At 60.2% G+C, this 115,005-nt stretch carries 100 protein-coding genes, 1 tRNA gene, 1 pseudogene and 3 riboswitches (1 of these 105 only partly in view); of the genes and pseudogenes, 46 read left to right on the top strand and 56 right to left on the bottom strand.

The annotated features are described in order from the left end of the window. From QRN50_RS08220 to QRN50_RS08190, 7 genes are all read left to right on the top strand, one after another. Positions 1-2,219 carry the 3' portion of a malto-oligosyltrehalose synthase gene (locus QRN50_RS08220; RefSeq protein ID WP_096126523.1) on the top strand. It extends 565 nt beyond the left edge of the window, so the window shows 2,219 of its 2,784 coding nt (coding positions 566-2,784); the start codon falls outside the window, past its left edge; its stop codon occupies positions 2,217-2,219. Between the two features lie 17 nt (positions 2,220-2,236). Next, positions 2,237-2,638 carry a DUF2934 domain-containing protein gene (locus QRN50_RS08215; RefSeq protein ID WP_011268141.1) on the top strand — a complete coding sequence of 134 codons (402 nt, stop codon included), beginning with the start codon at positions 2,237-2,239 and terminating at the stop codon, positions 2,636-2,638. A gap of 156 nt (positions 2,639-2,794) precedes the next feature. Then, positions 2,795-4,978, top strand: coding sequence for a glycogen debranching protein GlgX (gene glgX, locus QRN50_RS08210; RefSeq protein ID WP_011268142.1), 2,184 nt, complete (start codon positions 2,795-2,797; stop codon positions 4,976-4,978). Then, positions 4,975-5,988: an acyl-CoA dehydrogenase family protein gene (locus tag QRN50_RS08205; protein ID WP_024639561.1), complete on the top strand. Its 1,014-nt coding sequence runs from the start codon at positions 4,975-4,977 to the stop codon at positions 5,986-5,988. The genes glgX and QRN50_RS08205 overlap by 4 nt, the downstream gene beginning before the upstream one ends. A gap of 13 nt (positions 5,989-6,001) precedes the next feature. Continuing rightward, the gene (locus QRN50_RS08200; RefSeq protein WP_024641517.1) at positions 6,002-6,775 is read left to right on the top strand and encodes a PIG-L deacetylase family protein; all 774 of its coding nucleotides are present in this window, start codon (positions 6,002-6,004) and stop codon (positions 6,773-6,775) included. Next, entirely contained in the window at positions 6,772-7,398 is a 627-nt protein-coding gene (locus tag QRN50_RS08195; RefSeq protein ID WP_024641518.1) for an SAM-dependent methyltransferase, read from the top strand. Before QRN50_RS08200 ends, QRN50_RS08195 begins: the two co-directional genes overlap by 4 nt. Further along, a complete protein-coding gene (locus QRN50_RS08190) occupies positions 7,367-8,020 on the top strand; it encodes a glycosyltransferase family 2 protein (protein ID WP_003400627.1) in 654 nt (217 codons plus the stop codon). Before QRN50_RS08195 ends, QRN50_RS08190 begins: the two co-directional genes overlap by 32 nt. Positions 8,021-8,029: 9 nt before the next feature. Here the strand turns inward: QRN50_RS08190 and QRN50_RS08185 are convergent, their stop codons facing one another. From QRN50_RS08185 to pcaD, 4 genes are all read right to left on the bottom strand, one after another. Then, positions 8,030-9,070: an alpha/beta hydrolase family protein gene (locus QRN50_RS08185; RefSeq protein WP_011268147.1), complete on the bottom strand. Its 1,041-nt coding sequence runs from the start codon at positions 9,068-9,070 to the stop codon at positions 8,030-8,032. 376 nt (positions 9,071-9,446) lie between these two features. Beyond that, positions 9,447-10,055, bottom strand: coding sequence for an FMN-dependent NADH-azoreductase (locus QRN50_RS08180; protein ID WP_011268148.1), 609 nt, complete (start codon positions 10,053-10,055; stop codon positions 9,447-9,449). A gap of 74 nt (positions 10,056-10,129) precedes the next feature. After that, complete coding sequence (locus QRN50_RS08175) at positions 10,130-11,089, bottom strand: LysR substrate-binding domain-containing protein (RefSeq protein WP_011268149.1); 960 nt, start codon at positions 11,087-11,089, stop codon at positions 10,130-10,132. A gap of 80 nt (positions 11,090-11,169) precedes the next feature. Further along, on the bottom strand, positions 11,170-11,961 hold the full coding sequence (gene pcaD / locus QRN50_RS08170; protein ID WP_011268150.1) for a 3-oxoadipate enol-lactonase: 792 nt from the start codon (positions 11,959-11,961) through the stop codon (positions 11,170-11,172). A gap of 126 nt (positions 11,962-12,087) precedes the next feature. Here pcaD and QRN50_RS08165 point away from each other — a divergent pair, with 126 nt between their 5' ends. Further along, on the top strand, positions 12,088-12,456 hold the full coding sequence (locus QRN50_RS08165; RefSeq protein WP_057456819.1) for an MmcQ/YjbR family DNA-binding protein: 369 nt from the start codon (positions 12,088-12,090) through the stop codon (positions 12,454-12,456). Here the strand turns inward: QRN50_RS08165 and QRN50_RS08160 are convergent. After that, positions 12,451-12,885: a DUF1294 domain-containing protein gene (locus QRN50_RS08160; protein WP_024639567.1), complete on the bottom strand. Its 435-nt coding sequence runs from the start codon at positions 12,883-12,885 to the stop codon at positions 12,451-12,453. The two genes, QRN50_RS08165 and QRN50_RS08160, sit on opposite strands and share 6 nt — an antisense overlap. Continuing rightward, positions 12,882-13,712 carry an undecaprenyl-diphosphate phosphatase gene (locus QRN50_RS08155; RefSeq protein WP_003400617.1) on the bottom strand — a complete coding sequence of 277 codons (831 nt, stop codon included), beginning with the start codon at positions 13,710-13,712 and terminating at the stop codon, positions 12,882-12,884. The genes QRN50_RS08160 and QRN50_RS08155 overlap by 4 nt, the downstream gene beginning before the upstream one ends. A 251-nt stretch (positions 13,713-13,963) precedes the next feature. Here QRN50_RS08155 and pnuC point away from each other — a divergent pair, with 251 nt between their 5' ends. Both pnuC and QRN50_RS08145 read left to right on the top strand, forming a co-directional pair. Then, a complete protein-coding gene (pnuC, locus tag QRN50_RS08150) occupies positions 13,964-14,527 on the top strand; it encodes a nicotinamide riboside transporter PnuC (protein WP_058821906.1) in 564 nt (187 codons plus the stop codon). Further along, complete coding sequence (locus tag QRN50_RS08145) at positions 14,524-15,069, top strand: AAA family ATPase (RefSeq protein WP_024639569.1); 546 nt, start codon at positions 14,524-14,526, stop codon at positions 15,067-15,069. The genes pnuC and QRN50_RS08145 overlap by 4 nt, the downstream gene beginning before the upstream one ends. Here QRN50_RS08145 and QRN50_RS08140 read toward each other — a convergent pair. Then, positions 15,046-16,371: a sigma-54 dependent transcriptional regulator gene (locus QRN50_RS08140; protein ID WP_096126524.1), complete on the bottom strand. Its 1,326-nt coding sequence runs from the start codon at positions 16,369-16,371 to the stop codon at positions 15,046-15,048. The genes QRN50_RS08145 and QRN50_RS08140 overlap by 24 nt on opposite strands. A gap of 317 nt (positions 16,372-16,688) precedes the next feature. On the opposite strand from QRN50_RS08140, the gene QRN50_RS08135 reads away from it, so the two are divergent. Then, entirely contained in the window at positions 16,689-16,955 is a 267-nt protein-coding gene (locus tag QRN50_RS08135; protein WP_003315350.1) for a hypothetical protein, read from the top strand. 157 nt (positions 16,956-17,112) lie between these two features. Here QRN50_RS08135 and QRN50_RS08130 read toward each other — a convergent pair whose 3' ends face one another. The 4 genes from QRN50_RS08130 to cobW are packed head-to-tail and all read right to left on the bottom strand — an operon-like array spanning position 17,113 to position 23,644. Then, positions 17,113-17,724 (bottom strand): vWA domain-containing protein, encoded by a 612-nt coding sequence (locus QRN50_RS08130; RefSeq protein WP_024641520.1) that lies wholly within the window; start codon positions 17,722-17,724, stop codon positions 17,113-17,115. Positions 17,725-17,777: 53 nt separating this feature from the next. Continuing rightward, a complete protein-coding gene (locus QRN50_RS08125) occupies positions 17,778-18,812 on the bottom strand; it encodes a magnesium chelatase ATPase subunit I (protein WP_011268155.1) in 1,035 nt (344 codons plus the stop codon). After that, positions 18,812-22,576, bottom strand: a complete 3,765-nt coding sequence (gene cobN, locus QRN50_RS08120; RefSeq protein ID WP_096126525.1) for a cobaltochelatase subunit CobN — start codon at positions 22,574-22,576, stop codon at positions 18,812-18,814. Before cobN ends, QRN50_RS08125 begins: the two co-directional genes overlap by 1 nt. Positions 22,577-22,579: 3 nt before the next feature. Beyond that, positions 22,580-23,644, bottom strand: coding sequence for a cobalamin biosynthesis protein CobW (gene cobW / locus QRN50_RS08115; RefSeq protein ID WP_096126546.1), 1,065 nt, complete (start codon positions 23,642-23,644; stop codon positions 22,580-22,582). Positions 23,645-23,763: 119 nt separating this feature from the next. Continuing rightward, positions 23,764-23,987, bottom strand: a riboswitch (cobalamin riboswitch). Positions 23,988-24,045: 58 nt separating this feature from the next. Next, positions 24,046-24,260: riboswitch (cobalamin riboswitch) on the top strand. A gap of 99 nt (positions 24,261-24,359) precedes the next feature. Here cobW and QRN50_RS08110 point away from each other — a divergent pair. Genes QRN50_RS08110 through cobM form a run of 4 tightly spaced genes read left to right on the top strand, consistent with a single transcriptional unit; the run spans position 24,360 to position 26,484 of the window. After that, positions 24,360-24,542, top strand: coding sequence for a CbtB domain-containing protein (locus QRN50_RS08110; protein ID WP_003342053.1), 183 nt, complete (start codon positions 24,360-24,362; stop codon positions 24,540-24,542). Positions 24,543-24,552: 10 nt separating this feature from the next. Further along, entirely contained in the window at positions 24,553-25,275 is a 723-nt protein-coding gene (locus QRN50_RS08105; RefSeq protein WP_003400609.1) for a CbtA family protein, read from the top strand. Further along, positions 25,253-25,702: a cobalamin biosynthesis protein gene (locus tag QRN50_RS08100; RefSeq protein ID WP_024639573.1), complete on the top strand. Its 450-nt coding sequence runs from the start codon at positions 25,253-25,255 to the stop codon at positions 25,700-25,702. The genes QRN50_RS08105 and QRN50_RS08100 overlap by 23 nt, the downstream gene beginning before the upstream one ends. A 32-nt stretch (positions 25,703-25,734) precedes the next feature. Next, positions 25,735-26,484, top strand: coding sequence for a precorrin-4 C(11)-methyltransferase (gene cobM / locus QRN50_RS08095; RefSeq protein WP_032657613.1), 750 nt, complete (start codon positions 25,735-25,737; stop codon positions 26,482-26,484). An 87-nt stretch (positions 26,485-26,571) separates the two neighbouring features. Here cobM and QRN50_RS08090 read toward each other — a convergent pair whose 3' ends face one another. Further along, positions 26,572-30,054 (bottom strand): indolepyruvate ferredoxin oxidoreductase family protein, encoded by a 3,483-nt coding sequence (locus QRN50_RS08090; protein WP_096126547.1) that lies wholly within the window; start codon positions 30,052-30,054, stop codon positions 26,572-26,574. Positions 30,055-30,226: 172 nt separating this feature from the next. On the opposite strand from QRN50_RS08090, the gene QRN50_RS08085 reads away from it, so the two are divergent. The 3 genes from QRN50_RS08085 (at position 30,227) to QRN50_RS08075 (ending at position 32,976) form a co-directional block, all read left to right on the top strand. Further along, positions 30,227-30,694 carry an Lrp/AsnC family transcriptional regulator gene (locus tag QRN50_RS08085; RefSeq protein ID WP_002553253.1) on the top strand — a complete coding sequence of 156 codons (468 nt, stop codon included), beginning with the start codon at positions 30,227-30,229 and terminating at the stop codon, positions 30,692-30,694. Positions 30,695-31,187: 493 nt separating this feature from the next. Then, positions 31,188-31,739: a DUF4880 domain-containing protein gene (locus QRN50_RS08080; RefSeq protein WP_011268161.1), complete on the top strand. Its 552-nt coding sequence runs from the start codon at positions 31,188-31,190 to the stop codon at positions 31,737-31,739. Between the two features lie 100 nt (positions 31,740-31,839). Beyond that, complete coding sequence (locus tag QRN50_RS08075) at positions 31,840-32,976, top strand: M14 family metallopeptidase (protein WP_053275451.1); 1,137 nt, start codon at positions 31,840-31,842, stop codon at positions 32,974-32,976. Positions 32,977-33,012: 36 nt separating this feature from the next. On the opposite strand, the gene QRN50_RS08070 is transcribed toward QRN50_RS08075, so the two are convergent. Further along, the gene (locus QRN50_RS08070) at positions 33,013-34,242 is read right to left on the bottom strand and encodes an MFS transporter (RefSeq protein WP_054091926.1); all 1,230 of its coding nucleotides are present in this window, start codon (positions 34,240-34,242) and stop codon (positions 33,013-33,015) included. 106 nt (positions 34,243-34,348) lie between these two features. Between QRN50_RS08070 and QRN50_RS08065 the strand changes: the two genes are divergently transcribed. Further along, entirely contained in the window at positions 34,349-34,894 is a 546-nt protein-coding gene (locus QRN50_RS08065) for a TetR/AcrR family transcriptional regulator (protein ID WP_011268164.1), read from the top strand. A 78-nt stretch (positions 34,895-34,972) separates the two neighbouring features. Beyond that, a complete protein-coding gene (locus QRN50_RS08060; RefSeq protein ID WP_096126526.1) occupies positions 34,973-36,277 on the top strand; it encodes a leucine-rich repeat-containing protein kinase family protein in 1,305 nt (434 codons plus the stop codon). Between the two features lie 20 nt (positions 36,278-36,297). Here QRN50_RS08060 and QRN50_RS08055 read toward each other — a convergent pair whose 3' ends face one another. Then, positions 36,298-37,002, bottom strand: coding sequence for a YebC/PmpR family DNA-binding transcriptional regulator (locus QRN50_RS08055; RefSeq protein ID WP_003364547.1), 705 nt, complete (start codon positions 37,000-37,002; stop codon positions 36,298-36,300). Positions 37,003-37,328: 326 nt separating this feature from the next. Here QRN50_RS08055 and tssI point away from each other — a divergent pair, with 326 nt between their 5' ends. Continuing rightward, positions 37,329-38,951 (top strand): type VI secretion system tip protein TssI/VgrG, encoded by a 1,623-nt coding sequence (gene tssI / locus QRN50_RS08050; RefSeq protein WP_057456826.1) that lies wholly within the window; start codon positions 37,329-37,331, stop codon positions 38,949-38,951. Here the strand turns inward: tssI and QRN50_RS08045 are convergent. Beyond that, positions 38,891-39,664, bottom strand: coding sequence for an enoyl-CoA hydratase (locus QRN50_RS08045; RefSeq protein ID WP_096126527.1), 774 nt, complete (start codon positions 39,662-39,664; stop codon positions 38,891-38,893). The two genes, tssI and QRN50_RS08045, sit on opposite strands and share 61 nt — an antisense overlap. Before the next feature lie 81 nt (positions 39,665-39,745). Continuing rightward, complete coding sequence (locus tag QRN50_RS08040; RefSeq protein WP_096126528.1) at positions 39,746-40,963, bottom strand: acetyl-CoA C-acyltransferase; 1,218 nt, start codon at positions 40,961-40,963, stop codon at positions 39,746-39,748. Positions 40,964-41,153: 190 nt separating this feature from the next. Between QRN50_RS08040 and QRN50_RS08035 the strand changes: the two genes are divergently transcribed. Continuing rightward, positions 41,154-41,633 (top strand): LEA/WHy family protein, encoded by a 480-nt coding sequence (locus tag QRN50_RS08035; protein WP_003400587.1) that lies wholly within the window; start codon positions 41,154-41,156, stop codon positions 41,631-41,633. Positions 41,634-41,762: 129 nt separating this feature from the next. Beyond that, positions 41,763-42,641 (top strand): glycoside hydrolase family protein, encoded by an 879-nt coding sequence (locus QRN50_RS08030; RefSeq protein ID WP_003400585.1) that lies wholly within the window; start codon positions 41,763-41,765, stop codon positions 42,639-42,641. A 37-nt stretch (positions 42,642-42,678) separates the two neighbouring features. Here QRN50_RS08030 and QRN50_RS25710 read toward each other — a convergent pair. Then, positions 42,679-42,975: pseudogene (locus QRN50_RS25710) on the bottom strand (hypothetical protein); the annotation flags it as partial. Positions 42,976-43,577: 602 nt separating this feature from the next. Here QRN50_RS25710 and QRN50_RS08025 point away from each other — a divergent pair. Further along, the gene (locus tag QRN50_RS08025) at positions 43,578-43,820 is read left to right on the top strand and encodes a hypothetical protein (protein ID WP_003400578.1); all 243 of its coding nucleotides are present in this window, start codon (positions 43,578-43,580) and stop codon (positions 43,818-43,820) included. Then, complete coding sequence (locus QRN50_RS08020; RefSeq protein ID WP_096126529.1) at positions 43,817-46,558, top strand: glycoside hydrolase family 3 protein; 2,742 nt, start codon at positions 43,817-43,819, stop codon at positions 46,556-46,558. Before QRN50_RS08025 ends, QRN50_RS08020 begins: the two co-directional genes overlap by 4 nt. Positions 46,559-46,574: 16 nt before the next feature. On the opposite strand, the gene QRN50_RS08015 is transcribed toward QRN50_RS08020, so the two are convergent. The 3 genes from QRN50_RS08015 to QRN50_RS08005 form a co-directional block, all read right to left on the bottom strand. Further along, a complete protein-coding gene (locus QRN50_RS08015; RefSeq protein ID WP_011268171.1) occupies positions 46,575-47,225 on the bottom strand; it encodes a TetR/AcrR family transcriptional regulator in 651 nt (216 codons plus the stop codon). A 22-nt stretch (positions 47,226-47,247) separates the two neighbouring features. After that, on the bottom strand, positions 47,248-48,609 hold the full coding sequence (locus tag QRN50_RS08010) for an MATE family efflux transporter (protein ID WP_003400566.1): 1,362 nt from the start codon (positions 48,607-48,609) through the stop codon (positions 47,248-47,250). Between the two features lie 113 nt (positions 48,610-48,722). Further along, positions 48,723-48,977 carry a hypothetical protein gene (locus tag QRN50_RS08005; protein WP_003315380.1) on the bottom strand — a complete coding sequence of 85 codons (255 nt, stop codon included), beginning with the start codon at positions 48,975-48,977 and terminating at the stop codon, positions 48,723-48,725. 153 nt (positions 48,978-49,130) lie between these two features. On the opposite strand from QRN50_RS08005, the gene QRN50_RS08000 reads away from it, so the two are divergent. Further along, positions 49,131-49,448, top strand: coding sequence for an ElaB/YgaM/YqjD family protein (locus tag QRN50_RS08000; RefSeq protein ID WP_003400563.1), 318 nt, complete (start codon positions 49,131-49,133; stop codon positions 49,446-49,448). Between the two features lie 109 nt (positions 49,449-49,557). On the opposite strand, the gene QRN50_RS07995 is transcribed toward QRN50_RS08000, so the two are convergent. Continuing rightward, positions 49,558-49,899, bottom strand: a complete 342-nt coding sequence (locus QRN50_RS07995; RefSeq protein WP_003319121.1) for a hypothetical protein — start codon at positions 49,897-49,899, stop codon at positions 49,558-49,560. Between the two features lie 267 nt (positions 49,900-50,166). On the opposite strand from QRN50_RS07995, the gene QRN50_RS07990 reads away from it, so the two are divergent. The 7 genes from QRN50_RS07990 (at position 50,167) to QRN50_RS07960 (ending at position 56,099) form a co-directional block, all read left to right on the top strand. Continuing rightward, positions 50,167-51,237: a M4 family metallopeptidase gene (locus QRN50_RS07990; RefSeq protein ID WP_003400558.1), complete on the top strand. Its 1,071-nt coding sequence runs from the start codon at positions 50,167-50,169 to the stop codon at positions 51,235-51,237. 30 nt (positions 51,238-51,267) lie between these two features. After that, positions 51,268-51,567: a protealysin inhibitor emfourin gene (locus QRN50_RS07985; protein WP_003400556.1), complete on the top strand. Its 300-nt coding sequence runs from the start codon at positions 51,268-51,270 to the stop codon at positions 51,565-51,567. Positions 51,568-51,832: 265 nt separating this feature from the next. Continuing rightward, complete coding sequence (locus tag QRN50_RS07980) at positions 51,833-52,462, top strand: paraquat-inducible protein A (RefSeq protein WP_003400553.1); 630 nt, start codon at positions 51,833-51,835, stop codon at positions 52,460-52,462. Continuing rightward, on the top strand, positions 52,459-53,073 hold the full coding sequence (locus QRN50_RS07975) for a paraquat-inducible protein A (RefSeq protein ID WP_003315385.1): 615 nt from the start codon (positions 52,459-52,461) through the stop codon (positions 53,071-53,073). Before QRN50_RS07980 ends, QRN50_RS07975 begins: the two co-directional genes overlap by 4 nt. Next, positions 53,066-54,745: a PqiB family protein gene (locus QRN50_RS07970; RefSeq protein WP_003400549.1), complete on the top strand. Its 1,680-nt coding sequence runs from the start codon at positions 53,066-53,068 to the stop codon at positions 54,743-54,745. The genes QRN50_RS07975 and QRN50_RS07970 overlap by 8 nt, the downstream gene beginning before the upstream one ends. After that, positions 54,742-55,365 carry a PqiC family protein gene (locus QRN50_RS07965; RefSeq protein ID WP_096126530.1) on the top strand — a complete coding sequence of 208 codons (624 nt, stop codon included), beginning with the start codon at positions 54,742-54,744 and terminating at the stop codon, positions 55,363-55,365. The genes QRN50_RS07970 and QRN50_RS07965 overlap by 4 nt, the downstream gene beginning before the upstream one ends. 284 nt (positions 55,366-55,649) lie before the next feature. Next, entirely contained in the window at positions 55,650-56,099 is a 450-nt protein-coding gene (locus QRN50_RS07960; protein WP_024642678.1) for a helix-turn-helix domain-containing protein, read from the top strand. Between the two features lie 30 nt (positions 56,100-56,129). Here the strand turns inward: QRN50_RS07960 and QRN50_RS07955 are convergent, their stop codons facing one another. Further along, positions 56,130-57,041 carry a LysR family transcriptional regulator gene (locus tag QRN50_RS07955; protein ID WP_096126531.1) on the bottom strand — a complete coding sequence of 304 codons (912 nt, stop codon included), beginning with the start codon at positions 57,039-57,041 and terminating at the stop codon, positions 56,130-56,132. A gap of 112 nt (positions 57,042-57,153) precedes the next feature. On the opposite strand from QRN50_RS07955, the gene QRN50_RS07950 reads away from it, so the two are divergent. Continuing rightward, positions 57,154-57,990 carry a pirin family protein gene (locus QRN50_RS07950; RefSeq protein ID WP_024642680.1) on the top strand — a complete coding sequence of 279 codons (837 nt, stop codon included), beginning with the start codon at positions 57,154-57,156 and terminating at the stop codon, positions 57,988-57,990. A 67-nt stretch (positions 57,991-58,057) separates the two neighbouring features. On the opposite strand, the gene QRN50_RS07945 is transcribed toward QRN50_RS07950, so the two are convergent. Then, a complete protein-coding gene (locus tag QRN50_RS07945; RefSeq protein ID WP_096126532.1) occupies positions 58,058-58,921 on the bottom strand; it encodes an aldo/keto reductase family oxidoreductase in 864 nt (287 codons plus the stop codon). Between the two features lie 125 nt (positions 58,922-59,046). Between QRN50_RS07945 and QRN50_RS07940 the strand changes: the two genes are divergently transcribed. Continuing rightward, positions 59,047-59,943 (top strand): LysR family transcriptional regulator, encoded by an 897-nt coding sequence (locus tag QRN50_RS07940; RefSeq protein WP_057456831.1) that lies wholly within the window; start codon positions 59,047-59,049, stop codon positions 59,941-59,943. Between the two features lie 23 nt (positions 59,944-59,966). Here the strand turns inward: QRN50_RS07940 and QRN50_RS07935 are convergent, their stop codons facing one another. The 8 genes from QRN50_RS07935 to QRN50_RS07900 form a co-directional block, all read right to left on the bottom strand. Then, positions 59,967-61,496 carry a sodium:solute symporter family protein gene (locus QRN50_RS07935; protein ID WP_096126533.1) on the bottom strand — a complete coding sequence of 510 codons (1,530 nt, stop codon included), beginning with the start codon at positions 61,494-61,496 and terminating at the stop codon, positions 59,967-59,969. After that, entirely contained in the window at positions 61,493-61,753 is a 261-nt protein-coding gene (locus QRN50_RS07930; protein WP_003364607.1) for a hypothetical protein, read from the bottom strand. Before QRN50_RS07930 ends, QRN50_RS07935 begins: the two co-directional genes overlap by 4 nt. A gap of 146 nt (positions 61,754-61,899) precedes the next feature. Further along, positions 61,900-62,835 carry a choline kinase family protein gene (locus QRN50_RS07925; protein ID WP_003400536.1) on the bottom strand — a complete coding sequence of 312 codons (936 nt, stop codon included), beginning with the start codon at positions 62,833-62,835 and terminating at the stop codon, positions 61,900-61,902. Next, positions 62,832-63,785, bottom strand: coding sequence for a phosphotransferase family protein (locus tag QRN50_RS07920; protein ID WP_096126534.1), 954 nt, complete (start codon positions 63,783-63,785; stop codon positions 62,832-62,834). Before QRN50_RS07920 ends, QRN50_RS07925 begins: the two co-directional genes overlap by 4 nt. A 10-nt stretch (positions 63,786-63,795) precedes the next feature. Next, positions 63,796-65,076, bottom strand: a complete 1,281-nt coding sequence (locus tag QRN50_RS07915; protein ID WP_003400529.1) for a M20 family metallo-hydrolase — start codon at positions 65,074-65,076, stop codon at positions 63,796-63,798. Then, positions 65,054-65,812, bottom strand: a complete 759-nt coding sequence (locus QRN50_RS07910; RefSeq protein WP_024639596.1) for a DeoR/GlpR family DNA-binding transcription regulator — start codon at positions 65,810-65,812, stop codon at positions 65,054-65,056. Before QRN50_RS07910 ends, QRN50_RS07915 begins: the two co-directional genes overlap by 23 nt. An 80-nt stretch (positions 65,813-65,892) precedes the next feature. Next, entirely contained in the window at positions 65,893-67,296 is a 1,404-nt protein-coding gene (locus tag QRN50_RS07905) for an amidase (RefSeq protein ID WP_096126535.1), read from the bottom strand. 311 nt (positions 67,297-67,607) lie between these two features. Next, entirely contained in the window at positions 67,608-69,215 is a 1,608-nt protein-coding gene (locus QRN50_RS07900) for a M10 family metallopeptidase (protein ID WP_024660001.1), read from the bottom strand. 449 nt (positions 69,216-69,664) lie between these two features. On the opposite strand from QRN50_RS07900, the gene QRN50_RS07895 reads away from it, so the two are divergent. Continuing rightward, a complete protein-coding gene (locus tag QRN50_RS07895; protein WP_003400519.1) occupies positions 69,665-70,993 on the top strand; it encodes a sensor histidine kinase in 1,329 nt (442 codons plus the stop codon). Positions 70,994-71,111: 118 nt separating this feature from the next. Here the strand turns inward: QRN50_RS07895 and QRN50_RS07890 are convergent, their stop codons facing one another. Both QRN50_RS07890 and QRN50_RS07885 read right to left on the bottom strand, forming a co-directional pair. Further along, entirely contained in the window at positions 71,112-71,738 is a 627-nt protein-coding gene (locus QRN50_RS07890; RefSeq protein ID WP_096126536.1) for a glutathione S-transferase, read from the bottom strand. Positions 71,739-71,780: 42 nt separating this feature from the next. Further along, complete coding sequence (locus QRN50_RS07885; protein ID WP_024642688.1) at positions 71,781-72,677, bottom strand: LysR family transcriptional regulator; 897 nt, start codon at positions 72,675-72,677, stop codon at positions 71,781-71,783. Between the two features lie 158 nt (positions 72,678-72,835). On the opposite strand from QRN50_RS07885, the gene QRN50_RS07880 reads away from it, so the two are divergent. The 3 genes from QRN50_RS07880 to QRN50_RS07870 all read left to right on the top strand — a co-directional run bounded on the left by QRN50_RS07880 (position 72,836) and on the right by QRN50_RS07870 (position 76,636). Beyond that, positions 72,836-74,401 (top strand): MFS transporter, encoded by a 1,566-nt coding sequence (locus tag QRN50_RS07880; RefSeq protein WP_024642689.1) that lies wholly within the window; start codon positions 72,836-72,838, stop codon positions 74,399-74,401. Then, the gene (locus tag QRN50_RS07875) at positions 74,398-75,375 is read left to right on the top strand and encodes an LLM class oxidoreductase (protein ID WP_011268189.1); all 978 of its coding nucleotides are present in this window, start codon (positions 74,398-74,400) and stop codon (positions 75,373-75,375) included. Before QRN50_RS07880 ends, QRN50_RS07875 begins: the two co-directional genes overlap by 4 nt. Positions 75,376-75,457: 82 nt before the next feature. Then, the gene (locus QRN50_RS07870) at positions 75,458-76,636 is read left to right on the top strand and encodes an LLM class flavin-dependent oxidoreductase (RefSeq protein WP_003400502.1); all 1,179 of its coding nucleotides are present in this window, start codon (positions 75,458-75,460) and stop codon (positions 76,634-76,636) included. A gap of 51 nt (positions 76,637-76,687) precedes the next feature. Here QRN50_RS07870 and QRN50_RS07865 read toward each other — a convergent pair whose 3' ends face one another. From QRN50_RS07865 to QRN50_RS07785, 17 genes are all read right to left on the bottom strand, one after another. Further along, the gene (locus tag QRN50_RS07865) at positions 76,688-77,545 is read right to left on the bottom strand and encodes a DUF6282 family protein (protein WP_011268190.1); all 858 of its coding nucleotides are present in this window, start codon (positions 77,543-77,545) and stop codon (positions 76,688-76,690) included. Then, positions 77,542-78,321: a hypothetical protein gene (locus QRN50_RS07860; RefSeq protein ID WP_054091914.1), complete on the bottom strand. Its 780-nt coding sequence runs from the start codon at positions 78,319-78,321 to the stop codon at positions 77,542-77,544. Before QRN50_RS07860 ends, QRN50_RS07865 begins: the two co-directional genes overlap by 4 nt. Positions 78,322-78,406: 85 nt before the next feature. Then, complete coding sequence (locus QRN50_RS07855; protein ID WP_011268192.1) at positions 78,407-79,378, bottom strand: NAD(P)H-dependent flavin oxidoreductase; 972 nt, start codon at positions 79,376-79,378, stop codon at positions 78,407-78,409. A gap of 77 nt (positions 79,379-79,455) precedes the next feature. Then, on the bottom strand, positions 79,456-79,818 hold the full coding sequence (locus QRN50_RS07850; protein WP_003400494.1) for an antibiotic biosynthesis monooxygenase: 363 nt from the start codon (positions 79,816-79,818) through the stop codon (positions 79,456-79,458). Between the two features lie 34 nt (positions 79,819-79,852). Next, the gene (locus QRN50_RS07845; protein ID WP_003400491.1) at positions 79,853-80,572 is read right to left on the bottom strand and encodes an RraA family protein; all 720 of its coding nucleotides are present in this window, start codon (positions 80,570-80,572) and stop codon (positions 79,853-79,855) included. After that, positions 80,556-81,746 carry an isocitrate/isopropylmalate dehydrogenase family protein gene (locus QRN50_RS07840; RefSeq protein WP_096126537.1) on the bottom strand — a complete coding sequence of 397 codons (1,191 nt, stop codon included), beginning with the start codon at positions 81,744-81,746 and terminating at the stop codon, positions 80,556-80,558. Before QRN50_RS07840 ends, QRN50_RS07845 begins: the two co-directional genes overlap by 17 nt. Continuing rightward, positions 81,743-82,771 (bottom strand): hydroxymethylglutaryl-CoA lyase-like TIM-barrel protein, encoded by a 1,029-nt coding sequence (locus tag QRN50_RS07835; RefSeq protein WP_011268195.1) that lies wholly within the window; start codon positions 82,769-82,771, stop codon positions 81,743-81,745. The genes QRN50_RS07840 and QRN50_RS07835 overlap by 4 nt, the downstream gene beginning before the upstream one ends. 278 nt (positions 82,772-83,049) lie before the next feature. Continuing rightward, complete coding sequence (locus QRN50_RS07830; protein WP_011268196.1) at positions 83,050-83,961, bottom strand: LysR family transcriptional regulator; 912 nt, start codon at positions 83,959-83,961, stop codon at positions 83,050-83,052. Positions 83,962-84,283: 322 nt separating this feature from the next. After that, positions 84,284-86,839 (bottom strand): calcium-binding protein, encoded by a 2,556-nt coding sequence (locus QRN50_RS07825; RefSeq protein ID WP_164920499.1) that lies wholly within the window; start codon positions 86,837-86,839, stop codon positions 84,284-84,286. 59 nt (positions 86,840-86,898) lie between these two features. Further along, a complete protein-coding gene (locus tag QRN50_RS07820) occupies positions 86,899-88,320 on the bottom strand; it encodes an HlyD family type I secretion periplasmic adaptor subunit (protein WP_011268198.1) in 1,422 nt (473 codons plus the stop codon). Further along, positions 88,313-90,475, bottom strand: coding sequence for a type I secretion system permease/ATPase (locus tag QRN50_RS07815; protein WP_011268199.1), 2,163 nt, complete (start codon positions 90,473-90,475; stop codon positions 88,313-88,315). The genes QRN50_RS07820 and QRN50_RS07815 overlap by 8 nt, the downstream gene beginning before the upstream one ends. Before the next feature lie 142 nt (positions 90,476-90,617). After that, the gene (locus QRN50_RS07810; RefSeq protein WP_032624952.1) at positions 90,618-92,093 is read right to left on the bottom strand and encodes a TolC family outer membrane protein; all 1,476 of its coding nucleotides are present in this window, start codon (positions 92,091-92,093) and stop codon (positions 90,618-90,620) included. A gap of 471 nt (positions 92,094-92,564) precedes the next feature. After that, on the bottom strand, positions 92,565-93,806 hold the full coding sequence (locus QRN50_RS07805; RefSeq protein WP_003407399.1) for a M20/M25/M40 family metallo-hydrolase: 1,242 nt from the start codon (positions 93,804-93,806) through the stop codon (positions 92,565-92,567). A 73-nt stretch (positions 93,807-93,879) separates the two neighbouring features. Continuing rightward, positions 93,880-96,960, bottom strand: coding sequence for an efflux RND transporter permease subunit (locus QRN50_RS07800; RefSeq protein ID WP_096126539.1), 3,081 nt, complete (start codon positions 96,958-96,960; stop codon positions 93,880-93,882). Further along, on the bottom strand, positions 96,957-98,090 hold the full coding sequence (locus tag QRN50_RS07795; protein ID WP_058823054.1) for an efflux RND transporter periplasmic adaptor subunit: 1,134 nt from the start codon (positions 98,088-98,090) through the stop codon (positions 96,957-96,959). Before QRN50_RS07795 ends, QRN50_RS07800 begins: the two co-directional genes overlap by 4 nt. A 16-nt stretch (positions 98,091-98,106) precedes the next feature. Further along, entirely contained in the window at positions 98,107-98,955 is an 849-nt protein-coding gene (locus QRN50_RS07790) for a MipA/OmpV family protein (protein ID WP_058823055.1), read from the bottom strand. A 19-nt stretch (positions 98,956-98,974) separates the two neighbouring features. Further along, positions 98,975-100,447: an efflux transporter outer membrane subunit gene (locus QRN50_RS07785; protein ID WP_096126540.1), complete on the bottom strand. Its 1,473-nt coding sequence runs from the start codon at positions 100,445-100,447 to the stop codon at positions 98,975-98,977. Between the two features lie 98 nt (positions 100,448-100,545). On the opposite strand from QRN50_RS07785, the gene QRN50_RS07780 reads away from it, so the two are divergent. Together QRN50_RS07780 and QRN50_RS07775 are read left to right on the top strand one after the other, a co-directional pair. Continuing rightward, positions 100,546-101,235, top strand: a complete 690-nt coding sequence (locus QRN50_RS07780; RefSeq protein ID WP_003407414.1) for a response regulator — start codon at positions 100,546-100,548, stop codon at positions 101,233-101,235. 5 nt (positions 101,236-101,240) lie between these two features. Continuing rightward, positions 101,241-102,416 carry a sensor histidine kinase gene (locus QRN50_RS07775; RefSeq protein ID WP_096126541.1) on the top strand — a complete coding sequence of 392 codons (1,176 nt, stop codon included), beginning with the start codon at positions 101,241-101,243 and terminating at the stop codon, positions 102,414-102,416. A gap of 23 nt (positions 102,417-102,439) precedes the next feature. Here QRN50_RS07775 and QRN50_RS07770 read toward each other — a convergent pair whose 3' ends face one another. Beyond that, positions 102,440-103,927 carry a SulP family inorganic anion transporter gene (locus QRN50_RS07770; RefSeq protein WP_096126542.1) on the bottom strand — a complete coding sequence of 496 codons (1,488 nt, stop codon included), beginning with the start codon at positions 103,925-103,927 and terminating at the stop codon, positions 102,440-102,442. A 427-nt stretch (positions 103,928-104,354) separates the two neighbouring features. On the opposite strand from QRN50_RS07770, the gene mapR reads away from it, so the two are divergent. Further along, entirely contained in the window at positions 104,355-105,764 is a 1,410-nt protein-coding gene (gene mapR / locus QRN50_RS07765) for a GntR family transcriptional regulator MpaR (protein WP_003407421.1), read from the top strand. Positions 105,765-106,135: 371 nt separating this feature from the next. On the opposite strand, the gene QRN50_RS07760 is transcribed toward mapR, so the two are convergent. The 4 genes from QRN50_RS07760 to pmrG form a co-directional block, all read right to left on the bottom strand. Beyond that, positions 106,136-106,211 (bottom strand) — tRNA-Asn (locus QRN50_RS07760). Positions 106,212-106,417: 206 nt separating this feature from the next. Next, positions 106,418-107,092 (bottom strand): response regulator transcription factor, encoded by a 675-nt coding sequence (locus tag QRN50_RS07755; protein WP_058823058.1) that lies wholly within the window; start codon positions 107,090-107,092, stop codon positions 106,418-106,420. A gap of 20 nt (positions 107,093-107,112) precedes the next feature. Beyond that, positions 107,113-108,015 (bottom strand): phosphatase PAP2 family protein, encoded by a 903-nt coding sequence (locus QRN50_RS07750; protein ID WP_192873857.1) that lies wholly within the window; start codon positions 108,013-108,015, stop codon positions 107,113-107,115. Next, positions 107,982-108,677, bottom strand: a complete 696-nt coding sequence (gene pmrG / locus QRN50_RS07745; RefSeq protein ID WP_096126544.1) for a lipopolysaccharide core heptose(II)-phosphate phosphatase PmrG — start codon at positions 108,675-108,677, stop codon at positions 107,982-107,984. Before pmrG ends, QRN50_RS07750 begins: the two co-directional genes overlap by 34 nt. A 316-nt stretch (positions 108,678-108,993) precedes the next feature. Further along, a riboswitch (cobalamin riboswitch) is annotated at positions 108,994-109,192 on the top strand. 130 nt (positions 109,193-109,322) lie between these two features. On the opposite strand from pmrG, the gene QRN50_RS07740 reads away from it, so the two are divergent. The 4 genes from QRN50_RS07740 (at position 109,323) to QRN50_RS07725 (ending at position 114,256) form a co-directional block, all read left to right on the top strand. Next, on the top strand, positions 109,323-110,336 hold the full coding sequence (locus tag QRN50_RS07740) for an ABC transporter substrate-binding protein (RefSeq protein ID WP_011268214.1): 1,014 nt from the start codon (positions 109,323-109,325) through the stop codon (positions 110,334-110,336). After that, positions 110,333-111,355 carry a FecCD family ABC transporter permease gene (locus tag QRN50_RS07735; RefSeq protein ID WP_024641701.1) on the top strand — a complete coding sequence of 341 codons (1,023 nt, stop codon included), beginning with the start codon at positions 110,333-110,335 and terminating at the stop codon, positions 111,353-111,355. Before QRN50_RS07740 ends, QRN50_RS07735 begins: the two co-directional genes overlap by 4 nt. Next, positions 111,352-112,143, top strand: coding sequence for an ABC transporter ATP-binding protein (locus QRN50_RS07730; protein ID WP_096126545.1), 792 nt, complete (start codon positions 111,352-111,354; stop codon positions 112,141-112,143). Before QRN50_RS07735 ends, QRN50_RS07730 begins: the two co-directional genes overlap by 4 nt. Positions 112,144-112,249: 106 nt before the next feature. Further along, positions 112,250-114,256, top strand: coding sequence for a peptidase U32 family protein (locus tag QRN50_RS07725; protein WP_011268217.1), 2,007 nt, complete (start codon positions 112,250-112,252; stop codon positions 114,254-114,256). A gap of 55 nt (positions 114,257-114,311) precedes the next feature. On the opposite strand, the gene QRN50_RS07720 is transcribed toward QRN50_RS07725, so the two are convergent. After that, positions 114,312-114,806 (bottom strand): GNAT family N-acetyltransferase, encoded by a 495-nt coding sequence (locus tag QRN50_RS07720; RefSeq protein ID WP_024639626.1) that lies wholly within the window; start codon positions 114,804-114,806, stop codon positions 114,312-114,314. Positions 114,807-115,005: the final 199 nt, after the last annotated feature.

Below are 115,005 nucleotides of genomic sequence, written 5' to 3'. Positions count from 1 at the left end.
CCGTGGATCAGCCGCAACTGAAGGACATGGCCCAGCGTTTCAACGCACTGGCGCAGTTCCCGCAAGCCTATGAGCGCGCACGCCAGGCCAGGGCCGAGTTGGCCGGACTGGCCAAGGACCCGCAGGTACTCAAGGGTATCGAGCAGATCCTCGCGCATTTCGATTCCAGCAAGCCCGAAGGCTTCCAGCGCCTGCACCAGTTGCTGGAGCGCCAGCACTATCGTCTGGCCAGCTGGCGCACCGCCGGGGATGACATCAACTGGCGGCGTTTCTTCGACATTAACGAGCTGGGCGGCCTGCGTGTCGAGCGGCCACAGGTATTCGAGGCCACTCACGGGAAAATATTTCAGCTGATTGCCGACGGCCTGGTCGACGGGCTGCGTATCGATCACATCGATGGACTGGCCGACCCGCGCGGCTACGGTCGCAAGCTGCATCGTCGGGTCAAAGGCCTGCTCAAGCTGCGCCCCGAGCATGCGCAGATCGATCATCTGCCGATCTTCGTCGAGAAAATCCTCGGCCCCGACGAGCCGCTGCGTGAAGACTGGAGCGTTGACGGCACGACAGGTTACGAGTTCATGAACCAGGTGTCATTGCTGCAGCATGACCCTAAGGGCGAAGAGCCTCTGGGTGAGCTGTGGAGCCGCCTGACAGAACGTACCGCTGACTTCGATCAGGAAGTGCTGGTGGCCCGTGATCTGGTCTTGCACGGCACGCTGGCGGGCGATTTCGAGAACGTTGCCCAATCGTTGCTGCAGGTTGCTCGCAGTGATTTGATGAGCCGCGACCTCACTCTGGGTGCGATTCGCCGTGCCCTGCTCGCCTTGATCGTCAACTTCCCGATTTATCGCACCTATATCTCGGTGTGCGGCCGCTCGGCGCAGGACGACAAATATTTCCAGCAGGCAATGGAAGGCGCGCGCGCGACCCTGAACGAAGGCGACTGGCAGGTGCTGGATTATCTGGCACGCTGGCTGGGTGGCGAACCGTGGCGAAAACTGCCACGCGGCCCGCTGCGCAAGCTCTACAAGAATGCCTGCGTACGCTTCCAGCAACTGACCTCCCCGGTTGCCGCCAAGTCCGTCGAGGACACCTCGTTCTACCGCTCTGCCGTGCTGCTGTCGCGCAATGATGTGGGTTTCCATCCTCAGCACTTCAGTGCGCCGGTGGAAGACTTCCATCAGGTCTGCTTGGAGCGTCTGGAGAAGTTTCCAGACAACCTGCTAACCACCGCAACACACGATCACAAGCGTGGCGAAGATACGCGTACGCGCCTTGCAGTCCTGAGCGAGTGCGCCCCGTGGTACGCCGAACAGGTAGAGCGCTGGAGACAGTTGGCAATGCCACTCAAGGGTGAGGAGCCGACGATCAGCGCGGGCGACGAACTGATGCTTTATCAGGCCCTGCTGGGCAGCTGGCCGCTGAGCCTGGAAGGCGAACAAGCCCACCAGGAATACGCCAAGCGCATGGTGCAGTGGCAAGAGAAGGCCCTGCGCGAAGCCAAGCTGCAAAGTAGCTGGAGTGCACCGAATCAGCCCTACGAAACCGCTTGCCGCGAATTTCTGGAGCGTTTGCTGCTGGCACCGGAAGCCCTGGCGTTGCGCCAATCCCTTAGCGCGACAGCCAACCGTATTGGCACCGCCGGCGCGCTCAACAGTCTGGCGCAAACCTTGCTACGCTTGAGCGTACCCGGTGTTCCCGACTTGTATCAGGGCACCGAGTTCTGGGACTTCAGCCTCGTGGATCCGGACAATCGCCGCCCGGTTGACTACGCTGCCCGGAAACAGGCCCTGGCGGAAGACGCAAGCGTTACCGACCTGCTGACCGACTGGAAAGACGGGCGCATCAAGCAGGCACTGATCGCGAAGGTCTTGAACCTGCGTGCCGAACATCCGGGACTGTTCAGCGAGGGCAGTTATCAACCTCTGGAAATAAAGGGCAGCCACGCCGAACAGGTGATGGCCTTTGCCCGGGAGACACACGGAGTGCGCGCTATCATCGTAGTACCACGCACATGCAGTGAACTATTGGGTACTGCGCAAACTCCATTGATTAATGCTGCCAATTGGGGCGACACGCGGATCATGCTGCCGTTTGCCGACTCCGGTTCTGACTGGAAGGGACTCTTTTCTGACGTTGTCGTGACGAGTGATCGGGAAGTACCGCTCAGTGCAGCGCTTGAAAGATTTTCCGTCAATTTGCTTATTCAAACTATGTAATAGCTGGGAGTCTCAAGATGAGTGCCGACGAAAAAAGAATTCGCGAATTTGCTTACCAAATCTGGGAATCGGAGGGTAAACCTTCCGGTCACGACGAGCGTCACTGGGAAATGGCGCGCAAGCTGGCCGAGGCCGAAGCGCTGGCACCGAACAAGTCCGGTGTGCGCAAATCGACCAAGCCCAAGCTGCCTGAGGTAGACAGCGCCAAGGCGCCTGCCAAGGGCGCAGCCAAGCCCGCTGCAAAATCGGCGCCTGCGCCAAAGCCTGCTGGTGAAGCCAAGCCCAAGCCTGCACCCAAGGCGGCTGCCAAACCTGCTCCCAAGGCCAAGCCCGCTGCAGCCGCTGCAACCGACGCTCCTGCCAAAGAGGCGCCCGCCAAACCTGCTCCCAAGAAACCGCGCAAGCCGTCGAATTCTTGAAACTCTTCTGGCCGCGCACCGGTCAATTATTGCAGGTCTCGCTCTGACCAGAGATGAGGCCTGCTACACCCCCTTAGATTATCGTCAGTATCGGAGCCCGCGGCTTCGATAGCGGCCTTGGCCGCTCAGAAAATCATTCGACGTCAGGAAGTCACCATGAATACGAAGTCCACTACACCGGCAGAAGATAATTCAGCCCCGCTAGACAACCCTGGCAGTACCCCGTCTCGCATTCGTGAAGGACTTCCCTTTCCTCTCGGTGCAAGCTGGGATGGCCTGGGCGTCAACTTCGCCCTGTTCTCGGCAAACGCCACCAAGGTAGAGCTGTGCCTGTTCGACTCCACTGGCGAAATCGAACTGGAACGCATCGAACTTCCGGAATACACCGACGAGATTTACCACGGCTATCTGCCGGATGCGCACCCGGGCCAGATCTACGGCTATCGCGTGTACGGCCCGTACGATCCGAAGAATGGTCATCGTTTCAACCACAACAAGCTGCTGATCGACCCGTACGCCAAGCAACTGGTCGGCGAGCTGAAGTGGTCGGAAGCGCTGTTCGGTTACACCATCGGCCATCCTGACGGCGACCTGAGCTTCGACGAGCGCGACAGCGCCCCTTTCGTACCGAAAAGCAAGGTGATCGATGAGGCCTACACCTGGGGCCGTGATCAGCGCGTTGGCACGCCTTGGGACAAAACGATTTTCTACGAAACCCACGTACGCGGCATCACCATGCGTCACCCTGAGGTGGCCGAAGAGCTGCGCGGCACGTTTGCCGGTCTCGGATCAGCGCCGGTCGTCGAGCACATTCGCAAGCTGGGTGTGACCTCCGTCGAGCTGCTGCCGATTCATGCCTTCGTCAACGACCAGCATTTGCTGCAAAAGGGCATGACCAACTATTGGGGCTACAACAGCATCGCGTTCTTCGCCCCGGACCCGCGTTACCTGGCAAGCGGCAAGATTGCCGAGTTCAAGGAAATGGTTGCGCACCTGCACCACGCCGGGCTCGAGGTCATCCTCGATGTGGTCTACAACCACACCGCTGAAGGCAACGAGTTGGGCCCTACCCTGTCGATGCGCGGTATCGACAACGCCTCGTACTACCGCCTGATGCCGGACGACAAGCGCTACTACATCAACGACTCGGGCACCGGCAACACCCTCGACCTGAGCCACCCTTGCGTATTGCAAATGGTCACCGACTCGCTGCGCTACTGGGCTTCGGAAATGCACGTCGACGGCTTCCGCTTCGACCTGGCGACCATTCTGGGCCGCTACCACGATGGTTTCGACGAGCGCCACAGCTTCCTGGTCGCCTGCCGTCAAGATCCGGTGCTGCGTCAGGTCAAACTGGTCGCCGAGCCGTGGGACTGCGGTCCGGGCGGCTACCAGGTGGGCGGTTTCCCACCAGGCTGGATGGAATGGAACGACAAGTTCCGCGATACGGTTCGTGCCTTCTGGAAAGGCGACGAAGCTCAACTGGCCGACTTCGCTGCACGCATGACCGCGTCCGGCAACATGTTCAACCAGCGCGGCCGTCGTCCGCAGGCATCCGTGAACTTCATCACTGCGCACGATGGTTTTACGCTGCATGACCTGGTGTCGTACAACGACAAGCACAACGAAGCTAACGACGAAAACAACCAGGATGGCAGCAACAACAACCTGTCCTGGAACCATGGCGTCGAAGGTCCGACCGAAGATCCGGAAATCAACAGCCTGCGTCTGCGCCAGATGCGTAACTTCTTCGCCACCCTGCTGCTGGCACAAGGCACGCCGATGATTGTTGCGGGCGACGAGTTCGCGCGCACTCAGCACGGCAACAACAATGCCTACTGCCAGGACAGCGAGATTGGCTGGATCAACTGGGATCTGGACGAAGATGGCGAAGCGCTGCTCAAGTTCGTCACCCGCGTGATCAAGCTGCGTCAGACCTACCCGATCCTGCGTCGCAGCCGCTTCCTGGTAGGCGACTACAACGAAGAGATCGGCGTCAAGGACGTCACCTGGCTTGCTCCGGATGGCAACGAGATGAGTGTCGAGCAATGGCACGATGCCAATGGCCGTTGCCTGGGCATGCTGATGGATGGTCGCGCACAGGAAACCGGTATCCGTCGCGCGGGTGCCGACGCCACGCTGTTGCTGGTGGTCAACGCGCATCACGACGGCGTCAATTTCACCCTGCCGGAAGTGCCTGAAGGTACCCATTACGAGTGCCTGATCGACACCAATCAGGATGATGCACGCAGCAAGGAGCACTTTGCGTTCGGTTCGCAATACACCGTAACGCCGCGTTCCCTGCTGCTGTTTGAACTGAAGCGTGAAGACCAGCAATGATTGATGCCTTGAGTGAGTTCCTCGACTGGCGCAAGCACGGTTATGCCGATACGCGTGCGCTGGGCGAGTGCTTACAGGCATTGGTCAATGAAGGTCTGGATCAGCTTCCCCTGCCTGCCCGCGGTCAGACACTTGAGCGCTGGCGGGCGCTGGCCTGCGTTGCAGGCCACGACCTGGGGTTGTGCAAGTTGTACGAGGGGCACACAGACGCCTTGGCAATCATGGCCGAACTGGGTGCCCCGCCCCCCGAACAATTCAGCACCTGGGGCATGTGGGCGGCAGAGCCGCCACAGGCACGGGTGAATATCAGCGGCGCAGGTGATGCCTTGCGCCTGCACGGCCGCAAGGCATGGTGCTCAGGCGCTTCGGCGTTGAGCCACGCATTGATCACGGCATGGGACGTCGATCATCACCAGCAGCTGGTTGCAGTACGCCTTGACCAGCCCGGCGTACACATGACCAGCGACGGTTGGCGCGCAGTGGGCATGGGTGCGACCGGCAGCATTGATGTGGTCTTCGACAACGCCATCGGTCAAGCGATCGGTGCGCCGGGTGGCTATCTCGACAGACCTGGCTTCTGGCAGGGCGGCATCGGCATTGCGGCCTGCTGGTACGGCGCATCCCGCGCCATTGCGCAGCGCCTCCTTTCACATGTCGCCAAGCGCGAAGAGCCGCACGCCCTCGCGCACCTCGGCGCTGCGGACGTAGCGCTGCATGCCGCAATCGATGTGTTGCGCGCCGCTGCCACGCACCTGGATCAGGCCCCGACCGATAATGCCGAAGTGCTTGCCAGACGCTGCCGTGCTTATGTCGAGCAAGCCGCCGATCTGGTGATCCAGCATGTGGGCCGGGCCGTCGGCGCCGGGCCTTATTGCAAGGACCCGCACTTTGCCCGGCTGATCACCGACCTGCCGGTTTTCCTGCGTCAGAGCCACGCCGAACAGGACCTGGCCGCATTGGGCCAGTTGTCCGGCAAGGCGTTGCCCGCTGCACGCACGTGGTCACTATGAGAGCGTATAGAGCATGAGTGAAGGGTTCGTAGTGAGTGATGACGAGTCCGGCCAGGGTACTTCCCTCGCCGCCTGGAATGCTTCGACCAGGCTGCACGGCCTGCCTGTGATCACCGCAGACCTGCTGGTGCCGACCAATTGCCGAGCCGTGATCATCGCCCCGCACCCGGATGATGAAGTATTGGCCTGTGGCGGTCTGATGAGCCAGTTGGCACAACTGGAACGCAATCTGTTACTGATCTCGGTCACCGATGGTACAGCCAGCCATCCGGGCTCCGCGCTCTGGCCCGTCGATCGTCTGTCCAAAGCCCGACCTGAGGAAAGTGCCGAAGCCTTGAATCGCCTCGGCATACCTGCCGAGCGCCTTGAGTGGTTGCGTGGTGGCCTTCAGGACGGCGCCGTGGCCGCAGCGGAAGATCATCTGGTGACTTTTCTTGAACAGCATCTGGGCCCTGCCGACGTGGTGTTCGCCACCTGGGCAGAAGATGGCCACAGCGACCATGAAGCGGTCGGCAGAGCCAGTGCCAAGGCCTGCGCGTCAACCGGAGCACAGTTCCACGAAGTGCCGGTCTGGGCCTGGCACTGGGCTGACCCTGAAGACCAGCGTCTGCCGTGGGACAGAGCGCGCAAGCTGCTGCTCGATCCGGTGACGCTGGCCCATAAACGCAATGCCGCCCAGGCGTTCACCAGTCAGTTGCAGGGTGATCCGGCCATCGGTCTTTCCCCGGTTTTGCCGGACGCAGTGCTGGAAAGGCTGCTGCAGCCCTTTGAAGTGGTGTTCACATGAGCGTCGAGGACAGTTATTTCAATGAGCTGTTTCTCAACAACGATGACCCGTGGGCATTCAAGCAACGCTGGTATGAACGGCGCAAGCGCGCCCTGACCCTGGCGGCTCTGCCCCGCGAACGCTACCGCTCGGTATTCGAGCCCGGCTGTGCCAACGGCGAACTCAGTGCCGACCTTGCCGGGCGCTGCGATGCACTGGTGTGCTGCGACACCTCGAATCTGGCGGTGGACCTGGCACGCAAGCGTCTGGCCGATCAGCCCCATGCCCGAGTGTTGCAAGCGCGTTTGCCGCAGCAATGGCCGCAGGGCGAATTCGACCTGATCGTCTTCAGCGAGATGGGTTATTACCTGGACGCCGACGACCTGCACGGCCTGATCGACCGCGCACTGGCGGCCCTGGCACCGGACGGCCAGTTGCTCGCCTGTCACTGGCGGCCCGATATCGAAGGCTGCCCGCTGAACGCCGAGGCGGTTCACGACATCCTTGCTGCACGCTTGTCCATGCACCGACTTTTCAGTCATCACGAACAGGATTTCCTGCTGGACCTGTGGAGTCGTGATGGAACATCCGTAGCAGAACAGGAATTCTCCGATGATCGGCATTCTGATCCCGGTGCACAATGAAGAGCAGTTACTCGACTTGTGTCTCGAAACGATAAAGCAGGCGGCTGCACACCCCGACCTCAAGGGCGAATGCGTGGAAGTGCTGGTGGTTCTCGACAGCTGCACCGATCGCTCGGCGGAGATCGCACGGGCGCATGGCGTGATGATTCTCGAAGTGTCGGCGCGCAACGTGGGCCAGGCTCGGGCACAGGGCGCGGAGTTTCTTCTCGACCGGGGCGCACGCTGGCTGGCGTGTACCGATGGCGACAGTACCGTGGCCAACGACTGGCTTGCCGAACAGCTGGCGCTGGATGCCGACGCGGTGTGCGGAACGGTGACGCCCGGCGACTGGAGCAAGGACATCTCGGCGGCCGCACAGGCCGCTTACCTGCAGCATTATCAGCACCGTGACGGCCACCGACACATTCATGGTGCCAACCTGGGCGTCAGCTCGATTGCGTATATCAGCGCCGGTGGATTTCCGGCACTGCCCTGCCACGAGGACGTGCACCTGGTTCGGCAACTGGAATTGATCGGTGCGCGGATTGCCTGGAGCTGCCGCCCGAAGGTCACAACCAGCACCCGCCTCGACTCGAAAGCCAGGGGCGGGTTCGGCGATTTTCTGAGTTCGCTGAATGCCTGAACGGCGTGTTTACTGATGATGCGCCGTCTGCATGCCTGAACGGTCATCGTCTGCGGAATTGAGCGCCGCACTGAAGAAGCGCACCGCTTCGGCACTCAGGTTACGGTGAATATCCTCGCGGTCCACGCCGTCAGGGTCATTGCACAGCAACGGCGCACTCGCGCGCTGCTCATCACTGCACGGTGCCATGAAGACAAAGTGCCCTGCGCCGGCGAGTAACTTGTAGTCGGGTGGCTGCGGCAGCTTGCGCGCCAGCGCCTCTGCGTTTCGGTCGATCGCCAGCAACTGATCGTCATCCCCCGCGTACATCAGTACCGGCACGTGCACATCACCCAGCGTATGACGGCCGAACATCAGACTCAACGGGGCCATCAACATCAATGCGCCGACCCGCGGATCCGCCTGAGCGTGAAGGTCATCACGGTCCGCGACCAGTTCGCCCTGCGTCTTGCACGCATCACGGTCTGTCGGGCGCTCGGCGCAGTACTGACGCAGACGCTGCAGATCAGGTTGTGCGCCGGCGAGAATCAGCGCGGTTTCGCCACCGGCCGAATAACCGATCACGCCCACTTGCCGGGCATTGAGATAGGGGGCCAGCAAGGGGTCGAGCAAGGCCGTGCTGATCGCTTCGGAAATCTGCAGCGGTCGCCCGTACAAGTTACTCAGGCTGCCGAGACGGCTGTGATCGCGATCATTGTCGCCAGGATGGACCACGGCAACCACCACAAACCCCTGGCGGGCCAGCGAAGTGGCCAGGTCATGCAGTGCCAGCGGGGTACCGGTGTTGCCGTGCGACAGCAACAACAAGGGGAAACGGCCCATTGCGATGGGCGCTTCTTCACCGGCCTCGACACGGTAACCATGAAGCATGCTCACTTGCTCGGCGGCGGTCGACGGGTAAAAGGCGATGGCCTCGACCGGCTGAGAATCCAGCGGATCAGGGAAACTCAACTGGTGATAACCCGCGCTCCAGGATTCATCCGCCTGAGCGTGCACCGAAACAAGGCTATCGAGCAGGAAAACCAGCATCACTGCACAAAGACGTACCATGGCAAGGCCCAACCTTTGCAAATCCGGAACTTCGTCCAGACAATCCATCAAGCGCTTGTGTCGAGCATCATGCTCCAGCGCGCCGTTCCCACCCAGATATGAGTGTTTAAAACAGAAATAGTGCACAAGCCGGGCCATAAACTGCCCGTTGTTTTTTTGCGAGGGCAGATATTTCCGCCAGCCTGACAAGGCAGTGCTCGAAAAGGCTAGTCTAGTCCCCTAAGAACCCCGCTACCTGTAAGAAAGCTGTCAAGGTTGTATCCCGTCAGCGCGCCGTTCAGCGCAGCCCATCGCCATGCATCAGAAACAAAAAAACTCCACAACCCGGCAGGAAAACCCCGCGCAGGTTGTAGAGTTTCGTGAAGACGGCTTTTGATCAGGCCGCGAACAGCTCGTTCTGGATGTAGTGCTGAGCAGCGCTCATGGCGCTGGCACGCGGCTCTTCGCCATATGCCAGGCCGTGGGCGCGGACGAATTGCAGGTCGGTGATACCGATGAAGGCGAACAGCGCCTTGAGCAGCTCTTCGTGACCTACGCCAGTGGGTTGCCCGGCGTGCAGACCGCCCGAGGTAGAGACGATAATGACTTTCTTGCCGCCACACAGGCCTTCAGGACCTGCTTCGGAGTAACGGAACGTGCGACCCGCGATCAGAATCCGGTCAAACCAGGCTTTCAGCTGGGTCGGGATGGTGAAGTTGTACATGGGTGCGCCGATGACCAGCACGTCCGAATCGAGAAACTGCTGCAAGGTGGCTTCGTTGCCTGCCACTTCCTGCTGCTGGGCGGCGTCACGGACTTCTACCGGCGTGCCCGCTGCGGCGAGGCTGGCGGCAGAGAAATGCCCAAGCGCATCGCTGGCCAGATCGCGGTAGGTGACCTGGCTGTCGGCGTGCGCAGTCAGGTAGGCCTGGACAACCTCATGGGTCAGCTGACGCGAAGCAGAGTGATCGCCGAGGATGCTGGAGTCGAGGTGCAACAGATTCATAACGTAGCTCCCATAAGAAAATCGCCACGGGGCGATGAAGTGGCGAGCATCCTATCCTTGATCGCAATAGATGATTAGTGGTCTTGAATGCGACTGTTCGTTCTATTAAGAGAACAATAGAGTGAGTCAGGGCTCAGGCTCAGCTCTTTGAATGAGGTCTCGAACACATCCAGCAGGCCTCTGACGGCAGGAAGCAGGCCACGGCGCGAGGCGAACACGGCATGCACGATGCCGCACTTGGGTCGGTGCTCGCTGAACAGCTCTACCAGGCGTCCGTCCTGCAAGGCTTCCCTGACAATCAGCTCGGGAAGCTGGGCCACACCGACACCCTGCAACGCGGCCTGCAGCATCATGTCCAGGTCCGAACTGATGAGCCGGGGCGTGTGGCGTATTTCGGCATAGTGGCCGGGGTGCGTCTCCAGCAACCAGCGGTGCTCATGATTCGAAGAAGGCATGTCGAGGCTGGGCAGCGTCGACAGCGCGTCGAGAGAAGGCGTTGCCGACAGCCTGGCCGCCAGGTCGGCGCGTGCCACCAGACGCTGGGCACTGTGCCCAAGCTTCTTGACCACCAGCCCGTCGTCCTCCAGCGGTGGAAAGCGCACACGCAGCGCAATGTCGATGTTCTCGGTCAGCGGGTCGACGCGTCGGTTGGTACTTTCGACCTGGATCTGAACCTTGGGGTGCTCGGCCGCGAAACGGGCGATGGTCTCGTTGAAGCCCATCGCCGCCAAAGCAGGGGGACAACTGATCACCACCCTGCCCTGCGGTTCGGATTTGGAACGCAGGATGGCCTCTTCGGCCGCCTCGGCCTCGACCAGCATGGCCACGCAGTGAGCGTAATAGTCACGCCCGCTTTCGGTGACCGCAAAGGTGCGCGTCGAGCGGTGAATCAGCCGAACACCCAGGCGCTCCTCGAGTCCGGCAATGCGCCGGCTGAGCTTGGACTTGGGGATCCCCAGCTTGCGGCTTGCCGGCGCAAAGCCGAGGCACTCGACCACCTGGACGAAATAAAACAGATCGTTGAGATCAAACACCCGGCCACCTCGTTTTCAGAGCCGGGAGTATGCAGCGCCGTGCCCCGTGCCTCAAGACCGGGACGGAGGATCGCGCCGGGTCATTCGGCAGTCAGAAATGCCAGCACCGGTACAGTGAATGCCTCACCCGCTTCGACACTGGACAGGTGCGCCGCGTGCAGTTCGATGATCTGCGCTCCCTTAATCCGTTCGACCATGAAACGCCCGTCCGCCGGGGTCGTTACAGCATCCTGCGTGCCACAGACCACCAGCACCGGCAGCTCGATGGACGCGATCTGCTCCCGGAAATCCGCATCGCGCACAGCCGCGCAATTGGCCGCGTAACCCTGTGGCGAGGTGCGTGCCAGCATGCCGACGACCGTGTCGACGGCAGCAGGCTCGGCGTCCGCGAAGGATGGTGTGAACCAGCGTGCGATCGAGGCATCGCGCAACGCGACCATGGCTGCCTGGCCGTCACGCAGCACGGTTTCGATGCGAGGATTCCAGACATCGGGGTTGCCGATTTTGGCGGCCGTATTGCACAGAACGACCTTGTGCAGGCGCTGCGGCGCATTGATTGCCAGCCATTGGCCGATCAGCCCCCCCATGGACAGGCCGCAGAAGAAAGCCTTGTCGATGCCCAGCGCGTCGAGTAGCGCCAACACGTCGCGAGCGTTTTGCTCGATGCTGTAACTGCCCTCGCTGACCAGCGATTTGCCATGGCCGCGCGTGTCGTAACGCAACACCTGAAAGTGCCGGCTGAAGGCAGGCACCTGGTTGTCCCACATGTGCAGATCAGTGCCCAGGGAATTGGACAAGACCAGCACCGGCGCGCCCGCCGGGCCTTCGAGCAGGTAGTTCAGTTGACCATCAGCGAGTTGCACGGCAGACATTCGAGACTCCGGAGAAAGACAAAGCTGCACACTAATGAGTGTCGCAGCAGCATACAATCGGCTGATCGAATATCCGTGCGGCTATCGAACAGCTTACCGTGCGCCGTCAAAACCCAGGGAGCATCCATGCCAAAGAGCCCGCAAAAGAGCCTGCACAAGGAGGACATCGCCAGATTCTGTCTCGATCTGCCGGGTGCGCGTGAAGACTACAAGTGGGGCGGCGTGCGGGTTTTTTCCGTCGCCGAAAAGAAAATGTTCGCGGTCATGGATCTGACCGGCGAGGACCTTGCGTTCAAGGTCCACCCGGAATTGTTTCTGGGTTACGTGGATCGACCCGGCATACGACCTGCGCCCTACCTGGCGCGTGCGCACTGGATCAGCGTGGCAAACGTACAGACGCTGAGCACCGATGAGTTGCGCGATCTGCTGACCCGCTCGCACCAGTTGGTGGTCGGCAGGCTGCCGAAACGGCAACAGATCGGCCTTAAGCTATAACGGCAACAGCTGCACAAGCCGCTTGCCCATAAACAGCCAGTCAATCCACAGCGCCTGATGCACCAGCACGATCAGCCAGAACACGATCTGAAACGACACCTTGCGGGTCTTGTGCCGGAACACCTGTTGCGCCAGCAGCGCGCCGGGCCAGCCGCCGAGCAGCTCGACGCCATGCAGGACGTTCTCCGGCGTGCGCTGGCCGGCGTTGCCGGCCTGTCGCTTGTCATGCCGGTAAAGCACGAACGCCAGCAGGCTCATGACGATCAGGACCAGCGCCGGAATCGGCGTGACCTGCCTCAGCCACAGCGATGCCGTTCCGTAGACCGGTAACGCACACAGCAGCAACAACGCCAGGACCTTCAAGCGCAGTTGCCGGACCGGCGACCTGCCACGGCTGGCTGGCCGTGACGACTCGCGGCTCGCTGTCATGCCTTGGCCGATGCCCAGTCGATCCAGCCGAACTGCCAGGTCGCCAGAATCAGCAGGCCAAAAGCTATGCGATACCAGGCGAACACCGCATAGCTGTGAGTGGCAATGAACTTGAGCAAACCGCGCACTGCGATCATCGCAAAAATGAACGAAGTAACGAAGCCGATAGCAAACACCGCAAAGTCGTCCGGGCGAAACATGTCACGGTACTTGTAGCCCGAATACACCGCGGCACCGACCATGGTCGGCATGGCCAGGAAGAACGAGAATTCGGTCGCCGCCTTGCGGGACAGGCCGAACAGCAGGCCGCCAATGATCGTCGAACCCGAACGCGAGGTGCCGGGGATCATCGCCAGGCACTGTACCAAGCCTATTTTGAGCGCATCGCTCCAGCTCATATCATCGACGGTTTCGGTGCGCACGGTGTGCTCGCGGCGCTCGGCCCAAAGCATGATCACCCCACCGATGACCAGCGCCGTGGCCACGGTAATGGCATTGAACAGGTAGTGGTGAATGGTATCGGCGAAGATCACGCCCAGCACCACGGCCGGCATGAAGGCGATCAGCAGGTTGAGGGTGAAACGCTGCGCTTGTTGCTGTTTGGGCAAACCCACGACGACGTCGAGGATCTTGCGCCGAAACTCCCAGACTACTGCCAGAATCGCCCCCAACTGAATGATGATGTTGAAGGCCATGGCGCGCTCGCCGCCAAAATCGATCAGGTCGGCGACGATGATCTGATGCCCGGTACTGGAGATCGGCAGGAACTCCGTCAGCCCTTCTACAACACCCAATATCAACGCCTGAGCAGCGGTCCAAAGATCCATCATTCCCCCATGAAGCGATGCCGCAGGCTCGCTGTTTAATGTTGTCGTGTAAAAAATGCTTGCCACTATGCCGCTACATGCCTGAACGAAGCTTGAAGAAACTCGCGCAAATGCAAGGCGCGGAATGCTAGCAGACCTGCACGCACAACGCCTGCTGACGTAGGGCCTGGCGCAACACAAGCTGCACGCCGCGCGCAGAAGCGCATACAATCGCCGGCCCCACCCCTCACTACCCTCACCAAGGAGCCGCCATGTCCGGGCTTGAACTCTTCGCTGCCGCCATCGGCGTTATCGCAGTCTGGCTGACAGTGAAGCAGAATCCCTGGTGCTGGCCAATCGGCCTGGTCATGGTGGTGATTTACATCTGGATATTCTTCGACGTGAAGCTGTATTCGGACATGCTCCTGCAGGTCATCTACGCAGGCCTGCAGGTCTATGGCTGGCTGCAATGGACCCGGCACGGTGACGGCCTGCCGGTCAAAGCCGTAACCACGCTGCAGAAAGGTCCGGTGCTCAAGGGGCTGGCGGTTGGCGTACTCATCAGCGTTGCACTGGGTGCCGGCATGGCGCATTTCACCGATGCTGCACAACCCTGGCTGGACGCCGCGTTGACCGGGTTCAGTCTGGTGGCGCAGGTCTGGATGGCGCAAAAACGCGTTCAGTGCTGGCCGCTGTGGATCCTGCTCGATGTGATTTTCGTCGGCCTGTTCATCTACAAGGAGCTGTACCTGACGGCTGCGCTGTATGGCTTGTTCACCCTGCTGGCGGTACAGGGCTGGCGCGAGTGGCGCAACGATCTGGCGCTGGCGCGATGAAAGTTCTGGTCCTCACCGGCCCCGAGTCCAGCGGCAAGAGCTGGCTGTCGGCGCAAATACAGCATCGCTTCGGCGGCCTGCTGGTCGGCGAATACGTCCGGCAGTTCATCGATCAGCAGGGCCGCGATACCGATTACGCCGACATCCCGGCCATCGCCCAGGGCCAGCTGGCCTGGGAGGACGCCGCGCGCAGCGCTGAGCCGAACCTGCTGATACTCGACACGCATCTGTTAAGCAACATGCTCTGGAGCCGCACCCTGTTCGGCGATTGCCCTGCGTGGATCGAACAGCAACTGCTGAGCCGATCCTATGACCTGCACCTGCTGCTGTCGCCCGAAGGCGTTGACTGGATCAGCGACGGCCAGCGCTGCCAGCCGCAGTTGGGTGAACGCCAGGCCTTTTTCGACGCCAGCCGGGAATGGCTGGAACACCACCGGCAGGCTTACCGGGTACTGGGCGGTAACTGGGTGCAGCGCCGCGAACAGGCGCTGACCGCTGTCTCACAGTTGCTGGGCGACTCAGCGGATCTGGTGCTTGTGTAACAATCGATAAAACGTCGGCCGCGAAATACCCAGCACTCTGGCCGCCACACTCAAATTGTCACTGTGGCGCGTCAAGACGTCGCACAACGCCTGACGCTCGGCACGCGACTTGTAATCCTCCAGCGTCCCCATGCTGCCAATGCTGTCCTCTTCGCCAAGCAGGCCCAGGTTTGCAGCCTCTATCTGCCTGCCTTCGGCCAGCACCAGCCCGCGTCGAACGCGACCGGCCAGTTCGCGCACATTGCCAGGCCAATCGTGCTTGCCCAGCGCCACCAGCGCATCCTGACTGAAACTGCGCGCCCGCCTGCCGGTTTCCTGACTGTACAAATGGGCGAAATGGTTAGCCAGCAGCGCCAGATCGCCATGGCGCTCGCGCAGCGGCGCTACACCGACCTGCAGTACATTGAGCTGGTAATACAGGTCGTCGCGAAAGCGCTTTTTGCGCACGGCCGTTTCAAGATCCTCACGGGTCGCGGCCAGCACCCGCACATCCACTGCAATCGGTTCGCCGCCGTCCGCGCGTTCGATCTGCCGGTCTTCGAGAAAGCGCAGCAGGCTCGCCTGGGTATCCAGCGGGAGCTCACCGACCTCATCGAGCAACAGCGTGCCGCCGTCTGCCGCCTCAAGCAGCCCGACCCTGCGCTCTTGAGCATCGTCAAATTCGCCGTCCTCATGACCGAACAGCACGGCGTGGATCGACTGCCCGTCAGGCGCTGCGCAATCAACGACGATAAAGGGTTTGTCACGTCGCAAGGACTGAGTATGCAGGCTGCGCGCGATCAGTTCCTTGCCCGTGCCCCGCTCGCCCCTGATCAGTACCGGCGAATCGGTGGGCGCCAGTTTGCTCAGCAGCCTGCGCAATTCACGGACAGGCCGACTGTCGCCGAGCAGCTCGGGCTCCGCGCTGAATTGCGATGGCGCGCCCTGCACATTCGGGTGCCCGGCAGTCAATGCTCTGTCCAGCGAGGCATGCAGCCGACCTGCATCGAAAGGCAGCGTATGGAAGTCGAAAAACCAGCGGCAGACGAAATCGCCGATTTTCTCACGTCGCAAATCACTGGCTGACAGCACTGCAATCCAGCGCACGGGGCTGTTAACGAACAGCGCCTCGAGCCTGGACACGTGTTCAAAATGATCGGACGTCAGGTGAATGAGGCCTACATCACAATCAGAAATGATTGCCGAACCCGATGGGCTTTCCTGCACCGTCCAGCCGGCTGCGATCAGAACTGCGATCAATGGATGACAGTCGTCACCGCCGTCGAGCATTAACAGACGTCGTGTTGGGGCCGATCCATGCATGAAGTTTCCTTGGCGCCCGGCGTATGGAGGGATTTTTAAAAGCTTTTTATAAACAGTCTGTTGGCGAGCCCAACCATCACCCTAGCAAATATTTGACGCGGCGTTGTACCGTTTGGGTCTAACGCTCATAACCTGCGGTCATTAATGCGTTACCTGCCCGACCCTTCTTCACGCGCGTGCCCGCCGAAAATAATTCGCAACTATTTTCAGTGAACAGTGTGACTCAAGCCCCCTTGTCGTTCATCAACACAAGTAACCAGCCGGACGGTTAGCCCGCCGACGTGACTGAATTGATATGGGCACTTGAGGAAACGACCATGAACGCCCCACTGCGCTTCAACGATGCACTTCTGATCGCTGGACACGCTTTTGAACCCTTCCAGTGTGTTGCCTGGGCACCACAGGACGGTAACGGCGAACTGAGCCTGACGGTGATCGACCGCACCAGCAACCGTATCGGTCGCAAGCAGATCCCGAGCAGCACCTATTCCGACAAGCGCCAGCTGGCCAGCGCTCTGGAACAGGCCCGTGCAGAAATCAGCAACGAAGGCTACGACCTTGAGCCGTGGACCATGCCGGCTTGATGCCTGACCGAGCGGGCTCCCCGCTTGGCGTAATGGAAAACCTGTGGGATCGCCGCACTAGCCGCGCCCACAGGAATGTGTTCTCAGTGCCATGCTCTGCGCGCGCCAACCCCGCAGAGCATCGGCAAGAGAGCAGGGCCTGACGGATTCCCCATCCTCAGACCCGCTTCAACTCATCGATGTGCCGATACTCGGCCCCCAGACTCGATGCCAGTTCCCGCGCCCTTCCCAGGCGGATCGGGCCTTTCTCGATATCGATCAGCAAACTGGCGCAGTCGAACGCAGGCAGTGCCGGTAACGACTTGATCCGACCATCGGTCAGCACCAGAACCCGCTGCTGTTCAGCCGGATAGCGTTTTTGCCGTTGCGCCAACCATTCAGCCGCCTGTTGCAGCGCTTCCGGCAACGGCGTACCACCACCAGCCCCCAGTGCATCCAGCCAGGGTGTCAACGCCGACGAGGCCTTCAGCCCTTGATGCTGCCAGCGTGGCGCAGTGCCGCTGGCGGTCAGCAAGGCCAGCCGAGCCCGGCGTCGATAGGCATCGTCGAACATCTGCGACAGCAGGCCCTTGGCCTGACTCAACGCCTGATGGCGGCGGGTAGACGCCGAAGCATCGACAATCACCAGCAATAACTCGCTGGGCCGGCTGCTACGCGGCTGGCGAACCAGGTCCTTGTAGCTCTTCGGCTGACCGCGCAAAAAGGTCGGCAACCATTGCACCGGGCCGTCAGCTCCGACACGCACAGCGCCCTGCCTGCCGCTGGCCAGTCGACCGGGACGGGGAATGGCATCCGCCCCCTGTATGGCGCGGGGGCGGATGCCTAGGGCTTTTTTGGCCAGCTCGGCACTTCGCGGCGTGATCCGGTCGTGACGGCCTGAGCGGGCAACTCACCCCAGTTGCCCTGCCCGCTTTCAGGCTCGGCCTGTTTGCTGGACGAGCCCGGTGGCGGTGGCGGCGCCTCGGAGTTTTGCGGCGGCGGTAAGGGCTCGCGACGCCGATGACGCAAGGCAAATTCGGCAACCGCCTCGATGTCCTGCTCTTCAATGTGCCCGGCCCCCCGCCACGCCGCATGCGCGCGCGCAGCCCGCAGCCAGACCAGATCGGCGCGCATGCCGTCGACACCTGCGGCAAAGCAGCGCTCGGTGATCATTGCCAGGGACTGGTCATCCAGTTCAATGCCCGACAGCAACTGACGTGCCTGTTCACAGCGCTGCTTCAAGGCATCCTGCTGCGTTTGCCAGTGCTGGCAGAAGCCCTGCGGATCGCTGTCGAAATCCAGACGGCGACGGATGATCTGACTGCGCTCGGCAGGCAGCGTATGGCCGCTCAGGGCCACATTGAGGCCAAAGCGATCCAGCAACTGCGGGCGCAGTTCGCCCTCTTCGGGGTTCATGGTGCCGATCAGCACGAAACGCGCAGCATGACGATGGGAGATACCGTCGCGCTCGACCAGGTTGACGCCGCTGGCCGCGACGTCCAGCAGCAGGTCGACCAGATGGTCGGCAAGCAGGTTGACCTCATCGACATACAGCACGCCACCGTCGGCCTTGGCCAGCACGCCCGGAGAGAAGCGCGCGCGGCCTTCGCTCAGCGCGGCGTCAAGGTCCAGCGTGCCGACCAGACGCTCTTCGGTAGCGCCCAGCGGCAAGGTGACGAACTGACCGCTGGCCAGCACATCGGCCAGCCCGCGGGCCAGCGTCGATTTGGCCATGCCCCGTGGCCCTTCGATCAACACGCCGCCGATGCGCGGGTCAATGGCAGTCAGGCATAACGCCAGTTTCAAGTCATCGGCACCGACCACAGCAGCCAGTGGGAAATGCGGAGTTTCGCTCATCGTTGAATCAGACACGGTCATCAGTTCTCTTCTATGTCCAGGAGCAGGTCTTCCAGCGCCTGCTGATACTCGCCAGGCTCCTGCCAGAGGCCGCGCTGCTGGGCTTCGAGCATGCGCTCGGTCATGTCGCGCAAGGCATCGGGGTTGTGCTCGGCGATGAAATCGCGAGTCGCCGGGTCCAGCAGATAGGCGTCGGCGAGCAGCGCGTACTGGTGATCATCGATCAGCTCGGTGGTCGCATCGAACGCGAACAGGAAATCCACGGTCGCGGCCATCTCGAATGCGCCTTTGTAACCATGGCGCTTGGCCCCTTCGATCCATTTCGGATTCGCTGCGCGCGAGCGTATCACCCGGTTCAGCTCTTCCTTGAGGGTGTGGATCTTCGGCAGGTCGGGCTGGCTGTGATCGCCATGATAACTGGCGGTCTTTTGCCCGCTGAGGCTTTCAGAAGCGGCGAGCATGCCGCCCTGAAACTGGTAGTAGTCATTTGAGTCGAGCAGATCGTGCTCGCGATTGTCCTGATTCTGCAGCACCGCCTGCACCTGAGAAAGCCGCTGGGCAAAGCGCTGACGCGCAGGCGTACCTTCATCGGCAGCGCCATAGGCGTAACCGCCCCAGTTCAGGTAAACCTCGGCAAGGTCGTCGCGGCTCTGCCACAGGCGGCCATCGATAGCACCCTGTACGCCAGCGCCATAGGCACCGGGCTTGGCACCGAATATCCGCCAGCCGGCCTGACGCGCCGCCTCGTCTTCGTCCAGGCCTTCTGCGAGGAAGCCTTGCCGTTCTTCACGGACCCTGGCCGCCAGCGGGTTCAGGTCGTCGGGCTCGTCAAGCGCCGCGACGGCCTGCACCGCAGCGTCGAACAGCTTGATGAGGTTGGCGAACGCGTCGCGGAAGAAACCGGAGACCCGCAGTGTCACGTCCACTCGCGGGCGGTCGAGCAGGCTGATCGGCAGAATCTCGAAGTCGTCGACCCGCTGACTGCCCGTCGCCCACACCGGACGCACGCCCATCAGCGCCATGGCCTGGGCGATGTCGTCACCGCCGGTACGCATGGTCGCCGTGCCCCATACCGACAGGCCCAGCTGGCGCAGGTGATCGCCATGGTCCTGCAGGTGACGTTCCAGCAACAGGTTGGCGGACTGGAAGCCGATTCGCCAGGCCGTGGTGGTCGGCAGGTTGCGCACGTCCACGGTAAAAAAGTTGCGGCCGGTGGGCAGCACATCCAGACGGCCCCGGCTCGGCGCGCCGCTGGGGCCTGCCGGAACGAAGCGACCACTCAGGGCATCGAGCATGCCCTGCATTTCGCCGGGGCCGCAGGCATCCAGACGCGGCGCGACAACGTCACGCAAGCTGTCGAGAATCAGCGCCAGATCATCGTGCGCCGGCAAGTCGGTCAACGCTTCGCCCTGCGTGACGCGTTCGATAAGGATGGCGGCGTAAAGCTCCAGCCGCTCGCGCGCGTCGCCTGCACTGCGCCAGGGGTCGCTGCTCAGGTGCTGCAACGCAGCAGGACGCGGGCCGGTCCAGGGTTCGGCCAGCTCGCAGTTCAAGGGGTCGAAGTCCAGCTCGAACGCCTTGCTCAACGCGCGCAACAGACTGGACTGCGCGCCACGCCCGTCACCACGCGGAATACGCAGCAGGGCCAGCAAGGTGTCGATGCGCAGGCGACCTTGCGGCGATTGACCGAAGATATGCAGGCCATCGCGAATCTGTGATTCCTTCAGGTCACACAGGTAAGTGTCCAGACGTGGCAGCCAGAGCGCCGCGTCGGCATCGCTGTCGAGGTTCTCGCCCAACGCCAGTTCGCGGTCGATATGGGTTTCACGAACCAGTTCGAGAATGTCACGCTGCAGCTCGCGCGCGCGGCGCGGATCAAGCATTTGCGCTTCATAGAATTCGTCGGCGAGCAGTTCCAGATTGCGCAACGGGCCGTAGGTCTCCGCGCGGGTCAGCGGCGGCATCAAGTGATCGATGATGACAGCCTGAGTGCGCCGTTTGGCCTGTGCGCCCTCGCCCGGGTCGTTGACGATGAACGGATAGATGTTCGGCATGGCGCCCAGCACCGCGTCCGGCCAGCAGGTTTGCGACAGCCCCACGCCCTTGCCCGGCAGCCACTCGAGGTTGCCGTGCTTGCCGACATGCACCACCGCATGCGCGCCGTAGGCCTTGCGCAGCCAGAAGTAGAACGCCAGATAGCCATGGGGGGGAACCAGATCCGGGTCGTGATACACCGCGCTCGGGTCGACCTGATAACCCCGCGCCGGTTGAATGCCGATGAACGTGAGGCCAAAGCGCAGTCCGGCGATCATCATCCGGCCGCTGCGAAACATCGGATCGGTGTCCGGCGTGCCCCAACGGGCGTTCACCGCATCGCGATTTTCCTGCGGCAGTTCGTTGAAAGCCGCCAGGTATTCCTCCAGCGCCATGCTCTGCTGACACGGGCGCTGGTCGATACTGTCCAGATCATTGGTCACGCCGCCCAGCAGTTGCTGGATCAGTTCGGTGCCAGTGTCCGGCAACGGCGCCAGCGGATAGCCCTCGGCCTGCATGGCGCGCAGGATATTCAGCGCCGCAGCAGGCGTATCGAGCCCCACACCATTGCCGATCCTACCGTCGCGAGTCGGGTAGTTGGCGAGGATCAGCGCCACGCGCTTTTCGCCATTGGGCAGGCGCGCAAGCTCGATCCAGCGCCACGCCAGTTCCGCGACGAAATCCATCCGGTCCGGCTGGGCACGGTAGCAGACCACGTCCGACTGGCTGCGCTCACTGCGCCAGGCCAGGTCCTTGAAGCTGATCGGCCGGCTGATGATCCGTCCGTCCAGCTCCGGCAAGGCAATGTGCATCGCCAGATCGCGAGCGCCGAGGCCCTGTTCGCTGGCCTGCCAGGCAGGCTCGTTGTCCTGCGCGCAGATGGCCTGAATGACCGGCACGTTGCGCCGAAACGGCCGCAGATGCGGCGCCTCCGGACTCGACTGGGCAAAACCGGTGGTATTGAGGATCAGCTCGGTTTCGGCTTCATCCAGCCAGTCCTCCACCTGAGTAAAACAGCCGGGTTCCTTGAGGCTGGCCACGGCAATGGGCAGCGGGTTGATGCCTTGCGCCTGCAAGCGGACACAGAACTCGTCGATGAAACCGGTATTGGCGGCCTGCAGGTGCGAGCGATAGAACAGCAGCGCCACCACTGGCTGCTCGGCAAGCCAGTCTGCCTGCCAATCGGCATGCTGCGCGCTTGCCAGGCGAGGATGGTAGATGGCTGTGCGCGGCAACGGCGCGGGCTCGGCCCATGAGTAATCGCGGTCCAGCCAGCGACTGGCCATGCAGTTGTACAGTTGCAGCGCGTTCTGCAGGCCGCCCTGACGCAGGAACTGCCAGAGTCGATCGCGCTCTGCGGCAGGCACGGTGCTCAGATCACTCAGTTCCGGATCAGGGCGGTCATCACCGGGCACCAGAATGACCTGAACACCACGTGCCGCGAGCTCCATCAGCCGCTCGACGCCATAGCGCCAGTAGCCGATACCGCCGTGCAGCGAAATCAGAATGACCTTTGCGTGACGCAGCACTTCATCGACGTACAGGTCGACAGAGGCGTGATTCTGGACCTGCATCGGGTTGGCCAGACGCAGGCTGGGGTAGTCTTCGGGGAGCTGCCGGGCAGCTTCGGCCAGCAGCGCCAGGCTGGAGTCGCCGCTGCAGAGAATCACCAGCTCGGCCGGCGTCTGGCCCAGATCGGCAATATTGTCGTCAGGTACGAAACCGCCGGGCTGGGTTCTCAGTAAATGCATGGGTCAGCCGGCAATCGCAGCGTTGAGTTGCACTTGCAGGGCTGCGGCATCCAGCTCCTGACCGATCAGCACCAGGTGCGTGGCACGCTCTTCATCGGCACGCCAGGCGCGGTCGAAGTGCTTGTCGAAACGCGTGCCGACACCTTGAATCAGCAGGCGCATCGGCTTGCCGGGAATGGCCGCGAAGCCCTTCACACGCAGAATGCCGTGCTGCACCACCAGTTGATTCAGTGCATCGAGCAGGACTTTCTCATCGGCTTGCGGCAGTTTCAGGGAAATCGAATCGAACGCGTCGTGATCGTGGTCATCATGACCGTCATCGTCGTGGTGATCATGGTGGGTCTTGCGAGCGTCGATGTGCAGCTCGGACTCGGCACCGACACCCAGCAGCACGCTGATCGGCAGGCGACCGCTGCTGGCTTCGATCACCTTGACCGCAGGCGGCAGCTCCTCGGCAACTTCGGCACGCACCGTCGCCAGACCTTCGGCGTCGATCATGTCGGCCTTGTTGAGGATCACCAGATCGGCGCTGGCCAGTTGATCGGCAAACAGTTCGTGCAGGGGCGACTCGTGGTCCAGGTTGGGATCGAGTTTGCGCTGCGCATCGACCTGATCCGGGAAGGCAGCGAAAGTACCGGCCAGTACCGCCGGGCTGTCAACCACCGTGATTACCGCATCGACCGTGCAGGCGTTGCGGATTTCCGGCCATTGAAAAGCCTGGACCAGCGGCTTGGGCAGCGCCAGCCCCGAGGTTTCGATCAGGATATGGTCCAGGTCACCACGGCGCGCGACCAGTTCGCGCATGACCGGGAAGAACTCTTCCTGCACGGTGCAGCACAGGCAACCGTTGGCCAGTTCGTAGACCCGGCCGTTGGCTTCTTCTTCGGTGCAGCCGATCGTGCACTGCTTGAGGATTTCTCCGTCGATGCCCAGCTCGCCGAACTCATTGACAATGACCGCAATGCGCCGCCCTTCGGCGTTATCGAGCATGTGCCGCAACAGGGTGGTCTTGCCCGAGCCGAGGAAGCCGGTGACGATGGTGACGGGAAGCTTGGCCAGTGTTTTCATCAGGTGCCCTTTGGCAATGCGGCGGGCAAACAGGACGAGAACCGCATGCATGACACGCGGATCGGATCGCCACCGGATCACCCCGCCCGGTTGTAGTGAGAATTCTCCAAGGCCGCAGCATGTGAGGCCCGTTCGAGGCAGGTCTCCTGGCTCACGGCGGCGTGCGGCAGGCAATGAATAATGTGCCGACACGCATTCATCGCGCCTTCCCGCCGCAGCAGTGGCTGTGCAATGAACATGACCGTTTACAGTTGCGGGGGCAGCTGCGGCTTGTACCGCATTCCCGTCTTAGCTCCACTGGGTGATGTTTTACCCGGGGAGAACCTCGAATCAGCAAGGCTACGCAGTGACTGCAGACAGGTCAATCGTTCAGATTGACGCTGCCCCGCCGCCCATGGTCTCCTGTGCGCCTTGTTTCGGGTGCCCCTCACGGGGTGAAACGGGAAACCGGTGCGCTCGCGTTGTCGAGCAAGTCCGGTGCTGCCCCCGCAACGGTAAGCGAGAGTAGGTCTGATCCACTGTGCCACTGGCATGGGAAGGTGACCTTGCAGGCTTTGACGCACTGACGTCTCGGCCCCTCGCGAGCCCGGAGACCGGCCCGATATGCTTGCAATGACAAACCCGCGGTGGGCGGGCGCAGTTGAAACCTCCGGCGTCTGCCGGCAGGTTCTTTTGCGCGTGGCCCACTTGCCGATTACCAACAAGAGGGAACGCCATGTCGACCATCAGCAGCCACGCCGCCGCGCCCAGCTCCACACGCACTCAACGCCTGACCGCCGCCATCAGCGCTGCGCTTCTCGGTGCCTGCCTGGTGTACTTCGCCGGTTTCTCGCACATCGCGGCCGTGCACAACGCGGCACACGATACCCGTCACAGCGCTGCCTTTCCTTGCCATTGAGGGCCACACAATGTTCAAGCGAATCGCCTACACCGCAGGTTTCACCGGCCTGCTCGCCGCCCTGCTGCTGACCCTGCTGCAAAGCCTGTGGGTGGTGCCGCTGATCCAGCAGGCCGAGACCTACGAAAACGCGCCTGCCGAGCAACTGCATCAGCACGCGGACGGCGCGATGGCCGAACACAGCCATGCCCATGAAGAAGCGGCCTGGGAGCCCGAAAACGGCTGGCAGCGTGTGCTATCCACCACTGGCGGTAACCTGGTGGTCGCGGTGGGCTTTGCGCTGATGCTTGCCGGGCTTTACACCCTGCGCGCGCCGGGTCGCACCGTGCAAGGCGCATGGTGGGGGCTGGCGGGTTTTGCCGTGTTCGTGCTGGCCCCCACCTTTGGCCTGCCACCCGAACTGCCAGGCACAGCCGCGGCCGAGCTGAGCCAGCGGCAGTTGTGGTGGCTCGGCGCTGCCGCGTCGACTGCCGCCGGGCTGGCCTTGCTGGTGTTCGGTCAGAACTGGCTGCTCAAAGCACTGGGTGTGGCGATTTTGCTGGTCCCGCATGTGCTTGGCGCGCCACAGCCGCTGGTCCATGAAAGCCTTGCTCCCGAGGCGCTGGAATCGCAGTTCATGATGGCCTCGCTGCTGACCAACGCGCTGTTCTGGGTCGCGCTGGGATTGATCAGTGCCTGGCTGTTCCGCAGAAACGATGTGCATAACGACAATGTCGACCTGCATCAAGCCTGATCCAGCGACGCTTCAACCCGGCGCAGCACTGGTGGCCGGGCTGGGCTGTCGGCGCGGCTGCTCGGCTGCGCTGTTGCGCGATCTGCTCGAGCAAAGCCTGCAGGCACTTGAGCTGGACATCGGCCGGGTGACCGCGCTGGCGTCCATCGACCTGAAACAAACCGAGCCCGGCCTGCTTGAGCTGGCCGGGCAACTTGCAGTGCCGCTGGTGTGCTTCAACGCTGCGCAACTGGTGGCCTGGGAACTGCACCTCACGCACCGTTCTGCGCAGGTGTTCCAGAGCACTGGCTGTCATGGCGTCGCCGAAGGCTCGGCTCTGGCGCTGGCGGCGCAACTGGGAGACGGTACCGCCACGCTGCTGATCGAACGGCAGAAAAGCGCGCAGGCCACATTTGCCTTGGCAATCAGCCCTGCGCACGGCGGATAATCTCCCCGCGCTCATTCACCCCGGAGAATTCATTGACTGTCTATTTCATCGGCGCAGGCCCTGGCGATCCCGAGCTGATCACCGTCAAGGGCCAACGCCTGATTCGCAGCTGCCCGGTCATTATCTACGCAGGCTCGCTGGTGCCCCTCGCCGTTCTGGAGGGCCATCAGGCCGTGCAGGTGACCAACAGCGCCGAACTGCATCTGGAGCAGATCATCGAGCTGATCAAGCGCGCGCACGCACAGGGCCAGGATGTGGCGCGCGTGCATTCCGGAGACCCTAGCCTGTATGGCGCTATCGGCGAGCAGATCCGCCACCTGCGCGAACTCGACATTCCGTTCGAAATCATTCCGGGGGTCACCGCGACCGCTGCCTGCGCCGCGCTTCTGGGCGTCGAGCTGACCCTGCCGGACGTTTCGCAGAGCGTGATTCTGACCCGCTATGCCGACAAGACCTCAATGCCCAGCGGCGAGGAACTGGCCAGTCTGGCCAGCCATCGGGCAACCATGGCGATTCATCTGGGGGTGAACAACCTGCAACGGATCGTCGAGGAGCTCATGCCACATTACGGCGCCGACTGCCCGATTGCCGTGGTGCACCGCGCCAGCTGGCCGGACCAGGACTGGGCCGTTGGCACGCTGGCGGATATTGAGGAAAAGGTCCAGGCCAAGGGCTTTCGCCGTACCGCACTGATTCTGGTCGGACGTGTGCTTGCCGATGACACCTTCAGCGAGTCCTCGCTGTACCGCGCTGGGCATGCCCACTTGTTCAGGCCGTTGTAGTCAGTACCTCTACGCGGCACGACGATCGCATCGCGTAATGAAAAGCGTGCCAACGCTGAGCTGGCACGCTGATTGGTATTGCGCTCCTCAGGCAGCCGCCTCATACAGCTTCGGCGCAGCCACTTCGCCGCTTTCCAGGCTCTTGCGCAAAATATCGGCCTGCACGGCAGCGGCCTTCATGGCGCTTTCCTTGATGTAGCCATAGCCGCGAATGCGTTCCGGCAGGCGTGCCAGACTCAAGGCGGTGTGGCGATTCTGCGCCTGAAGGTGCTGCAGGATCAGTTCGACATCGCTGACATAGCGGTCAATCAGCGCCCTCTCCTGCTGACGCTCAAGACTGCGACCGAACGGATCGAGCGCCGTGCCACGGAGGAATTTGAATCTCGCCAGCACATCGAAAGCGCGCAGCATCCACGGGCCAAAGCTGCGTTTGCGCGGTAACCCGTTGTGCGGATCGCGCTTGGCCAGCCACGACGGTGCCAGATGAAACTCCAGTCGATAGTCGCCTTCGAACTGCGCTTGCAACTGGCGGGTAAACTCGCCGTTGCTGTAAAGCCGCGCCACTTCGTATTCGTCCTTGTAGGCCAGCAATTTGAAGTAGTTGAACGCCACCGCCTCGGTCAGCGTCGGCTGCTGACCGGGAAATGCCCGCGATTCGCTGTCGCGCACGCGTTGCACCAACGCCAGATAGCGCTTCGCGTAGGCAGCGTTCTGATACTGCTTCAAGGCATCGACGTTACTCTGGATACGCTGATCAAGGTCCACCGATTGCGGCTCGCTGACCTTGTCTTGTGGATTGACGAAGGCCTCCACAGCGGCGGGATCATGCGCGGTACGACGCCCCCAGAGAAACGCCTGCTGATTCAGGTTGACCGCTACGCCGTTGAGTTCGATGGCCTTCTCGATGGCCGCCGAGGTCAATGGAATCAGGCCCAACTGGAACGCATAGCCGAGCATGAACAGGTTGCTGGCGATGCTGTCGCCCATCAGTCGGGTGGCCAGCGATGTAGCTTCGACAAAGTGGGTCTTCGCCGCGCCGACCGCCTCGATGATGGTCTGCTTCATGGCTTCGGCCGGAAACACGGCATCCGGATTGCGCGTGAACTCGGCGGTCGGTGTTTGCTGGCTGTTGACCACCGCATGGGAAATCTTGCTATCGAGCTTGGCGATCGCGTCCGGGCCGGCAGCCACCAGTAAGTCACAGCCGAGCAGCAGGTGCGCTTCACCGGCGGCGATACGCACGGCGAACAGATCCTCTTGGCGCGCGGCAATGCGGATATGGCTGACCACCGGACCAAATTTCTGTGCCAGACCAGCCTGATCGAGCACGCTGCAGCCCTTGCCTTCCAGATTTGCGGCATAGCCCAGCATCGCGCCGACGGTGGTCACCCCTGTGCCGCCGACACCCGGCAGGAGAATATTGAACGGCCTGTCGAGCGACGGCAGCACCGGTTCCGGCAGACGCGCGAATGCTTCGACCTGCTTGGGCAACGCAGGCTTGCGCAGTTTGCCGCCATGCACGGTGACGAAGCTCGGGCAGAAACCCTCGACGCAACTGAAATCCTTGTTGCACGCGCTCTGATCGATTTCGCGCTTGCGCCCCTGCGCCGTTTCCTTGGGCAGCACAGACAGGCACCCGGATTTGACCCCGCAATCGCCGCAGCCCTCGCACACCGCCGGGTTGATCAACGCGCGCTTTTCCAGATCGGGCATGGTGCCGCGTTTGCGACGGCGGCGCTTTTCAGTGGCGCAGGTCTGGTCGTAGATGATGACCGACACGCCTTTGAACTCGCGCAACTCGCGCTGCACGCTGTCCAGATCGCGCCGATGATGAAAGGTGGTAATCGGCGTGAAGTCCTCACGACTCGGGTACTTGTCCGGTTCGTCGGAAACCAGCGCGATGCGCAGCACGCCTTCGTTGAACACCTGACGGCTCAGTTGATCGACGCGCAGCACGCCGTCGATCGGCTGGCCACCGGTCATGGCCACCGCATCGTTATAGAGAATCTTGTAAGTAATGTTGACCTTGGAGGCCACCGCCGCACGCAGCGCCAAGTGACCCGAGTGAAAATAGGTACCGTCGCCCAGGTTCTGGAAAACGTGTGGGGTTTCGGTGAACGGCGCCTGACCGATCCAGGTCACGCCCTCGCCGCCCATCTGGGTAAACGTGTCGGTTTCGCGGTCCATCCAGATGGTCATGTAATGGCAGCCGATCCCGGCCAGGGCGCGGCTGCCCTCCGGCACCTTTGTCGAGGTGTTGTGCGGGCAGCCGGAGCAGAAATGCGGGGTGCGCTGGGTGGTGAACAGCGGCGCCTGCAGCGCTTGCTCCTTGTCGCTGAGAAACTGCAGGCGCGCCTCGATCTGCGGGCTGCTGTAGAACGGCGCGAGGCGTTTGGCGATCACCCTGGCAATCATCGCCGGAGTCAGCTCGCTGAGGTTCGGCAGCAGTGAGCGGCCCTGCTCGTCGAACTCGCCGACCACCACCGGCCGGCGCTCCACAGGCCAGTTGTAGAGCTGACCGGTCAACTGGTCTTCAATGACACTGCGTTTTTCCTCGACCACCAGAATTTCGTCCAGCCCTTCGGCAAAATCGTGCACCGACACCGGTTCCAGCGGCCAGCTCATGCCGACCTTGAGCACGCGAATCCCGACCTTCTCGCACAGCTCCTGATCGATACCCAGCTCTTCGAGGGCCTGGCGCACGTCCAGATAGGACTTGCCGGTGGTGATGATGCCCAGCCGCGGTTGCGCAGAATCGATCACCACCTTGTTGAGCTGGTTGGCGCGGGCGAAGGCCCTGGCTGCGTAGATCTTGTAGGTATTGAGTCGCGCTTCCTGAGCCAGCGGCGGATCCGGCCAGCGGATGTGCAAGCCGCCTTCGGGCAGGTCGAAATCGTCGGGGATACGGGTTTTGATCCGCAATGGATCGACCTCGACCACCGCGGAAGAGTCGACGTTCTCGGCAATGGTCTTCATCGCCACCCAGCAACCGCTGTAGCGCGACAGCTCCCAGCCAATGATGCCGTAGTCGAGAATCTCCTGGACATTACTGGGGTTGAGCACGGGGATCATCGAGGCGATGAACGCATGCTCGCTCTGATGGGCGATGGTCGATGATTTGCAGCCGTGGTCGTCGCCCGCCAGGATCAGCACACCGCCATTGGCCGCAACACCGGCTGAGTTGCCGTGCTTGAACACATCACCGCAACGGTCTACCCCCGGCCCCTTGCCGTACCAGAGGGCGAACACGCCATCGTACTTGCCATGCGGGAACAGGTTGACCTGTTGACTGCCCCAGACCGCCGTGGCGGCCAGTTCTTCGTTGATGCCCGGCTGAAAATGGATGGCGTTTTGTCGCAGGTAGTCCTTGGCGTCCCAAAGGCTCTTGTCCAGATTACCCAGCGGCGAACCGCGGTAGCCGGAGATGAACCCGGCAGTGTTCAGGCCCTGCGCCTCATCGCGCTGCTTTTGCAGCATCGGCAGGCGGGTCAGGGCCTGTGTGCCGGTCAGGTACAGATTGCCGGTGGCAAGCCGGTATTTATCATCCAGACGAATATCAGCCAGGGACATGCGCATACCTCTCTTGTTCTTATAAGTCAGGTCATTTGCACCGGGACGGTCCTGCCCGGCAGCCTTGCAACTAGACTGCCAGCAGCAAAGAGGCTTTTTCTTTCTAAATGCGCGCAAATCTGCTGATATTGAGCATGCTTTTTTCGACCAGAACAAAAAACAAGGTCAATTCATGCAGCCAAAATTGAGCCCCATCGATCGCAAGATTCTTCGTCTGCTGCAACATGACGCCAGCCTGTCGGCCGCGGAAATCGCCGAACGGGTCGAGCTGTCGCAATCGCCCTGCTGGAGGCGCATTCACCGGCTTCAGGAAGACGGGGTGATCGAACGCACGGTCGCCCTGCTCAGCACCCAGAAGCTGGGACTGAGCATGACCGTGTTCGTCGAGGTCAAGCTGTCAGGCCATGGCCGCCGCTATCTGGCCGAGTTCGAGGAGGCAATCATCGGCCACCCCGAGGTGCTGGAGTGCTACACGATGGCCGGGGGGATGGATTTCATGCTCAAGGTTGTGGCTCAGGACATCGCCAGCTACGAACGCTTTCTGCGCGATCATTTGCTGCAATTGCCCCACGTCCACGAGGCCCACTCGAACATCGCCATGAGCACGGTAAAGCGCACCACGGAGCTGCCGCTGGACTAGACGATATAGGGGGAGAATCGAGAAAAGAAAATCCGCCGAGCGAGCGCTGGCGGATTATCGGTATCAATGAGGGCAATAAAAACATTTGACTTGCAAATGATAATGATTATTATTGCATCAGCGGGTCGCGAGACTCGCTGGATAACCCGGAAGTCTTAGGTCGGCTTCCAGATTATCTCCTCATCAGGCTAATCACGGTTTTTGACCCGGCTTTTTGCCGGGTCTTTTTTTGGTTCTTTCTTTATGGTTTCGCTGCTTCAGGCTAATGAAGTCTGGGTATTGCGCGGTGTGTTGCAATGACGCGGATCATAGCAAAGGCGCCTCGATCAAGGCCATGCTTTTAGGGCAAAAACGCCTGGATGCGGCAGATAAAACGTAAATGCTGGGACTTTTCACTTGAGAATGATTCTCGTATTCACTAGTCTACGCTTGTCACGGACGCTACCCGACATCGCAAGGAAGATTCCCATGGACGACCAGCGAGCGATACATCATGAGTAATCAGCTCTCGTCTCTACTGCACCTCCCCGCCCGCCTGCCCGAGCCGCAACCCACGCTGCAGGCCATCGAACTCGGCCACCGCCTGGGCAAGCTCTCGCGCCGGACCCGGCAGATATTCCTGCTCAGCCGACTCGACGGCCAGGCCTATGCCGACATTGCAGCCTTCATGAACGTCGATATTGCCCGGGTAGAGCGTGCGATGCTTCGTGCGCTGGGCAAGGCCCACGTGCCTGGCGCGGCTGACACCACAAGCGCTGCCACTCAGGCCGCCATTCAGGATCAGGCCAGCCGCTGGTATGTGCACTTGCAGAGCCCTGCGGCAACCGCCAGTGAACGCATCGAGTTTCGTCACTGGCTGGACGCCGATGCCGCGCACCTTTCGGCCTTCCAGAACAGCGAGCGACTGTGGCGTCAGTTGCAGGCACCCGCCTCTTTACTCGGCGCATCCGGCTGGCATCGGCGCAAGCGCCGCGTGTATCTGGCCTGGTGCCTGCTGACCGCCTTCATCTGCAGCCTGATGGTCACCGCCGAGGCCATCTCCTGACGCGCAGATGACCGTTGCAGTGAAGTTTACGTCGCAGGACGCGATGTCGATCGGTGTACAGTAGCGGCCTGAAAAGGCATCTACGCAGCAGGCACCTATCTTGACTCTCACTATCGGTTCAGATTTCGACAGCGGCAACATTCAGGTTCTCGACGCAAGCGACCCGGCGCATATCAGGCTGGCGATTCGGCCCGACACGCAAAGCGCGCATTTCCAGTGGTTTCATTTCAAGGCAGACGGCCTGAACGTCGGCCAGACCTACGGCTTCAGCCTCACCAATGCCAGCCAATCCACTTTCAACAGTGCCTGGAGCGGCTACAACGCCGTGGCGTCCTACGACCATCAGAACTGGTTTCGTGTCGCGTCGGATTTCGACGGCAAGGCGCTGAATTTCAGCCTGGCCGCGGAGCAACCGCAGGTCTGGTTTGCGTACTTCGAACCCTACAGCCGTGAACGCCATGACTGGCTGATCGAACAGGCGCAGGAAAAAGCCGGTACACAGTTGCTGGCTGTCGGCAAAAGCGTCGAAGGCCGGCATATTCAGCTGCTGCGCAAGGGTGACGGTGCCGAAGGCAAACGCAAGATCTGGATGATTGCCCAGCAGCACCCTGGCGAACACATGGCCGAATGGTTCATGGAGGGCGTGATCGAACGCCTCCAGCAAAAGGATGACGCCGCGCTGCAGCAATTGCTGGCCGAGGCAGACCTGTACTTGGTGCCGAACGTCAACCCGGACGGGGCCTTTCATGGCCACTTGCGCACCAACGCCAGCGGCAAGGACCTTAACCGTGCCTGGCAGGACAGTACCGAAGCGCTGAGCCCGGAAGTGTCCTTCGTCAGGCAGCAGATGGAAAAATACGGCGTGGACATGTTCCTCGACGTGCACGGTGACGAAGAAATCCCCTACGTATTCACCGCGGCCTGCGAAGGCAATCCGGGGTATACCGCACAGCAACGCCAGCTTGAAGAGCGCTTTCGCAGCCGCCTGTGCGAGGTCAGCGACAACTTCCAGACGGCTCATGGCTACCCACGCGGCGCACCCGGTCAGGCCAACATGAACCTGGCCGCCAATGCTGTGGGCGAACGCTACAAGTGCCTGTCACTGACCCTGGAAATGCCCTTCAAGGATCACGACAACGCGCCAGACCCGGTCACCGGCTGGTCAGGCAAGCGTTCCGCGCAACTGGCCGGGGACATACTGACCGTGCTGTCCGAGATGGTAAAAGAGCTTCGCTAAGGGCTCTGCTGTTTTCAGGCAAACCGAAATGCCCACCTACGCGTGGGCATTTTTGTTTGCGCTGGCCGCACGGCGTACGATCAGACTGGCCAGCGCGATCAGCGCCAGCGTGATCACCACTGCCCCGTAGACATTGCTGGTCATCACCAGCCCTGCCGAGCGGGCAAAGAATCCGGCGACCAGTGCCGGTATGCAGAAGGCCAGGTAACTGAGCACCAGAAAAGCCGACATCAGCCCGCCCCGCTCGTGGGCATGCGCTAGTGGCATGAGCATGCGCAGCGCGCCCAGAAAGCTCGATCCGAATCCCACACCTGCGACCACTGCGCCGACGAAAAACAACCACAACAAACCGAGGTTGATCGAAAGCAGGATCACCGCAACACCCAACGGCAGAAAGCTCGCGCCAACCCATAAGCCGAGCACCGGCTCACGCTGACGCAGCGTCAGAATCGCCGCAGCGCCGCTTAGAGTCAGCGCCGCAACCGCCAGGCCGCCATTGAGCGGTGAGGTGGAGCCGGTCGCCGCCACCAGCAAGGACGGGCTCAACGACAGAAAGAAGCCACCCAGCGCCCACGCGGCGATGTCCACCGGCAGGACCAGCCACAGCATGCGCCGTGCCTGCTGCGGAACATGCAACGAGGGCTTGAGGGATTGCCAGACACCGGGCTGGCGACTGACGGTTTCCTCGACGCGTCCCAGGTACAGGGCCTGACTCAGGAATGCGGCCAGCAGCAAGCAGTAACCGAGCATCAGCGGCAACGGCGCGTACTGCGCCAGCAGTGCCGTCCCCAGAGCGCCAACGGCCATGCCGAGCATCGGCGAAATACTGTTGATCAACGGTCCTTTGACCGAATCACTGTCCAGCAAGGCTGCGCCCAGTGCGCTGGCCGCCAGCCCCGTTGCAAAACCCTGCAGCAGGCGCGCGGCCACCAGCCAGCTGACATCACTGGCCAGAATGAACAGCAGCATCGAGACGCTTTGCAGCAGCAAGGCACCGAAAATCACCGGGCGCCGTCCCAGATAGTCAGACAACGATCCGCCCATCAACAAGGCAGCCAGCAGGCTGAATGCATACACTGCAAAAATCAGGGTAAGCACGCCCGCAGAGAATCCCCATGCCTCCTGATACAGGTGATAAAGCGGCGTGGGCGTGCTGGACGCGGCAAAAAAGCATAACGTGGTAAACGCCAGAAACCCGAGATGGTTTCGTGCCCGACCGTCAGACTTCACGTCTGGCGACGTCGAATCGTTTGAAGAAAGGGACATGGATACGCTCTCCGCCAATGCAATCTGTTAAAGCCATAAATTAGCTTTTGCGGAGTGTGCGACGTGATAGCGCTTAAAGCAAATACTTTGTGTTAAGGTCCGCCGTATGGCTATCAAAGAAGCAGTTCGCACCGGAGGCCGCAGTGCCCGGGTGCAGGAATCCATTCACCGCGCGGTCCGCGATTTGTTGCAGGAACACGATCGGTCAGCACTCAGCGTGCCGATGATCGCGACCCGCGCAGGCGTCACGCCGTCGACTATTTATCGCCGCTGGGGTGATCTGACCACGTTGCTGGCGGACGCTGCCCTGGAGCGTCTGCGCCCTGACGTGCCGATCGATCAGGGCAGCCTGCATCAGGACCTGCTGACCTGGAGTGAAATGTATCTGGACGAAATGTCCTCGGCACCTGGCCGGGCATTGATGCGCGATGTCGCCGCCAGCACCTCCGGCTGTGTCGGCAAGTGCGCGGCAATGGTTCGCGAGCAGTTGCAGGTCATGATCGATCGTGCCATCGCTCGCGGCGAGGTTTCTCCCAGTGCCGACGACATGATCGATGCGGTCGTTGCACCGATGATTTACCGGATTCTGTATGCCGAATCGGCACCTGCGCCCGAACGCGTGCGTCAATGGGTCGACCGCTGCCTGAGCTGAGCCGCTTTGCAGGGAGTCAGCTGCGGCAACTCCCGTTATCATGCGCGCCTCGTCCGACATCAATGACCGAACCTATTCATGCATACCCTCGCAGACCTACGCGCCGGCAAGCTGGCAGGCATCAAACGGCTTGACCTCTCCTGTGGCCTGAGCGAATTCCCGGTCGAAATCTTCGACCTGGCCGACACGCTGGAAGTCTTGAACCTCAGCGGCAACAGGCTGACCTCACTGCCAGACGACCTGGGTCGCCTGACCCGCCTGCGCGTGCTGTTCGTATCAGACAACGCCTTTATGCACCTGCCGGAAAGCATTGGCCAATGCCCGCAGTTGCAGATTGTCGGCCTCAAGGCCAACCGCATAGAGCAGGTCAGCGCCGCGGCACTGCCGCCGCGCCTGCGCTGGCTGATCCTCACCGATAACCGCATCGAGTTGCTGCCCGACGAATTGGGCCGCCGCCCAGACCTGCAAAAGCTGATGCTCGCCGGCAACCGCTTGCGCACCCTGCCCGCAACCCTTGCGCAGTGTCACAAGCTGGAGCTGATCCGCATTGCGGCCAATCGCCTGACCGAGTTGCCGGACTGGCTGCTGAGCCTGCCTGCCCTGGCATGGCTCGCCTTCGCCGACAACCCGCTGTGCGCCGAACGTCCCAACGCGCCGATCCGGGAAATCCCCTGGCAACACCTGAGCCTTCACCAGCGCCTGGGCGAAGGTGCGTCGGGGATCATTCAGCAGGCGGTCTGGCACGACGCCGGCGCTGAGCGCATGGCAGCGGTCAAGCTGTACAAGGGCGCGGTCACCAGCGATGGCTCGCCACTCAATGAAATGGCGGCGTGCATCGCAGCAGGCCGCCACGCACAGCTGATCGAGGTGCTTGGACAGATCAGCGGACATCCCGAGCAGCAGCGCGGCCTGGTCATGGCGCTGATAGCCCCTGATTTCGGCAATCTGGCCGGGCCGCCGAGCCTGAAATCCTGTAGCCGCGATGTTTACGCCAGCGATACGCGCTTTTCCCTGCCGGTGCTGCTGCGCCTCGCTGAAGGCATCGCATCGGTCACCGCGCACCTGCACGCCTGCGGGATCACGCATGGCGACCTTTATGGTCACAACATTCTTGTGCAGGAGGATGGCCATTGCCTGCTCAGCGACTTCGGCGCGGCGTCCTTTCACCCGTCAGCCGGGCTGGGTGAGGCGCTGGAGCGCATCGAAACGCGGGCATTCGGTATCTTGCTGGGGGAATTGCTGGAGCGTTGCGAGGCAGATCCGCAGGATCAGAACGTCATGGCGGGCCTACAGGGGCTGCAGATAAGATGCGTGCAGCCTGATTGCCAGCAACGACCGTCGCTGGCAGAGGTTCTTCTACAGATAAAAACATGGAGCGCGTAAAGCGCTCCATTGCGCAGTGATCAACCTGCCAGGCCCACGTACACGTTCTGCACGTCATCGTGGTTGTCGATGGCTTCGAGAAACGCTTCGACTTCGGCCATCTGCTCATCGGTCAGGCCGTCCACAGTGCTTTTCGGGCGATAGCCCAGTTGCGCGGACTGGACGGTGAAACCGAACTCCGGGAGCGCCTTGCAGACCGCGTCCATGTCGGTGGATTCGGTGAGGAACAGCGTCGCGCCCTCTTCACCTGGCTCGAAATCCTGAGCACCGGCCTCGATTGCCGCCAGCTCCGGGTCGGCATCCGCTGCTGCAGGAACAGCCTCGATCATGCCCTGATACAAAAAGTCCCACGAAACCGAACCCGCAGCGCCCAACTGGCCCTTGCGGAACAGCACGCGAATTTCCGAGACCGTCCGATTGATGTTGTCGGTCAGGCACTCGACGATCACCGGCACGCGGTGTGGCGCAAAACCTTCGTAGGTCAGACGCTCGAAGTTGACGCTCTCACCCAGCAGGCCTGCGCCCTTCTTGATAGCACGTTCCAGGGTCTCGCGCGGCATCGAGGCCTTCTTGGCCTGCTCGACCACCAGCCGCAGACGCGAGTTCATGTCCGGGTCTGCGCCAGCGCGAGCTGCGATCATGATCTCCTTGGACAGCTTGCCAAACGTACGTCCCTTGGCATTGGCTGCCGCTTCTTTATGCTTGACCTTCCACTGTGCGCCCATGTCTGCTCTCTTGATTCGCTAGGCACCTCGCCGCCTGCGCCTGCATGACTGACAGAACGCGGCGCTGGCAAGGCGCTGAAAAAGGGTCACCGGCAAATACCCTGTCCGGCGCGGCGCATTTTATACGCGATCACGGCAGATGAAACCCCCGACAGACAGATTGGCCTTATGAACTCGCCAGGATGGCTGCCAATCCGGCCAACGGCAATCATCTTCTTTCTGTCACCGCTTGTAGGCTCTTTCCGAAAAACCTTGCAGCAATGCTTTTGCGCCTCCTTATTCCGTAACCTGCGCGGCCCCGTTTTTGAAGCTAGAGAGCCCCGCAGATGCGCAAGGACCTGCAAGTGCCCTTCATGCTGGCGATCACCGACTGCCAGCCGGATCTGCATATCATCAACTTCGCCGGCCATGAAGCCCTCAACGAAACATATCGCTTCGACCTCTGGATGATCGGCAGCCACCCGCAGCTGGATGTGCGCAGCCTGCTGCATCGCGAAGCGTTTTTAAGCTTCGGCGAATCTGGCGGCGGCAGGCATGGCCGTATCGAGCATGCGGCCCGGCTGCACAGGGGGAATCGCGTGAGCCTTTACCATCTGATTCTGGCGCCTGATCTGCAGCGGCTGGCGCAACACCGACAACGCCGCACCTATCAGGACCGTGCGATTCCTCAACTGATCGTGCGCTTGCTTGAAGCACACGGTATCGAAACGAACGCTTACCGCTTCGAGCACGTGAACGGTCTTTATCCTGCCAGGCCGCTGCATATCCAGTACGACGAAAGCGATCTGCACCTGTTGCAGCGCCTGTGCGAGGAAGAAGGCATGCATTTCCGCTTCGAGCATCGCCGGAGCGGCCACCGGCTGGTGTTCTCGGACGACCCTGCCAGCTTTCCGGCGCAGCCATTGCCGGTGCGTTTCAAGCGCCCGCAAGCGTCAGACGTACCTAGAGAGACGCTGTTACACCTGGCCGAGCGACTGGGGTTTCCGCAGTTTTCAAGACAACCCGCCGACCACCCGCAACCTGCGCACGCACCTTCTTCGCCGCACGATGCACACCCTCTGACGATAGCGGCCAATCATGCCTTTCAACCGCCAGGCTTACGTGGAGCGATCAGTCCCCGGGAGGCACTGAGTCGGCAGCGTGGCAGTCGCGGACTGGAGCGCCTGCGTTGCGAACGGAGCGATGTCAGAGGACAAAGCATCGACACCGCCTTGCAGTGTGGTGAAGTCATTCAGGTGCTCGATCACCCGGAGCCATTGCTTAATGATCAGTGGTTGCTGACCGAAGTTGTTCACGCAGGCAGGCAGTTACAGGTGCTGAAGGGCGCCGCCGCCCATGATGCGCTGGCAATCCTGCGCATCCTCGTCGAAGCGCAACGTTCGTCACCCGAGGCTGAACAACTGCAAGGCAACGGTTACTGCAACAGCTTCAGGGTAATACCCTGGGCAACGCCGTTTCGCCCGTCGATCAGCCACCCTCGACCCATTGTCACCGGTGAGCATTTCGCCACCTTGCAGCGCAACGACAACCAACCGGACCCACCCGGATATCGTTCAATCCGCTTCGACTGGCACGCTCAAGGCCCGGAAGACCAACCCGCACAACGTTGGCCGATGGCAAAAGTCGCCTGCCCGGAGATTCATCGGCTACCGGCGGGTACACGTGTGCGGGTCCGCTACCTCGACAATCATCCCGAACGCCCCGTGATCTGCGCGGCACTGTTAGCGAATCCGGGGCAGGACGCAGTGACTGCTTACCCCACCGACTGCGTTCGACTGGCGAACGGTCAGCGCCTGCACATCAACGCGCATGACGGATTCACAGTGCGCGGGCGGACCGCCGAGTTGCAGGTCGACGCGCAACGCATTCTGATCGTTGCCCATGCAGATCAGCAGTCCTTGAAATCGGGCTGGCGCTTGTCGATGAAGGCGCGCATGCCCTCCTTCTGATCCTGGCTGGCGAAGGCGGCGTGAAAAACCCGGCGCTCGAAGCGGATGCCTTCGGCCAGGCTCACCTCGAACGCGCGGTTGACGCTCTCTTTGACCATCATCGCCACTGGCAGGGATTTACTGGCGATGACCGCTGCCACTGCAAGCGCTTCCGGCAGCAACTGATCGAGCGGCAGCACGCGGGCCACCAGACCGGCGCGCTCGGCCTCGTGAGCATCGATCAATCGGCCGGTCAGGCACATCTCCATGGCCTTGGCCTTGCCGACTGCGCGGGTCAGACGCTGCGTTCCGCCCATCCCCGGCAACACGCCGAGATTGATCTCGGGCTGTCCAAACCTGGCGTTCTCGGCAGCCAGAATGAAATCGCACATCAATGCCAGTTCACAGCCGCCACCCAAGGCAAAACCGGCCACCGCAGCCACCAGGGGTTTGCGTCGGGCCGCGACCCGGTCGCTGTCACGAAACAGGTCATCGAGGTAGATCTGCGGGTAGGACAGGTCGACCATTTCCTTGATGTCCGCACCAGCGGCGAAGGCTTTTTCCGAGCCGGTCAGCACGATGCAGCCGATCGCACTGTCCGCCTCGAACTGATCGAGCGCATGGTTCAATTCGTTGATCAGACGCGCATTCAAGGCGTTCAACGCATCGGGCCGGTTAAGTCTGACCAGGCACACACCACCTATAATCTCAATGAGAATAGTCTCGTAAAGCATTGATAAATATCCTTTTTATTTAATTACACAATCAGCAGCTTTTTATAGATTCAACATTCAATTATTAGATCAAGCCATTGATTAACAAGGATAATTCAACAACTCGATAGCTATCGCAGTAGCTTCACCGCCGCCGATGCAGATCGCCGCCAGGCCACGCTTGAGTTGTCGATGCTGCAAGGCCGCCAGCAGCGTCACGATGATCCGCGCACCCGAGGCGCCGATCGGATGACCAAGCGCGCAGGCACCGCCATTGACATTGACTTTATCGTTCGGGATGCCCAGCTCGCGCATTGCCACCAGTGGCACCACCGCAAACGCCTCATTGATCTCGAACAGATCCACATCATCCAGGCTCCAGCCTGTCTTGCCCAAAAGGCGCTGAATGGCGCCTATCGGCGCTGTTGGAAACAGGCCCGGCTCGTCGGCAAATGCCGCATGCGCATGAAACACCGCCAGAGGCCGCAGGCCACGCCTTTGAGCCTCGGACTGACGCATCAACAGCAGCGCTGCTGCGCCGTCGGAGATAGAACTGGAGTTGGCCGCGGTGACCGTGCCGCCCTCGCGAAAAGCGGGTTTGAGCGTGGGTATCTTGTCGGGACGCGCCTTGGGGGGCTGCTCATCGTGGGTGATTTGCCTCGACTCCTTGCCCACGGTGACTTGCACCGGCACGATCTCGGCGTCGAAATGGCCTTCGGCAATGGCCTTTTGCGCGCGAGCCAGTGAGGCCAGGGCAAACGCATCCTGCGCCTCGCGAGTGAAACCGTTGAGCCCGGCGCAGTCCTCGGCGAAGGTGCCCATCAGCCGTCCTGGCTCATAGGCATCTTCGAGGCCGTCGAGAAACATGTGATCGAGCACCTTGCCGTGCCCCATGCGATAACCGCTGCGCGCGCGGTCCAGCAGGTAAGGCGCATTGGACATGCTCTCCATGCCGCCAGCCACCGCCACCGCAGTACTGTCTGCCAGCAACAGGTCATGGGCCATGATTGCGCTCTGCATGCCGGAACCGCACATCTTGTTGACCGTGCTGCACAGCGTCGCATGGCTGAGCCCGGCACCCAGCGCCGCCTGCCGAGCGGGTGCCTGGCCCAGACCTGCCGGCAGCACACAACCAAACAGCACATGCTCCACGTCTGCAGGCTCGATGCCTGCCCGCTCGACAGCGGCACGGATGGCGATCGATCCCAGCGCGGTGGCACTGAGGCTCTGCAGATCGCCCTGAAAACCACCCATGGGCGTGCGCACGGCACTGACAATGACCACGGGGTCTTGATGAGGGGGTGTCCTTTCGATGGACATGGCTATCTCCAGTCTTGTTTTTATCGGTACGGTTTTCTAAAGGTACGGGGGAATCATCAACCTGCTGCCTTGCAGACGCAATGGTTGAGGCAGGCAGATTAGCCGCTATCCCGGCATCGTGCCCGACGCGGCGAATCTCTCACCACTGACGAGGTCTGAAGATCACTGAACCTGACGCTGGAGCACACGAATGCCGCTACGCCTGATCCGCGCCCTGCTCTCGGGGCTGCTCATCCTCGGCTTGAGCGCCTGTGCGCTGATTCCCCATCGAGACCCGCTGGCGATCAGTGTCGTGGGTATCGAACCCATCCCCGGCCAGGGCCTGGAACTGCGCATGGCAGTCACGTTGCGGGTGCAGAATCCAAACGAGACCGAGATCAACTACAGCGGCGTCGCGCTGGACCTGGACGTGAACGACAGGCTGCTGGCCTCCGGGGTCAGCAACCAGAAAGGCACTGTAGGACGCTTCTCCGAGGCAGTGCTGGTGGTGCCGGTCAGCGTGTCGGCATTCGCTGCCTTGCGCCAGGCACTGGGGCTTAGTCAGAGCCAGCGTCTGGACAATCTGCCCTATACGCTTCGCGGCAAGCTGGCCGGCGGCCTGTTCGGCACAATGCGCTTCAGTGACAGCGGCACGCTGGATTTGCGCCAGGCCGAGGGAGATCCCTGGTAACAAGTCATTACCGGTGGTAATGCCTGTCGGGGTTTGGCAGGGTATACGGGACGATACAGGTGGCATGCTTTCTGCTGGCTGACGGCAGCGCATGCTCTGCACCTCTCCACCCTCAAGGAAGATTTGCCAATGACCCCGCAGAACCCGTCAGCACGTTTTTTCCCGACCTTTCTGGCCCTTGTGGCGCTGATGCTCAGCCTGTGCGTAGCACCGGCATGGGCTGCAGAAAAAAGCGCCAAGCGCGGCATCGCCTACGACATCGCCCTGCCCGCCGACCTGAGTGCGTTATCTGCAGGCGTGAGCTGGTGGTACAACTGGAGCCCCAGGCCCCACGACCGCCTGGCGTCGTACGACTACGCCTCGATGTACGGCGTGGATTTCATTCCGATGGTATGGAACGGCAACGTTGACGACGGGCAGTTGAAGCAATACCTGCTGGCTCACTCAGCCATCCGCTATCTGCTGGTGATCAATGAGCCGAATCTGCTCGATCAGGCCAACATGACGCCCGAAGCGGCGGCCGGCTTCTGGCCGAGACTGGAACAGATCGCCGCCCAGACCGGCGTAAAACTGGTGGGGCCAGCGATGAACTGGGGAACCATGCCGGGCTACGGTGACCCGGTCGTGTGGCTCGATGCCTTCTACACAGCCTATCGGTCGATGAATCAGAATCGCGACCCGCGCATCGATTACCTGGCTTTTCACTGGTACGACTATGGCTTGCCAGGGATGCTCGACCGGCTGTCGAAGTACGGAAAACCCTTCTGGGTCACCGAGTTCGCCAATTGGCACGCTCCGGATGACGGAGCGCAGATTGATTCGGTCGACAAGCAGAAGCGGCAGATGGCGGAAATGGTCGCCACCCTTGAGCAGCGCCAGGACGTGTTCAGATACGCCTGGTTCACCGGCCGGATGAACCCTGACCCGCACTTTTCAAGTTTGCTGGACGCTGAGGGCAAGCTGACTGAGATGGGCCAGTATTACCTGTCGCTGCCACACAGCGAGTAAGCCCTTGCGGCTCGGTCAACGCATTTTCGCAGCCTCTCAGCGAGGCTGCGCCGATCTCGGTCAGACCGCTGATGATGTGCTGGGTGTAGGGAAATGAATGATCGGGCTCCAGGACTCTTGTCGAGATCAACAGCCCTTCCCTGACCAGCGTGTCGACTGTCGCCACGCAAACGTGGATTGCCGGGGCGCTTGAATACGCGCGCACCAGTTCCCTGTAGATCTGACCGAAGGTCAGTTTTTGCGGTTTGCTGAAGCACAGGCGACCGACGATGCTCAACACCGCGAGGTCGACCCGCTGTTTTCCCTCACTCACCACGATTGCCTTTAACGTAATAAAAACTGACGCGCCGTCGGCTGATTATCCCTATTGCCCTTGCGCCACCTGCACACGGCCATGGTCGGTCGGTCGGTCGGTCGGTCGGTCGGTAATGCACACTTTCACGTCCAAATTTAATGGAATAGAAATTAAAGACGTCGTTAATTAACGTGCACTTCAAGGCCTGAAAATTCCTTTAAGCGCGCATTAATTCACGTGTACATCCCGATACTTTCTCTTAGGGAGCCGGCTTTTTAAAACGCGCACGAACCACGAGGATGCAAAGCTTACCAGCTCGCTAAACCTAACGACAATTAGGTTTATTAAAAAACAATAAAACTCTAACATTTGATGATTTAATGGATTTTTATGGCTGTAAAATTGCTAAATTACCGATTTTATTCTTAAAAATCGGTCTAAAACCTCCGGCCTATTCTGAAAAAACCACATGATGGCCAGGTGGCATCATTTATTAAAATCTCCATTACTCATACTTTAGCGACCTGTGAACTGTTTACTGTCGCGCTGGACTGATTGTTCAGCCGAGCCCTGTGCGATTGCCACAGCCGTCCGTTTTATCCTGCAAACCATTAATCGAGATTCAATCGATGACTAGATCAATGCTGTCTGTTTTCAGTGCAGTACTTCTGTGCGCGCAAAGTGCCTTAACTTTCGCCGCGGACTCAACTTCCAGCACACCTGCCACTGGCTCCGATCAACAGATCCGGACGCAGGTGGAAGCCAAGCGCGACCAGTTGTCAGGCGCCGACAAGATCAACCCGGCCCAACAGCAGAGTTCGTCGTCCCTGCTCGACGCGCCGGTGAACACCGACGACGCCCCTGCCCAGGCACAACGACCATGAACAACCTCAATCAACCGATCACATCGACCGCAAGGACACTTGCCTTGTCAGCCTTCAAACAGACGCTGGGCCTGAGTCTGCTGACGTTCAGCGTCATGCAGGCCAACCTTGCACTCGCCGCCGTGACCCCGGCGACCGGCAACGAAGTCGAAGCGCGCGTCAGCTCGATTCTCGATAACATGAACCAGTCGGAAAAGATCAACTTCACCCGCGTCAACGACGGTCACATGATCCCGTCGCTGCTCAAGTGGGGCATCAAGGGCACCGTGGCGTATGACTCGTCCATGGGCGTGCACGTCAACAACGCCACCTTCGGCGCCCAGTACCCGTCGCAGTCTGCGCTGGCAGCGACCTGGAGCATCAACCGGGCCAAGGAATTCGGCCTGGCCATCGCTTATGAAACGCGAATTTCCGGCGGCCAGCAGATGCTTTCGCCAGGCGTGAACCTGTACCGGACGCCCTACAACGGCCGCTCGGCAGAATACGTCAGCGGTGAAGACCCGTTCCTCGGCGCCGTGCTGGCACCCGCTATCGTCAACGGCATTCAGGCTCAGGGCATCCAGGCCAGCGGCAAGCACTACCTGGCCAACGAGCAGGAAGCCAATCGTCAGGCGATCGACGTCAAGGTCGATGAGCGCACCCTGCGCGAACTGTACCTTCCAGGCTTCGAGTCGATGGTGAAGAACGCCAATGTCGCCTCGATCATGTGCGGCTTCAACAAGGTCAACGGCGACTATGCCTGTGAAAACCATCACCTGATCACTGAAGTGCTCAAGGGCGAATGGGGCTATCAGGGCATGGTCATCAGTGATTTCAACGCCATCCACGATGCCTTCAAGGGCGCGTGGGCCGGTACGGACATCGACATGCCCTCCGGCCTGCAGTTTACCGAAGCCAATCTCCTGCCCTACCTGTGGAGCGGGCAACTGACCCAGAACGTGATCGACGACAAGGTCAAACGCAACCTGCGTGGCATCGTCAGCTACGACCTGCAGAACAACCTCAACACCGCCAAGACATTGGAACATCCGGAATACGGCATGCGTGCCGCGCTGAATACCGCGCGCGAATCCATCGTGTTGCTGCGCAACGAGAACACCGCTGCCGGCAAACCGCTGCTGCCGCTGGAGCGTTCAGCGAAAATCGCCGTGATCGGCAACTGGGCGCACGACGTACCGGCATCGCCTTTCGGCACCGCCAATTCACCGCCCAATAGCTACGTGACCGAGTTGAGCGGCTTGCAGCAACTGGCCTCCAGCAGCAGCGATGTCACGTATCTGTCGGAGATGAGCCTGAATCCGGCGAGCTCGGTGTGGTATCAGCCGGCAACCGGTGACAACGGGATCAGCAACGCCGGGGTAAAAGCCGAATACTTCTCTAACACCAGCTTTTCCGGTGACCCGGTACTGACGCGCGTCGAGCCCGGCGTGAACCTGAACTGGACCACCGGCAGCAACGTGACCAACGCAGGCAGCACGGCAGTGTCTGGCTTCAGCCCGACAGCCGGCGCTTTCTCGGCACGTTTCACCACTACCATCAAGCCCACCATTTCGGGCGCCCAGGCGTTCAAGGTGCGTGCGGATGGCCCGTACAAACTCTGGGTCAATGATGAGTTCATCGTGCAGAGCGACGGCGTGCCTTACTCGGGCGATGTGGTGAATGCACTGACAACGTCGGGGAAGACTGCCGCATTGTCAGCCGGCAAGACCTATACCGTGAAACTGGAATACCAGCGCGTACAGGGTAATTTCATTCCCGCACTGGGCGGCCTGACCGGCGTGCAGATGAGCTGGGCTTCGTTGCGTCCGCCGAAGGATCTGTCGAAATACGATGCGGTGGTGGTTGCGACCGGGACCACGTCTGAAAACGAAGGCGAAGGTTCCGACCACGGCTTCGATCTGCCGGACCAACAGGCTGAACTGATCAGCTTCGTTGCCAAGGCCAACCCCAACACCATCGTGGTCATGCACGGCGGTGGCGTGGCCAATATGCAGCCATGGGCGAACAAGGTCGGCGCCACGCTGCAAGCCTGGTTCCCGGGCCAGCAAGGCGGTCAGGCACTGGCCGAGATCCTCTACGGCAAGGTCAACCCGTCGGGCAAGTTGCCGGTCACGATCGACAAGAACATCGAGGATAACCCGAGCTATGCCTCTTATCCGGATCCGGCGGCCTATCGCGGCAGCAACCCGCTGACCGAGATGACCTACAGCGAAGGCCTGTACATGGGTTATCGCGGGTATGACAAGAAACACGCCAAGCCGCTTTATCCATTCGGCTATGGCCTGTCCTACACCACGTTCAGCTACAGCGACCTGAAACTGTCGACCAACGTGCTGACCCCAGGCTCGACGATCGACGTGAAATTCACGGTGACCAACACCGGCGACAAGGCCGGCTTCGAGGTGGCGCAGCTGTATGTGCAGCCGGTCAAACCTGCCGTGGACCGTCCGGAGAAAGAGCTCAAGGGCTTCACCAAGGTGTACCTGCAGCCGGGCGAGAGCAAGACCGTCAGCGTACCGATAGACTCGCGCTCCCTGGCTTACTACGTCGACAAGACGGCAAGCTGGGACGTCGATGCCGGGAAGTTCAAGATCCTCGTCGGCGCGGATTCGGAGAACCTCACGCTCAACAGGACGCTGATCACCCTGTACCCGGAAAAACTGACCACGCGTGACAGCAACCCGCTGCCATTGCCACTGCGCAAGGCAGTCCAGGTCAGCGCGGCACAGACCTACTGATGCACCCCGTCAAGGCTCATGGATGAGCCTTGATATCCCTTCCCAATCGCTGCACGTAGATATCGAAAACCGCCATGACATCCACGTCGCGGGGGCTTCGCAGCCACTGAATCTGCAAGCCGTCCATGACCGAGAAGATCTCCTGGGCCAGGGCTTTGACATTGATATCGCCGCGCACTTCCCCCGCTTCTATCAACGCCTGCAAATGGCTGCGTGCGTGTTCGTGGGTCAGCTGGAATCGCTCAAGGTGCCAGGCCCATGCCGGGTGCGCCTTCGACAGGCTCTCGGTATTCATCAGCAGCGCTGCCTGACACTCCTCGGCATTCTCGATACTGAAACTCATGCTCAGCTTGAGAAACTTCAGAAACCCTTCAAGCGTCGGCTCGGTGACCAGATCCTGAAAGCGCGAGGTGACCCGCTGGTCCCTGCGCTCCAGCAAGGCGGCGAGCAAGGCTTCCTTGTTGGGAAAATGGTGCAGCAACCCTACCGTAGTGATACCGGCAAGCAGTGCAACCTCGCGCATCGACGCACTCGAATAGCCGTCTCTGGCAAAAACGACGGTAGCGGCATCCAGCAAGGCCTTTCTGCGCATGTCTCCCTTGGGCGCGCGGCGACGCTTGGGTGGGGCCGTTTCTGCGGATTCATTCCCTGATTCTTCGATGACCATAAAAACCTGATAACGCCTTGATTCAATGTGCCCCGATGCTCATGACCGGGGCCCTGCTGGTAAAAAACCGTTTCGCCGTCAGCGACGCCGTGGTGATGGAGATCAGCGCGATGAGCGCATTGCCGGTAAACATGCCGGGCAAGGCGCCGCTGCTGCCGAACCAGTGGGTCCCGGCGAAGACGAACGGCACTGTACCCGCCGTTGCCCTGAGCCAGGCAAATACCGCGACCCACCACGACCTGTTCATGGTCAGGAATACCGCGATGGCGACGAAATCCAGGCCTATCAGAACCCAAAGGCCACCGCCCCACAAGCAAAAGGCCATGAACACGGCACGGGCTTCGTCACCCAACTGGTAGAGGTCGGCAATCATGCCACCACAGAGCAGCAGCACCAGCCACACGGCCAGCCCGTAACAGACCACCAGCCGCCGGGTAAAAACGACCGCAGATCGCACACGATCATCGCGGCTCGCACCAATGTTCTGACCCAGCACCGGAGCCAGCGCGCCAGGCAGGGCAAAAAAGGCGCAGTAGGAAAACTGTATGACCCGATCCAGCACTGTCATGGCGGCCAGAGCCGAGGTGCCAAATGCCGAAAGCGAGGCGACAAGATAAGCCAAACCGACCGGCGTCGCCAGATTTGCCGCCATCGCCGGAAGCGCCAGCCTGAAGGTATGCCGCGCATGCAGGCGCAACAGTTTCAGATTGCGCGTGAACACTATGCCTATTCGGCTGCGCACCCAGTACAGCCCGATGGAAGCGGAAACTGCTGCAGACACAGCGAAGGCGATCCCTGCACCGTCGAGCCCCAGGCCGAGCGCAAAGATGAAAAACGGGTCCGCCACCGCCAGCGTGGCGGCAGCGGACAGCACGACGCCCATCGCCCGGCGGTTGTCACCAATGGTTCTGAGCATCTGCGCCGACATCTGCATCACCGCCTGCAACGCGGTAAAAGGCAGGGTCAACCAGATAAAACTGCGCGCTGCCTCGTAAGTGGCCGCCTCGGCACCCAGCCATCTTGTGATCGGCACGATGAACGTCAACTGCGCGGCGGCGGCCAGACCGCCGACCGTAATCACCATGAGCATCAGACTGCCGGTGAGCCTGGGTATCGACCTGGCCGCCCGATGGCCGATGCGCGCGGAAAGCACCGAGGCCCCGGCGATGATCAGGCCGGTCGCCAGCGCGCCGTTGAAAAACATCAGGACCTTGGCAATACCGACCGCCGCCAGAAGCACGGGGTCATGCAGCATAGACACATAGACCAGCGTGAGAATGTCGACCAGAAAGACGGCGAACAGGCTCAAGGCGCTGGCACTGGCGGTGACGACGATATGGCGCGCTACGCTGCCCTGGGTGAATCTTGCACTGGCTTGGGCCATCAACGTTCTCAAAAGGCCTTACGGATCAGGAAGGCAAGACACCCTCACCAGGACGCCCTCACGCTACACGTGAAGAACGATCAGCGCCGGATTGTCGGGGCGCTGTCGGGCTGCTACCTGCTCGCCGCCATCAGACGATTCACTTCACTGCGGACCATGTTGGCGTATTCCGGGGGACTCATGGTGTCCAGCTCGGAACGAACCCACTCAGACCACTTGCCCTTGCGTTTGGCGCGTTCGCCCATCAGGCGTGCTGCCTCGCCCTTGGCCTTGCCCAGATTGCTCTGCCACAGTTCGAACAGCCGGGATTTTTCGTCTTCCAGAGCGGTACGTTCAGGGAGCGGCCGATTGGCCAGATTGAAACTCATCACAGTCACCTACGGCTAAAAACGGCTGCATCTTACACCCGTAAGGGGCATTGCTTGCAGAGTCTTGCGTCGGGTCATTCAAGCAATTGCAACTTTTCAGGATGCGCGAGACTCCATTGAACACTGTTGCCACCACTTGAAAGGAATACACCCATGGCTCGTAAGACCCCTGCTCAACAAGCTGCCGATCAAATCAAGGATCAGGCATTCAGTGACCTGCAGGCACTGATCGAAGAATCCGACAAACTGCTCAAGGAAAGCGCTGCACTGGTTGGCGAAGAAGCAGAGACATTGCGCGCGCAGTTGAGCGTCAAACTCAAGCAGGCACTGGACTCGATGGCCAGTGTTCGCGACCGTACCAAGCCGGTTGTCGAAGCGACCGAAACCTACATCGGTGGTCATCCATGGCAGACCGTGGCTATTTCTGCCGGCTTTGGCCTGGTAGTTGGCCTGCTGCTGGGTCGTCGTTGATCGACTGATTGACGGCATCGCGGGTCAGGTTACCGGCCCGCGATGCCGTTGCAGTAAGATGCCGTTGCAGTAAAGTGTGATGAAGCAGATGTAAACCTGGCGAACGCCCTTAGCGGGTGTGCTGCACCACCGAAGGCTCGGCAAAACGGTGCGACTTGGTCACCTTCGCCTGTAACGCCACGCGCTCTTCCTCGGCCTTGGCCTGGCTTTCATAAGGCCCTATCAATACCTGCTGCTTACCGTCCACGTCCACGATGATCGGGGCATAACTGCGCTCGAGCAACCAGGCGCTGGAATCGCTGACCGCCTCCCGCGAGTTCATCTGAATGAACCACTGCGGCGTAGAGACCGGAGCAGTCGCTGCCGTCCCCTGGACTTTATCCCTGGCGGGCCCGCCTCCATCGCATCCGGCCAGAGCCAGTACCGCTATCATCATTACCGTCTTGCGCACGTAGGTCTGCTCCTCGTCTGAAGTGGCGCGAGTCTAACATTGCCGCGCGGCCCGTTGATCACCTGTGTCGAGGTGTCGCACTGCCTCTGCAATGACGTGAAGTACCGACAATACGGGGCTATCGCCACATCAGGCAGGTTTGGCGGCAACCGTCGATCATGTAATCAGATATTTCGTTGCATATAAACGCGACATGAAGTGTCACACGACTGCGACCATGTTGATCGGTGGCTTGCCGCCATCGATGCATTAGTACAGGAGTTCATCATGTGCGACGACCGAAATCCCCTGCATTGCTTCATTCCGCCTTACATGCTCGAGCGTATGGCGCAATCCCCCAAGAATCTGGTCAGCGCCCGGGCCATCGCCAACCTGACGAGTAGCTCGGCGTTTCTCGCCTCCCGCCTCTCTGCGCGAACCATGCCATCCATGCACGCGATCAAATCGCCAGACGGACGAAAACATCGCGTGATTCATGATGCCAAAGGCACTGACGATCTGCCCGGCGCCGTGGTGCGCAAGGAAGGCCAGGCAGCGACGGGCGACAAGGCAACCGATGAAGCCTACGATGGCTCAGGCGACGTCTACGATTTCTATGCGCAACTGTTCGAACGCAACTCGCTGGACGACAGCGGCATGTCACTGGTCTCGACCGTGCACGTCGCCGAAGTGGATTTCAACGGCGATCACGTACCGTTGAGCAACGCCTATTGGAATGGCAGCCAGATGGCTTACGGCGACGGTGATGACCTGGTCTTCAAGCGCTTTACCGGCAGCCTTGAAGTGATCGGTCATGAACTGACCCACGGCGTGCAGAGTTTCACCTCGAATCTGGACTACCGCGGGCAATCCGGGGCCTTGAACGAGCATTTTGCCGACGTGTTCGGCATGCTGGTGCGCCAGTGGAAACAAGGCACCAGCGCCGCCGAGTCGGACTGGGTGGTGGGCAAGGAGTTGCTGGTGCCGGCGCCGACGCGACGAGGCATTCGCGATATGGAAAAACCCGGCACTGCCTATTCCAACGATCCGGATCTGGGCGATGATCCGCAACCTGCAACGATGGCCGACCTGTATACCGGTGCCAAGGATCGCGGCGGTGTACACATCAACTCGGGCATTCCCAACCGGGCATTCGTGCTGGTGGCCAAGGCGCTGGGCGGAAATGCCTGGGAAGTGGCGGGCAGAATCTGGTATGAAACGATGCTGGAGCTGGCCTCGGACAGTCAATTCATCGATTGTGCCAAGGCCAGCATAAAAGTAGCCTCGGACCCACGCTTCGGCCCCAAAGCCAAGAAAGCCGTGCAGGCGGCCTGGAAAGAGGTCGGTCTCAAGGTATAGGCAAAGCATAACCACCAAAAGGTGCTTGAAATGAAGGTCTGTCTAGTGCAATCCGGCGGTTTTGCAGGTGCAGTCAAACGCTGTGAGGTCGATACAGCCACCCTTGAGCAGCCCGAAGCAGAGCAATTGCAGAGGTTGGTGAGCGATAGCGGTCTGAAGCAGTCCAGCAGTGCTTTCAATGACGAAGCGCGGGACCTGAATCAGTACGAAATCACCATCGAGGATGACGCCAGGGCAATCTGCCTGACGTTCGACGAACACAACGTGCCTGCATCCGCCCGCCAGTTGCTCGGCTTTCTCAAGCAACGCGTCAAACCCGGCAAGCTATAAGACAGGCTTTTGCCATAGGACTCTGGCAGCAGCGATGTCCTTTCGTCGTCAGATGGGGGCGTCGCTGCTACCGGATTCGCCAGCACTCTCCGCGCGTGGAATAATGGCGCAGTGACATGTGAACCACCCACCACCTGGGCGGTCAATGATTTGTACCGATCTGCTAGCGCTGAACGTACAAAAAAAAACGCTTCACACTGCCATTAACGAGGTATCTTTTCGTGCTGCGCGTTCTTACCTCCTTACCTCTGCATCAATGGCGTCGATGAGCACTGTGCATCCTATCGAACACTCTTCCGGCCTGATCATCTGCGAGCACTGTGACTCGCTCTACGAAGCCCATCCGCTGCAGCCCGGCGAGGCGGCATTCTGCCTTCGCTGCGAGGCATTGCTCGGTCGTGGCCATCGAGTGACCATAGAGCAGCTGCTCGCGCTGACCATCGCTGCAGCCATGCTTTTCGTCTTCGCCAATCTGTTTCCGGTCATCAGCATCAATATGAAAGGCCTGTCCAACGAGGTCACACTCTGGCAATCGGTTGAAGCGCTCGCTCAAGGGCGGATCACGATCATTGCCCTGGTGGCCGGCCTGTCGATCATTTTTGCCCCTCTGTTGCAGATCGTTCTGCTGTTCTGGGTGCTGGTACATGCGCACAAGGGCATTATCGCGCCCGGCTTCAGAACCTGCATGCGTGCGCTGGAGCACTTGCGTCCATGGAGCATGCTCGAGGTGTGCATGCTCGGTATTCTGGTGGCCATCATCAAACTGTCCGGGATGCTCGATGTACACCCCGGTGTCGGTCTCTGGGCCATGGCCATGCTGATGGTGCTGATCCTGCTGATCGCCAACAAGGATATCCGCCGATTGTGGGATGAACTGGGAGTGCAGCCGCAATGAACGGCATCCCCTTCGCCCATGAACACAAGCTCTGCCTGTGCCACACCTGCGGTTATGCCTGCCAGGAGGACGCTACGCGCTGCCCGCGCTGTGACTCGCCTGTGCACAAACGCAAACCCAACAGCATCAGCCGCACCTGGGCCTATCTGATTGCCGCCCTGATTTTCTATATCCCGGCCAATGTGCTGCCGGTGATGTACACCAACCTATTGGGTAACCGCAGCGAAAGCACGATCATGAGCGGCGTCATCGAGTTTTTCGAAAGCGGCTCCTGGGACATCGCCATCCTGATTTTCGTCGCCAGTGTTCTGGTGCCGTGCATCAAGTTTCTGGTGCTGGGCATGCTGCTGATCACTTGCCAGCGTCGCAGCACCTGGGCGATGCGCGAGCGTGCGCGCCTGTATCGCTTCATCGAACTGATCGGTTACTGGTCGATGCTCGATGTGCTGGTTGTGGCCCTTGTGGCGTCTCTTGTCCAGTTTCGTGAACTCAGCACCATCGAGCCACGAATCGGCATTCTGTTTTTTGGCTTGGTAGTGGTGATGACGATGTTCGCCGCCATGAGTTTCGATCCCCGGCTTATCTGGGACGCAGAGGTTGAAGATGTCTGACAGTACCCTCCCCCCGCCTGCTTCAGTGCCACGCCCTGAAGTCAAACGTCGTCGCCTGCGTGTCTCGCTGATCTGGCTGGTGCCGATCGTTGCCGCGATCATTGGCATATCCATGGCCTTGCATGACTGGATGAACATCGGTCCCAGAATCACGGTCAGCTTCCTGACAGCCGAAGGTCTGGAAGCCAACAAGACTCAGGTCAAATACAAGAACGTGGTCATCGGCATGGTCACGGATATCAGCCTCAGTGAGGACCGCACCCATGTGCTGGCCAACATCGAGCTGAACACCAGCGCCGCACCGTTTACACGGGTCGACAGCCAGTTCTGGGTGGTGCGCCCACGCATCGGCGCACACGGGGTTTCGGGTGTAGACACGCTGCTTTCGGGCGCCTTCATCGGCGCCGACGCAGGCAGCGCCGAGGAAACCAAGAGCAGCTTCACCGGCCTGGAAACGCCGCCGCCGGTGACCTTCGGTGAAAAAGGCAAGCGCTTCACCCTGCACACCGACGATCTGGGCTCGCTGGACATCGGCTCACCGATCTACTTCCGACGCATTCAGGTCGGTCAGGTAGTGGCCTACGACCTGTCCAAGGACGGCCGCGGCGTCGACATCCAGATTTTCATCAACGCACCGAACGATCAGTACATCACCACTGACACACGCTTCTGGAACGCCAGCGGTGTCGACATCACCGTCGGCGCCTCAGGCGTCAAGGTCAATACGCAGTCGCTGACCTCGATCATTTCCGGCGGGATCGCCTTTCGCGAGCCGAACTGGAGCCCGGACTCGAAGCCGGCGGACGAGAACGCAGAATTCAAGATATTCGATGACCAGACCGCGGCGATGGCACCACCCGATGGTGAGCCACGCTACATCCGCATGCGTTTCAATCAATCGCTTCGCGGGCTGACGGTCAATGCGGCAGTTGACTTCCTCGGGGTCAATATCGGCAAGGTGGTATCGGTGGACCTGGATTACGATCCGGCCACCAAGACCTTCCCCGGTATCGTCGGCGCAGTGATCTATCCCAAGCGCCTGGGGGCGGCCGAGTCCAAGCTCAAGGAACTCGGCGGCTCGGGTGATGAAGAAGAACAGTCTGCCCGCGTACTGGGTGCTTTCGTGGCCAATGGTCTGCGTGCCCAGGTGCGTAACGGCAACCTGCTGACTGGCCAGCTGTACATCGCCATGGAGTTCGATCCAAAGGCGCCGAAGGTGGCGTTCAACGCCAAGGCCCGACCGCTGGAGATTCCGACCGTGCCGGGCAGCTTCGACAAGCTGCAGGAGCAACTGCAGGCATTCGTCGAGAAACTCAGCAACTTGCCGATCGACCAGCTGGCGGGCAACCTCAACGGCACCCTCAGCGAGTTGCAGAAAACCCTCAAACAGGTCAACAGCAGCGTGTTGCCGCAAATGCGCGGCACCTTGCAGCAGGCCGAGAAAACCCTGGGGACTGCCAACGACTCGTTCGCCGAAGATTCGCCAGCGCGTCAGCAACTGGGCCAGGCCATGGATGAAGTGCAACGTACCGCGCGTTCGGTGCGGGTCCTCACCGACTTCCTCAGCCGCCATCCGGAATCGCTGATTCGCGGCCGTACGGGCGACGCAGCGCCTCGTTCGTTCAACGCCCCGTCCTCGTCCCGAGCCATTGATCCGGAGCCAAAACAATGACCTTGCGCCTGAAACTGATGGTACTTGCCGCAGCAGTGGGCCTGGGTGCCTGCACATCGACGCAGACCCACTACTACACGCTGATCGCGCCGATGAGCGCGACGAGCACGGCCGCCAGCAAACCCATGCCTTTCCAGTTCGAGATGCTGCCGGTCATCATGCCGGTGCAGGTCGACCAGCCGCCGCTGGTGGTTCGTCAGGGTAACGGCAGCCTGGCCATTCTGGACACCGAACGCTGGGGATCACCGCTGGGCGACGAGTTTCACGATGCGCTGACCCCGCAACTGGAGCGTCGCTTCGGCAGCCGCGACATGGCCGGCTTGCCGAAAAACAGCGATCAGCCAACGCTGTCGCTGCGTACCGACGTGCGGCGCTTCGAGTCGATGCCTGGCAATTACGTACTCATTGACGTGGTGTGGACACTCGGGCTTCGCGAAGCTGGTGCCACGGCGGGCAGCAAACGGCAGAGCCTGACCTGCAGCAGCGTGATCCGCGAGCAGGCCGGTGAAGGCATGGAAAATCTCATCATGGCCCACCAGAAAGCGGTTGCCCAGCTGGCAGACAAGATCGCCGCTACGGCCGCGAGCTGGACCGCACAGCGCGCCTCGCGCTGTCTCTGAAATCTATCGGGAGGTCTGCGTAAAAGGCCTCCCGATTTCGCCTCATTCAGCCTGAAACCGTTGTGCCAGCCACCTGCACGTCGCTGCTCGAAACGTTCAATTCAGTACAAAAATGTATCACCCTGCCGGATTCCTACGTACACTCTGCCATCTTTCTGGTACGTTAGTACCTGATTGGACCGAACACGCAGCTCCTCGCCCTTTTAGGGATGTCTGATCAGACGACGCCAGAAACGCTTGTTAACCCTGACTGTAGCGGTGCACAGTTTATCGAGGACAAACGGATGACAGGGATCGGACCACGACTTAAAAAGGAACGTTTGCGCCTCAAGCTTTCGCAGAGTGCACTGGGCGCGATAGGTGGCGTGGAAACCAACGCCCAGGGCAACTACGAAAATGGCGTCCGCTCCCCCCGTGCGGATTATCTGTCCAGCATTTCGAATGCCGGAGTGGATGTTGCCTATGTGGTCACTGGCCTCAGCGCTACGCGTAACGCCCCCGCTGTCATAACGTCGGACAGTCAGAGCAGCGCCCCGCTCAACCGCGTCGTCGAACGCTTGCACTGCAACCTGCACGACGTGACCCAGAATCTGTACCACTTCACCCGCCTGATCGAATCGAACTCAGGCATTGGCAATGTGGACAGCAATCAGCTGGAAAACATCAAGAACGACGCCGAAGCGATCACCGTCGCCACTGTTCGGCTGATCTACATGACGTCACGAATCAAGTAACGCGCAAGTATCGCGTGCCGCCAAGGCTGTTCAGCGCGCCAGAAACGCCTTGTCTCTGAGTTTGTCCATCACCAACGCAATGAATGCCGACACCGCTGGCGGCAGATGCTGTCGGCTGGGATAAAGCACATGCAGACCATGGCTGGTGCGCTGGTACTGCGTCAGTACCGGCACCAGTCGACCATCCCGCAGATCCGAGCGGATCAGCGTTGCGGGCAACAACGCGATACCAAGCCCGGCAAGGGTCGCCTTGCGCAACGCCTGCGCGGTATTGGCATTGAAGCGACAGGCAATGTGTACCTCATGCATCTTCGCGTCCGGGCCGAGCAACCGCCAGGCAGTGACGTCACCGCGATGCGCTGCACTAACACAGTAATGACTGTGCAGGCTGTGCAGGGAATCAGGCAGGCCATGAGCGGCAATATAAGCCGGACTGGCGACCATCGTGTCATGGCCTTCATCGATCAGTTGCCGCCCTACGTACCCCGAGTCCTGCAAGGAGCCACCGCGAAAGGCGATGTCCAGCCGGTCGGCGATCAGGTCGGCGTGATCATCACTGAGCACGAACTCCAGTTGAACACGCGGATAACGGGCAAGAAAACCGGCCACCCAGTCCATTGAGAAAAAGTCGAAGAAATCAGCCATCGCTGCAATACGCACCAGGCCGCGCGGCTCGTCACGACCTGACACAAGCTGCTCTGCGGCTTCCATCACCCCGTCCACCGCGCTCACGCAGCGGCCATAGAAATCCTCTCCAGCCTGAGTAAGCACCAGCTTGCGGGTCGATCGCTGCAACAGGCGAGTGTCCAGCTGCATCTCCAGTTGCTGAACCCTGCGACTGACCGTATTGGACGGCATGCCCAAGTGCCTTGCTGCCTGGGCAAAACTGCCGCTGCGCACCACCTGCACGAACAGCGCAACATCGTTGAGATCGAACGCCACGCCCGGATTCCTCGTATTTATGGATCAGTCCAAGCCAACTATACCGGCTAATCAAGCAATGCATTGACGCTTATTCTTTGCGCTCAGGCATCAAGGCCCAGAGGAAAACGCCATGAACAGCATCGTCAGCATTCGGCCACGCGCCATCGTCCATCGCACCACCGGCAGAACCCGTGCGCCGATCACCCGACTGGTGAGCCCCGGCGATCTGGGTCAAGTGTTGAAGCCTTTCGTGTTTCTGGATCGAATCGGCTTCACCTCCGAGCCGGGTAAAACCGGATTCAGCATGCACCCGCACTCGGGTATCGCAACGCTGACCTACATGATCGAAGGCGAACTTACCTATGAAGACACCACCGGCAAATCCGGGATACTGCCCAGCGGCGGTGTGGAATGGATGAGCGCCGGCAATGGCGTCTGGCATGACGCCCAGCCGATAAGCGGTTCGGCTGTCAGGGGCTTTCAGCTATGGGTCGCGCTGCCCGCCGCGCAGGAAAATGGTCCGGCACAGAGCGTATACCTGTCGGCAGCGCAGGTTGCGCAACAAGGCCCGGCAAGCGTGCTGCTGGGACGCTATGGCAGCGCAAAGAGCAGCCTGCCGGCACCGGAAGGCATGAATTATCTGGCAGTACAGCTAAAGGATGGCGAGCACTGGCGCTACACACCGCCTGCGGGCCATAGCGTAGGCTGGCTGGCAGTCAACACCGGACAGCTCGACGCGGGCGGCCAGGTCGGCGCGGGTGAACTGGTGATTTTCGAGGAATCGGATCGCCCCATCGACATCGTCGCCAAGGGTGATACCCACTTCGTGCTGGGATCGGCAGTCAAGCATCCGCACGAACTGGTCACAGGTTACTACTCGGTGCACACCAGCAAAGCCGCGCTGATTCAGGGCGAGCTGGAAATAGAACGTATCGGCGCACTGTTGCGCGAGGAAGGCAGACTCTGATTGAGCAGCAGCCTTTAAAACAGACCCACCCGAAAGCATTCAGGCGGGTTGCTCAACAGCTATCCCTCTAAGCAACACTATCGAGTTCGGCGAGCAATTGCGGCGCAATCACCAGCTCGCTGGCGGCAAGGTTTTCGCGCAAATGAGCGATGGATGAGGTGCCCGGAATCAGCAGAATATTGGGCGCACGTTGCAGCAACCAGGCCAGAGCGACACACGACGGCGAGGCATTCAGCCCAGCGGCTACTCGGCTCAGGGTTTCCGATTGCAGGGGTGAAAATCCGCCCATCGGGAAGAACGGGACATACGCAATGCCCTGCTCGCCCAGTTCTGCAATCAGCGGCTCGTCATTGCGATGCGAAAGGTTGTAGTGATTCTGCACGCAGACAATCTCGGCAATCCCCTGCGCCTGCCTGACTTGCCGGGCAGTGACGTTACTGACCCCGAGATGACGGATCAGACCCTGGCGCTGCAACTCGGCCAGCACCGTCAACGGTTCCTCGATCGAGCCTTCTGCGGGTGAATGCTGCTCGCCCCATGCCCGGAAGTTGACCACATCGAGCACCTCCAGCCCGAGGTTCTTCAGGTTGTCGTGGACCGCCGCGGTCAATTGCGCCGGGCTGGATGCAGGATTCCATGAAGCATCCGCGCCACGCACTGCGCCGACCTTGGTGACGATCAGCAAGTCATCCGCGTAAGGGTGCAGCGCTTCGCGAATCAGCGTATTGGTGACATGCGGGCCGTAAAAGTCTGCGGTATCGATATGGTTGACCCCCAGGGCGAGGGCTTCGCGCAATACCGCGATGGCGCCCTGCGGATCTTTTGCAGGACCGAACACGCCAGGCCCGGCCAGTTGCATCGCGCCATAGCCCATGCGGTTGACGCGATGGCTGCCCAACAGGAACGTACCTGCCTTGTTTGCATGATTCATTTAGTGCCCCTTGATTCGATGTGTGTTCCTCACTATAGGCACTGAGCACTGTATTGATAATCATGCGTAATCGGCACAACCTGTACGCCTGAGCGAACACTGAACAGAGCAACCGGGCCACGACAATGACTACCGATATTCAGGACCTGCTGGCCTTCGTCGCCGTGGTCAATGCCAGAGGCTTTCGCGAGGCAGCGCGGCTCAGCGGCAAATCCGCCTCCAGCCTCAGCGACGCCATTCGCCGCATGGAAGCGCGGCTTGGGGTGCGGCTGCTGAATCGCACCACCCGCAGCGTGGCTCCGACAGAGGCTGGCGCCAGGCTTATGGAGCGTATTGTGCCCGCACTGGGCGAAGTGGAGTCGGCCCTGGATGTGGTCAATGACTTTCGCGATCGCCCGTCAGGCACTCTGAGGCTGAACGTTCCGGTCAGCGCCGCCAGGCTGGTGCTGCCTTCGATCATCACACCGTTCCTGCAGACCTACCCCGACATCCGCCTGGAGGTGGTCACCGAAGAAAGCTTCGTCGACATGCTTGCAGCCGGATGCGATGCCGGCATTCGCTACGACGAACGCCTGGAGCAGGACATGATCGCGGTGCCCATAGGCCCGAGGTTCCAGCGTTTTGCGACGGCTGCGTCACCGGCCTATCTGCAGGTCAGAGGACGCCCCGAGCACCCGCGAGATCTGCTCGCGCATGCCTGTCTGCGAGGAAAATTCCCCAGCGGGGTCATACCGCTGTGGGAATACGAGCGGGACGGCGAAACCGTCAAGGTTGACCCCACAGGCCCTCTCACCGTCAGGATAGGCGGAGCGTTCGATCTGACGGTGCAGGCCGCCATCGACGGGCTGGGCGTTGTTCATCTGTTCGAGGACTGGCTACGCCCTCACCTGGACAGCGGCGCACTGGAACCGATACTCGAACCCTGGTGGCAGCGCTTCACCGGGCCGTATCTGTACTACCCGGGGCGCCGCTACCTGCCCTCGCCGCTGAGGGCTTTCATCGACTTTATCAATGCGCGATGAGCGGCCTCAGAGCGCAGGCAGCATCAGCTCATCGCCACAACCGGCCCCACGCCACGCCGCGCTGGCGCGGCCATGGCGAACAACTCGTCGACGCGTCTGACTTCATCCGCACTCGGTTTGATGGCAACGGCACAGGCAACGAAGATGCCCGCATTGAAAATCAGACCGACGATGCCGCTGGTCAACGAACCCAGTGCCGGAATGTCATCCGGGTAGATCGTGGTCAGTACGATGGCGATCACGATCCCCACCAGCATGCCGGCAATCGCGCCTTGCTTGTTGCCATGACGACTGAACACGCCGAAGAACAGCGGCACGGCCAACTGGATGATGCCCTGATAGGAAATCTGCGCCAGCAATTGCAGGCGGGCATAGTCGAAGGTCAGGTAGGCCAGTAATGAAGCCGCGGCAATGAACACCACCATGCCGACCTTGGCGAGAATGGTCTTCTCGCGATCACTGCGTGGCTTGCTCCAGGTCGCCAGGTCATTGGCAAACTGCGTGCCGCACACCTGAACGCAGCCGTCGACATGACCGATGCTGGCCGCCAGCACGATCATGATTGCCACGCCAAGCAGCCATGGCCCGCCGATGTCGAACAGTGACAGGAACCAGCCGTGTTGCGGATGAGCCGCGACATTCGGGTCCTGGCTGATTGCTGCGGCGAAGAGCATCAGAATGCCGTAGAAGCCGCCGACCAGCAGGATGGTCAGCAGCGTGCCCTTCTTCACCGAACGCACGCCGCTGGCGGTGTAGATGCGCTGAAAGCTCATCGGCCAGCACATCGAGCCGATAACGCCGGTAAAGATCAGGCTGAACATGTACATCGGCCCGTAGGTACTGCCTGCTCCGCCAGGAATCACCAGCATGCTGGCGGGCAACTGCGACAGGTTGCTGAACGACGCCTGCGCGCCGAACAGCAGGAAGATGCACAGCCCGGCGCACAACACATAGGCAATCAACCCCTGATACATGTCGGTCATGATCAGGCCGCGCATGCCCATGCTCACTGTCCAGTACTGACGAATCAGGATCACCACCACCCCGACCAGCAGGCAGGTGGTCACGCCCCAGCGGCCGAAGCTGGCGAACTGGAAAAGCGTCGCGAGGGCCTGAATCCCCATCACCACCCAGGGGAATACCGAGATGATGCCGATGATCGAAGCAATGCGTTTGACCACGGGACTGTTGAAGCGCATGCCCAGCAAATCCGGTTGGGTGGTCAGGTTGAAGCGCTTGCCCCAGGTCCAGGCACGATTGGCCATCAGGTACATCGCGGTTACGCCCAGCGTGGCGTAGACCATGCCGTAAAAGCCCAGCGCGCCACCGACCGACAAGGCGAAAAACGCCGTGAACGTTGCGCCCGGCCACCAGGAGTTGGTGTAGCACATGGCGATGAACCACGGCCCGTAAGAGCGACCACCCACCGCGTAATCGGAAAAGCTCTCGCTCTTGCGGTTCGTCGCGTACAGCACCGCAATCATGCCCGCCAGAAACACGCCGATCAGGCCGAAGGTGATGTAAAGATCCGAAACCGTAGTCGTACTGATCATTGCCCGTCCCCCTCTTGTGGAATTTCACCCAGCAGCGACTCGACCACGTAGAGCATCCACAGGCCCAGCCCCATGAGCACCGCGATCAGAATCCAGTAGAAGATCGGCAGCGGAATGCCGAGCACCAGCACGCTGCTGCCGCTGACCTTGAGGTAAAACGGCGGAAACAGCGCCATCATCAGCAGCGCGAAGAAGTACAGGCCAAACACCAGATTCTTCAGGCGGCCGGGGGTAGAAAGGGACGGAACGTTACTCATGGAGTGCTCCTTGAATTTCAGGATCTGGCTATGGATAAGTGATCGGATAAAACTCAAGCAGTGAAAGAAACACGCGGTTACCCGCTACTTTTTTATTATTGAAATACTTGCCTTACATGTTCAAAGGCGCGCCGGACGAGATCGACTCAGGCCTGCCGCAGCCAGGTTTCCCATTGCGAATCATTGATGATGCTGCGCGCCCGCATGTGTTTCCAGGCGCCGTACTTGTAAAAGTCGAAGTCCAGTTGCGACACCGCGTGCTGCACCATCGCCCAGGTCGACCATTTGATGTCGGCCAAGGCCTTGTTGAGCTTGATCCGCGCTACGGTTTGCGCGCTGACCTGGCCGAAGTAGTCCTCGATCAGCGCCAGCTCCATGTCGTCGCTGAAAAACATCTCGCCGAACCACAGCGCCAATTCGTAATGGCGGTCGTTGTTGGAGGCGTACTCGAAATCCACCAGACGAATCTGGCGATCCGCGTTGAGCATGAAATTGCCTGCCAGCGTGTCGTTCATGCACGGCGCCAGATCGATCCCGGAAGCTTGCAGCGCAGCTTTTGCGCGCTGGTATTGCAGGCACAGCCAGTCGTCATCCTGAGGCTTGATGCCCTTGAGTTCGGCCACCTGGCTCTGGTGCTCGGTGATCATGTCGAACACGGTCTTGGTCTGTTGCAGCAGCGGCTGATCGTTGAACGCCTTGAGCCCGCGCAGGGCACTGTGGCGTATGTCGCGTTGCAGGAAGTCATGGTTGGACGACGCCCGCCAGCCCTCCATGAATTCGAACACCTCGACACCGAAGGCTTCGAGAAAGGCGAAAACCGGCGCGCCATAACCGGTTTGCGCAGCTTTCACACTGGCCTCGTGAGCAGTGTGACGATCAATGAACATCTCTGTACCGACGCCTGGCACCTTGAAGAAGTACGCTGTGTCGGCACCCTCGACCTCGACCCGCCAGTTGGTGTTGGAAATGCCACCACTGACAGGCTCGTAGTCAACGCGGCGGCCCTGCCAGCTGTCGATGCTGCGCACGGCGGCTTCCAGTTGTCGCTCCTGGGTACTGACCGACTGCCCTAACGTTTTCATGCTCTACCCTCCTGAACCTGACGCATCCAGCCTTCCAGCCGCGGGTCCTGAACGCACTGCCGACACCGCAGCAGCGTCCATTGCCCGACCTTGGAAAACTCCAGTGGCCGCGAGGACGTGGTACCGGCCCAAAGCCCCCACAATGTCCAGTACCAGTCGTTGATCAGCGCATACAGACGGCACACGGCGTAGTCGATTTCCAGGCATTGCCCGGCCCACGCGCCGATTCCTTCGCGCCACTGGCGCTCGAACGAATAAAGCTCGTTGAGGGTAATCGCCACGTCGTACCACGGGTCCATGCAGCCACCGTAGTCAAAATCCACCAGACGCAACTGACCTTCGCTGGACACCATGACGTTGCTCGACACACCGTCGCCGTGCAGCGGAACCGCTTGCACGGATCGGCTCTGCAGCGACTGCCAGGCCATGTCGACGCAACGGTCGATCCATTGATGCTCGGCAGGCAGCGCAACGTTGTCGCGTTCGCACACTGCGCGCAGGCGCTCGATGTCCGCCATTGGCGAGCGCACCACATCAGGCACCGGCCCGGCATGCACCTGCCGCTTGAGTGCCCACAGTGCATGAAGCCGGCCGGGTGCGAGCAGATCGTCGAGCCGCGCAGCTCGCCAGTCCGGGCCCAGATCCTCGAAGATCAGCACGCCAGTGGCCTGGTCTGCCCCAAGTAAACGCGGTGCAGCAGCGCTAAGCCCGGCACAGTCGCTGGCCTGGGCTACCGTGTCGAAATCGATCAGTGGCGCCATGTCGGCATGCAGAACCTTGGCGTAGCAACCGCCCTGCGCACTGCTGACCCGAAAGCCGGCCCACTCGGTCGACAGTCTCGAGGGTGACGCAACGCCCTGGGTAACGTTCTCGATCCCGGCGTCTGCCGCGAACCCGCAATGTGCCAATGCGCTGCGCAGGCGTGTGGTCAAGTCGTCGGCATATGACATGGTCAGCCCCTCAACCAAATGAAGCGGACGAGGTGCAAGCCCGATGCAACAGACCGGTCAGCATGCGCAAACCGTTGTGCATGTCCTGATCGCTGGTGTATTCGGCCTCGTTATGAGAAACGCCATTACTGCTGGGGATGAACAGCAGGCATACGGGATAGCGCCTGTTCAGACTGATCGCGTCGTGACCGGCCACGGTCATGCTGTCGGTGGTCGACAAACCCAGCTCGGCGCCTACGTCATGCGCCAGTGCAGCGAACCCTTCATGCAGCCTGGCAGGTGAGCGCAGCACGCTGCTTTCCACTTCAAACGCGGTCATGGTCTTGTCAGCGATCGCACGCAGCGTTGCATCCAGGCGTTCCGAGGCAGCACTTAGCAGATCGACGTCGCGGGAGCGGTACTCAATCAGCAGCGATACCCGCGACGGCACCACGTTGGGCGAATTGGGGTAGACCTCGATACGCCCTACCGAACTGTGCATCTGCACGCCGTGCTGCAAGGCCTCGTCATGCACCGCAGTGATGGTGTGTGCGGCGGCCAGCAACGCATCCCGGCGCGCGGCCATGGGCGTGGGGCCGGTGTGATTCTGTTCGCCGTCGAAACGTACCCGCCGTTTCAGGGCGGCCCAGGTCTCGCGCACCACGCCGATCGCCGTCTGGCTGCTTTCCAGGCCAGCGCCCTGCTCGACATGAATTTCGACATACCCGGCAATGTTCAAGTCAACCTGATCATTGCCCAGATAACCGATGGCCTGCAGGGCGTCCTTGAGACGGATACCGTCGCCATCGCGGCTTTCCCAGGCGCTGTCCAGCGTCAAGGCACCGGTGAACACACCACTGCCGATCAGGCTCGGCTGAAAGCGCGCGCCCTCCTCGTTGGTCCAGTTGACGACCGCCAGATTGCAGCGCGGGACTTCACCACGCTCAAGCAATTGCCGCGTCAGACTGGACACCGCCACGGCGCCGGCAAGCACGCCGTATACGCCATCGAAACGCCCGGCACTCGGTTGGCTGTCCAGGTGCGAACCGCAGAGCAGATAAGGCGCATCCGGATCAAAGGTCATGAGGCCGAACAGGTTGCCCACCGCATCGATACGGACTTCGAAGCCGTGCGCTTCGAGCCAGCCCTTAAACAGGTCACGTACCTGACCGTCTTCAACCGAGGCCGCCAGCCGGTGCAGGCCACCGGCCGGTGTCGCACCGATGGCCGAGCTTTGCCGAAACAAGGCTTCGAACGCTGCCAGATCAGTTGCGCTCGGCTCGATCAGCTCAGGAATAGAGGGTGTCGACATGATCGTTCTCCAGGCGTGTCGCAAACTCGTCGGATAGCGCGCGATTGGTGACCAGGGTGGTGATCGCGGCAAATGGCAGGGTGTTGATGAAGGTGCGATGACCGAACTTGCCATCGTCGGCCAGCACCACACTGCGCGTGCAATGCCTGACCAGCGTTCTGCGCAACATGGCTTCTGGCTCCTGGTAATCCATCAGGCCGAAGTCCAGGTCAATGCCGCCGATGCCCATGAAGGCAATGTCGTAGTGAAACTGCCGGGCGAATTCCAGCGTGTGGGGGCCGATCAAGGCGTTGTCGGTGCGCCGCACATCGCCGGGCGCAACCAGCACCTGATTGTCGCTCTGGTGCGATATCAGCTGGGCGATGTCCAGCGAATTGGTGATGATCTTCAGCTGGCTGAACCGGGTCAGTTGCTGGGCCAGCGCCAGCGTCGAGGTACCGGTGTCGAGGAAGATCGCCATGCCTTCGCTGACCAGTTGCGCGGCGCGCACAGCGATGCCCGCCTTGGCGCGAGGCTTGAGCCTGCTGCGCTCCTGCAACGGCAATTCTTCGCTGGACCTGGGCAGAATGGCGCCGCCGTGAATTCGCCTTAACCTGCCCTCCTCCTCCAGATGCTTGAAGTCGCGGCGGATGGTCTCTTCGGAGACGAACAGCAATTGTGCAAGGTCCGACGCCTTGACCCGCTGTTGTTGAACGAGCAGGCGCATGATTTCGTCCAGACGCGGCTGATTGAGCATGGGGGTGACATTCCGTTGCAAAGTGATGGCTCCAGTGTCCGGGCCCTTGGGCCGCTGATCTGCGTGCGAGAGCGACATGTCTATTGCCCCGAAACCGGTGGCAGGTGCTGATCCCAGGGCGCAATGGCCTCTACCGCAGCACAGAACTGCAGCACCTGGGCATCGGCAAAGCGTGGGCCGACGACCTGCAGACCGATCGGCAGTCCTGCGCTACTGCGCCCACAAGGCAGATTGGCGGCCGGGTTGCCGGTGATGTTGAAAGGGTAAGTGAACGGCGTCCAGCGCGCCCACGGCACAGCGCCGTCCTGCCCGGCATAGCCGACGGGCGCTACGTCGTCTGCGGCAAACGGCAGGATCGGCAGCGTGGGCATGAGCAGCAGATCGTAATCGTCAAACAGCGCGTGCACCTGATTGGCGAACGCCGCACGTTGTTGAAGTGCCTGTAGATAATCACTCAGGCTGTACTGGGCAGAGCGCTTGATCAGATCGGCAAAGCCCGGATCGAGCTGGTCCAGCTTCTGCGCAAGCGCCTTGCCATAGGCAATACCGCGCCCGGCGACCCACAGAGTTTCGAAGGTCGCCAGCGGGTCCTGCCAATCCGGCTTGAGCGTGCTGACTGTAACGGGCAGCGATCTGGCGATATTACCCACGGCAGCGTCAACCGCTGCAGCGACTTGCGCATCGACCGGCGTGTCGAACAGGGTCGGGCAGAAACCGATGCGCAAGGGTTTCAGCGGCTGGTCGCAACGGGCCAGAAAGGACTCGTCGGGGGCTGGCAGCGCCTGATGATCGAGTGGATCGGGGCCCGAGAGAATGTCGAACAGCAACGCGCTGTCGCGCACGGTTCGGGTGATCGGCCCGGCATGACTGAGCATTTCGGTGGCCGACCAGGGCCAGGTGGGAATACGCCCCAATGTACCTTTGAGGGCAAATGCGCCACAGAACGAGCCTGGTATGCGCACCGAGCCGCCGCCATCCGAGCCCAGGGCCGCAGGCACCATGCGCGCCGCCACGGCGATGGCCGAACCGGAGCTGGAGCCGCCGCTGGTCAGGGTCGGGTCCCACGGGTTGCGTCCGTTGCCGAACACCCGCGACGTACTGGCGCCCGTCCAGCCGAACTCGGTGGTCGCGGTCTTGCCGAGAATAATTGCGCCAGCGTTTTTGAGGCGACGGATGATCGGTGCGTCCTGAGCCGGCACCGACTCCAGCGCCGTCAACGACCCCCGCGTGGTGCGCAGCCCTGCGGTGGAAAAGAGATCTTTGATGCCGAAGGGTATGCCGTGCAGCGGCCCGCGTAGCTCACCGCGCTGCAATTCGGCCGTCATGCTTGTGGCCTGTTCGAGCGCGGCATCGGTGTATACGTCACCGAATGCATTCAGTGTGGAATTGTGGGTTTCGATCGCTGCCAGGCATAACTCGGTCAAACGTATCGGCGTCAGGCCCCCTTCGCGAACACGCGTGGCAGCTTCAATCACGTTAGGCATGGAAGATGGCTTAGACTCAATCAAAGCAGATACCTCTCAGACACTTATGCGTAATGCACGGCACCAACGACTGTCGGGGCATTACATTCAGCAGCCCCTGATGAGTCAAGTGGGTTTTGTTGGATATATTGAATTTGTGGTTTTAAATTTTGTAACAGCACCGTCACGGTGCCGAAAAACGCGCAAAACGACGCGTCGCACAATTGCGGTGCGTGATTAAAACCAGAAATGAAGGGGGAGATTCGGCTAGAAAAGACTGCGCCTGTCAGTGGCGCAGTCCTGTCATTGAGATCGGTCTTTCAGGTCAGCGATCAGACCGCCAGATCGTGGGCATGGAACTCGCTGACGCCGACCAGCTGGATTTCAAAGTCCGCATGCAGGTCGCCGTTGACGTTGCCGGACAGCACATGGTCGGCGAAGCGCAGTTGGCCAGCGCCGGTAAACTCGCCGCTGCCGATGAAGCTGAAAGCATCGAGGGCCTTGGTGTCCACGTTGGCATCCATCTTCAGGAAGCTCAGTTTGTCGCCTTGCTGGCTATTGAAGTCGGTGATCACATCGCTGTTGTGGCCTTTGCCCATTTCCGACAGATCGTTGAAAACGAAACGGTCAGCACCGCTACCGCCAGTCATGATATCGGCGCCCTGACCGCCCACCAGTTTGTCATTGCCGGCACCGCCGAAGAGAACATTGTCCGCATCGTTGCCGGTCAGAGTGTTGTTGCGATCATTGCCCAGCACGGTAAAGGCGCCCTCGCCTTTGAGGTGGACATTCTCGAAGTTCGCCAACGTCCCGGTATTGAGGTTGATGACCTGTGCGATGGGCGAGGTATTGTCGTAGGTGATCTTCAGCGTATCGATGCCCTGGTCGGCCTTTTCCTGAACCAGGTCCAGTTCGCCTGCCTGATCAATGACGTAGGTATCGTTGCCCAGCCCGCCGATCATGGTGTCCAGACCGCCGCGGCCATTGAGCACGTTATCCAGATCGTTGCCGATCAGCGTGTCATTGAAGGCAGAACCTATGGCGTTTTCAATGTGCGCACCGTAAGCGATCGCCAGACCGGAATTCATCGACGTCGGCGCGTCAGGGTTCGCGTTGTAATCGAGAAACGCCTTGCCGATGGTGCTGAACTCACCCTCGTTGAGGTTGATTTTCACCGATGCTTCCTGATTGCTGGCATCAATGGTGTCCTTGCCGCCAGCGTCCCAGATGGTCTCGAATACCGACTGCCCGGGTGCCCATTTGTAGACGTCGTCGCCGGTGTGATAGTGGGTGTTGGCGCCGTATATGAACTGCATGGCCGCAACATCGAGCAGCATCGGCGTGGTGGGCTTGAAGCTGTAATTGTTGGTGTAGCTCATGATGGTGTAACGCGCATCTTCGAATTTGGCATCGAGCAGAACATCGTTGTACTGCGATGCTTCGAACGAATGCTTCAACCCCAGTGCATGACCGGTTTCATGCATGAACGTGAGGTAATCATCCGTGCCCTTGGCAGGATCGGCCGCGTTGACGTTCGGCCCGATCCAGACATCGCCGGAGCGGCCCAGCGTACCCGGCGCATAAGCCTGGCCAAACTCTGTACCTTGCAGGCCCTTGAAGCCGCCGAAACGGATGTCTCCGACATTATCGGGGGTGTCCTGAACCTCGGTGAACTTGATATCTGCCACCGCACTCCAGGCATCCAGTGCGTTTTTTGCGGCTGCCGCCTGGGCGTCGGTCAGCGAATAGGCATCGCCGGGCTCCTGAGAGCGACTGTAATCAGTGGCGTAGACCGAGTCGGCCTTATGAAAACTGTAAGTCAGATGGGTGCCGGACGAATCCCCAAGCCAGAATGGCCCCCATAACAGGCTGGTGACTCGGTCGTCGGGAGCTCCCTCGGGCAGAAGTTCGGCAGGACTTGATTCATTTGGGCCGGGCATCGGCGTTGCTCCAGAAGAATACGGACGTTATTAATGGGCTCACGACTTTTGCCAAGGCAAAAACCGGAGACAGTTTATTACACGGCACGCAAAATATGGACATAATAAGTTACAAAAACAGTACTCTGAAAGGCCGACTCATTGCTCTCGACACTGGCAACTTCTTATGATGAGTGAACTTTAATTCTTATGGCAGGCGTCATTTAATGGCGCGCCGTTATATAGATTGGAAGCACCGGCGATGACAGTAAGAAATGACTGTTCCGAGAGAGTTCGAACACGATCTTGACGCCCTTCGATTGCGCAGAACTGCTTCACTGCGTGTCGAACGAGCAACCTGAATAAAGGGGACACCGGCACGCCGAGCTGATTTATGCAGCGTATGCCTTGCTGCGCTCTATGGATCATAGGCATCATAAGACCTATTTCATCCGATCGCGGTGCGCCCCATGACCCACCACCCTGCGCCACTTCCCGCCAGCGAGGAAGAACGTGTCCTGTCCCTTGAGCATCTCAAGATACTGGACAGTGCTCCCGAGCAAGACTTCGACGACATTGTGCTGCTCGCGACAACACTGTGCGACGCGCCCATTGCGCTGGTCTCGCTGGTTGACCGAGAACGCCAGTGGTTCAAGGCCTGCATCGGCCTGGACGTGCAGGAGACGCATCGCGACCTGGCATTCTGCGCCCACGCTATCCTGCAGCCCTCCGATGTGCTGGTGGTGGAAGATGCAACCACCGATCCTCGCTTCAGAGAGAGCCCGCTGGTGCTGGGGCCTCCTTACATCCGCTTTTATGCGGGTGCGCCGATTCGTACCGAGGCCGGTCATGCACTGGGCACCGTCTGCGTGATCGATATCTGGCCGCGCGTACTGAGCGAACAGCAACGTCGTGCCCTGCTGGCACTGGCGCGGCAAACCGCAGCCCTGATGCAATACCGCCTGGTCTCGGAGCAACGTGACCAGCACGCCGCCGAGCTGGCACTGGGACTCGAAAGCGCACAGAGCCAAAGCCTGGCGCTGGAGCGCAACCTGCGCCAGTCGCAACGGGTGTCATCGCTGGGCATGCTGACGGCGAGCATCGCTCATGACTTCAACAACCTGCTCCAGGCACTGAGCGCCAGCCTGCAACTGATCCGCATGCGCTCACGCCGCCCGACGGACGTCGAAACGCTCAGTGATACCGGACTGCGGGCAGTGGATCACGGTCGCCAATTGGTAACTCGCCTGCTCAACAGCGTTCGCCAGGACGGTTCCGAACTGATCTGCATCGATGTCAGCGAAAGGATCGATGCAGCCCGTGATCTTCTGTTGCGTTCGGCGGGCGACACGCTGGATCTGTCATTCGACTTATCCGCCCAGGGCTGGGGCGTGTTGTGCGCCGAAGCGCAATTGCATACCACCTTGTTGAATCTCCTGAGCAATGCGCGTGATGCAATTTCAGGCCCCGGCAAGGTGCATATCTCGACCCGGCTGGAATCCGTCAAGGACGACCCGCAATTCCCGGAAGGCGATTATCTGGTACTCAGCGTGAAAGATAACGGTCCCGGCATGACAGCCGAGCTCAAGGAGCAAATCTTCGAACCTTTCTTCACGACCAGAAGTTCGGACCCGGGTGCCGGGCTTGGCCTTGTTCAGGTGCAGGAGTTTGCGGTAAATGCCGGCGGAGGCGCACGCGTTGAAACAGCACCGGGGAGTGGCACTACCGTGCATCTCTACTTGAGAATACTGGGCCCGATCAGTGCAACGAATGCACCAGCCCATATAACCGAACAATAACAACGGCTCATCGCCAGCGAGGCGTGGTTACTTAAGATACCCGTTAAATAAAAATGGCCGGACATTCACTGTTCGGCTTTTTTATTTTCTGACCTGCTTCATCCTGTCGCCAGGTTCCTCAAGGCCAATGGCGTCGTATGACCTCGTTGACCAGCGGCTCGGCGTCAACCTGTAGCAACAGCGCATGAAAATCCGCCCGGGTGTTACGCAGGTGCTCGCGCGCGCCACTCCATCGCGTCACGACAGAGGTCAGAATCTCCACTGCGCCGGGCGCATCGCAACGCCAGATCCCGGCATCACCAAACAGGTCGGCAAACGTCTCCCAGTGTTCATGCAACCGCGTCCGGGCGCCCGCTTCGAGCAGCCTCTCCTGCGCATCGTCGGAACTTGCCAGCCAGCGCTGCGGGTAATCAATGATGCCGATGGCGGCGTAGCAATTGGCTGCAATGTAAACCAGCGCGCGAAGCGCTTGAGCACGCTGGGCGGATTGGCCAGGCAGAAGTCCGGAGTCGGGGTGCTCCAGGCCCAGATGAATCAGGATCGCCGCACTTTCAGTGAGGACCGCGCCATCGGCGAGCACCAGCGTGGGGACTTGCATCAACGGGTTGACCCGCCTCAACGCCTCCTTGCCAGCCCCCTCCTCCCAACCACAGGCTTCGCACAGGGTAAAAGGCACCGAGCAGCGCCGAAGCGCTATCTCGATCGCAGCCGAACCCGAACCTTGCGTGCCGAAAAGCGTATACATACCAGTGCTCCTTGCCAGGTGCTGCCGGCTCACTCCGCGCGGTTACACCGTCGGGGGAGCGAACAAATGGGCGTGCATGAAATCAATGAAGACTCGCAGGCGCAGCGAAAGATGCTTGCTGGACGGCCAGAGCAATCTGAACGTTCCGGTATGCACCGTGTAGTCATCCAGGACAGGTATCAGCTCGCCGTTGCGAATGGCCGATGAAATCATGAAGTCCGGCAGACAGGCAATTCCCAACCCGGCCCGCGCAACGTCCACCAGAATCTCGGTGGTATTACACACCATGGCCTGGGGTAACTCGAGATCGTCGACGCCTGCTTCACGACGCAGCGGCCAGTGTTCAAACCTTCCCGTGGAGGGAAACTTGTGCAACAGACAGGCGTGCTGACTCAGGTCCCCAGGATGCCGGGGTATACCGTGCCGGGCAAAATAGTCCGGAGCGCCGACAATGCGCAATTGGAAACTGCCCATCCGCTTCGACATCAGCCCAGAGTCACCGGGATCGCCGGTGCGTAACACGATATCGAAGCCCTCCTCAATGATATCGACCATGCGGTCCGAGAAATCGATGTCCAGTTCGATATCGGGATAGGTACGCATGAAGTCGATGATCACCGGCATCACCAGTCCGCTGACCAACGGCAAACTGATCCGCAACCTGCCCTTGGGCAAGTCTCTGGCATTGCTCAACTCCATTTCCGCCGCATCCAGCTCCGACAGGATCCGTCGGCAACGCTCCAGGAATATCGAGCCTTCCAGCGTCAGGGCGATACTGCGCGTACTGCGATGAAAAAGGCGGACGCCGAGGCTCTCCTCCAGACGGCCGATACTCTTGCCGATCCCCGACGAAGAGATGCCCAGGCGCTTTCCGGCCTGGGTAAAACTCCGTGTTTCGGCAACCAGAACGAACACGGCGATGCTTCCGAGCGATTCCAATACCCACTCCTATTCAGGACAACCTTGTCCCATACGTTCGGAACATAAGCCTGTTTTTGTTTGCGGGCGCAAGCCCTAATCTCCCGGCAGGGCGATCGCTCTTGGATAACCGCGTGCACCACGGCAAAACCCGGGCACGCTTCACAGGGACACTGCACATGACCACAGCACGCCAGGTTCCAACACAGCCCACCGCCGGGCGATGGGGACAACTGCTCGCCGCTTGCCTGACCGGCATTCTGATCCCGTTATGCTTCACAGGTCCTGCCGTGGTGCTGCCGTCGATAAACCAGGCGCTGGGTGGATCAGCCGTCGAGCTGACCTGGGTCATCAACGCCTACATCCTGACCTACGGCAGCGCGATGATGGCCGCCGGGAGCCTCACGGATATCTACGGCAGAAAACGCGTCTGGTTGATCGGGCTGGCGATATTCGTGCTCTCCACCTTCGCCATTCCGGCGGCCTCTTCCGTCGTCCAGATAGATTTGCTCAGACTGGTTCAAGGCCTGGGCGGCGCGGCAGCGTTCGCCGGGGCGATGTCGTCGCTTGCCCAGACCTTTCATGGCGCCGACCGTACCCGAGTCTTCAGCCTGCTGGGCACCACCTTCGGTATAGGTCTGGCCTTCGGCCCTCTGGCAGCCGGCTCGCTGGTGGATTCGGCTGGCTGGAAATGGTCATTCCATGCGACTGCACTCATCGGCGTCGCGGGATTTTTGCTGGTGCTGTTCAGCGCCACCGAGTCAAAGGATCCCGACGCCACGGGCATGGACTGGCCGGGCGCAATCAGTTTTACCGCAGCATTGACCCTGTTCACTTATGCAATTCTGCTCGCCCCTGAAGAGGGCTGGACCGATCCATTGGTGATGGGCGGCATCATCGGCTCACTGCTGCTGTTCTGGGTATTCATTGCGGTGGAGCGACGCGTCGCCCGTCCCATGCTGGATCTCTCGTTGTTCAAAAGCGCGCGCTTTGTCGGCGTGCAGATTCTTGCAGCCACTCCCGCATTTTTCTTTGTCGTGCTGATCATCATGCTGCCGGCGCGCTTCATTGGCATCGACGGCCTCAGCGCCCTTGAAACCGGGCAGATGATGACCGCGCTGGCCGCGCCCCTGCTGATCGTGCCCCTGCTTGCCGCGCAACTGGCACGTCGTTTCACGTCGGGACTGCTGTCCGGCGTCGGGCTGCTGCTGGTGGCGGCCGGACTGCTATGGCTGGCGCTGGCACTGGACAGCGGCGCGATCAGGACAGCGTTGCTGCCGATGGCCTTGATCGGTATCGGTATCGGCCTGCCCTGGGGGCTGATGGATGGCATGGCGATCAGCGTCGTCGAAAAGGAACGCGCCGGCATGGCCACCGGCATCTTCAATGCGGTGCGCGTTTCGGCGGACGGGATCGCTATCGCAATCGCCGGTGCCCTGCTGGCTACGTTCATTCAATGGGGACTTTTCGACGCACTCAAGGGTGTCTCACCTGATGCAGTCACCGAAGCGGCCAACCGCGCTGCCCTGGGCGATCTGCACAATGCGACAAGCCTGCTGTCCGGTCAGTCAGCGTTGCTGCACCAAGAGTACGTCAATGCATTCCGCAATCTGCTGTTCATTCTCAGCGCCGCCACCGTGCTGACGGCGGTGGCGGTCTTTGCCCTGCTTGGTCGCGTACGCGCTCATGAAGAACCGCCCATAGAGCCCTCCGACACGCTTGAACTGGCGGGTGAAACCAAGTGAGTCCCTATGAAATACCCGGCGCAAAGCGCCATCCCGCCTTTGCAAAGGTGTTCGCGCCGGGACATCTCACGTTCGGTCTGATCGCGCCACTGGAGGGCTACCCGGACTCCGCAGCACCGACCATGAAAGACCATCTGGCCCTCGCCATTCAGGCCGACAAGGCCGGTTTCGCCGCGCTGTGGCTGCGCGACGTACCGCTTCTCGATCCGGGGTTCGGCGACGCCGGTCAGGTGTTCGATCCTTTTGTCTACGCCGCGCTACTGTCTGCGGTCACCCGGCAAATCTGCATCGGCACGGCAGGCATCATATTGACGTTGCGCAATCCGCTGATGGTTGCCAAACAGGCGTGCAGCGTCGACGTGTTGCTCGAAGGACGCTTCCTGCTGGGTGTGTCTACAGGGGACAGGCCCGGCGAATATCCCGCGTTCGGCGAGCGTTTCGAGACCCGCGCAGAACGCTTCAGAGACGGCGTCGAACTGCTGCACGCGGTGACCGAGCAGTCTTTTCCAGTGTTCAAATCGCGTCATTACGGGCAACTCAATGGCACGCTGGATCTACTGCCGAAACCGGTTTTCGGGCGGCTGCCGATGCTTGCCATCGGCCGCTGTCAGCAGGACATCACATGGCTGGCCAATAACATGGACGGCTGGATATGGCATCAGAGCGGCTTCGACACCTTGCCTGAAGTGATCAATCACTGGCGCAGCGCCAATGAGCAGATGCAGTTCAAGCCCTACGGCTATGCGACGTTCTTCGACCTGGACGAGAACAAGGACGCGCCGATGAAAGTCGGCCGTGGAATCAGTACCGGGCGCAACGCCCTCATCGCCCTGTGGCAGCGTCAGCGGGAACAGGGTGTTTCGCATGTGGCGCTGAACCTCAAGCCACTGAGGCGTCCGGCCACAGAAGTGTTACAAGAGCTGGAAGAGTATGTGCTGCCGTACTTCCCGACCCGCCGGGGTGATCATGCCTGACCGAATACTTCGTCGGCACGGCCACCGCAGGTTCAGGATGTAGCAAGGACGAACGATCCAACTATCGACCTGGGAGGTCACGATGCGCGCTGAAAAATCCTATCCGATAAAAACCAACCCGATGCGCAGCAGCGCGAACAAGATACAGCTGGGTGTTTTCTCCACCAATACCGAGGGCGGCTGCACCGTCACCAACGCGCCTGAACGCCTGCGCGGAGACGATTGGGCAGGCAACCTGGAAATCGCCCGGATTGCCGACGATGCAGGGTTTGAAGCCTTCATACCGGTCGGCCGCTGGAAAGGTTTCGGCGGCACCAACAATACCGGCGGTGTCTGTTTCGAAACCTACACCTGGGCTGCCGGGATTGCAGCCCTGACCAGTCAGATCGCCGTGTTCACCACCTCGCACCTGCCCACCGTGCACCCGCTGTTCGCGGCCAAACAGGCGGTGACCATCGACCACATCAGCGGCGGGCGCTTCGGGCTGAATATCCTTTGCGGCTGGTATGGCGCGGAAATGCGCATGTTCAACGGCCATATGATGGAGCACGACAAACGCTACGACTACGCAGAAGAGTGGCTGCACATTGCAAAAAATGCCTGGGAGCAGCAGACCCCGTTCGACTTCAAAGGCGAGTATTTCAACATCTGCGGCGCAATCTCGCAGCCACAACCTCTGAATAAACCCTACCTGATCAACGCAGGGGGGTCGCCACGCGGCAAACTCTTCTGTGCAGAACATTGCGACGCCGCGTTCCTGATCGTCAAACATCTGGACGGCGAACAGGCCGTGCGTGAGCAGATTGCATCCTACAAGGACCTGGCGAAACAGAAGTTCGGCCGCGACATAAAGATATGGTGTTATGGCTATGTGGTGCAGAAGGACACGCAAGAGGAAGCAGACGCTTACCTGGACTATTACGCCAACCAGGTCGGTGACGATGAGGGCTGCGACATCATCACCGGCGAGCTGGGTATCCAGACCGGCATTTTCACCCCCGAAGACGCCGTGCGTTTCCGTTTCCATTTCAAGGCCGGATTCGCCGGGGTGCCACTGGTAGGCACACCCGAGAAGATCGTGGAGCTGTTCAGGAAATATTCTGACTGGGGGATCGACGGCATTGCCCTGACGTGGCTCGATTACCATGAGGGTATAAAGGACTTCGTGAGGGAAACACTGCCACTGATGGAGGACGCGGGCCTGCGTGAATCCAGGGTTGTGGAGGCGATGACTTCGAAGGTGTCCGCAGAAGTAGCCTGATGGCCGGGCCTCCCTGGCGGTGCTGGCCAGGGAGGCGCTTATCCGGACAGCTTAAAGGGCCAACATGCGTTGCGGATTCAGCAGCGTCACCTCGGTGCGGCGCTCGTCGCTCAAGCCGAACGCGTCGAACCACTGCCCGCTCAGCGACAGCCACTGGTGGACATCGATCTGACTGGTCTGCCCCAGGTCCGAGCTGTAGACCACATTGCCGACATGGCTCAACACATCGCTGAAATCCTGCCGGTCCTGATAACCCAGCAAGTACGTCAGTGCGGTCTGCTCGATGTAGACCGATGGCTCTGTGCCGATCAGCGCCAGCTCGGCCGCGTCAAGACCGGTCAACGGATTGGCAGGCTGATTGAGCATCAACCTTGGCACACCGATGCGCAGCGCTTCGTCGATCAGCGTCCTGACTTCATTGGCATCGGCATGCCCGGTCGAGATCACCAGCGGATAGTCACGCGCCATTCTCAGAATATCCAGCGTCTGTGGCGTCAGCCGGCCGTTGTCCGATGTCACTCTGGCAGGCTTGATGGGCTTGTCCCGCAACAGCGGATGGCTCAGGTTGCGGGTCAGCGTACTGGCATGCGTCCTGCCGGTCACGGTTGGCAAGTGAACCAGGAAACGCCCGGGCTCATCGCCACGCAAACACAGGCTGCGCTCGACCACACGGTAGTCGATGCCGCCGGCAATCTCGTTCAGCACCACCGAGCCGCTGACCGGAAACCCCTGATCGCGCGCTTCCCACGCCTGGGCTGCCGTACACCCCAGATGATTCTTCAGCACCACCCTGCCCTGCGCCCGCGCGTAGCACCTGCCCGCCTCGATCGCACCATGACGACGAATGAACGCGTCAGGATTGGCGTGGTAATGCACATCAATGAAGTTCAGCGCATCGACCTGACTCATTGCACGCACTCCTGGCGGGTCATCAGGAACGTGTCGATGCTGTCCAGAACCTGCTGCAAGTCATCCGCCAGCGGACGCATCCCGCCGCCATCTATGCACAATGAGCGCTGCTGCAGGCCACGGGTACGCAGTACATGGCGTGCACTCACCAATTGCGACTTTTCACCGAACACGCTCAACACGCGGCCCTGGTAATCGAGCAGGCATTCACTGACATCGACACCAGCCAGCAACCGGAAACCCACTGTCAGGCGCTGCCCTTGCATCGAAAGCGTCGCGTCACTCTCTTTTTCGGATGGGTCCGTTCGTTCATGCGACTGCCCGTCAGGCAATACCAGATTGTCCAGCAGATGCCTGGCTTGCTCGACATGCCCCTGTTCGGCCAGGTCTGCCATATGTCCCAGCCTGGAATCGAGTAACCCGTCGGCCTTGGCCGGGGAAGACAGCAGCAGCAAGGCAGGTGTCGACTGCAGAAATGAAGTGCCTGCCAGTGCCTGCGCCAATGCACCGCCCAGGGCAACGCCGACCAGTACATCCGGCACACCCCATGGCTCGAGCGCGCAGGCCCAGCGCTCGGTAAAGACACCAAAGTCCTCACCCTGCATAACGGGCAGCGACAGGGAATCAAACACCGTGACCTGAAAACCGGCGGCGGTGAAGTGCTCGATCAGCGGCTGGGCAAATCCACCCTCGTCCCAGACCGGCATCACCGGTGACAGAATAAAGACGCGCGAATGCCCGACACCAAAGGTCCGGAAGGTCATGCAATGACTCATGGCTTTTGCTCCTGCAAAAAGAACCAGACCCGCCTTGTGAGCGGGTCCGGTCGTTGCTCCATCGTGAGGGCTCAATCGTGAAGGCTCAGCGGGGCGTGCGAAGGCGTTCGACACTGGCGGCATACCCGCGCAGGGTCGACTCGATAATCCGTTGCGCGGGCAGCACCTCCTTGATCAGGTCCGCGACTTCGCCCGCCCAGATGGCCCGGATACTGACATCATCGGCCGCCAATGCGGCTTCATAGTCCAGGCGCAGTTGACCGGCTGAGGCAGCGAAAGCCTGCTCCTCACCCACCCAGCTAGCGGAAAAGTCATTGCCGATCACGCGTCCGCTGTAGCCCTCCGGCCAGTCGATGCCGCGCACCTGATCAAAGATCCGGGTTCGCACCGTATCGCTCGCAACCGCCTGCAGCAGTCGCTGCTTTACCCGTTCGGAAGGCAGTGCCTCCTGCGAAGCCAGAAAACGCGTACCCATCATCACGCCGTCCATACCCAGCGCCAGAGCAGCAGCCATGCCGCGCCCATCGGCGATCCCGCCGGCACCGATCAGCACGACATGCTCACCCACCGCGTCGCGGACCGCCGGGAACAGCGGCAATGAAGAGCGGCGCAAACTGTGCCCCCCCGCCTCGGCGCCTTGTACGATCAGCGCATCGGCACCGGCGTCCAGCGCTTCAAGCGCCTGATCGACGTCGTGCACCTGAACGATGACTTTGGCATTGGCCTGATGGATGGGCCTGACGAAAGGGCGTACATCACCAAACGACAGGGCAACCACCGCCGGACGATACTCCAGCGCCAGGTGAAGCAATTCGAATTGTTTGGCCACGGTAAACATGACCAGGCCTACGCCCCAAGGCTGCTGCACCTCGCGCATCATCTCCAGTTCACGCGCCATCCATTGCGGGTCGCCGTAACTGGCACCCACCAGGCCGAGGCCACCGGCACGGGAAACCGCAGCCGCCAGACGCCCACCGGACGCGCCGCCCATGGGCGCCAGAATCAGCGGGTGGTCAATGTCCAGAAGTGAGGTCAGTGCTGTATTGATCGTGGTCATCGCATAATCCCTGTGCAAATCCGAGTGAATATCAGACGAAGGCGGCCTGTGCGCCGCCCTCTTCTGTCGGTCCTGGCTCAGCCGGCCTTTTGTAAGGCAATTTCAGGGGTGATGTACTCGGCCACGTTGTACAGGTGATATTCCCAGGTGCCGGTTTCTTTCAACCGCGAGTAGCGCGACAGAAACTCTGCGTCGCTAAACAGCGACTCGAACTGGCTGCGATCACTCCATTGCGCCTGATTGATGACGGTCTTGCCGTCGGTGCTTTTCATCAATCGGCTCCATTTGAAGGCACTGTAAGTGCGTGCCACGTAGCTGACGGTTTCTTCGAGAATCTGAATGGCCAGATCCTGAGCCCCCTCGTTTACCTGTACGACATTGACCAGATAGACCGCGCTGTCATCGCTGACGGATTGAGCGTCGAACAATTCCATTTTCATCATCATTTCCATTCAAGTGGGAAGGCAGATCGGTTCACGCCTGTGAAGGCACAGCGACGCTGACTTTTTCAGCGTCAGTCAGCCAGGGCTGGTCGTAGCGATAGGTGCTGCGGGCTTTTTCCAGGGGCCAGCCAGCCGATATGGCTTCAATGATGCTGCGCTCTGTGTGCTCGATCGCCTGGGCACGGCGTACGACCTCGACGGCCAGCTGCTGTGGAATCACCACGCAGCCGCTGCCATCACACACCAGAAGGTCGCCGGGCCGGACCGCCACGCCCGCGATGAGCAGAGGCACCTGTACAGCCTGGAGTCGAGCGCGGTTCTTTGCTGACTGCATGAAACGTCCGCGACTGAACAATGGGTAATTGCACTCGATGACCGTATCGATATCGCGTGCCACGCCATCGATCACGGTGCCCTTGATGCCATTGGCCAACGCGAAGCGGGTCATGATATCGCCCCATACCGTGCAGTCCTGGCGTCCGTTGTTTGAGGAAACAATCACCGCGCCGGCAGGTACATGATCGATATAGTTGGCAGCACCCTTGAAGACCGCAGATGCACCAACCGGCTCGTACTGCACGGTAAATGCGATACCCACGCAACGAGTGCCCGGTACTTGCGAGGCAATACCCGAAAGCCCGCCGTCGATCCCCAGGCTGTCCAGCGCATCAGACAAGGACGCAGTGTCGAGATGTTCACATGCGTCCAGCACGGCTTGCGCAATGGGCACCGCTTCAAAGTGCGCTGACATGACGTTCTCCCGGTGCCGAAGCCTGCTCGTTGCGATACCCAAACGTGCGGGACTGCAACTCGATGCACTGCTGAACGATCGCTTCGCCCACCTGGGCCGTGGTATGGGAACCGCCAAGGTCATACGTGCGTGTGGATGTGCGCGAAACCAGACTGACGGCCTGGCTGATGCATGCCGACTCGGTCGGAAACCCCAGATGCTCAAGCATCAGCGCGATGGCCATGAACATCGCGCCGGGGTTGGCCTTGTTCAACCCGGCATGGGCAGGCGCACTGCCGTGTACCGGTTCGAAATAAGCCCCTGAATTGCCGAAGTTGCCACTGGGCGCGAACCCCAGGCCACCCATGACTCCGGCGCCCAGATCGGACAGAATATCGCCAAACATGTTTTCGGCAACGATCACCCCGAAGCGCTCGGGGCGCTGCACTATCCACAGGGCAACCGCATCAACGTTTTCGATGACCCCGCTCACGTCCGGATAACGCTGAGCTGTTGCTTCGAAGATGCCCCGTGCAAACGCGCTGCTGTGCCTGAGGACCATAGGTTTGTCGACAAACGTGACCCGCGTGAAGTGGTTCTTGCGGGCGTACTCGAAGGCGTATTCGAAAATACGCATCAGGCCACTTCGCGTCTGCAGGCGCAACGTCACCGTCGCATCGTCCTGCCCTTCTCGCTGCCACGCCGCGCCGAGGGCTTCCCGCTCTTCAAGCAGCGGCACCAGTGCATCCGGGATACAACCGAAGTCCAGCCCCGCATAAAGCCCTTCGGTGTTTTCCCTGATCACGACAAAGCGAAATCTGTTTTCGCCAGTCATGTCAGTGACCGGGCGTACATTGGCGTACAGGTCGAGATTCTGCCTGAGCTGAATGACCGGACTGACATAGCGGCGGTTCTGGCCCTGAAGCGTCAGTGGCAACTCTGCTTCGGCCTCTGCCAGAGGTTTGCTGGTGATTGCGCCAAGCAATGTCGCGTCGCAACTGGCCATGATCTCCCAGGTCCGGGCCGGAACGGTTTCCCCCTCGGCCCTCCAGCATTGCCAACCTATGTCCGCCGGTACCAGATCGAACGGCAGGTTCAGCGCCGCAATCACCGGAAGCGCCGCCTCCATGACTTCAATACCGATCCCGTCACCGGGCAAGACACATATGCGCTTTCGGAGCATTTGAGTGGTCATAGCGCGACTCCCTTCGCGCCGTTCGGCAAGCCGGTGGCGATGGTCGACAACACCGCTCGCGGCGCAAGGCGCGCCACCTTGTCCTGCTGATACATGACCTCGATCGCTCGGTACTCGGAGGTCAACTGAAAGCGCTCGAGGGTGTCGCGCATGCGTTGACTGCTGTCATAGGGGAAGTTGTAAGTGCCCAGAATGATATCCATCAGCGGGCTGGGCATATTATTTTGCGGGATCGCGCGGGCTGTGGCTTCCGACAGTTCAATCACTTTCACCAGGTCATAACCATGACTGACGCCGGTACGCTCCAGATAGGCAACCAGCATACTCAGGTGAAGATTGCCGGCCCCCTTGCCCATGCCACATATGGACGTGTCGATGTATTCAGCGCCGGCTTCTATAGCCGCCGCTGCATTCGCCAGCGCCAACGACAGATTGTTATGCGCGTGAAAGCCCAGCGGCACCAACAATCGGCTTGAGAGACGACTGAACAGCCGATCTACATCGGTCGGCACCATATGACCATTGGAATCCGCGCAACAAACGATATCCGCGCCGGCCCCCTCTGCGCGCACGGCCGTATCGAGCACGGAGCCTGGCGTCTGCGAGGTCACATGCGTCACATTGGCGCTGACGCTAAAGCCGTGATCACGAGCCAGCGACAAGGTCACAAGCCCCTCATCCAGTTGATCGCGCCTCAAACAGACACGGATCATCGAAACGCCCTGCTCCTTGAGCATGGCCAAGTCATCGGTGGTGATGTTTCTGGGATGAACCATGACGGCCAGTTCGATGCGGCCTTTAGCGGCCTGTGCAATCTTTTCAATGAAGACTGCGCCTACATCACTGGTCAGACCGTGCTCGCCTTTCGGCGCGAAGGATCCTTTGCAATAACCAATTTCGCAGAGGTCCACACCCGCATTGGCCAGGCCAGTGGTGATAACCTGTGCCTGATCTTCTGTGAAATTGAAGTTGTTCCGATAACCACCGTCACGCAAGGTAACGTCGAGAATTTTTACGTCGGCCATGAGAATCTCCGGCTGTCCTTAGGGTGTCACCAGGGTGCTTGAGATGATCTTGCCACTGCATGAGTTTTTATAATTATCCAACAGCGCGCCATCTAACAAACCTTGCCGAGCCGACACCTTAACGTCTCGGAGTTTCGAGTCATGAACTGCTCCACTCGATATTGATCCTCGTCAAAACAGTCCAACTTGTAAACTGTCGATATTTGATGAGGGGATGTGAATTTTTTCACCGCAAGACTGTTTTTCCGCCAACACAATCAGCGTGAACTCAGCCCTGGCTAGCGATAACAGCTTTCCACATAGTTCATGGCAGCCTGGATGGAAGCCACCGCGCGCAGGTCTTCATGCACGCCCAGCCAGACATCGACTTCCAGCGGAGCAGACAACTCCACCCGGCACAGACGATTATTATCCTCTACGGCAAAACTGGGCAGTAACGCGATGCCCACACCGGTTTCCGCAGCACGAATTTGCAACTCCACCGTTTTGGCCTCCAGCACAAAGGGTCGATCACCGACGATATCCCTCAACCAACCGTTCTGACTGTCACTCATCAGTTCATTGTCATAAGCAATAAACTCGTAATGCTCCGGAGGGCGTTGCTCCAGATAAAAACGTGCGCAATAAAATGAAAAGGAAGCCGTGCCAATCCGCCGCGCGACGATACCGCTTTCAACAGGTCTGGAAAACCGTATACACAGGTCAGACTGGCAGCTGGATAACGACGAATACTGATGATCGCCCAACAACCGCAACACAATACCGGGATGCATCGCCCGAAACGCCCCCAATTGCGGCACCAACTTCTCGACCGCCACCGACGGCGGCGCACTGATGGTCACCTCCACACCCTGCACCACCTGAGCCGCAACCGCGAGACGGCCAACAGCCTGAGTCTGCGCCTCGATCTGTCGCCCGATCGCCGCCACACGCCGTCCCTCATCCGTCAGTTCGTACAACCGCTTGCGACGATCGACAAGCTTTACATTCAGAGACTTCTCCAGCGAAGCGATACGGCGTGACACAGTGGCGTGCTCCACACCCAGCATCCTTGCAGCGCCACTCAGGGAGCTGACCGTGGAAAACATCACGAAGTAACGCAGGTCCTCCCAGTCAAAACAGATCCTGGGGTTTCTGAACAGGTTATTAACCTCGAAGGTAGCCGATCCATCCACTGGAGTCATTGTCATCCAAGCCTTATCCTTATGCGGTTCGTGCGAATAGGTAGTTCTGTTATGTTTTAAACCGAGCATTGGCAGGTGCGTGGAACGATAAGGATAAGGCTGACAACTTCCTCAGGCCCGAATAGCGAGCGGGTGCCGCTGGGTAGTTTAGTTTATTGAGGGGTGGGTATTGCGGAGTGGGGTTCGGATGATTGGGGACGGGGGTGTCCGGAGTCGTTTCTTTAGGTTATAACTAGCTGTATGAGTGTTTAGCTCACTCGCGCAACGTATTAATGATAGAAAACGCTTCAGGCTGCCGCACCTCCGGGTACGACAGCCTGAATTACTGTTATTGCCAGTTGCTCGCAATCACCACGTTCAACGAAGCCTGGTAACTCTCAGACAGCTTAAGTTCACCGGCAGCAGGCGGTGCGAAAGCCGCCATGGCCTCTACCAGTTGATCAACCTGCCCTCCCAGCAGGACCTTGCCATCATCAGTGCGAAACTGCTCGATCTGCTGAGCCTTCTCCCAACTGCCAGCGCCCCAGAATGACCAGTTGGATACCGTCACTTTATCAGCCGTGCCGATGACACCGACTTCCAGATCCCAACCGTTTTTGCTGAACCACAGTTGATCAGCAGCGATACCGGCACCGAATTGCAGCACGTCGGTGTTTGCATCAGGATCAAAATCATTGATTACATCCTGACCGTCGCCCCGCTCGAATTGGTAGAGATCGTTACCCCGACCGCCATCAAGCTGATCATTGCCGGTTCCACCTGTCAGAGTGTCGTTGCCTGCATCACCGTAAAGCCGGTCATTACCAGCCCCTCCCGACAGGATGTCGTTGCCGCCCAGCCCGTTGATTTCATCGTCGCCATCAAGACCGCTCAACGAATCCGCCAGCGCATCATTGCCGTAAAGAACATCGTTGCCCTGACTGGCCGTACCACTGCTCATCGCCCTGATCGCATCAATGCCCCAAGTTGTTCCATCGGAGAACTGAATCTGTTCGACCTGGGTCGACGTATTTGAGAACCATCCAGACACCGTAAGCTTGTCGGCTGACCCAGCGATGCCTACATACAGGTCGTACGCACTGCGGCTGAGCTGGATATCGGCAGGCGTGAGACTGTCGGAGACCCTGATGACATCCAGATTGCCTGCAGAACTGTCGTAATCACTGATCCAGTCCTGCCCGGCCCCACGATAGAAAAGATAGGTGTCATTGCCAGCATCACCATAAAGGTTGTCATTGCCGACGCCACCATCAAGGGTGTCCGCACCTGCACCACCATAAAGCGTGTCGTTGCCGGCGCCACCATCAAGGGTATCCGCACCTGCACCACCGTAAAGCGTGTCGTTGCCGGCACCGCCATTGAGCGTGTCATTACCCGACAGACCGTAAAGTGTATCGTCCCCCCCCAATCCGTTCAGGGTATCTGCGACAGATTCCTCCCCTTGCAGGACGTCGTTGCCTTCAGTTGCAACGCCTTTGACCATCGCGTTCAGGGTGGCTACATCCCAGAGTGTGCCATCCGCAAACTGAACCTGTTCGACCTGCGAATCGGCAGAATAAAACCAGTCACGAACCGTTATCTTGTCCGATGTACCGATAATCGCCAGCTCAAGATTGTTTCCTGCGCGCGAAACCTTGATATCGGTTGAAACAATACCTGGTGCCAGTTTGAGCGTGTCGATATTGCCAGCGGTCCAGTCGCGATCATTGATCACATCCTGACCGCCGCCACGCTGAAACAGATACGTGTCATTGCCGGAGCCGCCATAAAGCATGTCATTACCAGCGCCACCATCCAGCGTATCTAACCCCATTCCGCCATCAAGCAAGTCATCGCCTGCGCCGCCCAGAAGCACGTCGTTGCCAGCAAGACCATAGATCTGATCGTTACCACCCAACCCATCGAGCTGCTCACTGGTCTCGTCTCCATAGATTGTTTCTGCTCCTTCACTGGCCACGACCCGCGAAAGACGCTTGAGATCGCTAACCGACCAGACTGTCCCGTCAGCAAATTCGACTCGTTCAACCTGATAACCGGAATCGGTATAACTGTAGATCTTCATCCAGTCAGTGGTGCCCTTTATGGAGAGATAAAGATCTGTGTTCTCTCTCCTCACGACGACATCGTCAGGAATAATGTCGGCAGCCACTTTAATGGTATCTGCATTACCAGCGGTCGTATCAAACTCGCTGATCGTGTCCTGCCCCATCCCTCTGTAGAACAGATAAGTGTCATTGCCACGAGACCCCGACAAGTAATCATTACCGGCACCGCCGTCCAGGGTGTCATCGCCATCATCACCACTGAGGGAATCGTTGCCTGCCCCGCCGTTCAATGTGTCGTTGCCTGTGCCTCCATTCAAGGTGTCGTTACCCTCACCTCCGCTCAACAAATCATTGCCTTCCTCACCATACAACTTGTCATTACCATTGAGGCCATCGAGCACATCATCCCCGACATCGCCATACAAGGTATCAGCCGTATCACTGGCCACGCCACGAGTCATGGTTTTCAGGGTATCGATATCCCATACCGTCCCATCGGCAAACTCGACACGCTCCACCTGATAGTTGATGTTATTGAAGAACGTGACCGACATTTTGTCAGTCGTTCCCTTTATCGAAAGATACAGGTAGGTACCATCGCGACTAACCGTCACATCGGCGGGCGCAATATCGGCTGCTACCTTGATCGTATCGATATTGCCAACGGTCCAGTCGAAATCAGTGACCGTGTCCTGCCCCATGCCTCGGTAAAAAAGATAGGTGTCATTGCCAAGGCCGCCAGACAGCCTGTCGTTGCCCGCACCGCCATCCAGTATGTCATTGGCCGACGTGCCATAAAGCCAATCATCGCCACTCTGCCCGTTGATAATAGTTGCCATTGTATCGCCCATGAGTCAGTACCGATTGAGTTACTGTTATTAATCCAGATTTCCACTTACTACCGCTCCCTGAAACTCTCCGACGCATGCTGCTGCAACGGACTCAGGAAATACTCAATCACCCGCCGCTTGTTCGTCGTCACTTCCGCCGTCACCGCCATGCCCGGCGACAACTTGATGTCCACGCCATTCACATTCAGCGTATCGCTGTTAAGACGAATCTTGCTGCTGTAGATCAAGCCGCGCTTTTCATCTTCGATGGCGTCGTTGGAGACGCTGATGACTTCGCCTTCTATCGTGCCGTACTTGGTGAAGGTGAACGTTTCGACCTTGACGGTAACGGCCTGCCCGGCGCGAACAAAGCCGACGTCCTTGTTTTCCAGCATGGCTTCCACTTCCACGGGCTGGCCGTCGGGGACTAATACCATCAGCGGTTGTGCGGGGGTGACTACGCCGCCGACGGTGTGCACGGCCAGTTGCTGGACGGTGCCGTCTACCGGCGCTTCGAGGGTGGTGAGGTCTTCCTGATAGCGAGCCTTGGTCAGGTCCTGATTGAAAGATGCGATCTTTTGATCGGCTTGCTGCAACAGGTCAAGCATGGCGCGGCGGGTCTGGGCGACCACGCCTTCGCGGCGGCGCTCTGCTTCCTGGCGGGCGGCGGTGGACTGCAGGACGCTGGCTTGCTGCACGCTCAGTTGGCGTTCGAGGTCCAGGCGCGCTTGTTCCTTTTCCAGGTAAGCGTGACGGGCGATGTACTGCTTTTTCAGGAGGTTTTCGTAGTCACTTGCCAGCTTGGTGGCGATAGGCAAAGTTTTCTGCAAACTCATGACTTGAATACGCGCGGCCTGAATGTCGGCCTGGCGTTGCTGAATTTCGGCGTCTACCAGGTCAAGGCTACTGCGGTACTCTTGATACTGGCCCTGCAGCCAGCGCTCAGCCGCCAATACATGCATCGGGTCGGCATCCAGTATGGTGCCGGTCAGATCCCGAGGTGGCTTGCGCTGATTGATTGCGTCGAGCATGGCAGCCGCGCGAGCGCTGTCGATTCGCGCAGCCAGCAAATCACTGCGGACGCGTCCGACATCAGCATCCGCAGATGTGGAGTCCAGCTCCAAAAGCAACTGACCGGCCTTGACCGATTGCCCGTCACGCACATGAATCGCCTTGACCACAGCGGTTTCACTGGACTGAATGGTTTTCGTCTTGCCGCTGGGAATGATTTTGCCGCTGGCTGTCGCTACCACGTCAATCTTGCCCAGGCATGCCCATAGCAACGCCAGAGCGGCAAAAAACATGATCGCCCACATGAAAACACGCGGCGCGGGATGACTGGGTTTATCCTGGAGTTCCAGCGCAGCGGGCAGAAACTGAACTTCATGCGCCAAGCGCTTGGGGGCATCCATCTCACGACGGTGACGCCAAGATTGGCGCCACACGCGGCGGTAGCGCTGCAGTAGTCCGGTCGATTCGGCGTTAGACATGGCTGCCTCCCTGCTGCAGGCGATGAAGGCGCGAGTAATGACCTGCTTGATGTGTGAGCAATTCGGCATGAGTGCCCTGCTCTACAATTTGCCCGCGATCGACTACAACGATGCGGTTGGCATCGCGAACGGCAGACAGCCGATGCGCGATGATGATCACCGTGCGCCCCTTGCAGATGGCCTGCATGTTCTGCTGAACAATGCGCTCGGACTCATAGTCCAGCGCACTGGTGGCCTCGTCGAAAATCAGGATGCGCGGGTTGCCCATCAGGGCGCGGGCGATAGCGATACGTTGGCGCTGACCGCCGGATAACGACGCACCGTGCTCACCGACCATTGTGTCGTAGCCCTCCGGCAGCTCAAGGATGAAGTCGTGGGCGCCAGCCAGTTTGGCCATTTGCATCACGGCTTCCAAAGGCGCTCCGGCATCACTCAAGGCGATGTTTTCGCGAATGCTGCGGTTGAACAGCATATTGTCTTGCAGTACCACGCCGATCTGGCGGCGCAGGGAAGAGACGTCTGCCAGGGCCAGATCCATGCCGTCTACCAACACCCGACCGCGCTCCGGTACATAAAGGCGCTGTAACAGACGCGTCAGTGTGCTTTTGCCAGAGCCGGAACGCCCCACCACACCGATGACCTGGCCTGGCGTGATAACAAGATTGATGCCCCGCAGGATCTCCGAGCCGTCTGGGCGATAGCGGAAATGCACCTGATCAAACTCGATGCGCCCCTTGATCGGCGGTAACGCACTGCGGTTGACTTGCGAGAGTTCGTTACGGGTATTGAGGATGTCGCCCAGGCGCTGCACCGATACGCCGGTCTGCTGGAAGTTGGTCCACAGTTGCGCAAGGCGCATGATCGGCTGGGCAACACGCCCGGCGAGCATGTTGAATGCAATCAACTGACCGACCGAAAGTTGGCCGTCAATCACCAGACGCGCGCCAAACCACAGGGTTGCAACAGTCACCAGTTTGCCGATCAGAGAGACACTTTCGTTGGCAATGGTCGACAGGTTCTGAGTTTTGAATCCGGCAGCGACATAGCCCGCCAACTGGTTATCCCACTTGCGAATGGCTTGAGGCTCCACTGCCATCGATTTAAGGGTGTCGATGCCGTTAACCGTTTCGACCAGAAACGCTTGGTTCTCAGCGCCTCGGGCAAAACTGTCGTTAAGGCGTTTGCGCAACACAGGAGTAATGAGCACCGACACCAGAATGTAGAGCGGCAGGGACAACAGCACGATCAACGTCAACCAACCGCTGTAGTAAAACATCACCGCAATGAACACCACCGAGAACAGCACATCCAGCAACAGGGTGATGGCATTGCCGGTCAGGAAGTTGCGGATGTTTTCCAGTTCACGCACCCGTGCTACCGAATCGCCCACGCGGCGAGCCTGAAAGTACGAGAGCGGCAACGTGATCAAGTGACGAAACAGCTTCGAACCCAGCTCTACGTCGATGCGGCTGGCGGTGTGTGCGAACACGTAGGTGCGCAAGCCAGACAAGGCCGACTCGAACAGCATCACCCCGGCAAGGCCGATGGCGATAACGTCGAGGGTGGTCAATCCGTGATGGACAAGTACCTTGTCCATCACTACCTGGAAGAACAGCGGTGTGATCAGCGAGAAAATTTGCAGGACGAAGGAAACCAGCATCACTTCGCCCAGCAACTTCCGGTACTTGACGATGGCAGGAATGAACCAGGTGAAATCGAAACTTGAAGACTCGCCCGGCGTTCCGGCCTCCGAGCGAATGAGCAGTAACTGGCCTGTCCAACGCTCCTGCAAGGCCTCGAAAGTAACAACCTCGGGGCGTTGAGAAAAAGGGTCGTGGATAAGCGCCTTGCCTTGATCAAGACGCGCGATGATGAAGAAACCACCGTTATTGTCCGCTGCTATCGCGGGAAGTGGTGTACGGTCCAAACGCTCGGTGGTGGTCCTCGCAGCCTTGGCTTTCAAGCCGAGTTTACGGGCCGCCAGTAACAGGCTGTCCTGCGACAGATACTGGTCAGGGCTGCCAAACTCATGGGCAAGTTGCTCTGGCGAAGCCGCCACCTGATGAAAGCGCGCAAGCATGACCAGCGAGGCAAGGCCGGTGTCCAGGCGAGGGGCATTGTCAGGCATTTGAGTGCCCATTTCCGAATCATTCATAGCGCGTCCCTGCCGATCTGCCACTGATGGGCAAATCTGATCAATTTACTAATTAGCTGTAAGCATTCACTTTATTGGATATGCGATTTGCATAACCGACGGGTTCAGTTCGCTACTGCGTTAACTACCGATGTGACGAATATCAGACTCCTGGCGGCAGAAAATCGCGAGCAGGGTCGTAGTCTTGCTTGAGATATAACGCAAGTGCTTTCAGGTCATCAGGACTGAGGATGCCAGCAGACTGTTTGAGCTTGAGGTTATCGAGAATGTAGTCATACCGGGCATCGTTATAATCGCGCACGGCAGCGTACAACTGACGCTGAGCATTGAGTACATCGGCAATATTGCGAGAGCCAACGTCCACGCCCACCTGATTGGCTTCCACGGATTTCTGACCGGAAATGATGCTTTGGCGTCGGGCTGCAATCTGCTCTATGCCCGTATTGATGCCGCGAAACGCATTGCGTGTATTGAGCACCACTTCGCGGCGGCGGTCTTCCTGTTCGTCCTGGCTCTGATACAGACGCTCGGTGGACTCCTTGATCTGGGAGTTGGTCATTCCGCCCGAGTAAAGAGGGATATTGAGCTCAATGCCAATGCTGCTTTGCGCGACCTGGTCGCGATAACCGTTACTGCCGAAGTCAGTCGGGTTACTGTAGCCAAAGCTGTCGTTATCACCTTTGCGATAAGAAGCAACAGCGTCAACAGTGGGGGCATGCCCGGCTTTACGCTGATTAAGCGTTTGCTCGGCAGCACTGACTGCACGCTCGCTGGCTTGCAGCTCAAGATTTTGCCGCAGGGCAATATCGACCCAGGCACGGGCATCATTGGGTATGGGCGCCTCTACCGGCATCTGGTGTCTTATGCCTGCAATTGACGTGTAGCTGTGCTTGGTCAGGCGCTCCAGCGCTTCATAGGCATCATCTACTTTTCGCTGCACCAGTTGCCGGTTGGCCCGGGCATTGTCATAGGCCGCCTGGGCGTCATACACGTCCGTGATGCTTGAAGCACCATCCTCCAGACGCCCTTGAGCCTGGTCGCGCTGACGCAATAGCGCAGCTTCTTCAGCCTGGGCGGCTGCGAACGCGTCCAGTTGGCGCAGTGTTTCAAAGTAGGCCTGGGCAGCGGTCAGCAGCAAGTTTTGCTCTTTGGCCGACAGCTCAAGCCCGGCTTGATCCAGGCTCGATTGCGCAGCCTTCAATTGAAACCAGCGATCAATGCGGAACAACGGCTGACTGAGGTTGGCACGAAACGTTGTGCCACTTCGCTCTCGGCTTAGGGAAGGCTCGTCTCGCTCCAGACGGGTTACTTCTGACGTTGCCCCGGCGGTCAGATTCGGCAGCAGGCCTGCACGCGCCTGAGGCACGCCTTCGCGTTGTGCCCTGTAAGCATGACGCGCTGCGGACAATCGCGCATCGTTGAAAAAGGCGGCTTTATAAACATCTAAAAGATCCGCGTGGCGCTTTAGCAGATCCCGGCGGTCATGAACAACGCCCTGATCGCCTGGCAAATTGACGGTGGCAGGCGCTGCAAACGAGGGAGCCAACGCGATGGTGAGCAGGAACAGCAAAGCCAGTTTGAGGGCATGAGGATACACGGCGCGTCCTTGCGGTAGCATATTGATATCAAAAAGGTGGGCAATACTAGAACGCCATTATGGCGGCGTCAATTATTTGTATCGACCTTGTATCCGATTTGTTGAACTTTTTTTGAGTTTAATTTTGGGGCTACTGACCTCTAGCCCGTGCCCAAGGCTCATCTGCTTAGTATTGATAGGGGGCAGCGTATCTTTTCGATATAGCATTAAGGTCATAATTAAATATATGCAGAAATGCTAATCGGCTATTACGCAAAAACCGGCTCGGCTCAAGGCCGCAGACACACTAATAAAATGACTATGGGTTAAGGAAACAGGCGAAATCATGCTGACCTTCCAGGGCTCTGGATCCGCGACGACGGTCCGTTTTGCATGGCCAGGGTGTAAAACAGAGTCAGCAGGTTCGGGGGGGGGGGGGGCAGCCCTGTATTTGTTTAAAAGCGAGTCATCGACTCTACAGCCTCCCGCGCCACGCACGGGAGGCCTGTCGAATCACTGTTGCCCGGACAACTTCATGATCATTCGCGACAGCAAGTAGATCCGCGGCGCCACGCTGCCCACTTCGGCATACTCTTCAGGCGTATGGATATTGCCGCCGACAATACCGAAGCCGTCCAGCGTCGGTGTGCCCACGCTGGCAGACAGACTTGAATCAGCCGCCCCGCCGCTGCCCTCGATGGTCAGGGTGCGGCCCAGTTCGCCGTAGATGCCTTGTGCCATCGCGACCAATGCATCGGACTGCGCGGTCTGCGGCATCGGTGGCAGGCCACGGACCAGACTGGTCTTGACCTCGGTATCAGGCACCAACCTGTTGGCCGACACCCTGGCCAGATCCTGCTCGACGCGGTCAAACTCCTCCGGTACGGCAGCACGCACATCGGCCTTGGCGCTGGCCTGATCAGGAATCACGTTGGTGCGGTCTCCCGCCTTGAGCACGGTGAAGTTGATGGTGGTTTTCTTCTCCTCGTCACCCAGCTTGCCGAGTTGCAGGATCTGATGGGCAACTTCGGTCGCGGCGTTACGTCCCAACTCAGGCGCAACGCCTGCATGCGAGGCCTTGCCCTTGACTTCGACCAGTGCGGTTGCCGAGCCTTTGCGCCACACCACCAGACCGTCGGCCGGACGTCCCGGCTCCAGGTTGAGCGTGACGTCATGCTCCTTCGCGGTTTTCTTGATCAGCTCGGTAGCGACGCCTGAGCCAGTCTCCTCACTGGCGTCGAGCAGCACCGTGATCTGCGCGTAGTCGGTGAACTTCAGGTTGTGCAAGACTTTCAGCGCATAGATAGCCGCAACGATGCCGCCTTTGTCATCCATCACGCCTGGGCCGTAGGCACGCCCGTCCTTGATATGGAACGGACGCTCGGCCGCAGAGCCTTCCTTGAACACGGTGTCCATGTGCGCCATCAGCAGAATCTTCGCCTTGCCGGTGCCTTTCAGGGTGGCGATGACGTGGTTGCTGGCTTCTGGCGTATTTGGAACGAGCTCGATGGTGGCACCGAGCTTTTTCAGTTCTTCGATCGCGATGTCGCTGACCTTGGTCAGGCCCGGTACATACCCGGACCCCGAGTCGATGTTCACCAGGCGCTCCAGCAGCTTCAAGGCTTCGTCCTTGTATTGCTCGGCATCGGCCTGGATGGCCTTGTGCGGTTCGGCCATGGCCGCCGGTGCCAGAGCTGTCAACGCAAGCGCCAGAGCGAGATGAGCAGCCAGTGGCGAGCGGGAAAATGAGCGCATGTGTTCCATCCTTGTGTTCGGTTCGTCGAGGTTTTTCAAGACCATACCTTACACAGGCACCGGCCGTCATGGCTCAGCTCGCCTTGCGCCAGCGCTCGAAGCGGTCGAAAAGCAGCGCGTAGAGGATCGGAATCAGGCCCAGTGTCACCAGCGTGCCCAATGCAAGGCCACCCATGATGGTGATCGCCATGCCCTCCCAGAGCGGACCGGCAAACAGCATCAGCGGCACCAGACCGATGATGCAGGTCAGTTTGGTCATCACGATCGGCCGCAAGCGCTTGATCGCGGCATGGACCACTGCGTCACGCACCGCCAGGCCTTGCTCGCGCTCAGCCTCGATACGTTCGAGCAGCAGCACGGCATTGTTGACGATGATGCCGGCCAGCGACAGCAGCCCGAAGGTGGCCATGAAGCCGAACGGATAGCCAGTGAGCACCAATGCCAGCGCCACGCCGATCAGCACGAAGGGCACGCTGGAGATGACGATCAGCAGCTTGCGGAACGAATTGAACTGCCAGACGAACAACAACAGCATCGCGACCAGCGCGTGTGGCATGTACTGCAGCAGCGCCTGATTGGCCTCGGCCGAGTCTTCTATTTCGCCACCCGGTTCGATGTGGTAACCCGCCGGCAGGCTGATTGCAGCCATCTGCGGGGCCAACTGCTCGACGATCGAGGTCGCTGTCATTGACGGATTGTGTCCGACCACCGTGATCGCGCGTTGCAGATTACGCCGCTGGATGGTCGATGCCTCGGCCCTGGGCTCGACAGTGGCAATGGCCGACAACATCAACGGCGCGCCCCCGGAAGCCGGGTAAATCAATGTGCTGTCCAGATCATTGCCCGGTTTGCTCAGCGTGCTCTGCTCGCGCGCCACAACGGCGACAGCAGTATCGCCATCCTGCAGCGACGACACGGACAGCCCGCTGTTTCTCAGTTGCAGGGCCTGGGCGATGTCCTGAGTGGCAACACCGGCCTGCAAGGCCTTGTACGGATCGACGACAACGTCGTAACGCAGCAATCGGGTCCGCCAGTCATCGTGGACGTCCAGGGTTCCGGGCAACGCCGATAACGCCTGCTCGATCTGCCGGCTAATACCGCGCAGCACGTTCTCGTCAGGACCGATGACCCGGTAGACCGCAATCCCCGCCTCGGTGGTGCCCATCGAGAATCGTTTGGGCTGCGCTTCGATTTCGGGGTGCTGCGCGAGGATGAAATGCCGTGTGCGCTCGATCACCGCATCGAGATTCGCGCCTTCGCGCACGCTGACAGTGAAGTACGCGATATTCGGCGCGGGCAACGGGGGATTGAGGCCAAGCACGATACGCGGCCCGCCACTGGCGACATAGCCAATGCTGTGTTCCACATCCTGATCGCTGCTCAGCCACTGGCTGATATCACGCACCGCCTGCGACGTGTCACGCGAGCTGCTGCCGGGCTCCAGCACCAGCGGGATCTGGAACTGCATGCGGTCCGACTTCGGCAGAAAATCGTACGGCACCCGGGTCAGCACCACGACCGCCAACGCCAGCAACCCCATCATGCAGGCAATGAAGAGCAGCGAGTGATTCAGCAACCCCTCGATGACCTTGCGATAGCCACGGTAGAACACCGAGGCATACTCATCAGCCTCATCAGCCTCATCAGCCTCATCAGCCTCATCCGCCGACGCCGTGACGGCCGGCACCCTGGCGAAATAGAAGCACAACAGAGGCGTCACCGTGACGCTGAGCAGCCAGGAGCTGATCAGCGTCGTGGCGAGCACAACCGCCAGCGACCGCAGGTATTCGTTGGTGCTGGTCTGCCCCAGAAAGAAGGGCGAAAACGCCAGCACGATGACCAGTGAAGAGGTCAGCAGAGGGACCATCAAGGTGCGCCCTGCCTCCTCACAGGCGCGCCGTCGATCCTCTCCCGCATGCAGGCGTCGCTCGATGTCTTCGGCGATGACAATGCCGTTATCCACCAGCAACCCCAGGGCCAGGATGATCGCGGCAATCGACACCGTCTGCAGCTCGATCCCCAGGGCGCGCATGACCAGCAGCGTACTGAGGATGGTCAAGGGCACAATCACCCCGACCACCAGCCCGGTGCGCCAGCCCAGAAACAGCATGACCACGCACATCACGATCACAACCGTCTCGGCCATGACGTGATACATCTTGCTCATCTCGTGCTCGACCACGCTGGACTGGAAGGTCACCACGTGTAAGGTAAAGCCCGTCGGAAGTTGCTGCTCCAGCTCACCGAGTCGCTTGCGCAAGGCATCACCGAACGTTTGCACATTGAGGCCTGGCTGCATCGAAACGGCCAATACCACGGCGTCCTGTCCCTGATAGATCGCTTCGGTTTCAGGCGGGTCGACAGGGCTCACCGATACCCTGCTCAGGTTCTGCAACTCGACCTTCTGACCACTGGGCAACTGCACCGGGAACTGCCGAAGTTGCTCCGGCGAAAGCACCTCGCCACTGATCGAAAGCGTGGTGCTCTGCTGCCCGATGACCGGGTTGCCTCCCGTTGCGATCAGGTTGCGGGCCTGCAGTTGCTGAAGCAGCTGTTGCGGGGAAAGTCCGGCGGCGGCCAGCGTCTGGTGATTGAAGTCGAGGTAAATGCGCTCATCCTGCAGTCCATACAACTGGACCTGATCGACGCCCTTGAGCGCATACAGCTGATCGCGCAAGCGTTTGATCGGGCCGCGCATCTCGCTCATGGTGAAACCCGGCGCGGTCAGCGCGACCGAAGCCACGGCGACGCGACCGAAATCATCATCGACGAAAGGCCCTTGGGTGCCAGGCGGAAAAGCACCGCTCGTTTCGCTCACCTTCGCCCGGAGCCGTTGCCACAGCAGCCCGAGATCCTTGACGTTGTCATACGCCGTGACCTGCACGATCACTCGGCCAGGCTGGACCGTGGTGAGCACGTTCTTGATCTCGGCCAGTTCACGGATACGCTCTTCGAGCGGCCTGGCGAGCAGTTCCTCGGTGCGCTCTGCGGGCAGCCCTTCCAGAGACACGCTGACCAGTGCGTCGCGAACGGTCACCGACGGCTCTTCCTGAGAAGGAAAGCTCAAAAAGCTAACGACACCAGCCAGCAAAATCAGCAAGGCGGCAAACAGCGTCAAACGGCTAGCGCCCATGGCGCGGGAGGTAAGGTTCATTGCGTGGCACCGCTCAGGCGAGTGTCTGAGTGAAACAGCGTGACGGGCTGACCGTCCTGCAGAAAGGCGGCGCCGGCGGTGACCACCTGCTCACCTGCGACCAGCCCGCTGACGATCAGTGCACGGCCTTCTCTGACTGTACCCAGCGTGACAGAGCGGACGGCGACTGTTCCTCCTGACTGGTAGACGAAGACTTCGGCAAGGTGGCTGCTGGTCCCCATCCATAATGCTTGCACCGGAACCGACAGTGCCTGTGCGTCGGCAGCGGGATGCATTTGCACAAGCAGCGTGACGCCACTGGGCAGCCTGCCGGCAGGCCGCAGCACTCGGAACACGGCCGTTCTGACCAGCCCGTCATCGGCTCGGGGCGAAATGCCTTCCAGGGCGAGATCAAACCCTGCCGTACCGTCTGCACTATTCGAGGCCATGGCGAGGTCGCCAGGCTGAAGCGAATCGGCAAGTGCCAACGGAACAGCTGCCACCACTTGTTGCTCTGCAGCGGATTCGACATCCAGCAGCACCTGCCCGGCGGGCAACAAGTTCTGCGGTTGTGCATGGCGGGCCACCACGCGCCCGGCAAAGGGGGCGATCAAGCGGGTGCGATCCAGTTCGCGACGGGCCAGGTCCAGCTCGGCTTGCGTGCGGATCAGCTCGGCGCTGGCTTGTTCACTGGACGACTGGGCCGACTCGACCACGCTCTGGGCGACACTGCCCGCTGCGAGCAGGTTTTGCTGACGCTGGAAGTTACGCTGGCGCTCCAGCGCCTGGGCCCGAGCCAGCCGCAAAGCGGCCTGCGCCTCCTGCAGACGCAATTGCGCAGGCTGCGGATCAAGGCGGGCGAGCACCTGGCCCGGCTTGACGCTATCGCCAATGTCGACCCGCAGCTCTGTCAGGGTGCCTGCCGATTCAAACGCCAGACTGGCGCGCTCCTGCTCTCGAACAGTGCCGATGAAGCGCAGCGCAGCGCCCTCTCCTGCCCGCACCGTCTCAACCTTGACCGCCCGGACAGGCGGAGCACTGGCCGTCTGTTTATCACCGCAACCACTGATCATCAGAGTGATCAGCACCACGCCGCAAGCGCGTGACACACACCGCCGTAGAGCCAGAAACGCATCAGGATTCAATCGCATGGCAGGCTTCAACCCTTCAGAAAGCGTAATTCAAGACAATCAGGCCACTGCCTTCGGCATCGGTCTCGACCAACGGGCTGCCCCGGGTCTGGTCGGTGTAGTGCGTCACCCCGACGCTTGCGACGGTTGACCAGTGGGCGTCGAAGGTATGCTGCCAGGCGAGCGCCGCCGAGTACGCGTAAATGCCGCTGTCTGCGTTGAAACGGGAGAAGCCGGTGCGCTGACTCTGAATCGGACTCACGCCGAAATAGGTCTGGTTGTAACGACCGTCACCGGCGTGCGCATCAATGTCGAGGGTCACCGTGTCGGTCTGGCTGTGATAAGCGATGCCCTCGAAGCCCAACCGATAGCGATTGCCACGTTGTTCGCCAGCCACCCGCAGTTCGGCCTCGGCACTGACGGACAGCCACGGCATCAGTTGCTGAGAAACCATGAAGTCGCCAACGGTCGCGCCCTTGACGGTACCCATCCCTATCAGCTCGTTGGAACCCGGCCGATTCGTGCTGTTTTTCTCGGTACGACCGAAATCGTAATTGAGTGCAGCGCTGGCACCGAACCCGGAATCCGACTGCCATTGCAGCCCCAGACCGCGCGTGGTATCGGCGAAGAAGATGCCACGCTGGACCGTCAGCATGGGCACCACCTGACTGCGGTATTCATCAGCCCCCATGTAGCGCGGCAGCACGGCCATGCCGAGTCCGAAATTGACGTTGAACCGGTCACCCAGAATCGATTGGCCTTGAGCAGTGCTGTCCTGCGCGCAGGCCTGACCGGCCAGGGTCATGGCCGCAGAGGTGATCAACACGGTCAGCACAGGTTTAAGCAGCGCAGAGCGCAGGTGAGTACGAGAGATTGCAGGGCTCATGGGGATACTCCGGTTTCATTCAGGATTGGGGTGGGGTTGTCGGTTCTGCTCCGCGCAGCACTCGAAACACATCGATGCGGTTCTGCTGCAGCGCATCGAGGGACTTGCGAGCGGCTGCGTCGGCTTCGGCAATACGGAGAGTGGAAACCAGCAATGCAGTACGCTCGACGGCGCCCGCATTGAGTTCAAAGGACAGGCGCCGCACTTTTTCCTGGACCAGCGCCACCCGCTCGACCTCGTTGCGGACCTGGTTCAGGGCCTGCTGACGGCGGGTCAGCACGGCGGACATTTCACGGAAGGCGTTCTGCACGGCCTTTTCATACTCGGCCACCGCGATCTGCTGACGCACCTTGGCAAGATCCAGGTTGGCCTGATTACGCCCGCCGTCGAACAGCGGCAGATTCAATTGCGGGGTGAACAGCCAGGCACCGCTGCCGTTGCTGAACAAGGTGCGCAGGCTGTCGCTCTGCAAGCCCACGCCGGTACTGAGTTTTATGGACGGAAAGAACGCCGCACGGGCAGCACCAATGTTGGCATTGCTGGCCTTGAGCGCTTCTTCGCGCTGGCGGATGTCAAAACGCTCCAGCAGACGCTGAGACGGCAGATTCGACAGCCAGGCCGGCGTCTCTACCAGCGCGGCGGTCAGCGCAGGGGTATCTGGCTTAGTCGCGGGCAACGCTGTCGAATAGCCGGTAAGCAACAACAAGGCCTGCGACGCGTTGGCGTGATCGCTTGCCGCATCCTGTACCTGCTGTTGCGCGGTCAGAGTGTCGAGGCGCTGAACCATCAGATCGTCCAGCGAAAGTGCACCTTGACGCTGCTGCTCTTCGGCCGCCTTGACCAGCATCAGCCGCGCCTCGTGAACCGCCTGCGCATCCTGCTGCACGGCGGCGGCCAGACGCTCGGCCAGCCAGGCGCGGGCGACTTCCGCAACCAGCGCACTGCGTGCCGCCTGCTGGCCGTAGGTGCTGGCCAGATAATCGTGCCGCGCCGCCTCTGACAGGCTGCGCACGCGCCCGAAAAAATCCAGTTCGAAGTCAGAGACGCCCACCGACGCGATGGAAATGTCCTGGCCATAACGCTCGTCGGCGGCCGCATTATCGAAGTGCTGACGATCGCGCTCGACACCTGCAGCAAGGGTCGGAAAACGATCGGCACGGGTGATGCCGCGCATTGCCCTGGCCTCCTCCACACGCAGCACCGCCACACGAAAATCGCGATTGAACGCCAGAGCCGATTGCAGCAGCCCGCGCAGCTCTCCCTTTGGCGACAACTCGGCAGCGAGCGCTTCTTCGTCGGCAGTGAGCGTCAGGTCGGCGGAAGTACTCGAGGCCCGGACAACAGCAGACACCTGATCGACAGGGACCGGCAACGCTGGACGCTGATAGGCCGGTATCAACGAGCAGCCCGAAAGAACCAGGCTCGCGAGCATGGCCAGGCCATACCGGCGGCGGTTGCGGATACGCTTGGACAGCGGTGTACTCATCGGCATAGGATCTGTCCGCGACAGTGGGCTCTGGGCAGCATCCTGAACGTCGACTTTCAACAAACCGTTCGTGAATTATCAAGACTTGATCAAGAGGCGCGCTCGTGTCAGGAAAACGCATTCTTATCGTTGAAGACGATGCCGACAGTGCCAGCATTCTTGAGGCTTACCTGCGTCGTGACGGCTTCAACGTCGGGCTGGCCGAAAACGGTCAGCGCGGTATCGATATGCACCGTCAGTGGAAACCCGACCTGATTCTGCTGGACGTCATGCTGCCGCTTGTCAGTGGCACGGACGTGCTTTCGGCAGTCCGGCGCTGCAGCGACACGCCGGTGATCATGGTCACCGCCATGGGCGACGAACCGGAAAAGCTCGGTGCCTTGCGCTATGGGGCCGACGATTATGTGGTCAAGCCCTACAATCCGCGGGAAGTGGTGGCCCGCGTGCATGCGGTTCTACGGCGCTCCCAGCAGAGCGGCAACAACGAGCGTCATTTACGCTACCAGAACCTGCTGGTGGAGCTGGACGCCGTCACCGCGATCATTGAAGGTCAGGATGGCGCAGAGACCGTACTCGACCTGACACCTACCGAGTTCAAGATCCTTTCAACGCTGCTGAAAACGCCGTCCAAGGCCTTCACTCGCGAAGAACTGCTGGAAATCTGCCTGCCCGACAGCGAGGCGCTGGCCAGGGTTGTCGATGCGCATGTGCATAACCTGCGGCGCAAGCTGGAGATCCATGGCGTGGAAAACGTGCTGGTCACCGTCCGTTCGGTCGGCTATCGATTCAGGTAATCCTCATGCGACATTTTTTCAGGCACAGACAAAAACCGTTGTGGCACTGGGTCGGCATGCGCATGAGCATGCTCGCCGTCGGTGCGGTCATCGTCATCGCGTTTTGCATGTGGCTGCACGTCACGGTCTCTGACTGGCTCACCCTGCAGGCAATGCCGGCCGACGTGCGCATGGAATTCCTTCGACTGCAGGCCGAGCCCACCCTGGACATGGCCAAGCTGCGCGAACTGTTCGTCGAGTATTACCCGATCGAAAACCTGCTGCCGGGCATTGCCAACAAGGAATGGTGGGTACTGGCAGCGCTGGTGTCGATCGCGATCCCGATCATCATATTCTTCGGCTTTCTGTTTTCCCGTCCGCTTTCAAGCCAGTTCTCCTCGATTGCCAGAGGCGCACGTCAGGTCGCCCAGGGTGATTTCAAGACACGCCTGCCGATGAGCACCAACGGCCCGGACGAACTACAGGCACTGGTCAGCGACTTCAACACCATGACCACCCAGCTCGGCCGTTACGAACTGGAAGTCAGCGAATCCAGCGCCATGATTGCCCACGAGCTGCGTACGCCTCTGAATGCCGCCATGGGGCGCATACAAGGCATGATCGACGAAGTGTTCCCGCGTGACCTGGCACAACTGGAAATGGTCCACCGCCAGCTCGGCCAGTTGAACAAACTGGTGAGTGATCTGCACCTGCTCTCGCTCGCCAGCGCGGGTCAGCTGACCCTGGACAAGACGGAGTTTTCCCTTGAGAAACTGGTGGTCGAACGGCTGGGCTGGTTTGCCGCACCGCTCGATGAGGCCGGTGTCGTCGTGACGATCGATATTCCGCGGAAATTGACCGTCAACGCCGACCGTGACCGGATCGGTCAGGTGGTGAATATTCTCGTCGATAATGCGCTGCGCTATTCGGCGATGGGCGGAGAGCTGCTGATTGTCGGCAGAGCCAGCGCAGGGCGCATGGAACTGAGCATCTCGGACCGTGGCCCCGGTTTCGGCCCGGAGAACCTCGAACAGGTATTCGACCGTTTCTGGCGTGCCGAACGTTCGCGGGCGCGCTATTCGGGAGGCAGCGGCCTTGGCCTGTCCATCGCCAGGGCCATTTGCCTCGAGCATGACGGCACTATCGAGGTCCGCAACAGACCAGGCGGAGGATCCGTCACCCGCCTGGAGATTCCGGGCTGAGCCTGTCTGCCCGGCCCCGCAGATCAGTGCCCCATCAACGAGTCGATGCCGTCCGGCTTGTCATGCACACCAAACCGGTCCACCAGCGTAGCGGTGGCGCGGTTCATGCCGATAACGTCCACACTGATACCTGCTTTTCTCAGTTTCAAAACCACCTTGTCGAGTGCGGCAATAGCGGTGATGTCCCAGAAATGCGCCTCGCGCAGATCGATCACCAGTGTATCGAGGCTTTCACGCAGGTCGAACGAGGCCATGAAACGGTCAGCGGAGGCGAAGAATACCTGGCCGGTCACGTAGTAGGTGCGATGGCTGTGCAACGGATCACGATGCGACGTGACTTCCAGGAAATGAGCGATCTTGCTGGCAAAGAACATCGAGGCAAGCAGAGACCCCACCAGCACCCCATAGGCAAGGTTGTGGGTCGCCACGACCACCACCACGGTGACCACCATCACGATGTTGGTCGAGAGCGGGTATTCCTTGAGGTTGCGGATCGACCCCCAACTGAAGGTACTGATCGACACCATGATCATCACCGCCACCAGCGCCGCCATCGGAATACGCGCCAGCCATTCACCCAGAAACAGCATCATGATCAACAGCAGCAAACCTGCGCTGAGGGTTGAAAGACGTGTTCTGCCGCCAGACTTCACGTTGATCATCGACTGGCCGATCATGGCGCAGCCGGCCATGCCACCGATCAGCCCCGTGGCGATATTGGCAATGCCCTGCCCTTTGCACTCACGGTTTCGGTCACTGGTGGTATCGGTCAGGTCATCGACGATGGTCGCGGTCATCATCGACTCCAGCAGGCCCACCACGGCCAGCGCGGCGGAATACGGCAGAATGATCAACAGCGTGTCGAGGTTGAGCGCGACGTCCGGCCACATGAAGGTCGGCAGGCTGTCGGGCATTGCGCCCATGTCACCCACGGTTCGTACATCAAGCCCCATGCAAATGGAAATCGCGGTGAGCACCAGAATGCACACCAGCGGCGAAGGCAGCAGCTTTCCCAGCACCGGCACACGCGGGAACAGGTAGATGATTGCCAGGCCCGCTGCGGTCATGGCGTACACCGGCCAGGTCACATGGGTCAATTCCGGCAACTGGGCCATGAAGATCAGAATTGCCAGTGCATTCACGAACCCGGTAACCACCGAGCGTGAAACGAAGCGCATCAATTCACCCAGGCGCAGATAGCCGGCGATGATCTGCAGTACGCCGCAGAGCAAGGTGGCGGCCAGTAAATACTGAAGCCCGTGCTCTTTGACCAGATTCACCATCAGCAAGGCCATCGCACCGGTGGCCGCAGAAATCATCGCCGGGCGCCCGCCCACGAAAGCGATGACCACGCAGATACAGAACGACGCGTAAAGCCCGACTTTCGGGTCTACCCCGGTAATGACGGAGAACGCGATGGCCTCTGGAATCAGGGCCAATGCAACAACAAGCCCGGCCAATACATCGGCACGAACGTTGGAAAACCACGTAGCTTTGATTTTTTCTAACATGGGAATACCTGTGACAGACGCAGCAAGACGCACGGCAGCGATTGCCGGACGAGCAGGAGCATCGGTTTTCGATTGAGTAGTCAGATTGGGAGTGGCGGCGACCAAAAAACGGGCGCAGCAACGGGCGACTGCAGCAAGAAGGCAGTCAGGTGTTGCGAGGGGGGCGTAGCGCTAAGGCGGCGTAGGCAGCCAGTTGGAACGGGGCACGTCTATTTCCTTCGATGGGTCGTAAGGCGCTGGCATCATAGACCTATCCGTTTGAGGGGTTCAAGCGTAAGTCATCTCTCCGAACGACCTGAGTGACGGATGGCGCAACCCCCTGAAACACGTGAACAAGCCATCTGATACTGTTTTTTACAGCTGTTGTGTCTCTGTTCGTTATGGCCGGTTTCGCTCATGATGCAGCCTTGTCGATTCGATGCCGCTTATGAAACGCTACGAAAAATTCGCCGCCGACATCTCGGAAATGATTCGCAGCGGCGTCCTGCCCGCCGGGGAAAAAGTCCCGTCCGTACGGGTCGCGAGTCGCACCTGGTCCGTCAGCCCGGCAACGGTCTTCAAGGCCTATTACCTGCTGGAAGACAAGGGACTGATTCAGGCCCGCGCACGCTCCGGGTATTACGTGCGTGAGCATGCCGCCAACGCACTGACCGAACCTGAACTGGTCAGACATACCAGCGAAGGTACCGAACTGGGCGTCAGCGACCTGATCTTTTCAGTGCTCGGCTCGCTCAAGGACCCGGACACCGTACCGTTCGGCTCGGCGTTTCCCAGCCCGCACCTGTATCCGCTGGCGAGCCTGGCGAAGTCGATGGCGTCAGCTGTGCGTGCGCTGACGCCTGCAGGCATCGTCAGCGACATGACCACCGGGAATCCCGAGCTGCGCCGACAGATCGCCCTGCGCTACATGATCAGTGGCGTGCGCTTGCCGGCGGACGAACTGGTCATTACCAATGGCGCGATGGAAGCCCTGAACCTGTGCCTGCAGTGCGTCACCGAGCCCGGCGACCTGGTCGCCATCGAAGCCCCGGCGTTCTATGCCTGCCTTCAAGTGCTGGAGCGTCTGAAGCTGAAAGCCGTCGAAATCCCCGTGCATCCGCGTGACGGCGTGGACCTCGACTCGCTGCAGGACAGCCTGACACGCCTGCCGATCAAGGCTTGCTGGTTCATGAGCAGCTTTCAGAACCCATTGGGCGCGAGCATGACTCAGGCGAACAGGATCAGGCTCTACGACCTGCTGGAACAGCAGCAGATCCCGCTGATCGAGGACGATGTGTACGCCGAACTGTATTACGGCGCCAACGCGCCTCACCCGGTGAAAAGCCTGGATCGCAGCGGACTGGTGATGCACTGCAGCTCGTTTTCCAAGACCCTCGCGCCCGGCTATCGGGTCGGCTGGGTGGCAGGCGGTCGTTACACCGAACAGATTGACCGCCTCAAGCTCATGACCACCCTCTCCCCTTCGGTCCCCGCCCAGGCCGCGCTCGCCGACTACCTCAAGCACGGTGGCTATGACCGCCATCTGCGCAAACTGCGTGACACCCTCGAACTGCAACAAGGCGCGATGCTCGCTGCTGCCGCCCGCTATTTCCCGGCGGCGACACGCGTCACCCGCCCCGTCGGCGGCTACTTTCTGTGGTTCGAATTCCCCGAGCAGGTTGATTCGCTGCAGCTCTTTCAACTCGCACTCGCGCAGGGCATCAGCCTGGCACCCGGCCCGATCTTTTCCGCGTCCAGGCGCTTCAAGAACTGCGCGCGTCTCAACTACGGCACACCCTGGGATGAACGCAGCGAGCAGGCCATGGCGATGCTGGGGCGTATCCTCGCGTCGTTCTGAGCATTTTCATGCCTTCACAAAGGCAACTGATCCGTATTTTTAAGCCGTTTCTGAATCTGTACCAGAATCAGTCCGAGCACGATAATGGCAGCGCTTTCAAACGCGCAGGATGACCGCCAAGAGCGACGCCTGCGGCTCGTTACAGACGGATCGATCAGCAGGAGACGCTCATGGGCAAGCTCGGACTTTCTTTGATAGGTTTTTTATTGTTGGCAATCGCGGTGGGTTTGTTGGGGACTATTTCGCCATATTGAGGCGCCGCGAGCCAGGAATACTGAAGCCGCGTTGCATTACCGCCAAAACGAAAAAACCCGCCATTAGGCGGGTTTTTCTTGTTCAAAGGCCTTATACATTGCCTTTGAAGTATTGTCTGGCTCCACGACCTGGACTCGAACCAGGGACCCAGTGATTAACAGTCACTTGCTCTACCAACTGAGCTATCGCGGAATGAGCGCTATGTTACTGATTCGGAAAAGGAAGTCAAGCAGAGCAGAAAAAAATCCTGCTCGTTCATCCGGATGTCATTTCCGGCCAGACAGGGGCACAGTTCATAACACACGCTCACCTGCTTGATCCGGTAGTGAAAGGTATTCTTCACCCCGAACCCTGATCGCAATGAGTCAGGCGCCTGTTCAACGCCGACTGAACGCGCCTCAGCGCTGCACGCACAGCTTGTAACCCAGGCCATGGGCGGTGTGCAGCAACGGCGTGTCGTGCCCGCCATCCAGTACCCGCCTGAGCACATGAATGTTGCTGCGCAGGCTGCTGCTGTTCGGGGCATCACGGCCCCAAAGCGCCTCTTCCAGTTCGGAGCGCTTGACGATATGCGGGCTCTTGCGCATCAACAGTTCCAACAGCTTCATGTTGGTCGGGTTGAGCTTCAAGGGCACGCCTTTGCGGGTGATTTCAAGGGTGTCCAGATCGAACTGCAGGTCGGCGACCACCATCATCCGGTTGTCCTGGCGCTGCCGTCGGCTGACGATCGCTTCGACTCTGGCGAGCACTTCGGACATCGCGAACGGCTTGGTGATGTAGTCGTCGGCCCCCACCTTGAAACCGGTGAGCCGATCATCCAGTTCATCGCGCGCGCTGAGCATCACAATCGCGACTTCCGACTTCGAATACTGGCGCAGGCTGTGGCAGATCTGATTGCCGTCGATGCCGGGCAGCATGATGTCGAGAATGATCGCATCGAAGCGTTTCGAGGCGGCCAGGTGCAGCCCGCTCAGGCCGTCCAGCGCCCCTTCTACCGCATGCCCCCTGAGTTCGAAGAATTCCAGCAGGTTATCGTGAATATCACGGTGGTCTTCAATAACCAGAATGTTCATTGCCGCGCCTTCTTGTCTTTCTACCCGGCCGACCGGGAACCTGTTACCAATGAGTCTGCAGGCTGCGTGACGAATGCATCAAGTCTGTTGACGGCCACCGCCCGGTGAATCGGCTGTTGCAACCTTGATCGACCATAGAAGCACAAGGCGACCAGCAGTGTACTCAGCCACACCACGATACCCGCCCAGAAGGTGTGTGACATGAAGTGCCAGCCTTGCAGTACCCGCGTGGTGCCGTAAATCATCCCGAGCAGGAGAATGCCCGCCAGCAGAATGTTCGAATGCCGCCAGCAGTAGCGACGAGCCACGAAGTACAGGGCCAGCAGACTGAATGCGCTTGACGCATGACCGCCCGGCCAGCATCGCCCGGCGCCGGCCTCATGCAGCAGGTTGAAGTTCCTGAACCACTCGATGTGCGCCTGGCTGCCACCGTACAAGGTGGTCTCGACGGGGCAGTAAACGCTGGTATGGCTTTTCAGGTAATGGATCATGGCGGTGCTCAGCGCAAAGGCAACGATGACGAAAAAGAAGTCCAGCCGGTGCCTGCGTGCAAAGCGTAGAAAGGTGCCCAACCGAGAGCCCGTCAGCCGCCTTGCGAGGCGCGAATCATCATATTTTTCCAGCAACGGCCAGACAAAGGACAGCATCGCACCGATGATCGCCAGTTCCCCGGTCCAGTTCGGAAGAATCCGCGCCCATCTGTGCGTGATGTTCTCGAACAGATGGCTCTGGCCGACGGGAAACACCCCGGCCGTCGAATCAAAAAACAGGTCACTCAGTTGCCGGTCGATCGTGGTCAGGTCGAAAGTAACGAAGACCAGTAAAGCGAAAAACACCGGTACACCCAGGTTGATGCCGTAAAACCGCAGCCTGGCGCTGGAAGAGGTCGTCAATTGAATTGCTCGCGGTTGAGGTTTGCCCATTGCCCGGCATTCAGAGAGCCGAGAATTTTCGGCGGGTGGGTGCCGTCTATTTGTACGAAAAACGCCTGGGCGTACTCACTCGAGCGCTCGCCGCCAGGTACGCCGGCCTTGCGTTCGAACTGGTCGATGCAGCCACTGTGGGTCACCAGCACCATGTTCTCGCCGCTGACCTTGTGAGCCTGCACAGCCTTCATGAAGCCGCTGTCACAGTCGTTGATCCAGTCTTGGCCAGCCACCGCGTGCCCGGCCAACAGTTGCGCAGTCTGTTGCGTGCGGGTCTTGGGGCTGGCGATCAGGCGCGCGTGATCCATGCCCATTTTCTGCAACCCGGCGCCCACCGCCAGAGCGGCGTCGCGGCCGTTGGAGGTAATGCCGTCGGCGTCGCTCATGCACGGGTTGTTCGAGCGGTCACAGCGTTCGGCATGGCGAATCATCACCACCACATCGCCTTGTCGCCAGTGCTCGCGGAGGCCGGAAACGCTCAGGTTGCTGCCCACCCCCAGGTCCACCACGTGCACGCCCGAGAAGGCCGAGTAGAACCACGCGCAGATAGCCGTCAGCACGACGGCAACAGACATCGATACGATGTGCCGATGCAACTTGTAGCGCTGACTGATGCCCGAACGGGGCAGTACATTCTTGTTGATTATCGTGTCGGTCAAGGGACCACTCCTGCCATGAACCTATGTCTGGCGTTGACCCAGGGAGTGCCCGAGGTCTGCGCCGCTCCCATGCAGGCAAGATAGGTTCAGCATCGTCCCGATGCAGTGAAGAAGATGTGAAAAACGTGTTGTGGCCCAGCGCCACATTTTTCACGCGAGCCCTCTGGAATGGGGCTTTGCGGTTTTACGGGCGTGAACATGAAGATAAATTAAGCGTTTTTCCGGAAAGTTCCGTGTCCATCCGGACAATTTTGACCTGGCCGACCGTCTGCTGAAGCTGCGGCGCGCAAAGGATTAGCCACTAAAACGCTTATCGTTTACCATGCCGCGCGTCGGTTTCCGAGAGGAACTAACAGGGAATTCGCACGCCTTTCTCACCAGGCGAAAAACGAAACTGCCCCCGCAACTGTAGGCACCGAGCCTGCTCCATGACTGCCACTGGATCGTGATCCGGGAAGGCCGGAGCCTGGCGATGACGTGTCAGTCAGGAGACCTGCCGACCCGCTTCAACCCACTAACCGGCGGGGTGTCCGGGAAGGACATCCGCACGCGTCGGCATTTCCCGCCGTGCCCGGTCATCATCCGGGGATGTGTTTCCTGATGTGCATTGCGCCCTGGCACCTGCTCCAACGGAGACCGCATTCCATGTCGCTGCCCCGCCTCGCCGCACTCGCTGCCAGCCTGACGCTGTCCACCCTGGCCCTCGCCGCCCCCACTCAGTACCCGCTGACCCTTGAAAACTGTGGCGCGACCCTGACCTTCACGCATGCGCCAACCAAGGCTGTGACCATTGGCCAGGCCGGCACCGAAATGCTTTACGAACTGGGCCTGGGCGACAGACTGGTCGGCACTTCGCTGTGGTTCAACAACGTATTGCCACGCTTCAAGGCGCAGAACGACAAGGTCGAACGCCTGGCCGACAACGAGCCCAGTTTCGAGGCAGTGATCGGCAAGCGTCCGGAACTGGTGGCCGTGCAGCTGGAGTGGATGGTCGGCAAACAGGGCGTGGTCGGCACCCGCGAGCAGTTCCATGACCTGAAGATACCCACTTACATCCTGCCGTCCGACTGCGAAGGCAAGGACAATCTGGTCGGTGCCGATGGCACACGTCTGGAGCCATTCCGCATCGAGACCATCTACAAGAGCATCGGGCAACTGGCGAAGATCTTCGATGTGCAGGATCGCGGCGACGCGCTGGTTACTGACCTCAAGGCCCGCCTGAGCGCGGCGATTGCCAACGTCAGGCAGAACAAGGCCAACGACGTCTCGGCGCTGTTCTGGTTCTCCAGCTCCGACCTTGCCAGCGACCCTTTCGTGGCAGGCCGCAAAGGTATTCCGGACTTCATGCTCAACAGCCTGGGCATGCGCAATATCGTTCAGTCCGACGAAGAGTGGCCAACCGTGGGCTGGGAAACCATCGCCAAGGCCAACCCGAGCATTCTGGTCATCGCGCGCATGGATCGCCGCCGTTTCCCGGCCGACGATTACCTGAAAAAAATCGAATTCCTCAAGACCGACCCGGTGACCCGCAACATGGACGCGGTCAAGCATGACCGGATCGTGATCATCGACGCCGAGGGCATGCAGGCTGGCCTGCGTCTGTTCACCGGGTTCGAGGAACTGGCTGACGCCGCCAACCGTTTCAACGCTGCCAAATGAGATTGCCGATAGCATTGAGTCATGTGCTCTGGGTTTCGGCCGTGCTGGTGCTGGCGATCATGATCGGGGCCGCGATCGGCGAAACCTCGATCAGCCTGAACGTGGTCTTTCAGGTGCTGGCCAACAAACTCTGGGCCGCCGGCTATGTGCTCGACCCTATCGACGAAGGCATCGTCTGGAACTACCGGCTGACCCGCGCCATTGTCGCAGCCGCCTGCGGGGCCGGGCTGGCGATCTGTGGCGTGGTGTTGCAGTCGTTATTGCGCAACCCGCTGGCAGACCCGTATCTGCTGGGGATTTCCGCAGGGGCCTCGACCGGCGCGGTACTGGTCGCCATTCTGGGCTTCGGTGCAGGCGCAATCTCGATGTCGGCCGGCGCCTTTGTCGGTGCCGTGGCGGCATTTTCGCTGGTCGCCCTGCTGGCGCACTCTTCACGCGGCACCACGGCAGCCGGGCAGATCATTCTGGCCGGGATCGCCGGTTCGCAACTGTTCAATGCCCTGACCTCGTTTCTGATCACCAAATCGGCAAGCTCCGAGCAGGCACGCGGCATCATGTTCTGGCTGCTGGGTAACCTCAGCGGCGTGCGCTGGCACTCGGTCTGGCTGGCAGTGCCGACAGTGCTGGTCGGTCTGCTGGTGTGCCTCTGGCACCGGCGAGCGCTGGACGCGTTCACCTTCGGCAGCGACTCGGCGGCGTCACTGGGGATCGCGGTACGCCGCGTGCAGATCATATTGATCACTACCGCCGCGCTGGTCACCGCAGTGATGGTCTCGATTGTCGGCTCCATCGGTTTTGTCGGGCTGGTGATCCCGCACGCGGTACGGATGCTGGTCGGTGTCCGGCATGCTCGGCTGGTGCCGCTGAGTGCCTTGAGCGGCGCACTGTTCCTGATCGCTGCCGATATCCTCTCGCGCACGCTGATCAAGGGGCAGGCGCTGCCGATCGGGGTCATTACCGCACTGATCGGTGCACCGGTCTTCGCTTTGATTCTTATCCGGGGCAACAGCACGCGATGAACGCCTTACCCCATTCGCTCAATGCACCGGTGCTCGGTTGTGCCGGTCTGGGTTATTCGGTACGTGGCGCAGCGCTGCTGCGCGATGTCGACCTGAGCATTGCCGCAGGTGAAACCCTGGCCGTGGTCGGTCCTAACGGCTCGGGTAAATCCACCCTGCTCAAGCTGTTGGCCGGTATTCAGAAGCCGGTCAGCGGCTCGGTCAGCCTGGGCGGGCAAGCACTTGAAGCGTTGAGCCGCAGGGACGTGGCGCGCCTGCTGGCGGTGGTCGAGCAGCAGGCTGAAACCAGCGACGCCGTGACCGTGCTGGATGCCGTCGAACTGGGCCGCACGCCCTGGCTGTCGGCGCTGGAGCCGTGGAGCGCAACGGACGACGCGATCGTTCGCCAGGCGTTGCAGGATGTGGACATGCTGCACCTGCAAAAACGCGCCTGGCACACCTTGTCCGGTGGCGAGCGGCAACGCGTTCACATCGCCCGGGCGCTGGCGCAACGGCCGCAGATCCTTCTGCTGGACGAACCGACCAATCATCTGGACATCCAGCATCAACTGACCATCCTCGGCCTGGTCAGAGCCTTGCCGGTGACCACCGTGATTGCCCTGCACGACCTGAATCAGGCGCTGGACTGCGACCGTGTGGCGGTCATGGAAAAGGGTCGGCTGGTCGCGCTGGGTGCGCCGCTCGAGGTGCTGACCCCGGAACGCCTGCTGAGCACCTTCGGCGTGGTGGCGCACTGGCTGACCGACCCCAGTGACGGGGCGAAGATTCTGCGCCTGCGCTCGCGCTGAAACCACGCCGATGGTCAGTCCGGCACCTGCTGCAATCTGCAACAGGTGCACCGCGCGGTCTCTGCCACTACAATGCGCGCTTTGCCCGCAGCCGGATCCCGTTGCCATGTCGTTACCCAAGCACCACCTGGAATTGCTCAGCCCTGCACGGGATGTGACCATCGCCCGTGAAGCCATCCTGCATGGTGCCGATGCGGTCTATATCGGCGGGCCGAGCTTTGGTGCGCGGCACAACGCCTGCAACGAGGTCAGTGATATTGCCGAGCTGGTCAAATTCGCGCACCGCTATCACGCGCGGATCTTCACCACCATTAATACCATCCTCCATGACGACGAACTGGAGCCTGCGCGCAAGCTGATTCACCAGCTCTACGACGCCGGCGTGGACGCGTTGATCGTGCAGGACCTCGGGGTGATGGAAATGGACATTCCGCCCATCGAACTGCACGCCAGTACGCAAACCGATATTCGCACCCTGAGCCGGGCCAAGTTTCTCGATCAGGCCGGTTTCTCGCAACTGGTGCTGGCCCGCGAACTGAATCTGCAGGAAATCCGCGCAATCGCCGACGAGACCGACGCGGCCATCGAATTCTTCATCCACGGCGCGCTGTGTGTGGCGTTCTCCGGGCAGTGCAATATTTCCCACGCGCAAAACGGCCGCAGCGCCAACCGTGGCGACTGCTCGCAGGCCTGCCGCCTGCCGTACACGCTAAAGGATGATCAGGGTCGCGTTGTGGCCTTCGAGAAGCATCTGTTGTCCATGAAAGACAACAACCAGAGCGCCAACCTGCGTGCGCTGGTGGACGCCGGCGTGCGCTCGTTCAAGATCGAAGGCCGTTACAAGGATGCGGGCTACGTGAAAAACATCACGGCCTATTATCGCCAGCGTCTGGACGAGATTCTCGAAGACCGCACGGACCTCGCACCTGCTTCCAGCGGCCGTACCGCGCACTTTTTCGTGCCGGACCCGGAAAAGACCTTTCATCGCGGCAGCACCGATTATTTCGTCAGCGACCGCAAGATCGACATCGGCGCGTTCGATACGCCGACCTTCACCGGTCTGGCGGTGGGCACCGTTGAAAAGCTCGGCAAGCGCGACCTGATAGCCGTGACCCATGAGCCGCTGTCCAACGGCGATGGCCTCAATGTGCAGATCAAGCGTGAAGTAGTGGGCTTCCGTGCCAACATCGCCGAGCTCAAGGGCGAGTTCGAAGAGGACGGCCAGAAGCGCTGGCGCTATCGCGTAGAGCCCAACGAGATGCCCGCGGGCCTTTCCGGCCTACGCCCTAATCATCCGCTGAACCGCAACCTGGACCACAACTGGCAACAGGCGCTGCTCAAGACCTCGGCCGAGCGTCGTATCGGCGTTCAGTGGCAGGTCACGCTGCGCGAAGATCATTTGAGCCTGAGAGCCACTAGCGAAGAAAGCGTGAGCGTCACCGTCGGCCTCGATGGGCCATTCGGTGCGGCCAACAAGCCCGAGCAGGCGCTGGATCAGTTGCGTGACCTGCTCACTCAACTGGGCACCACGATCTATCATGCCCAGGATGTCAGGCTTGACGCGCCACAGGCGTTCTTCGTACCCAACTCGCAGCTCAAGACCCTGCGCCGCGACGCCATCGAGGCGCTGACCGAAGCCCGTATCAAGGCTCACCCACGTGGTGGCCGCAAGGCCGAGACCACCCCGCCACCGGTGTACCCGGAGTCGCATCTGTCTTTTCTGGCCAACGTCTACAACCAGAAGGCCCGCGACTTCTATCATCGCCACGGCGTACAGCTGATCGACGCGGCCTACGAGGCCCACGAAGAGACCGGCGAAGTACCTGTGATGATCACCAAGCATTGCCTGCGCTTCTCGTTCAACCTGTGCCCGAAACAGGCCAAAGGTGTGACAGGCGTGCGCACCAAGGTCGCGCCGATGCAACTGGTGCACGGTGATGAAGTGCTGACCCTCAAGTTCGATTGCAAGCCTTGCGAAATGCACGTGATCGGCAAGATGAAAGGTCACATTCTCGACTTGCCGCTCCCCGGCAGCGCGGCGGCCAAATCGGTGGTCGGCCACATCACCCCGGAAGACCTGCTCAAGACTGCGCGCCAGCGTTCTCCGCATTGATCGGTACAAGGGTTGGCGCCCTGCCAGCCCCTTTCTGTCTTCTGATAAAGCCCTCTTAAAGAGCGCGCTCCATATGAGTGGTGTTCCACACCGGATCGCTCTCCACATCGGTTACGGCAAAGCCCTGTTTCTCCCAGAAACGAATCGCGCCGGGCAGAAACGGATGGGTATGCAGGTACAGAACCTCGATGCCACCCGCCTCGGCATATTCCCAGAGCGCCTGACACAAGCGGCTGGCCAGCCCGTCGCCACGAAACTCCGGAGTGACGAACAGACGTACGATCTCGACGGTTCTGCGCCCGCGGTAATCGAACTGCGGGAAACGATGGTCGTATGGCAGGTAGCCCACAGCGGCGATGATCTGCCCTTCACTGCGGGCGATCAGAAACTTGCCGTCCTCACCGTTCAGATACACCTGCTCGAAGCCGGCCAGATCGGGCGGAACGGTGACGGTGTCGAGCAAGGGAAAGATCCCGGCGCGGGCACGCATGACGAAATCGACGGTGTGCGGGATCTCGGCGGGGTGTACTTCAGTGATAGTGATGTTCATGAGCACTGACTTATAGAGGAGTTGCAGGGTGATACAAATGTTACGCCAGACCTGGGCTTCTGGACGCACGGCTTAACTATAGAGCAGGCGGTGCGGCGCAGAATTGTGACGCGGAGCGTCACGACAGGCATTCCCACGCGGAGTGGTGTGACCCCCGAAGGTTGGACAATTATCCACCTACGCTGCCTTGGCGGCCTGC

The organism is Pseudomonas sp. MEJ108 (assembly GCF_030208985.1).
Classification (GTDB): Bacteria; Pseudomonadota; Gammaproteobacteria; order Pseudomonadales; family Pseudomonadaceae; genus Aquipseudomonas; species Aquipseudomonas fragariae.
The sequence above is the reverse complement of the archived record's forward strand: the minus strand, read 5'-3'. Positions and strand labels throughout refer to the sequence as shown.

Excerpts from the sequence above, each read along its gene's own strand:
- QRN50_RS08215 (WP_011268141.1), top strand. The coding sequence starts at position 2,237 with ATGAGTGCCGACGAAAAAAGAATTCGCGAATTTGCTTACCAAATCTGG.
- glgX (WP_011268142.1), top strand. The coding sequence starts at position 2,795 with ATGAATACGAAGTCCACTACACCGGCAGAAGATAATTCAGCCCCGCTA.
- QRN50_RS08205 (WP_024639561.1), top strand. The coding sequence starts at position 4,975 with ATGATTGATGCCTTGAGTGAGTTCCTCGACTGGCGCAAGCACGGTTAT.
- QRN50_RS08200 (WP_024641517.1), top strand. The coding sequence starts at position 6,002 with ATGAGTGAAGGGTTCGTAGTGAGTGATGACGAGTCCGGCCAGGGTACT.
- QRN50_RS08195 (WP_024641518.1), top strand. The coding sequence starts at position 6,772 with ATGAGCGTCGAGGACAGTTATTTCAATGAGCTGTTTCTCAACAACGAT.
- QRN50_RS08190 (WP_003400627.1), top strand. The coding sequence starts at position 7,367 with ATGATCGGCATTCTGATCCCGGTGCACAATGAAGAGCAGTTACTCGAC.
- QRN50_RS08185 (WP_011268147.1), bottom strand. The coding sequence starts at position 9,070 with ATGGTACGTCTTTGTGCAGTGATGCTGGTTTTCCTGCTCGATAGCCTT.
- QRN50_RS08180 (WP_011268148.1), bottom strand. The coding sequence starts at position 10,055 with ATGAATCTGTTGCACCTCGACTCCAGCATCCTCGGCGATCACTCTGCT.
- pcaD (WP_011268150.1), bottom strand. The coding sequence starts at position 11,961 with ATGTCTGCCGTGCAACTCGCTGATGGTCAACTGAACTACCTGCTCGAA.
- QRN50_RS08165 (WP_057456819.1), top strand. The coding sequence starts at position 12,088 with ATGCCAAAGAGCCCGCAAAAGAGCCTGCACAAGGAGGACATCGCCAGA.
- QRN50_RS08160 (WP_024639567.1), bottom strand. The coding sequence starts at position 12,885 with ATGACAGCGAGCCGCGAGTCGTCACGGCCAGCCAGCCGTGGCAGGTCG.
- QRN50_RS08155 (WP_003400617.1), bottom strand. The coding sequence starts at position 13,712 with ATGGATCTTTGGACCGCTGCTCAGGCGTTGATATTGGGTGTTGTAGAA.
- pnuC (WP_058821906.1), top strand. The coding sequence starts at position 13,964 with ATGTCCGGGCTTGAACTCTTCGCTGCCGCCATCGGCGTTATCGCAGTC.
- QRN50_RS08145 (WP_024639569.1), top strand. The coding sequence starts at position 14,524 with ATGAAAGTTCTGGTCCTCACCGGCCCCGAGTCCAGCGGCAAGAGCTGG.
- QRN50_RS08140 (WP_096126524.1), bottom strand. The coding sequence starts at position 16,371 with ATGCATGGATCGGCCCCAACACGACGTCTGTTAATGCTCGACGGCGGT.
- QRN50_RS08135 (WP_003315350.1), top strand. The coding sequence starts at position 16,689 with ATGAACGCCCCACTGCGCTTCAACGATGCACTTCTGATCGCTGGACAC.
- QRN50_RS08125 (WP_011268155.1), bottom strand. The coding sequence starts at position 18,812 with ATGACCGTGTCTGATTCAACGATGAGCGAAACTCCGCATTTCCCACTG.
- cobN (WP_096126525.1), bottom strand. The coding sequence starts at position 22,576 with ATGCATTTACTGAGAACCCAGCCCGGCGGTTTCGTACCTGACGACAAT.
- cobW (WP_096126546.1), bottom strand. The coding sequence starts at position 23,644 with ATGAAAACACTGGCCAAGCTTCCCGTCACCATCGTCACCGGCTTCCTC.
- QRN50_RS08110 (WP_003342053.1), top strand. The coding sequence starts at position 24,360 with ATGTCGACCATCAGCAGCCACGCCGCCGCGCCCAGCTCCACACGCACT.
- QRN50_RS08105 (WP_003400609.1), top strand. The coding sequence starts at position 24,553 with ATGTTCAAGCGAATCGCCTACACCGCAGGTTTCACCGGCCTGCTCGCC.
- QRN50_RS08100 (WP_024639573.1), top strand. The coding sequence starts at position 25,253 with ATGTCGACCTGCATCAAGCCTGATCCAGCGACGCTTCAACCCGGCGCA.
- QRN50_RS08090 (WP_096126547.1), bottom strand. The coding sequence starts at position 30,054 with ATGTCCCTGGCTGATATTCGTCTGGATGATAAATACCGGCTTGCCACC.
- QRN50_RS08085 (WP_002553253.1), top strand. The coding sequence starts at position 30,227 with ATGCAGCCAAAATTGAGCCCCATCGATCGCAAGATTCTTCGTCTGCTG.
- QRN50_RS08080 (WP_011268161.1), top strand. The coding sequence starts at position 31,188 with ATGAGTAATCAGCTCTCGTCTCTACTGCACCTCCCCGCCCGCCTGCCC.
- QRN50_RS08070 (WP_054091926.1), bottom strand. The coding sequence starts at position 34,242 with ATGTCCCTTTCTTCAAACGATTCGACGTCGCCAGACGTGAAGTCTGAC.
- QRN50_RS08065 (WP_011268164.1), top strand. The coding sequence starts at position 34,349 with ATGGCTATCAAAGAAGCAGTTCGCACCGGAGGCCGCAGTGCCCGGGTG.
- QRN50_RS08060 (WP_096126526.1), top strand. The coding sequence starts at position 34,973 with ATGCATACCCTCGCAGACCTACGCGCCGGCAAGCTGGCAGGCATCAAA.
- QRN50_RS08055 (WP_003364547.1), bottom strand. The coding sequence starts at position 37,002 with ATGGGCGCACAGTGGAAGGTCAAGCATAAAGAAGCGGCAGCCAATGCC.
- tssI (WP_057456826.1), top strand. The coding sequence starts at position 37,329 with ATGCGCAAGGACCTGCAAGTGCCCTTCATGCTGGCGATCACCGACTGC.
- QRN50_RS08045 (WP_096126527.1), bottom strand. The coding sequence starts at position 39,664 with ATGCTTTACGAGACTATTCTCATTGAGATTATAGGTGGTGTGTGCCTG.
- QRN50_RS08040 (WP_096126528.1), bottom strand. The coding sequence starts at position 40,963 with ATGTCCATCGAAAGGACACCCCCTCATCAAGACCCCGTGGTCATTGTC.
- QRN50_RS08035 (WP_003400587.1), top strand. The coding sequence starts at position 41,154 with ATGCCGCTACGCCTGATCCGCGCCCTGCTCTCGGGGCTGCTCATCCTC.
- QRN50_RS08030 (WP_003400585.1), top strand. The coding sequence starts at position 41,763 with ATGACCCCGCAGAACCCGTCAGCACGTTTTTTCCCGACCTTTCTGGCC.
- QRN50_RS08025 (WP_003400578.1), top strand. The coding sequence starts at position 43,578 with ATGCTGTCTGTTTTCAGTGCAGTACTTCTGTGCGCGCAAAGTGCCTTA.
- QRN50_RS08020 (WP_096126529.1), top strand. The coding sequence starts at position 43,817 with ATGAACAACCTCAATCAACCGATCACATCGACCGCAAGGACACTTGCC.
- QRN50_RS08015 (WP_011268171.1), bottom strand. The coding sequence starts at position 47,225 with ATGGTCATCGAAGAATCAGGGAATGAATCCGCAGAAACGGCCCCACCC.
- QRN50_RS08010 (WP_003400566.1), bottom strand. The coding sequence starts at position 48,609 with ATGGCCCAAGCCAGTGCAAGATTCACCCAGGGCAGCGTAGCGCGCCAT.
- QRN50_RS08005 (WP_003315380.1), bottom strand. The coding sequence starts at position 48,977 with ATGAGTTTCAATCTGGCCAATCGGCCGCTCCCTGAACGTACCGCTCTG.
- QRN50_RS08000 (WP_003400563.1), top strand. The coding sequence starts at position 49,131 with ATGGCTCGTAAGACCCCTGCTCAACAAGCTGCCGATCAAATCAAGGAT.
- QRN50_RS07990 (WP_003400558.1), top strand. The coding sequence starts at position 50,167 with ATGTGCGACGACCGAAATCCCCTGCATTGCTTCATTCCGCCTTACATG.
- QRN50_RS07985 (WP_003400556.1), top strand. The coding sequence starts at position 51,268 with ATGAAGGTCTGTCTAGTGCAATCCGGCGGTTTTGCAGGTGCAGTCAAA.
- QRN50_RS07980 (WP_003400553.1), top strand. The coding sequence starts at position 51,833 with ATGAGCACTGTGCATCCTATCGAACACTCTTCCGGCCTGATCATCTGC.
- QRN50_RS07975 (WP_003315385.1), top strand. The coding sequence starts at position 52,459 with ATGAACGGCATCCCCTTCGCCCATGAACACAAGCTCTGCCTGTGCCAC.
- QRN50_RS07970 (WP_003400549.1), top strand. The coding sequence starts at position 53,066 with ATGTCTGACAGTACCCTCCCCCCGCCTGCTTCAGTGCCACGCCCTGAA.
- QRN50_RS07965 (WP_096126530.1), top strand. The coding sequence starts at position 54,742 with ATGACCTTGCGCCTGAAACTGATGGTACTTGCCGCAGCAGTGGGCCTG.
- QRN50_RS07960 (WP_024642678.1), top strand. The coding sequence starts at position 55,650 with ATGACAGGGATCGGACCACGACTTAAAAAGGAACGTTTGCGCCTCAAG.
- QRN50_RS07950 (WP_024642680.1), top strand. The coding sequence starts at position 57,154 with ATGAACAGCATCGTCAGCATTCGGCCACGCGCCATCGTCCATCGCACC.
- QRN50_RS07945 (WP_096126532.1), bottom strand. The coding sequence starts at position 58,921 with ATGAATCATGCAAACAAGGCAGGTACGTTCCTGTTGGGCAGCCATCGC.
- QRN50_RS07940 (WP_057456831.1), top strand. The coding sequence starts at position 59,047 with ATGACTACCGATATTCAGGACCTGCTGGCCTTCGTCGCCGTGGTCAAT.
- QRN50_RS07935 (WP_096126533.1), bottom strand. The coding sequence starts at position 61,496 with ATGATCAGTACGACTACGGTTTCGGATCTTTACATCACCTTCGGCCTG.
- QRN50_RS07930 (WP_003364607.1), bottom strand. The coding sequence starts at position 61,753 with ATGAGTAACGTTCCGTCCCTTTCTACCCCCGGCCGCCTGAAGAATCTG.
- QRN50_RS07925 (WP_003400536.1), bottom strand. The coding sequence starts at position 62,835 with ATGAAAACGTTAGGGCAGTCGGTCAGTACCCAGGAGCGACAACTGGAA.
- QRN50_RS07920 (WP_096126534.1), bottom strand. The coding sequence starts at position 63,785 with ATGTCATATGCCGACGACTTGACCACACGCCTGCGCAGCGCATTGGCA.
- QRN50_RS07915 (WP_003400529.1), bottom strand. The coding sequence starts at position 65,076 with ATGTCGACACCCTCTATTCCTGAGCTGATCGAGCCGAGCGCAACTGAT.
- QRN50_RS07910 (WP_024639596.1), bottom strand. The coding sequence starts at position 65,812 with ATGCTCAATCAGCCGCGTCTGGACGAAATCATGCGCCTGCTCGTTCAA.
- QRN50_RS07905 (WP_096126535.1), bottom strand. The coding sequence starts at position 67,296 with ATGCCTAACGTGATTGAAGCTGCCACGCGTGTTCGCGAAGGGGGCCTG.
- QRN50_RS07900 (WP_024660001.1), bottom strand. The coding sequence starts at position 69,215 with ATGCCCGGCCCAAATGAATCAAGTCCTGCCGAACTTCTGCCCGAGGGA.
- QRN50_RS07895 (WP_003400519.1), top strand. The coding sequence starts at position 69,665 with ATGACCCACCACCCTGCGCCACTTCCCGCCAGCGAGGAAGAACGTGTC.
- QRN50_RS07890 (WP_096126536.1), bottom strand. The coding sequence starts at position 71,738 with ATGTATACGCTTTTCGGCACGCAAGGTTCGGGTTCGGCTGCGATCGAG.
- QRN50_RS07880 (WP_024642689.1), top strand. The coding sequence starts at position 72,836 with ATGACCACAGCACGCCAGGTTCCAACACAGCCCACCGCCGGGCGATGG.
- QRN50_RS07870 (WP_003400502.1), top strand. The coding sequence starts at position 75,458 with ATGCGCGCTGAAAAATCCTATCCGATAAAAACCAACCCGATGCGCAGC.
- QRN50_RS07865 (WP_011268190.1), bottom strand. The coding sequence starts at position 77,545 with ATGAGTCAGGTCGATGCGCTGAACTTCATTGATGTGCATTACCACGCC.
- QRN50_RS07860 (WP_054091914.1), bottom strand. The coding sequence starts at position 78,321 with ATGAGTCATTGCATGACCTTCCGGACCTTTGGTGTCGGGCATTCGCGC.
- QRN50_RS07855 (WP_011268192.1), bottom strand. The coding sequence starts at position 79,378 with ATGACCACGATCAATACAGCACTGACCTCACTTCTGGACATTGACCAC.
- QRN50_RS07850 (WP_003400494.1), bottom strand. The coding sequence starts at position 79,818 with ATGAAAATGGAATTGTTCGACGCTCAATCCGTCAGCGATGACAGCGCG.
- QRN50_RS07845 (WP_003400491.1), bottom strand. The coding sequence starts at position 80,572 with ATGTCAGCGCACTTTGAAGCGGTGCCCATTGCGCAAGCCGTGCTGGAC.
- QRN50_RS07840 (WP_096126537.1), bottom strand. The coding sequence starts at position 81,746 with ATGACCACTCAAATGCTCCGAAAGCGCATATGTGTCTTGCCCGGTGAC.
- QRN50_RS07835 (WP_011268195.1), bottom strand. The coding sequence starts at position 82,771 with ATGGCCGACGTAAAAATTCTCGACGTTACCTTGCGTGACGGTGGTTAT.
- QRN50_RS07830 (WP_011268196.1), bottom strand. The coding sequence starts at position 83,961 with ATGACAATGACTCCAGTGGATGGATCGGCTACCTTCGAGGTTAATAAC.
- QRN50_RS07825 (WP_164920499.1), bottom strand. The coding sequence starts at position 86,839 with ATGGCAACTATTATCAACGGGCAGAGTGGCGATGATTGGCTTTATGGC.
- QRN50_RS07820 (WP_011268198.1), bottom strand. The coding sequence starts at position 88,320 with ATGTCTAACGCCGAATCGACCGGACTACTGCAGCGCTACCGCCGCGTG.
- QRN50_RS07815 (WP_011268199.1), bottom strand. The coding sequence starts at position 90,475 with ATGAATGATTCGGAAATGGGCACTCAAATGCCTGACAATGCCCCTCGC.
- QRN50_RS07810 (WP_032624952.1), bottom strand. The coding sequence starts at position 92,093 with ATGCTACCGCAAGGACGCGCCGTGTATCCTCATGCCCTCAAACTGGCT.
- QRN50_RS07805 (WP_003407399.1), bottom strand. The coding sequence starts at position 93,806 with ATGCGCTCATTTTCCCGCTCGCCACTGGCTGCTCATCTCGCTCTGGCG.
- QRN50_RS07800 (WP_096126539.1), bottom strand. The coding sequence starts at position 96,960 with ATGAACCTTACCTCCCGCGCCATGGGCGCTAGCCGTTTGACGCTGTTT.
- QRN50_RS07795 (WP_058823054.1), bottom strand. The coding sequence starts at position 98,090 with ATGCGATTGAATCCTGATGCGTTTCTGGCTCTACGGCGGTGTGTGTCA.
- QRN50_RS07790 (WP_058823055.1), bottom strand. The coding sequence starts at position 98,955 with ATGAGCCCTGCAATCTCTCGTACTCACCTGCGCTCTGCGCTGCTTAAA.
- QRN50_RS07785 (WP_096126540.1), bottom strand. The coding sequence starts at position 100,447 with ATGCCGATGAGTACACCGCTGTCCAAGCGTATCCGCAACCGCCGCCGG.
- QRN50_RS07775 (WP_096126541.1), top strand. The coding sequence starts at position 101,241 with ATGCGACATTTTTTCAGGCACAGACAAAAACCGTTGTGGCACTGGGTC.
- QRN50_RS07770 (WP_096126542.1), bottom strand. The coding sequence starts at position 103,927 with ATGTTAGAAAAAATCAAAGCTACGTGGTTTTCCAACGTTCGTGCCGAT.
- mapR (WP_003407421.1), top strand. The coding sequence starts at position 104,355 with ATGAAACGCTACGAAAAATTCGCCGCCGACATCTCGGAAATGATTCGC.
- QRN50_RS07755 (WP_058823058.1), bottom strand. The coding sequence starts at position 107,092 with ATGAACATTCTGGTTATTGAAGACCACCGTGATATTCACGATAACCTG.
- QRN50_RS07750 (WP_192873857.1), bottom strand. The coding sequence starts at position 108,015 with ATGGGCAAACCTCAACCGCGAGCAATTCAATTGACGACCTCTTCCAGC.
- QRN50_RS07740 (WP_011268214.1), top strand. The coding sequence starts at position 109,323 with ATGTCGCTGCCCCGCCTCGCCGCACTCGCTGCCAGCCTGACGCTGTCC.
- QRN50_RS07735 (WP_024641701.1), top strand. The coding sequence starts at position 110,333 with ATGAGATTGCCGATAGCATTGAGTCATGTGCTCTGGGTTTCGGCCGTG.
- QRN50_RS07730 (WP_096126545.1), top strand. The coding sequence starts at position 111,352 with ATGAACGCCTTACCCCATTCGCTCAATGCACCGGTGCTCGGTTGTGCC.
- QRN50_RS07725 (WP_011268217.1), top strand. The coding sequence starts at position 112,250 with ATGTCGTTACCCAAGCACCACCTGGAATTGCTCAGCCCTGCACGGGAT.
- QRN50_RS07720 (WP_024639626.1), bottom strand. The coding sequence starts at position 114,806 with ATGAACATCACTATCACTGAAGTACACCCCGCCGAGATCCCGCACACC.